Raw genomic sequence first — 112,372 nt, 5'->3', positions numbered from 1 at the left:
TTATCCCCCTGGGTCGCCGGGTTCGGTGCGCTACTTTGAATTGGTCAATACCTTGTCACAAGTGCTCAGACCACGCGGATGGCGCCGCGACGACAAACAGAACATCTGCCGTCTCGTAAACGATGATCGTCGGATTGTGTTGGTCGTCACGAGTGGCGACGAGGCCACGGGCATTCCTTATCTCACCTTCAAGAAGTATCCCCGCTCGAAGTACCCGAAGGGCGTGGCGATGCGGTCAGCTGTCGACAACAACCAGAGCGCGTTTGACTTCGCGGAGTACGGCCTTGGGACTCCTCAGGAATCAAACGATGCTTACTCCGGATATTCGCTCTGGACATTGATGGTGTTTGTAAACTCCCACGAGATTCGCAGCGAGATTTCTAAGCCCATTGGATTCGACGGTCATGGTCGAATTGCGGGTTGGGACGAACGCATTATTCTCCACCCCGTTCCCAATGACGGCGCAGCGATCGACATCGACTTGATCGAACCTGACACGCCTGATGCAGAAATCGATATTCCCGTGAGCCGGTTGTGAGCACCAGCACTCTACGATGGAACCCGTCGCGTCTTGCATTGGCGCGTGAGCGCAGAGGACTGACCCGCTCAGGGCTCGCTCAGCAACTCGACGTCAACGCCAGGACTGTTACCCGTTGGGAAACCGATGAGCGCGGGCCCCAACCTGAGACGCTGGATCAGTTGGCAAAGGAGCTTAATTTCCCTGTGGCCTTTTTCACGGGGCCGGACGTTGAAGAGATTCCTACGGCAGCGGTGAGTTTTAGAGCCATGTCCAAGACATCGGCCGCGCTTAGAAATTCGGCAATCTCAGCTGGCAGGATAGCAGTGGTGATGTCTACCTGGATGGGCGAGCGATTCGCACTGCCGACACCAGAACTGCCCACGCTTTCCGGCTACGATCCGGAGACAGCTGCACGAGTGGTCAGGGAGAAGTGGGGCCTTGGTACAGCGCCTATCCCAAATCTCCTGGACGTTTTGGAAGCACACGGCGTCCGAGTCTTCAGCTTAGCCATGGACGTGGTGGAGATCGATGCGTTCAGCTTCTTCCGGCACAAGACACCGTTCATCCTCATGAATACCTCGAAGTCCGGTGAACGGCAACGGTTTGACGCCGCCCACGAACTTGGACACTTGGTTCTCCACGCTGAGGAGAATCCGCCGTCAGGGCGGGAAGCGGAAGCGCAAGCCCATCGATTCGCGGCGGCCTTTCTGATGCCGAGGGAGGATGTCATGTCGTTACCACTGTGGAATGTCGGAGCTCAAACCGTCATCACGGCGAAGAAGCGCTGGCGCGTGGCTGCGATGGCCTTGGCTCACCGTCTCAGAGAACTGGAGATGGTGACGGAATGGGGTTACCGGGACCTGTGCATACAGCTCTCGCGGTCCGGGTACAGAAGGGGCGAGCCTCAGAACGCCACCGTTCCCGAAACTTCTCAGGTCCTCCGGAAGATACTTTCGGCACTGAGAGCCGATGGCATTTCTCCCGCCGACGTTGCTAATGAGGTCCACTTGGAAGTAAAGGAACTCAACGCGCACATGTTTGGGCTGGTTCCCCTGGTCGTTGAAGGCGAAGGCGGTGGCCAGAAATCTAGGGCTACGCTGCGACTCGTGAACTAGCCGCCCAAGGACGAAAATTAGTGCTCGTCCGTGTTGATTGCCATGGTTTAACGAACTCTTTGAGGACGACTTCTTCGGCGCAGTTGCCGGGTAAGACGCGCCGTTGATTGGCCCGGAATTACTGCGGACTTTTGGTACGCCTCCGGTAAGAGCAGGCCTCCGCTCCACGTCTAGGGTGTGGCTGGACTTCGGCGTTCGACTTAAAATCGAAAGTTCACCGGCTCGACGCCGGTCGGAGCCACCAGCTAGAACCCCGTTGTTCCCAGTAATTACAAGGGAGGGGCGGGGTTCTTTGGTTTCTTCACGTATGTCAAAGGTCAGCGTGAACCCTGCGAAATCAGGTTCGTTCTGGTGCGCTTCACTGGTATCACCTTGGTGGGTGCAGCCTCATGCCAAATGCCAAGGCCCGGTCCCTTCAAACCCGTGGTTGCTTGCTTCGGACTGCATCAGGTAGTCGTGGGGCCAGGAGGACATGCTAAGACAGGTCCGTGGCGCTGACGTGGAGTCAGGCCTAGACGACAGAGGATGGCATTATGACGACAGGTATACCTTCGGCGCTTATCGCCCTCCTCGAAGATGAGCCGACTCCGCAAGAGTCCTTTCCCTGGATACGGCAACCATGGCTTGAGCAGATGCACGACAGGCCCGAGGTGCTCGCAATCTTGGGACAACTTCCAGACAGGGTTGACCGTCAGACGATCCGGGAAGCGGCGATGTCCGAACTTACCTCTGGACGGGTGTTGTCCGCATTCGTTCCGGCCATGGTGTGGGGCTGGGGTACGACATCGGGCCGGGGCGCGCTTCGAACGCGTTGGATTCTTACCGAGACTGTTGACCGGAGCGTCCCTCCAGCATCGCTCCCTGTCCTTCCATCCGTGAGTGATCGGCTCGAGGATGCGGTCCAGTCGGCGCGCCAAGCCGGAGCTGAAGAGGCCTACCGGCTCCTGAACAACGAAGGGGCTATCAAGCACTTCGGACGTTCATACTTCACAAAGTGGTTGTACTTCGTATCCGCACAGGAAAGTCCAGACGACCCGAAAGCCGCCCCAATACTCGACGACAAAATTGCCGGATGGCTCGCGAACGAGGCGAGCGTTCTGTTAGATAAGAAAACTGCTTCATACGCAAAGTACCTGGACCTGCTGGCTTGCTGGGGTCAGCCGTATGGACGAAGTCGAGTACAAGTTGAGAAGGCCATCTTTAAGCTTGCGACCGGCCGGGGTTGAAGGCTAGAGAACGGCCTCGCCCGCGTTCACCCTTTGGCCAAATATGAATGGGGCGTTCCCCCTCGTCGTCCGGGTTGCTAGTACATTTGTTTCAGACCTTTTTGAGTTGTCCAGTGTCCGACGTTCAACAGTAGGAGACTTCGATTTTTGGGGGGAAGATGCCGATCCTGACAGACACCGAGCTCGTGCTTGGCTTGTCTCGGCACCTAGCGGCTTACCAGATGGGACCGGAACGGGCTGCCCTCGAGCAGTTGGAGTTCGCCGGCTGGGTTTTTGATGTTTCCTTTAGGCTGCGAGGCAGCACTACGAGTAGCCCTGCGCGTGTCCGAGCTATTGGCTTGGATGTCGGGCTCGGGAAGCGCTCGTTGGCCGACGTTGTGAAGACCCTTGAAGCGCTCGGCTGGGTCGATGTTCACCGGGATGCCAAGGGAGAAGCAACTGCCGTCGTGGAGACGATTCCCGCGCCTAATGACTTGGTCGCCGCTTCTGAAAGGGTGCTCAACGTGCTGATGGCAGGGCCAATGGAACGTGCTGCCCTAGCAGTCTTGCGAGCAACCACGATCCAGCCCCTCGTGATGACAGATGTTTTGGATGCGGCCTACGCAGCGGAGGGTGTTAGTTCATTGCCCGAGACCGCTGAAGATGCAGTTCGGCATCTGATGCACACCGGCTTGGTTCGGGAAGTGTTGGCCGACGACGGTCGAACGGTCCTATACAACCCGAACGTTTGGACGCAGGGTGACGCAGTTATCCGGTCGGCACTAAAGGCTGCCGATGCCCATGGCACCAAAGAAGTTGGCGCGCTACTGGAGGAGTTGGCGACTAATCCTGGCATGCCTGAGAGCCAAGTGACCTCGACTGAGAAAAAATGGATCAACTTTGCCGTATCGCAGGGTCTGGTCCAGCGATCAGTGATTCAGACATCGGAAGGGCAGGAGCGAGGGTTCCTATTTACGCCACACCTAGGCCGCGATCCGTTTGGAGGAACTGCTGGGGACGCCTCTGGCCAGGTACGACAACTCGTTGGATCCATGATTTATGCAGCTACCTTCGCGGCATACCGGCTCCGAGACCCCGCTGTGTTCTTGCGCGCACTCATTAATCGCGGGATCGCAGGGAACGCCTCATCGATTGGTACCGATTATCCGATGCTTGAGAAGGCAGGGATTGTTCGAGTCGTAGATGGACATTCATCGAATCGGTACCAACTGGAACTGCTGCAGACTGACGTCGCAGAAGACGCCTTGAAGGTGCTCACTGCCCGCGAGGCCTCGGGATCGGGTGGACACAATGCCGCCTCCCTCGAGGGACAGCGCTCCTATGTGCACGTAGATCGCGAGCGCGCCAAGATTGCCCTTACGACCGACCGTGATCAGGCGGAGGAAGCACGTCTCATTGCTGCGCTTCGTGAAGTCCCGGCTCGGCGCAGCATGGGACAAGTACAGTGACGCCGGAAAAAAGTGAAGCTCAAGCTGGTAAATCCTCGTCGTCCACAGCGGGTGGAGCGAAGCCAAAAACACGCCGACGTGCTGATCCCAAGCCGGGAACAGGGCCGGAGGATACAGAAGGCGGCGTCTTTGAACGACGGGTTGCACGGCTGGAGTTCGCAGAAGGTGCCTTCGTTCGCCTTCGTGTCCCCGTTTCCGCAGACGGGGCGGAACAGGGGCGGGATGTGCTTACGGACATCGACATCCTTTCGATCGACGTCGATTCGCGCTTGCGTTCAACTAGGTCGAGTCTTGAGTGCAAGAGCGGCAGGGGGCAAAGCGGGGAGCCCTACACACTCGTTTGGTTAGCAGGTTTCCGCCAACTTCTGGCCCTCGACCGAGTTACTTTGGTTCGACAGACCGTGAGTTCGCGGGGTCGCGCTGTGGCCCGAAAACTTGGTATCGCTGTTCTCGACGAGGCTTCACTTTCCACTCGCGAACGGGCCCATGCCTGGTTACCTGAACGATTTGCACATCTGGACGGCGCCGCCTGCTTGGCCGCAGAGGCAAGGACGGACACGCAACTCAAAGGGCTTCCTGACTTGCCAGTAGCGGTGACAAAGTTCCTTAGAGGTGGGGGACTCATGGCCGATTCCCCGGCTCTTTTGTCTGCTGTCGAAGCCTTTGGCAAAGCTGCTGAGCGCCAGGGAGGCATTCCGGAACCGGCGGCTACCGTGCTATCTTCGCATGCCTTGATTGCAGTTATCCTCGCGGCCGTACAGGATGCCGGGCGCTTAGATGAAATCCCTTCCGCCACGCTACTCGAGCGGCTTGGACGTGCCTTAACCGTAGGAAACGCTGACGACCTATATCTTCTACCGCTACTAGAACGCGCGGACGCGCTGGTCGGCCACATCCAAGAACGAACCCACCGTAGGTACATCGAGGCAGGCGCAGAACCATTGCGGGCCCCATATCCTTCGCTGCGGCAAATAATTTCCGAGCCTCCGGCTTACCTCAACGACTATGTGGACTTCGTGGAGCGTCTTCGCGCCAACCCTGTCGTGGCACGGGAACTTCTTCAGACCGCTGAGCTTGTTTGCTTTGACGCGGCGCTGGGCGGTGACGCGTGGAAGGCCCCTGCTTTCGCACATCTCTTTTCTACCGAGCACCACGGGCTGATGTCCGTGGCGCTTCGCTGCCTTGGCACCATTGCGGGCCGGCATGTATCGGGCCACCTCGACCACATTGGTTCGTACCGAAGCCTTCGTACGAACGAACCGGTCATCGACAGAAGAATTGCACCGCCGTCGTCCGCTTCGAGACCCAAGGCCGCGGCGACAAATGACGTCACCGCCAACCCGAGCAAGGGATTGCACCCAGAGCAGACATCTTTGCTTGATCTGGAGGATACGGAACCTGACCTTCCCTGATCTAGGACTTGAAAATTTATTGGGGTCGGGGCGAGTGGCGGTGAGCCGGCGGCTGAAGGGAAGCGATCAGACCTTGCATGATCGTAAATTAGGACAATTGGAAGGCTTGGCATGACGGAGCAGTGGGCGCCTCTCGGGCTTGCCGAAGTTCACCCATGCTCTCTGAGCGGCCCAAACCTATGGCCATTGATGCGTAACGATAAGGAATAATCCCAGTCCACAGGGGCTGCGAGGCGCTTGGCGCCAGTACGAGCGGCCGAGGCGGCATGTCCACCGTATGATAGGAGCGCACAAGACGTTTGGGGGAGTCATTTGAGTTTGGCGGGAAAGAGGGCCAAGTGGACCTTCTGGGGTAGCGGTACTTCGGTCCTTATTACTACCGCGATCATGGCCACAGCGGGAGGTTTCAGCGTTTGGAACGCCTTGGAGAGGCTAGGAGACCCCGTGTACAAGGACGTACGGTTCTACGTCCCGCTGGTTTGTACAGTCAGTGCTGCCATTCTCTCTGGGTTTGACAAGCACTTCGCTGGCAAGAAGTCCAAGCGAGACGGCAAAGCGGTGTCGGAGGATGCGCTAGAACTGCTGACAGACTTGGAGACGGCAATGGGGCGTCTTACAGACAGTGATAAGTTTCAAGCTTATTTCACGGATGTGGTTCAAAAGTGCGGGCCCAAGTTGTTCCGTGAACGGAAAGTAAGAATTGGGTTCTTCGTCTTGGAGGGTGGGGAGGCTGAGGACGGTGCCTTGGTGTATCTCAAGAAGCGCGCCGCTCTTGACCTCAACAATGGCATGCCTTTGAGCTATTACGCGGGCGACAAGGATGCTGATAACCGGGATCATGCGAAAGAGATGATTGACAGGACTCGTTTGAGCAAGGATCTGTGTGTTCCCAACATATATAAGGATTCCGATGGCTGGAAACGGTTGGTAAACGTGAAGAAGACCGCTTATAACTGTTTCGTTTCAGCCCCGGTTCTCGACTCAAAGAAGCTGACTCCGCTGGGTCTCCTGACCGTAGACGCTCCAAAGGTCGGTGACCTTACCAGTGCCGATCGCGAGTGGGTCCGTGTCTTGGCCGGCATGCTGTCTCACGGCTTAAAAGATGAGACCGCAGACGTTCCTAAGCCCAAGAGCCCACTGACTCCCGTCCAAGCTAAAGTGGTCCGCTCGGCAGATGCAACGGGTTTTGCTGGGAGAACGCCGTGACGGCGCGTCTTGGCCCGAAGGTCAGACCCGGCTTATATGGTAACCAGACACGACGTCCTCAAGTGTTCGACGTAAAGGAGAGACGACTATGACCGTGAGTATTCTCGACGTTGCTTCCTTTATTCTTCGGGAACGTGGGGAAATGTCCACGATGAAGCTGCAGAAGCTTTGTTACTTCAGCCAAGGCTGGGCCTTGGCCTGGGACGACAAACCTTTATTCGAAGAGGATTTCCAGGCATGGGCTAATGGACCGGTGTCTCCGCCGCTTTACGTGAAGCACAGGGGCCGGTGCTCCGTGAGCGAGTTGGCTCATGAGAAACCAAAGGCGTTGAAGCTTGAGCAAAAGCTCATTGTGCGTAGCGTCTTGGATACATACTCGCAAATGTCGGGCTTCCAGCTAAGCGAGCTGTCGCACAAGGGTGCTCCGTGGAGAGCCGTTCGAGAATCATATGGTGCCCGCGAGGGTGAGCGGTGTGTCGGTGTCATTAGCAAAGAAGCGATGAAGGCCTACTTCAGTAGCCTGTAGTCGCTCTAACTGGCTGTAGCTCCTCCTCGCCCGCGTTGGCTTCAAGTCCAGCCTGACACGTAGGGCTATGCCCGCTTGGGTCCGTCATCGCCCGTTACAGGGCCACGCATGGCCTCGGGTACCTCTTGCCTAGCTCCGTGGTGGAACGGGGAGAAGACCGGCGGTAACCCCGAGGGGCCCAAGATGCTTTTATGCTAGTTTGAGGGGTTTCCCCTGTACACAACCGTTCTAATTCTCGACGTCAGCAAACGATCTTTTGATGAGTTACACGTTAGCCGTCGGCGTCGAAGTCCCGATCATTGTCCCTTAGCGTTTTGTGATTGCCGTGCTGCCGCGGAGTGGAGGAGTTCGTCCCGCAGGATCACTTCCGGGTGCTGAAGCAGAACGGCCGTATTACGAGGCGTTTGGACCTCTTCATGGTTAGGATCGATCAGCGACCGTCTGCCACGCTTCCTACCCAACCGCCACCCAGGGGCGCTTGAGTCCAACAGGTCGGCCTTCTCCACGTCGAGCTGCCCATTCCGAAGCTTGCACCGCTGACTGTGCAGCCAAACTCCGAGTTCGTGCTCTTCGCTGGAGACAAACGTTTTGTGGCGCGGCCAGTCGTGGCCGGCCGCCCGGTACCTCACCAGGGACTGAAGCCGCTCTTGCCAGCGATTTTCGTCCGCTTCAACACGAGGCGGTGTCTGCCAAGCCGGCAGTACAGCTAGACCGTCCCGAAATGCTGACGGCAGAAGCCCTGTCCGAGCCTCTTGGCGTCGGCGCTGCAGCCACGCTGCCAACGTGCGCTCCGATACGCTCCGGCTCTGCCGTGACGGGTAGCGCCCTGTCTCCTGCACGAAAGCCACCAGCTGCTGCATGCGTTCAATGCCCTGAACCGTGACCTTGGAGCGCTTCCTCCCGGCTGACTCCTCATGGTCGGCCTCCAGGCCAGGATCAAGCTTGCGGGCAATGCCGAGGTGGTAGCCAATGGTCGCCTGTGGTGCCTTGACTAGTTCCGCTATCTGGCGCCGACTGAGGCCACGACGGTACATTAGTACCCATTCCTGGTTCGGAGCCCTGCTCCGTGTTTTGCTCGTCACGCCACCATCCTGCCACTACCCTTACAGGCCGTGGGACTGACCTCGTTGTCCGTAGGACCTCAACGAATGCCTACTACTCAAAGTGAACTGGTTGCCAGCCCAACATAGTGTGCCAACGGAGTCAGCGCCGGCTGAGAAGAGGGATCTCCCACCGCATCAGCCCCGACAGCATTAGCCACGCCAAGCGCGGTCGCGTGAGCTAGCCCCGCCCGGAGCGCCAGCACCAGCGCCGCACAAAATGCATCGCCGGCACCGATCGTGTTCGCCACCGTCACTGCAGCAGCTGGCGCCTCGGCGGCCTTCCGGCCGTGCTCGAACATCGCCGAGCCATCCTTCCCGTACGTCACCGCCACCAGCTTCGCCTCCGCGAGGGCCGGGATCAGGGCGTACTCGCTCTCGTTGACAATCACGAGGTCGCACCGCTCCAGAAGCTCCGCAGGCAGGTCCATCGCAGGCGCCGCGTTAAGCACGAAGAACCCAGCAGACTTCCGGCCGGCCTCCAGCACGACCGGCAGGCCGACCTCGAGCTGGCACAGCACCGTCTCATCCGGGGCAAACGAAACGCCCTCCAGAGAAAACCCCGAGTTGGCCCCTGGGCACACCACGATCTGGTTCTCGCCGTCCCGGTCCACCACGATCAGCGCGGTGCCGGTCGCGTCGTCGTCGAGCACTGCCACATCCGTTGTGTCCACGCCAGCTGCGGAAAGAGACTCCAGCATCAGGCGCCCCTGGGCGTCGTCACCAACCGCGCCGACCATCCGGGCGCTTCCCCCAAGACGCGCAGCGGCCACGGCCTGGTTGGCTCCCTTGCCGCCGGGCTGCTGCTGCAGGACGCCACCGCCGATGGTCTCGCCGGCGGTGGGGAGCCGGTCCGTAGTGGCGATGATGTCCAGGTTGATGCTGCCGACGACGGTGACGGCAGGAAGCTGAGTGCTCATGAGGAAGTCCTATCAGGTCGAGCCAAGCGCGGCTGAATTAGGAAATAGTGTACGGCATGGTTGTACTTGTTCGTCATACATGGTTGTATAACAACCGATTTCCCATCGGCAGGATCCCCTGCAGAGAACAATGGAGTTTGATGTGAACACCCCAGCCAGCGCCACCACCTCGCCGCCCACCGCCGTCGAAAGCGAAACTGATGTGAACAGACTTGCCGGCCGTCCCGCCGCCCTGCTCATCTCCACGCTGCTGCTCGGCGTACTGTCCTTCCAGCTCAACGCCAGCATGGTCACCCCGGCGCTGCCGCAGATCGCCGCCAGCTTCGGCCAGGCCCCCGAGGCGGCCGCCCCCGTGCAGTCCATGTTCTTCCTCGCCGGCGCCATCGCCGGGCCCGTGATCGGACGGTGGAGCGACTTCATCGGCCGCCGCACCGCGCTCCTGCTGGTGCTGGCCATCATGGGCGCCGGCACTATCCTTTGCATCGCCGCGCCCACCCTGCCGCTGCTCATAGCCGGCCGCTTCCTGCAGGGCGTGTCCAGCGCCGTCTTCGCGCTGTCCTACATCGTGCTCAGCGAGAACCTGCAGCCGCGCGTCTTCGGCACCTCCGTGGGCATCATCGCCGCTATCAACGGCGGCATCGGGGGAGTGGACGGCTACGTGGGCGGCCTGATGTCCGAGACCATCGGCTTCCGGTCCATCTTCACCGTTGTCCTGGTGCTCACCGCCGTCGCCGCCGGCTGCATCCTCAAGACCGTCCCGAAGGGCCGGCCGCAGCACGTCCGCGGCGCGATGGACTGGTGGGGAGCGGGCTCGCTCTCGGTGTTCCTGGTGTTCATCACCTACTTCGTCTCCGGCGGATCGGCCGCCGGCTGGACCGCGCCCGGCACCCTGGCCCTGCTGGCGGGCACCATCGCGTCCTTCGCCGCCTTCTGGATGATCGAGAATCGGCGCAGCCACCCGCTCATCGCTGTTCACCACCTGCGCTCCCGCCAGGTGTGGCCCGTCATCGCCAGCACCGTTCTGACCCTCGCCGGCATCTTCGCCGTCATGAACTTCACCGTGGTGCTGCTCAGCCAGGACAAGGGCTCCGGCTTCGGACTCAGCCCGTCCCTCTCCGCCCTGCTGTTCCTCACCCCGGCCGCACTCATCGGCGTCTTCGCCGCCCCGCTCGCCGGCTGGCTGGCCGGCCGCCGCGGCTGGATCAAGGTCCTCCGCACTGGCACCGCGATGAGTCTGGCCTGCGCCGTGGCAGCCGCCGCGTTCTCTTCCAACCAGATCGCGGTGATCGTGGCCGTCGCCGCACTCGGCATCTTCTACAACGGCCTCTTCCTCACCGCCATCAACGGGCTCTCCGTCCTGCTCTCGCCCAAGGAGGCACCCGCTTCCCTGCCCAGCATCAACGGTGCCTCCTTCGGCATCGGGGCGAGCCTCGGCGTCGTGATTGTTGCCCCGTTCGCCGCCCAGGCGACCAGTGCCGGGTACGCCACCGCCCTCTGGATCTCGGTGGGCATCACCGCCGCCGCGTTCATCGTCAGCCTCTTCGTCCCCGCCCCCAAGGGCGAAACCCACTAGACCTTCCGCACCAACTGAAAGAAGAACCACCCATGACCAGCTTCCCGTTCTACCTCGACTGTGACACCGGCATCGACGACGCCCTCGCCCTGGCCTACCTGCTCGCCTCCCCGCAGGCGGACGTGCGGGGGATCGGCGCCGTCAGCGGCAACGTCAGTGCCGCCGTCGGCGCCCGCAACACCCTGGACCTGCTGGAGCTCGCCGGGCACGCGCACATCCCCGTCGCGCTTGGCGCGCACGACCCTCTGGCCGGTTCCTTCGGCGGGGGAGCGCCGTGGGTGCACGGCGCCAACGGCATCGGCGAGGTTGAGCTTTCGATGGCGGCCGCTGGGCTGGCGCCGGAGACCGCCGCGGAGATGCTGGTGCGGCTGGCGCAGGAGCACCCCGGCACGCTGCGGGTCCTGGCCATCGGCCCGCTGACCAACATCGCCGAGGCGCTGCGGCTGGAGCCTTCCCTGCCGCAGCTGGTCGCGGAGATCACCATCATGGGCGGCGCGGCCCTGGCCCCGGGGAACCTCACGCCCGTGGCGGAGGCGAACATCGCCAACGACCCCGAGGCCGCCGCCCTGGTGCTGTCCGCCGACTGGAACGTGACCCTGGTGCCGCTGGACGTGACCATGACCAACGTGCTGGAGGAGAACCACCGGCAGGAGCTGCTGGCCTCGTCCGGCGCGGTGCCGCGGGCGCTGGGGGAGATGCTGGGCTACTACTTCCGGTTCTACGAAGGCCTGTTCGGCCGTGCCTGCTCGGCTATGCACGATCCCCTCGCCGCGGCCCTCGCGGTGGGGGCGGTTACCCCTGCCGTTGCGCCGGTGGTGCATGTGGATGTCGACACCACGTCCGGGCCCAGCCGGGGGCAGACCGTCTGCGACCTGCGCGGTTTGTATATGGATTATCCGGAGCAACCGGGGGCGCGGTGCCGGGTGGTGCTGGCGCTCGAGGGGGACTTCGCGCCGCATTTGGTGGAGACGCTGCTGGCGTATTCTTCGGCAGCTGCTGCGTCGGAGCCTGTGGGGGCAACTGTCGCCTGACGTTGCCTGATACCCCTGGGTGTATTCATACAGATAATCCAGACTTGGCTCGGTCCAAGCGGTGATAGCTGTGCCGCACGTAGTCAGAACGAATACGCTTCTTCAACCCGCCGCCCGGATGCCGCGTTGCCGGAGGATGGGAACAGGGGCTAGGCTGGGCGTCATCTCAGTCAAGGCCGGCAGGTGCCCGTCGTGGTCCTCTCACGAGGTGGCCAAGCGGAAGATGTCGACCCTCCACTTTCCCGTCCTCGACCTCCTGCCCAACCGCGTGGACGGGGACCCAGGATAGTGGGTGTCGGCGACAAGATATTGCCCCTTGGTCCGGTCCGGGCGGCGGGGATCGGCTCGTGACGGGGTGCTCCAGACCTGGGCTGAACTGGCAGCGGGGCTTCCATGTCCTGGCAGCTCGTATGAGATAAAATCCAGTTGTGTGTTTGGGCCTTCATCCGGTCAAGGCGTCCAGACACAGCCCGGCGTAATTCCACGCCGGGACGCCTTGGATAGAGGACCTGCGCCATGGGCAAGATGAAGGGCAACCGCCTCAACACTGCGGCAAATGTCGGCAGCTTTATCACTGGCCGGCAACAGTTGAATGTCCAGCGGACTCTGGCACAGCAGAACGCTGTCCAAGCCGAACTCGCTGCTATTCAGCTGGCCGAAGTAAGGCGCCAGCAGTACCAGCGGATGCGTGAATGGGCAGACGCAGAGGTTGATGCCGGCCGAATGAGCCAGGTCGAAGCCGATACCCACGTCGAAACGTACATGTTCAACCTCACGACGCCGTCACCTCAAGCCTCGGACAGAATCACTGCCCGGTTCTCGGAGTTTCTGGTTGCCGGTCTGAACGCCGGCGGCCCGCGTGACGGCTGGTACAACCAGGGCGACGGCACCGCACGCTACTGGGATGGCACAGCCTGGACGCACCACACGACCTCGATGAAGGTCGCCCGCGAGCTTGTCCAACGGCTGTCAGCCGAAAACTACAAAGGCGTGCGCCGGGTGGCGACGGCGAATCCGGTCACTCCTCAGCAGGATTCTGTCCATGATGCGGAAGCTCCGGTGGAAAAGTCTGCCGCGCTTCCTCATCAGCCGCCCAGGCCTCCGGCGGGCTGGTACCCAACAGGAACCCCGGGAGTCCTCGGCTACTGGGATGGCCAAGCGTGGACCGGCGAAACCAGGCCTGATCCGAGCAGTTTTCCGGGATAGGCCCGGACAGCCCGGACCACTGAATGGTCATGGCACATGAATAGCTCTGCAGCTCTATTCGAGGGCGTTGGAGAAATCGTCGACGCCCGCTACGCTGCCGCGATGCTAAACGGGTCATCAACAGCGCAGGCGTCTGCATGACAGGCGTGGCAGCTGGGTAACATGATCTGTCGCATTATCTCTAATGAGGGAACGAACCACCTTGAAACGCATTATCCTCGCCGCTATCGTCTGCTTTGCACTGAGTTCATGTGCATCCGCGCCGCCCTCAGTCTCAGAATCCCCGGCGGGAAGTTCGACAGCCTCGAACGAGGCGACACCCACTCCGACATCGACGTCGAGAGATTGGGTCAGCGAGCTTGTCGCCATCGGCTACGTCGGGGGAACGGACGGGGGTCAGTGGCTTGATGACCGAATGCAAAAGGATGCCCAGCCCTTCTGCAATGCCTCTCTGACCACCTACGGGGAAAGTGCCTCCGCGCGTCTTTTCAAGCAGACGGAATTCGAAGCAGAAATCGTTGGCCTCACCAAAGCTGCTGATCCCGAAATGGAGCTCGGGTACTTCCTCAAGGTTCTTGAAAGGTACTGCCCCGCCAGAGTTGACGCATTCGATACTGTACTCAAGCTCCACCCGGAATTTGGCTCACCGAAGGGGCGAGTCTGAGGCTGTCCCCCGCGCCTACGTGGAAGGCTGAAAATGAACTTTCGGTCGTCAGCTCCCCAGCAGGTTGGGGCGGGATGCAATGGCGACCACCGGGTGAGTGACGACGAACAGCACCGCCACTGTCCGCAATCGGACGACCGTTTAGACGTCAGGCCGTCCACCCAGGAATGGATCCTGGTGTAGTCTTCGACGGCCGGCCCTTCACGGACTATGCCCCGCACTGCGAGCACTTCTAGGCAACATCCAGGCGCGGTCGGCGATGAGGCGCTTCGCCAGTTAGAGGGGCCGGTTCGCGTGCCGCACGTACTGCGTAAAGGACCAGCACGGGGTCCGAGGCGCGCAGGTCCAGCAGCTTGGCGCCGCCAGGGCCCACCTGCCTCAGGCCGATTTGGCACTCCTCGGGACCGAGGCCCCCGCCTGATGCTTTGTTGAGGGCGGTGAGCGGAGTAGTGCCGCCGTCGTTCTTGATTTTCAGGGGCGCGGCGGCACTCCCGGCGAAACTATTCGGCTGGGTGGAGATGTTTTCCTGCAGGTGCGCGATGGGCTTGCCGTCGCGGATCATAACGGACTCCCAGAGTCAGACCTCGGTGCGGGGTTCGACGCCCACGCCGGGGGCGACGAATACAGAGGCCGGCTGTCGTTCCACCTGGATGCGCTAGATCTGGAGCTGGTGTCCGGGGCCGCCGAGGACCTCCTCGAAGGGCCGGATGCCTGCTACAACGAAAGCGAGGCGCCCTCGTGAGGAGAGTGCTCGGTCAAAAGCTGGTTCGGCCGGTCACAGCTGCCCCCGAGAAAGACTAGGTCCGCGGCTGCCGCTTTCTTGACAATTCCCGCGATTATTTCTCGGCCAATCTGTGCACACTACCTTTGCGCAATCCTGCGCAGAACCTTGCATTCAGCATGGCTAATTCAACGCAGAAATTGATTCTGTGGCCCAAGAATGAAAGGGAGGTACCCGGCTTGGGGGAAGCCGGCTTTCGATGGGAAGTCCAGATGCCCTCAAGACGAGTTGATTCGCACGACGCCATCGAAGGGAACAGCATGTCCCAGTCTTACCCTGAACAGCCTCCGACACATCGGGCGGCTTCCGCCCCCGGTCAACCCGAGAGGCAGCCGGCCATGGCGCCGGAGTCGCAGGCTCCGTACCCTGGGCAGCCCGCCCAGCCGACGTACCCGGGGCAGGTCCAGAACCAGAACCCGTACCCGCAAATGTCCCAGCAGCCGCCGATGACGGGCGCCGCTTATGGGTACTCACAGTGGGGACAGGCAAAGCATAGTAACAAGTCTTTCCTCGTGACCTGGCTGCTCTCCCTCCTCCTCGGCGTTTTAGGCGTGGACCGGTTCTATCTGGGCAAAGTCGGAACCGGCATCCTCAAACTGATCACCTTCGGTGGTCTGGGCATATGGGCTCTCATTGACCTCATCCTCGTACTGGCGAACAAGACCCGCGACAGGCAGGGTCTCACGTTGGAGGGGTACGACAAGCACAAGAAAGTGGCCTTGATCGTCACGGGCGCTTTCATCCTCATTAGCATTATCTTCAACGCCACCCGCGGCGAGGCTGCCCCAAACTCGGGCACAGCTGTTTCCAGCGTGGATGACTCCGCTGTCGCTTCAGCGGCTGCAACTCCCGTAGAGACCACAACGCAGGATCCCGCCATCGCCAAAGCTGAGGCGGATGCGGCCGCCAAGGAGGCAAAGGCGAAGGCTGACGCTGAAGCAAAGGCTAAAGCTGACGCCGCTGCCAAGGCGAAGGCTGAGGCTGACGCCGCTGCCAAGGAGGCCAAGGCCAAGGCGGCTGCGGAGGCTAAGGCAAAGGCTGCCGCGGAGGCTAAAGCCAAGGCTGACGCTGCTGCCAAGGCTAAGGCGGAAGCTGCAGCTGCTGCAAAAGCTGCTGCTGAAGCTGGGACGATCAGCCAGCAGAACGCCCTGCGGAAAGCTGAGTCTTACCTGGACTTCACTGCCTTCTCGCGAACAGAACTGATCTCGCAACTGGAATACAACAAGTTTTCAGTTGCGGATGCGACCTGGGCCGTTGACCGCGTGACTGTCGACTGGAACGAGCAGTCGGTCAAGAAAGCCAAGAGCTACCTGGAGTTCACGGCCTTCTCGCGCGCGGAACTGATCGACCAGTTGCTCTACAACGGTTTCACCCCGGCGCAGGCCGAGTACGGAGTGAGCAAGACTGGTCTCTAGTGACTATGACGAGCATGTGGCACTGACCGGAGCGTGCAGCTTCAGTGCACAAGGATGGCCCGGCCTTCGCGGCCGGGCATCTTTCCCCCGAAGACTGAATCGGGCCGTCGTCGCCTTCCGTTGCTAGGAGGATTCCTCGTTGTCATGCACCCGCATCGCGGCCCAGGCCTCGTCACTAAAGCCACGACGACATCGTGACCGCCGCCGCCGCCGAAGCCAAGACCAACACACGAGAACCAACTCAGTTCAGCGCCAAGACTCACCAAAGGGAGTACCGTAATGTCGTTCCAGACACCGCGAAGCATCGAGGACATGCTCACCGCCATCCATAAGCATGAGTACCTCATGCCTGCGATCCAGCGTGAATTCGTCTGGGATGCTAGCCAGATCACGAAGCTTGTTGACAGTCTTATGCGCGGGTACCCAGTTGGTTCATTTCTGCTGTGGGCAGCTGAGCCAGAGACCGCCCAGTCATACACGTTTTACGAGTTCCTCACGAATTACCACGAGCGCGACAATCCATACGCGACCAAGGCCACAGTCCCAGCGGGTAGCGGAACCACAGCAGTGCTCGATGGTCAGCAGCGTCTGACCTCGTTGAACATCGCCCTCTACGGAAGCTTCGCTGAGAAGAAGAAGTACGCGTGGTGGAACGGCCCCGAGGGCTTCCCCGTCAAGCGGCTCTACCTGAACCTCGTTGACGACCCCGCTGATGAGGAACTAGGCCTTAAGTACGACCTACGCTTTCTTACTGACCGTGAGGCTGCATGCGAGGAAAGCGGCGAGGACAAGTGGTTCCGTGTTGGGGCGGTGCTCGACCTCGCTAATCCTGGCCCGGCGATCATGAAGGAGCTGGAAAGACGTAACATCGCCAAGCCGGGGGATGCGTTCCAGCGGATGTTCGACCTCTATGACGCGGTTCGCATCCTCAAACCGATGAACTACTTCCTAGTCACTGATCAGGACCCAGACAAGGTTCTGGAAATCTTCGTGCGGGTGAACAGCGGCGGAACCACACTCTCGTACTCGGACCTGCTGTTGTCAATGGCCACCAACCAGTGGCGGGAACTCGACGCCCGTGAAGAGGTGCGGTCGCTTGTCAGCGACCTCAACGGAAATGCTGGTCGCCAGTTCTCATTCTCCAAGGACGTCGTCCTCAAGACCGCGTTGACCATCGCCGATGTAGACGTCCGGTTCAAGGTCAGCAACTTCACCCAAGTGAACATGGCTAAGGTTGAGGCCGCCTGGCCAAAGATCAAGGGCTCACTTTTGAGAGCGGCGATACTGCTCCAACAGTTCGGCTACAACGAACGCAACCTCACTGCCAATAGCGTAATTATCCCGCTCGCGCATTACCTGCACCTGCGTGGCGCCGGGGACTTCTACCTCGACTCCAGGGCCGACGCGGCCGACCGTCTCGTTCTCCAGCACTGGGTCACCCGGTCGCTGATGAAGCGGGGCATCTGGGGATCAGGCTTAGACACGCTGCTCACTCGCGTCCGTGATGCCCTACGAGCCAACACGAGCACGGTGTTCCCGGTTGCGGCTGTTGAGTCGGCAATGACAGCGGCCGGTAAAAGCCTGACCTTCGAAGCAGCCGAAATTGACGAGCTGCTAAATCTCAAGTATGCCGGACAACGAACCTTTTCCGTGCTGTCGGTGCTCTACCCGGGTCTCGATTTGAGTAAAAAGTTCCACGAGGACCACATCTTCCCAAAGTCTCGGTTTACGAGTAAGAAGCTGGCCGAGGCCGGAATTGCCGCTGACAAGATTGATGAGTACCTCGCCGCCGTCAACCTTCTGCCTAACCTCCAATTGCTCGCAGGTATTGCCAACATCGAAAAGCAGGATGCCCTGCCGTCCAACTGGGTCGCAGGGGCGTTCCCGAGCGATGAGAAACGGTCAACGTACCTGGCGGAAAATGATTTGGACGGTCTTGTCCTCGATCTGGAACATTTCACATTATTTGTGGAGGAGCGGAAGTCCAGGATTAGGAACCGTCTCATCAAGGCCCTCGGAACAGCCTTTGTCGCTGACGAGATTGATGGCCGAGACGTCAGCTCGTAACGTCACGTGGCTTAGGGTGGTCGTCGCGGAGCGTCCCGGGAAAGGTTGTTAAACCCCCATCGAGCTTCGGCAGGCAGGCTGCCGAAGCTGTTCGTCGGCGGGCCAGCACCCGCCGTCGTCCTCCTGGCACGATTCAGGCCGCGACAGCTGGACAAAAACCCGGAGTAATCTTCCGGCAGACGCTAGGTGGTGGCCTGAGCCGTCCGAGGGCTTCGGATTATGCCGGGGCGGGCCCGCCGCGCAAACCCTTCTCCAAGCGGAACGCGATGAGCGAGGCTCCTGCCCCGGTTGCAGCCACCACAGCTGCCAGCGCCCACCCCACGGCCGGACCCAACTGGGAAAACACGATCCCGAACAGCAACGGCCCCAGCGTTCCGCCGATGTAGGTACCGCTCTGCGTGATCCCCGTGGCCTGGAGGGTAAACGGATGCGCCGTGCGGGAGACCACGTAATGGGCCAGGCCGTTCCAGCCCCAGCCCAACCCGAACGCGACGACCGCTCCGGCTCCGTAGGCGACCGGGAAGCCGGACGCCATGCCGAGCAGCCCCAGGCTTCCGGCCCCCATCATCAGGGCCACGGTGGCCATCGAGCCGCCGATTCCCCGGTCTGCGGCGATACCCACCAGCGGCCGCGCCAGAATCCCGGCCACGCTGGCAGCGCCCAGCAACAGGCCCGCGCCGGCGGCATCGAACCCCGCCTGCACCGCCATGGTCACCGTGAAGGCACCCACCACATTGGCCTGCCCGGCTCCCAGCGCGCTGGCTGCCGCCGTCGCAAAAAGGAAGGGCTTCAGCCTCCGCGGAAGAGGCTCACGGGCAGCCTTGCCGGAGCGCCGGCGGACGCTGCTGTCACGGGGGAGGGCGCGAAGGAGCACCGGGATCAACGCCGTCGCCAACAGTGCCGCCAGCGCAAAGGTCCAGCTCCACCCGACGGTGAGGGCGAACACCGGGACCGACAGGCCGGCGGTGAGCGTTGCCGTCGGAATGGCAGCCTGCTTGAGGCCAAACGAGAAAGCGCGGTTGCGGACCGCCACCTGGTCCACGATCAGGCCGTTGGACAGCGGGTGGACAAGGGCGTTTGCTGCGCCGGCCAGAGCGAGCCAGACGATGAGCCAGGCCCAGTGCGGAGTGACAAACGCGATGCCGGCCAGCGCAACGAACCCCAGGCCGACGGCGAGCGGAACCCCGCGGCGAAGCCCGAGTCCGCTCGCCACATACCCCGCCGGGGCAGACAGCAGTGCTGACACAGCCCAGAAGGTGGCCACCGCGACACCGAGTGCCGACGCCGTCATGCCCAAATCCTGCTCGAGCTGGACAGCCATGCCGCCGACGAGGAAGACCGGCAGCACCGCCACCACAGTTGTCAGTGCGGCGATGGCGGTGGCGCGCTGTCCCGGCCGGCGCACCGGTTTCCGATCCGGTTCGACGGCGGCCTGCCTCACCGTGCGGACCGGCTCTGCGAAGCGCCTGCCGCGTCGTCCTGGACGACGGCGTCACTGGCCAGCGGGGAGCGCCCGCCGGTCCGCACCTGGGCCAGCAGGCCCCCGGCGGTGAGGACAGCGCGTTCGGCCGGCGAGAAGTCGAGCCCGAGCATCAGTTCCGCATCCCCGTCGTCCACGCGGGCGGCAACGGAGCGGTCACCACCGACCAGGGCATCAGCAAGCCCGTCGATCACCCAGCGCTGCCCGGTTGAGCTTTGCACGTCGAGGGGAAGGATCAGCGGCACAATGCCGGCCGCGATGAGGTTGCGGCGGTGGATCCGGGCATAGCTCCGGGCGGCGACCACCCGGACCCCCAGGTACAACGGGATCAGGGCGGCATGTTCCCGCGATGAACCCTGCCCGTAGTTTTCCCCGCCGACAATAATTCCGCCGCCCCATTCCAGGGCCCGGTCGTGGAATCCGGGATCCAGGCGGCGGAACATGAAGCGCGCGCACACGGCGATGTTGGACCACACCGACATGGCGATGGCCCCGTCGGGAGCCATATCGCCGGTGGAGATGTCATCACCGACGACGATAAGCACCCGGGCGTCGACGTCCGGCGCGAGCGGTTCCGGCTGTGGCGGCGGGACCAGGTTGCTGCCGCGCTCAATCTCGATGGCGCGCCGGCTCTCCAAGGGCAGGACGCCGGCAATGTGCAGATCGTGGACCTCCGGGTTTGGTGGCGTTGCGGGGTGGAGTTCGCCGCGGCTGACAGTGGAGGCATCGACTATCGCACCGTGCAATGCGCTCGCAGCAGCGGTCGACGGTGAACACAGGTACACGCAGTCCTCGGCTGTGCCGCTCCTGCCCGGGAAATTACGGTTGAAGGTCCGCAGCGACGGCGCGCCCGCCGTTGGGGCCTGCCCGATGCCCACGCACGGGCCGCACACGGGCTCGAGCATCCGCGCCCCGGCTCCCATGAGGTCTTCATACACCCCGGACGCGATGATCGTCTGGAGGATCTGCCGCGATCCGGGAGTGACCGTGAGCTGTACGGACGGATGGACCGTGTGTCCCTTTAGGATGGCCGCCACGGTGGCGAGATCCTCGTACGAACTGTTCACAGAGGAACCGACGCAGACCTGGACCACCTCGGTGCGCGGCAGCTCGGACACGGGACGGACGTTGCCTGGTGAGTGCGGCAGCGCCACGAGCGGAACGAGGCCGGAAAGATCAAGCTGCTCCCCGTCGTCGTACATGGCTCCCGCGTCTGCCGCCAGGGGGACAAACTGGTCCTCGCGCCGCTGGGCCCGGAGCCACTCGCGGGTTTGGTCATCGGAGGGAAAGATGGCTGTGGCAGCACCCGTTTCGATGATCATATTGCAGATGGTGGCCCGCGCCGAGACGGACAGGGACGCCACACCCTCGCCGTAGAACTCGAACACCTTCCCGCGGCCGCCCCGCACGCCGTGGCGGCGCAGGAGCTCCAGCACCACGTCCTTCGCTTCGGCGTTGCGCCCGAGCGTGCCCGTCAGTTCCACGCCCACGACGGCGGGGCACACAAAGTCGAAACCGTAGCCCGCCATCGCCACGGCCACCTCGAGCCCGCCGGCGCCGAGGGCGAACATGCCCAGGGCGCCCGCCGTCGAGGTGTGGGAGTCCGCGCCCACCAGGACCTGGCCCGGCCGGGAGAAGTGCTCAAGGTGGATGTAGTGGGAGATGCCGTGCCCGGCGGGGGAGTAGCGCAGCCCGTAGCGGGCGGAGAACGTCCGGAGGTAGCGGTGGTCCTGCATGTTCTTGTCATCGATCTGCAGGACGTTGTGATCGACGTACATGACCGCCAGCGGCACCGCGACGGAATCCACGCCGAGCATTTCGAACTGCATGGCGGCCATGGTTCCGGTGGCGTCCTCGATGAGGATCTGGTCGACGGCGACGGTGATGTCGGCGCCGGGAGCCAGCTCGCCGGACGCGAGATGGCTGGCCAGGATTTTGTGGGTCAGTGTCTCGGGCATTGGGAGCTCTCCTCGCAGGAATGCGCTGGCGGACGCAGGCACGGTACCGGCCGCAGTCACGTGGTAACGGCCGCAGGCACGCCATCCGGTGCGGATGGCGTGCCTGCTGGATGGTGCTACTTTACGAATTCGTTCGTGTAGGTGTCCGCCAGCTTGATGTCCTTGTCCCCGACCTCCGGGTTGGCCACCCGCTGTGTCTCCAGGACCGCCTGGGCGCCGTCCTCGGTAAAGGATCCGTCCTTGCTGAGCGTCTTCTTCAGGTCCTCAATGACTTTGGCGTAGAGCGCCTTATCTCCGCCGGCAAATTTCTCGGGCATTTTCGCGGCAATCTCCTCGCCGGAATGGCCGGCGACGAATTCGAGGGTGCGCTTGATCGCCTTGGCGAGCTTGCCCGCGGTTTCCTTGTTCTGGTCCAGCCATTCGGTCTTCGCGTAGAGGGAGGAGGACGGCCATGAGCCGGTGTTGAATACTTCCTTCAGCCCCTCCACGGTCCGGACGTCTTCCAGCAGCACCGGATCGTGGCCTATCCGCTTCGCGAGGACGGAGACGTCAGGTTCGAGCATCACCGCCGCATCCACTTGGTTCTGCTCCACCGCGGCAACGGCAGAGGAACCGGCGCCGATGGCTGATACGGCGGCATCTGTCTGCTTCAGGCCGTTCTTGGCCAGCAGGAACTTGACGAACATGTCAGTGGAGGACCCCGGTGAGGTCACGCCGACGTTTTTGCCCTTGAGATCCGCGATGGACTTGATCTTGCCCTCATTCTTCGGCGACACGAGGAGGGCAAGTCCGGACGACTGGCCCATGTTAACGAACGCCTTGATGGGCTGGTTCTTGGCCTGCATCTGGATGGTGTGCTCGTAGTATCCGCTGGTGACGTTTGTGCTGCCGCCCACCATCGCGGTGAGCGCCTTCGAGCCGCCCTGCAGGTCCTGGAGTTCGACGTTCAGGCCCTCATCCTTGTAGTAGCCCAGTTCCTGGGCCAGCGTGGTGGGAAGGTAGGTCAGGAGAGTCTGGCCGCCGACGCCGATGATCACCTTGGTGCCTTCCCCGCCGGCAGCGCCGGTCCCGCCCTGGCCCGGAGGTGCAGCCGCAGGGGCGCCACAGGCCGAGAGGGCCAGGGCAGCGGAGGCAAGCAGGGTCAGGGGACGGAAGAGGTTCCGGCGCCGGTGCCGGGTTTGGTGCTGTGTCATGGGGTTCCCTTTCAGGCGGTGATGGTGATGGGTTACGAGGACCGGACCGGGCGCCACCTCAGGAGGCGCCGTTCGAGACGGTTGACGAGGAGGTCGATGATCAGGACCACGAACATCAGGATGAACATGCCGGCAAAGACCCCCTTGGTATCGAAGACACCCTGGGCCTGGGCGATGGCGTAGCCCACACCGGCAGACGCCCCGAGGTACTCACCCACCACGGCGCCGGTGATGGCAAAACCTACGCTGATGTGCAGGCTGGAAAAGATCCAGGTCAGGGCGCTGGGGATGAAGACGTGGCGGAGGAGCTGCTTCTCCGACGCCCCCAGCATGCGTGCGTTGTCCACGAGGACCCGGTCCACGCTCTTGACGCCTTCGAGGGTGTTGAAGAAGACGATGAAGAACACCAGGGTGAAGCCGAAGGCCACCTTTGACCAGATCCCGAGGCCGAACCAGAGCAGGAAGATCGGGGCCAGCACCACCCGGGGAAGGGCATTGAACATCTGCAGGAACGGATCCAGGAGCCGCTCCAGGAAAAGGACCCTCGCCAGGAGGAAGCCCAGGACCAGGCCGGCCGCGGCACCCGTCAGGAATGCCAGGATCGATTCCTGCAGGGTGATCCACAGGTGCGGGAAGACGAAGCCGCTGGAGATCCAGACCCATACCGTCATCAGGATGTCGGAGGGCAGGGGGAAGAAGAACGGGTCAATGACGCCAACGCGTCCCAGCACTTCCCACGCGCCGAGGACAACGGCGGCCAGGGCCAGTTGTCCCATCCGGATGGAGAAGTTCGATGCTTCACCCCGCCTGCGTTTGGGGTGCTGGGCTGCCGGTGCACCCCGGTCCTTCCGGAGGGGAAAGCGCTGTGTTTTCTTGGAAACTGGTGCCACAGTCATGCTGCGTCGCTCTCTTCCTCTTCCCGTGCTGATTCGTAGGTCTTGGATACCTCAACCTTGAGGCGCCCCCAGATTTCCCTGTGGAGTTCGACGAATTTGGGATCGTCCCGGATATCAAGGAGGTCGCGCGGGCGGGGGATGTCGATCTCGTAGCTGCCGACGACGGTGCTGCCCGGTCCGGCCCCGAGGATGACCACCTCGTCGGACAGGGCAATGGCCTCGTCCAGGTCGTGGGTGATGAACACGACGGCCTTGTCCGATTCCTGCCAGAGCTGGAGGAGTTCGTTCTCCATGATCTGCCGCGTCTGTACGTCGAGCGCGGAGAAAGGCTCGTCCATCAGCAAAATGTCCGGGTTCACGATCCAGGCCTGGGCAACTGCGGTGCGCTTGCGCATGCCGCCGGAGAGCTGGTGGGGGTACCGGTCAGCGAAGTTCTTCAATCCCACCTTCTCAAGCCAGCGGCGGGACTCGTCGTAGGCCTCGGCCTTGGAGACCCCGGCCATGGTGAGCCCGAGGCTGACGTTGTCTATGACCGACTTCCATGGCAGCAGGGCGTCCTGCTGGAACATGTAGGAGGCGCGGCGGTTCACCCCGTGGACGGCCTCACCGAAGCTGTGGACAGTGCCGGAGGAAGGATTCAGGAGTCCCGCAGCCATGTTGAGGATGGTGGACTTGCCCGATCCCGTCGGCCCGACGATGGAAACAAACCGTCCGGGCTCAACCTTGAGGTCGATGTCCCGGACCGCGAAGTACGATCCGCCGCCGGGAGTTGCAAACTCCTTGGTGCATCCGTTGAGCTCAACCGCGAACTTCGAAGGTTCAGGCTGTAAGGGGTGCGTCATTGCTGTTCTCCCGCTAACCACATTGTGAGTCGATGGCCATATAGTGGACGTTAGGCTAACAGTAACGTCTGTCACACTACAAGGGGGCTGCGAATAGCCGCTGCCCCGCCCTGGGAGAAGAAGGAACCGGGATAGACCCATGAGCGCAACCGAAAACGCCGCCGCCCCGTTGCTGGTACTAAAGAAGATCACGTCCATCCTGGATGCCTTTTCGCTGATCCGGCCTGAAATGAGCCTCGCCGAATTACGGGCGGAGACCGGTCTGCCTCACTCCACGGTGCAGCGCCTGGTGACCAACATGGTGCACGAGGGAATGCTCGACCGGCGCGGTGACCATTTCCGGATCGGGATACGCATGGCCCACTGGGCGGCGCCCGCCCGGCAGGGTCTTGACTTCCTGGAACTGCTGACGCCCGTGATTCGGCGATTGCGGGATGAGCTGGGCGAGACGGTCTGCATTTTTAGGGAATCGCAGGGAAGTAGGGTCTGCGTCGCGTTGGCCGAGACCCGGCGCGTTCTTCGAAGGGCGGTCGAGGTCGGCGACATCATGCCGATCCACGCCGGTTCGGCAGGCCGTGTGCTGCTCGCCTGGAACACCGACCTGGCGGAAAGGGTCTACGGGTCAGGGCTCCGGTCCATCACCAACCAGACCATCACGGACGCGGCAAGCCTTGATGCTGCCGTCACCAAGACCCGTGCCGACGGTTTCGCCATCACCACCGGGGAGCGGGTTTCCGGGGCCAGTGGCCTGTCCGTTCCGATCTTCGGTCCGCAGGCTGAGCTCTACGGTGCGCTGACCGTGATGGGGCCCACCATGAGGATGCCCTACGACGTGTGCGCCTCCTGGATAGAGCCCGTCGTGGCCGCGGCCGCCGAAGGTACCCGGCTGATCGGAGGGAGCCTTCCCTCCGAGGAAGTACCCATATCGTGATTTTATATTCACAACATGAAGAGATGAGTGCATACTGGTTCCCGTGCGACGGAGCGTCCTGGACCGCCCGTCCGCGTGTACGGCGCCCACCGGGTCCGCATCAGGAATCAGGAGTTGAGATTTGATGAAGGTTTACGAAACCGGCACAGCGAAGCGCGGCAAGGACGCCGCGGACGAGGGCGGCCGCAGGCCGGCTGAAGAAGCAGTATCAGCCACTGCAAACAGGACCACAATCACGGGTGATGGTGCGGGCCCGCTGGCCGGAGTGCGGGTCCTCGAACTGGGATCTCTGATCGCCGGCCCTTTCGCGGGACGGCAGATGGCCGACTTCGGCGCCGAAGTCATCAAGGTCGAATCACCGGACAGGCCGGATCCCATGCGCGAATGGGGCCGCGCGCGGGTCAAGGACCACACCCTGTGGTGGTCCGTGCAGTCCCGTGGCAAAAAGTGCGTCACCCTGGACCTCAAAGCCCCGCGGGGCCGGGAGCTCTTTCTTGAGCTCTGCAAGGAAGCAGACGTCATCCTGGAGAACTTCCGCCCGGGCACCATGGAAAAGCTTGGCCTCGGCCCTGAAGAGCTGTGGAAAATCAATCCCGGCCTCATCATTGCCCGGGTCTCCGGATACGGACAGACTGGTCCGGAAGCGTCAAAGCCGGGTTATGCGTCCGTCGCTGAGGCGCGCAGCGGATTGCGGCACCTGAACGGCTACCCCGACCAGCCGCCACCCCGCACAGGTATCTCCCTGGGCGACAGTCTCGGCTCGCTGTATGCCCTGCAGGGGATCCTGCTGGCACTCTACTGGCGGGATGCCCGCGGAGGGACCGGCCAGGTGGTCGATGTGTCGCTCGTTGAGGCGTGCTTTTCGCTGCTGGAGAGCGCTGTGCCCGACTACGCCGCCGCCGGTATTGTTCCCGGACCCAGCGGCTCGGGACTCAAGGGAATAGCGCCGTCGAACATCTTCCGCTCCAGCGACGGCAAGTGGGTTGTCATCGCGGCCAATCAGGACTCGGTCTTCGTGCGCCTGGCCAAAGCGATGGGGATGCCCGGCCTCGCTGAGGACCCGAAATACCGCGACCATGCGCAGCGTGGCCGCAACCAGGAGGAGCTCGAAGGAATCATCGCCGACTGGGCGGGGCACTACACCGCCGGCGAGCTGGTCAGCCTGCTCGATGAAGACGGTGTTCCAAACAGCACCGTGAGCACTGTTGAAGATATCTTCGAGGACCCGCAGCTCAAGGCCCGGGACATGCTTGTGGAAGTGGCTGACGACGAGCTGGGTGCCGTGGTCCAGCCGGGAATCGTCCCCAAGCTCACCCGCTCCGCCGGCCGGATCAGCTGGAACGGGCCTCTGGCGCATGGATCCCACAATGCCGATGTGTACCAGGGTCTCCTGGACCTGACCGACGAAGAGTTGCAGAATGCGCGCAACGAAGGAGCAATCTGATGTTCGCCCATGGAACCAGGCCCGTCTCGATCGTGGACGTCAGCCCGCGCGATGGCCTGCAGAACGAGAAGACCCCCGTGAGCACGAAGGACAAGGTCCGGCTCATCGAAGAGCTGATCCGGATGGGTGCCCGGCGGATCGAAGCCGTCAGTTTTGTGAACCCCAAGGCTGTTCCCCAGATGGCCGATGCCGACGCCGTCATGGCAGCGGTCCCGCGCACCGGCGCCGTGAGCTACATCGGCCTGGTGCTAAACACCAGGGGTGCCGTCCGTGCCGTCGACGCCGGGGTGGACGAGATGAACTACGTGCTCCCGGTGACTGATGCGTTCGCCGCCGCCAACCAGAACACCACTGTTGCGGCGGCTCTCGCGGCTCTGGAGGAAGTGTCGGACATCGCTGCCTCGGCATCCATTCCGCTCAGCGTTACCGCGGCCGTTGCCTTTGGCTGCCCCTACCAAGGTGACGTCCCGATGGAACAGACTCTCGACGTCGTCCGCAGTGCGATGGGTCGCGCGAATCTGGCGGAAGTCGCGTTGGCGGACACTATCGGGTGCGCCGTGCCGTGGCAGGTCGGCGAGACTTTCGCCAGGCTGCGCGAGGAAACCGGCCTGCAGCTGAGGGCGCACCTTCATGAGACCCGCCATACTGCGCTGGCCAACACTTATGCGGCCATGGCATCGGGCGTCGACGTGTTCGACAGCAGCGTTGGCGGTCTCGGAGGATGCCCGTTCGCTCCCGGCGCAGCGGGCAATGTCTCCACTGAGGACCTCGCATGGATGCTCGGGCGCGCCGGGTTCCAGACAGGCATTGACGTGCAGAAGGCGACGGAACTGGGCCGCTGGATCTGCGGCATAGTCGGTACGGACCCGCGGTCAGGGCTGGCAGGGGCAGGGGCGTTCCCCGCGGCAGCGTAGCGTCCCCCGTGCAAGGTCTGGCGCGTCTGTTGCGCAAACGGTTTCAGGCCCCGAGCAGGTCCGCCAGTTCAGTGACGCTTGACGCTGCAAGGTCCCAGTCGCCTTCCGGAGCCAGGTCCTTCACCTGGCCGGGGCCGTGTTCGGTGGGGCGGGCCACGAACGCCGTCGCCAGGCCCACTTCCCTGGCAGCGTGCAGATCATTGTTGTGGGCCGCCGCGAGCATCACCTCCCCCGGGTGGAGGTCAAGGAACTCCGCCGTCCGGAGGTAGGCCTGGGGCAACGGCTTGTAGGTGCGCGTCATGTCCGAACCGATGATGACATCCCACGGCAGGCCGGCGTTCCTGGCCATGTCCAGCAGCAGTGAGGTGTTGCCATTGGACAGCGGCCCCACGATGTAGTGGCGACGGATCGTTGCCAGGCCCGCCACGCTGTCCGGCCACGGCGGCAGCCGGTGCCAGGATTTGTTCAGCTCCGCCAGGGTCTGCCTGGAAACCCGTTCCGGTTTGATGCCGTGATGCCGGAGGGCCTCATCAAGGTTTTCGCGGTGGAGTGTGTCCAGCTTTGTGAAGCTGCGCTGTCCGGAGCGGATGGCTTCCATGGCCGGCTGGTAGAGGGCCCGCCAGCGGTCGGCGAACGCGTACGCGTCGAGGGCAACCCCTTGTGCCGTGGCGAAAGCTGCCACCTCCCGTGCCACGCCGGTGCGCCAGTCCACCACGGTCCCGAAGGTGTCGAAGAGGACTGCGCGCACCGGGCATCCGGTGGATGGTGAACGGTACGGCTGGAAACTCATGCTGTGTCCTTTCCTGGCTGCTGCGCCGGTTAGTCTGGCAGCATGCGAACTGATTTCAGTCCCACGGCGACGTCCGCCCGCGATTTCTACCGGCTGCTTACCGCAGTGGTGGTGCCCCGGCCCATCGCGTGGGTTTCGAGCGTTTCTCCGGAGGGCGTTGACAACGTGGCCCCGCACTCCTTTTTCACCGTAGCCTCAACCAACCCGCCCATCGTGCAGTTCACGTCGGTGGGCGAGAAGGATTCGCTCCGCAACATCACCGCGTCCGGAGAATTTGTCGTCAACCTGGCCCCGGCCGCACTCTTGGAAGAGGTCAACGCCACCGGCACCAACTTCCCGCCGCACGTCAGCGAGTTCGATGCCGCCGGCCTGACCCGGGAGCCGAGCCTCACCGTAGCTGCGCCGCGCGTTAAGGAATCACCGGCGGTGCTGGAATGCCGCCTCCATTCCGTGCTGCCGATGGGGGACTCCACCCTGGTTTTCGGTGAAGTGTCCCATGCCGCCGTGAGCGATGCCGTGCTCGATGGAAGCCACCCGCGGATCGACCTGCTGGAGCCACTGGCCCGGCTGGGGCTGGATGAGTGGGGCACGCTCGGCGACATCCAGGACCTGACCCGCATCCGGCTGAAGGACTGGCCCGGCCATTTCCGTCCCAACGTCTAGGGCCAGCCGGCCCGCGTTGCGTGGGAAAGAGAAAGGGACGCCCGACCAGGACGTCCCTCTCCCTTCAGCCCGGGGCTTTTAGCCGAGTCCGAGCTGGACGAACAGGAACCAGACGAGGAGCGGCACCACGCCGATCATCGCGATGGCCCACAGCAGCAGCGCGCGGAAGAACATCCGCTCGTCCTTGGGCTGGGCGCTGGCCATCAGCAGGGCGCCGCTGGTGGACATGGGGCTGACGTCAACCACGGAGGAGCTGATGGCGATGGCCGTGACCACGCCGACGGGGGTGAGCAGCGGGTCCATGGCGATGGGCACGACTACGGGACTGATGACGCCCAGGGTTCCGGTGGTGGAGGCGAAGGCTGAAACGATGGCCACCACGTAGCTGGCGATCAGGGCTGCGAGGGAACTGTTGCCCAGGCCGGCGATGCCTTCCTGGAGTTCCTTCAGCGCACCCATTTTCTCCAGCATGCCCACGTAGGTGACGATGCCGGTGACCAGGATAATGGCCGACCACGGCATGCTTTCCACCGCCGGCTTCTGCACGTTGGAGTCCAGGACGATCAGTACCGCGGCGATGACCAGCGAGGCGACACCGACATCAAGTCCCAGGACGGTGGTGAGCACCAGCAGGGAGGCGATGCCCACCAGCGTGAGGATTCGCATGGGGGTGGCGGCCACCTTCTCCGGGGTGGTCCTGGTTCTGGCGGTCACAGTGGTCTGTGCCGGTGCGGTGAGTACGCCCGTTCCGGCGCCGCCGGAGCCTGAAGCGCCGTTTGCTTCGGGTGCGTCAGCGCCGCCGTCGTTCTTAACAGCAGTGTCACCGCCGTCCGCGTGGCGTGCGTCTGCCTTGGCTGCCCGGCGCTTCATGATGGCCTGCACCAGGACGTAGGCGATCACGGCCAGGATGGCGTTGAAGACGAAGCAGTACGCATAGAGCTTGAAAGAACCGTCACCGGCTCCGGCGCCATCCAGCATCTTGTTGCCGAGGACACCGAAGGGGTTGACCGGAGAGAAGGCGCCGGCGTTGGCGCCCTGGACGATGACCAGGCCCATGGCCAGGGTGCTGATGCCGAACCGCATGCCCAGCGCCAGACCCACCGGGGCGACGATGGCGATGGCGGCGGGCGTGAAAGCGCCGGCCGAAGCCAGCGCTGCCGTCAGCAGGAACATCAGGATGGGGACCAGGATCTTCCGGTCGCCTGCGAGCCGTTCAGCCCAGTAGGCCAGCAGGTCTATGGTGCCGTTGATCCGTACGATGGCGAACAACAAGGTAGCGCCCACCAGGATGAAGAAGAGGCCGGCGGGGAACTGTCCGATGACGTCCTTGACGGACATGCCGGCCAGGAGGGTGCCCACGCCGAATGCGGCGACGGTGGCCAGCAGCCCGGCGTTGATCTTGGTGAAGGACCCGACGGCGAAGGCCGCCACCAGCACCAGGAACGCGATGAGTGACAGCGACATGGTGCCAGCCGCCTACGCGTTCGTCGGAGTGAGGACGCCGGTGCCGGACAGCAGGCTGCCCGCTCCCGTGATGGCGGGCTGGTGGCCGAGCGCCTTGAGGATCTCGTACGTGGTGGCGGTGGCCGCCGTGATGACGGGGAGTCCGAGCTCGTCCTCCACCGCCTGGACCGCGGCGAGTGACGGCATCTGGACGCAGGCGGACAGGACGACGGCGTCCGCACCTTCGCGCTTCAGGCTGCGGGCCAGTGCGGGCAGGTTCTGCGGGTCAAGGCAGCCGACTTCGAGGTTGTCCGCTACTTCGAGGCTGATGGCGTCCAGCACCGTGATGCCGGAGCCCTCGATGTAGTCCACCACCATCTTGGTCAGCGGCTTCATGTAGGGGGTGATCATGGCGACCTTGAGGGCGCCGATCTCATGCAGGGTGCGGACCAGGGCGCCGGCGCTGCTGGTGACCGGGGCGGGGTGTCCGTTGGCGGCTGCGGCGTCCGCGATGACCTGCTCGGAGCCCTCGTGGGCTTCGGGGCCCTGGGCCATGACGGCAACCAGGCAGGCGTAGGCGATGACGTCCACGTCGGCGTCGGAGACCGCTTCGGCGCACTGGGCTGCCTTGCCCACCATGGCCAGCAGTTCTTCCCGCGTGACCTTCTTCATGCCGGCGCGGGCGGAGTGGAAGGTGTACTTGTGGCCGGTTGCCTCGGCCTGGCGCCGGAACAGTTCCGGCAGCTCGGTCTCCATGGTGGTGTTGGAGCTGGGGACGATCAGTCCCACACGGCTCATCCCGGGGCGCTTGGGCTCGGGGGCGGTTTCACAGGCTGCTGCGGTGCTCATGGATTCTCCACGTCGTTGTGCTGGGGTGTGTTTTTGGGTCAAACCCATAAAGTGGGTTGTAATCCCATGATGTGGGTCACTCATGGGGGATGTCAAATGGATCACGTCCCGACGCTGCTCCCGGCTCACTAAGCTGGAGGCTTCCGGGGTAAGAAAATTGAAGGGGCGTTTGAACAGTGGTGAAGGAACCGGGAAATGGGGCTTCCCCCTTGTTGGTCCTGCACAAGGTGGCGGAGATTCTGGACTGTTTCTCGGTGGAGGAGCCCGAGCCGACGCTGCAGCAGATCATCCGGAAGACGGGGCTGCCGTCCAGCACCTGCCAGCGGCTGGTGCAGAACATGCTCCGGGAAGGTTTTTTGGACCGCGACGGCGACCGGTACCGGATCGGTATCGGGCTGGTGCGCTGGGCTACGCCGGGAACGTTCGGGCTGGACGTGGTCCGGCTGGTGAAGCCGGTCCTGCAGCAGCTGCGCGACGAAACCGGCGAAACTGCCTGCCTGTACGTCCGGGACGGGGCCTTCCGGACCATCGTTGCGGTAGCCGAGACTCGGCACGTCGTGATGCGGCCGTTCATGGTGGGCATGGTTATGCCGCTGCATGCCGGTGCCCCCGGCAAAATCTTCCTGGCGTTCGACCCCGGGGCCTGGGATGCTCTGGACGAGCGCGGGCTCGAGGGCTTCACGCCGGATACCCCGGTGTCTCTGGAGACGCTCCGGGAGCAGGCGGCTGTTGCCCGCCGGCAGGGGTTTTTCGCTGCCTTCGGGGAACGGAACCAGGACGTGGGCTCCATCAGCGCGCCGGTGTTCGACCATGCCGGACGGCTTGCGTGTGCTGTGGGCCTGGGGTTCCCCACCCAGCGGATCGGGCCCGCCGATGTTGAGCGGCTGGGGCCGGTGGTAGCCCGTGCGGGACTGGAAGCCAGCCGTGCACTGGGGTACGACAGCAGCCAAGCCATCGGGTGAACCCGCCGAGGTGACTGCCGACATCAACTTCTATTTCGACCCGGTCTGCCCTTTTGCCTGGATGACCAGCAAGTGGGTACGGCTGGTGCAGGCGCAGTGCGAGTACACCGTTTATCAGGGGAGAGCACTCCAAGCCTGACTCCGGAGCGGCTGTCGTTGGACGACGCTGACGGAAGTCTCCGGCGGAAGGTAGTCCCGCCGTCGTCGTTCCAGCCTTGCCAATCGGCGCGAAGGCTGGGGGAGCCGAGGGCGCTGCCGGCCTGGACCCCGCGGAGGTCACGGCGTCACTGTTCCACGGGTTCCTGGTCTCGGAGAATTCATCGGCGGCAGCCGCCGACGTTCCCCGACCTGCTTCCGGACTTCGGTCTTGCACGTTTGTGCAGGTGCGTTGGGCGGTCTTCCTTGAACAGCAGGCGCGGGAAACCGCGTACTGGCCAGTAACTTTATGTCGCGGCGGAAGCGTTCAGCCAGCACAGGCCGCTTCGCTCCGGCAGCCGATTTCCGCGCACATCCGTGCAAAACCATCGCCGGGCCGGACCCCGGGCTGCCTACATTGGGTACCCGGGCAACCCTGGCCGACTCCGCTGAATACGGACGGCTGCTGGGCCCGCACTCCTGACACGCGAACAAAGAGGTTTCTATGTCACTGCTCACCAAGACCCTGTCCGCCGCCGCCATTGCCGTTCTTGCCGGTTCCCTGGCCGTGGCTCCCGCCCATGCGGGAACCGTGCAAGTTTCCCCGCCCGGAGCGAATGACTGGTCCTGCAAACCAACTGCCGAGCACCCATATCCGGTGGTCCTGGTGCCTGGAACCTTCGAGAGCATGGAAAAGAACTGGTCCACCCTCTCGCCGTACCTCAAGAGCGCCGGGTACTGCGTCTTCGCCCTCAACTACGGCGAGACGAACGGCGTGTACGCCACCGCCCCGGTGGCCAAATCCGCAGAGGAACTCGCCCCGTTCGTGGACTCAGTGCGCGCCGCCACCGGCGCGAAGAAGGTGGACCTCGTGGGCCACAGCCAGGGCGGCATGATGCCCCGCTACTACATGGGCTTCCTCGGCGGGGCCAAGTATGTCCGCCAGCTCATCGGGATCGCACCCTCCAACCACGGCACCGAAGGTGTGATCGTCCCCGCACCGGGCGTCGTCCCGGATCCCAACTACACCGGACTGGGCTGTGCCGCCTGCGCCGATCAGCAGGCAGGGTCGGCCTTCATGCAGAAGCTCAACTCCATCGGCGACACTGTAGCGGGACCCTCCTACACTGTCATCTCCACGGTCCACGACGAAGTGGTCGTTCCCTATAACAGCCAGTTCCTCAACGGTCCGGCGCGGCAGGTCACCAACATCACCATCCAGGACAAGTGCCCGGCCGACGCCTTCGAACACGACCAGGCGCCGAATGACCCGGTGGTGCACCAGATTGTGGCCCACGCACTGGCCCAGGTGTCCGGCCCGGCCGCTCCGACCTACCAGCCCAGGTGCCAATAGCTGCGCGTGGGCACCGGCGGCGGCGGTAATTTTCCGGCATTGCCGCAGTTGTCATGGGGTTCGGGGCAGTTGTCGTGGCTGGGCCGGGCAACGCGGCAACGGAGTCGCAGCACTTTGTCCGTTGCCGCGGGCACAGCGGACGCCGACGTGGACGCCGTCGAAGCCTGGAACGTGGCGACAGGCGGCAACGGGACCTCGATGTCCTCGCCCATCGTGGCTGCGACTGCGGCGCTGTCCCTGAGCTCCCATCCGGGAGCAACGAACACGTCGGTCCGCACAATCGTGGAATGGACCTCAGACAAGATTCCCGGCACCGGCACCTTCTGGGCCCATGGCCGGGTGAACGCATGCAGGGCCGTCCGCGGCAGCTGCACTTAGCCCGAATCTCATGGCGGGCGGAGGTGTCCGAGTTGCAGGGCGACGTAGCGCGTCATGAGTGACGCCGGTACGTAATGTGCCGCCAGACTCTATCCACACTGGAGCAGTGTGGAGCAGGATTCTCCGTATGAAAAAAATCGCCATGGCAGGCTTCGCAGCGGCAGTCATGGGGTTCGGCGCGATCACCCTGGCAGCCCCGGGCAACGCGGTGGGCCCCGGCAACGCGGCCGCCGAACATGAACACAGCGCGGGCCAAATCATCGTGAAGTTCCGCGAGAACAGCGCGGCACCTGGCCTACTGCGCCAGCAAGGCCTCAGCGAAGGTGCTGGGATCGGCAGCACCGGCGCGCACCTCGTCAAGGTTCCGGCCGGCAAGGAATCTCAGCTCATCGAATCTTTGAGCTTGGACCCGGCCGTTGAGTACGCCGAGCCGGACGAGCTCGTTACGGCGGCTGTCGATGAACCCGACCCCGACTATTTCCCTCGGCAGTACGCTTTGCACAACGAGGGCCAGTCGTTCACCGACACCACCAACACGATAACCGTGGCCGGGGGCAAAGCCGACGCCGATGTGGACGCCGTCGAAGCATGGGCCGTCACCACCGGAGACGGGATTAAGGTTGCCGTGCTCGACACGGGCGTCGCCAGCGACAACGCCGACATCTCGCCGAAGGTTGCTGCCCGCGCCAACTTCAGTACTGCGGCGACCGGGGAGGATAACTACGGGCACGGCACCCACGTGGCCGGAATTATTGCCGCCGCCAAGGACACGGCGGGTGTCTCCGGTGTATGCCCCGGTTGCTCCATCCTGGACGGCAAGGTCATGAACGACAGCGGATCCGGCTCCACGTCGGCCATTGCAAATGGCATCAACTGGGCCGTTGAAAACGGTGCCCAGGTCATCAACATGAGCCTCGGACAGGGCGTTTCATCACAGACCCTCGAGACTGCCGTCAATAATGCGTGGAACCGAGGGGTGGTGATCGTAGCAGCGGCCGGCAACGCCGGTACCCCGGACCAGTTCTACCCGGCCGCTTACCCCAACGTCATCGCCGTCGCCGCGACTGACAACAACGATGCCAAAGCCTCCTTTTCAACCTACGGCCCGTGGGTGGATGTCGCAGCGCCGGGGGTAGCTGTCTACTCGACGTTCCCGAAGCACCCGTTCGCCATCGGCCGTCAGAGCGGCCGCTCCATGGGCTACGACATCGCCAGCGGCACGTCGATGGCTTCACCTGCTGTGGCCGGCGTCGCTGCGCTTGCCTGGAGCTCACCTGCCGGCACCACCAACACCGCAGTCCGCGCAAGCGTCGAATCAACCGCGGACAAGATTGCCGGCACCGGCACCGAATGGACCTATGGCCGGGTGAACGCCTGCAGGGCCGTCGGCGGTACCTGCCCCTAGCTTGAATGCAACGGTCCTAGGACTGCAGCGACTGCATCACGGAGAGGTGCCCGGCACGGTCGGCTATGAGGCACTTGGCCAGGTAGAACAGCCGGTTCGCGTGGCGGACGTACTGGGTGAGGACCAGCACCGGGTCCGAGCCGCGCAGGTCCAGCAGCTTGGCGCGGCTCGGGCCGACCACGGTGCGGCAGACCTTCGTGTCGCTCCCGAGCTCTGTTCGGTGGGGAGCATCAGGTGTGCAGAAGATTGTTGCGGATGGCTTCGGATGCGCCAGATTGAGGTCAGCTAACCGGGCTCGAGACCGTCACGTTCATCGCCTTGGCGCCGGAGCAGTACCCGTATGCCCGGCAGCAGGCGGCTCACGGGCGGGACTCGGCTGACTGAACGAGGGGCTCTTCGAGCTTGCATCGGTACGAGCCCAGATCGCTTTCTGGTCCCCGACTCGCAACTGCAGTAGACACAAGCGAATGGCTTATAGTGATAGCGATTTTCATTGCGTCAATCGGGTGATGACTCGCGCTCGCCTCTGGGGGATCCTCTTGTTCAAACGCTTCGTTGCGGCATCGCTGACCGCTGTCTTCATGCTGGCAGGTCTCGCTCCCGCCTACGCGGCCGAGACCTCCACTCCCGGCTGTGACCGGCTTGCGGTGTCTGTTGACGTCTCTTATCAATGCACTGGCGAGGGCATCGACCTTTCCGCTCTGACCGACGCCACGGAAATCACTGTACAGAGCGGAGGGATTGTTAACGACTGGACCGCACTGGCCAGCATCCCCAGGCTCAGAGTTATCTCAGTCATCGATGGAACGAACAAGGACGTCGCAGGAATCTCAAACATTCCTCCAACGGTTCAGTTCGTCAACCTTGGCGGAGCAGGAATAACCGATCTCGGCCCGCTGTCCGGAATTAATCTGGCCTGCACACCACAACGCTGCGAATCGGAGCTCTGGCTGAACGTCCCGGGAGTGACGAATCTAGCTCCACTTTCGGGCATCAACGCGGCTGGCTGCACGCCCGGCCGATGCGTGAAATCGATCTTCTTGGCCCCCGGCCTAAACACAACCGACTTCTCTCCGCTAGGGAAGATTCCCGCACTCAGCAGACTCACCGTGCTGGCCTATCAGGATCAACGAGTCAGTCATGTCCTCGGATCAACCTTTTCCCTGCCGCGGATCGTTGGGCTGAACGGTTCGGTAGTCAATCCGGTAGCTTCAGACATCCCGCTGCACACGTTTTCTGGCCCACTGCTTGCCCGGGCCACCGTTTATCGCGAAGGGTGGCTGGACCGCTTCACGTGGTCACTCCAGAGCACGGCGGCATCGACCGAGCTGGCCGCGAACAAGACAGTGATTATCAGTGACATTGCACGCACTTATGAAGTCACGATCCTAGCCATGCGCGGGGACCTAAATGGGGACAAACGAGCGGACATTCTGGCACGAGACAGCAGCGGAGCACTGTGGTTGTACCCCGGAAACGGACGGGGGTCTGTCGGAACCAGATCTAGGATTGGCGCGGGTTGGAATGCGATGAGCGCAATCTCCAGTGCTGGCGATTTCAACGCGGACAATAAAGCGGACGTTCTGGCGCGAGATCGTGCTGGCAACCTCTGGCTATATCCCGGGAACGGCAGGGGGACCTTTTTGCCAAGGGCCAGGGTCGGGAGCGGTTGGAACATCATGACGGCCATCGTCGGCCCGGGGGACTTCAATTTCGACGGCAAGGCGGACGTTATCGCTCGGGACTCCAGTGGCGCCCTTTGGCTATACCCGGGCAACGGGGCCGGAGGTTTTCAACTCCGAACGCGCATTGGGGGAGGTTGGAACGTAATGACGGCCATCGTTGGGGGCGACTACGACCGAGACCATAAAGGCGACCTCGTCGCCCGGGATAACACAGGGAAGCTCTGGCTTTACCGCGCGAACGGGAAAGGCGGGTTCCAGCCGCGAGTCCAGACAAGTTCCGCGGGGAACAGCATGACAGCCATCGCCGGCCCTGGCGACTTCAACGGTGACGTCATGACCGATATATTTTCCAGGGACTCGAGCGGGACATTGTGGAGGTACTCCAACCCCGGCGGTTACCCTCGAATCAAGATCGGTGTCGGCTGGAACGTGATGAACGCTATCCTCTAGACCCGCTTACACCGTTTGCGGTCGGCAACGTCCGTGCCGTAGGCCGTCCACCGCCCATCAAGCGTTATCAGTTCCTCGCGGCCGCGGAAGCGCTCGATCAGGCGCTCCACCTGTGGGTGCTTCTGTGCCGGCCGGCTTCAGGACTGGAGCGACTGCATCACCGAGAGATGCCCGGCGCGGTCGGCGATGAGGCACTTGGCCAGGTAGAAGGGCCGGTTCGCGTGCCTGACGTACTGCGTCAGCACGAGGACCGGGTCCGAAGCCCGCAGGTCCAGCAGCTTGGCGCGGCTCGGGCCCACCTGGCTCAGGCCGATCTGGCACTCGCCCGGCCCGAGTCCCCGGCCCGCTGCCTTGTTGAGAGCTGTGAGCAAGGTGGTGCCGCCGTCGTCGTTAATTTCCAAAGGCGCCGCGGCGCCGCCGGCGAAGCTGACGGGGAGGGCGGAGATGTTTTCCTGGAGGTGGGCGATGGGTTCGCCGTCGCGGAGGAGGACGGAGTCCCAGAGCCAGACGTCGCTGCCGGGTTCGACGCCGACGCCGGGGGCGACGAATTCGGATGCCGGCTGCTTCTCCACCTGGATGCGCTTGATCTCGACCTGATGGCCGGGGCCGCCGAGGACTTCCTCGAAGGGGCGGATGCGTTCGATGCCGATGCGGGGGAGGGTGTCGGAGACGAACCGGCCGACGCCGCGGCGGGCGCGGATGAGGCCGTCCTCCTCGAGCAGCATCAGTGCCTCGCGGACCACCGTGCGGCTGACCTTCATGTCGGTGCCGAGCTCGGTCTCGGTGGGGAGCATCGACCCGGGCTGCAGCAGGTTGTTGCGGATGGCTTCGGCGATCCGTGAGTAGACGGCGACCCGGAGCGGCGAGCCGGGCTGGGCCTCCACCGGCTGGGACAGGAACCGGACGGCGTCCTCGTGCACGTTTGCCTCGCTTGCGTTTGTTCGGGGGAATCCAGCGTAGCAAGTGGTACGGGCTTGTTGGACAAGAGCGAGCAACCGCCCAGTCACGCTTAAGTCCGGTCATCTCGGTGTGCTGCTTCTGGTCGGTCCGGCCAAAAGGTCGAGGATGGAGTAAGGAGTTACGGCAATTAATAGCCCCAACAACTTCTTTCAACATCAACAGGAAGGCCACCTATAGGTCCCCGCCGTTGATTTCGTCCAAGTGAGGTGCGCTTCGAGATCAGGAGCTGGCGCGGTGCCCTACTGCCATGCATTTTCGCAATTGTTTGGATATAAGATTTCTGAGGTTCGACATTCGAGCTGACGTCAATAGAGACGGAAACTTTCAGGGGGATCATTTTGTCAACAGTTGGTACAAGCAATAGGCGACCGTTTCTGCCAGATTCTGGCCGCGGGTGGATGGCAATCGTTCTCGTTAGCATTGCTGTGGCCGGTATCGTTGTGTCGTTTTTCCTGAGCAGTAACGCCGCTGCAACCTTGCTTACCGGAGCCGTGGGTGTAGTGAACATCCTGCAAGGCGAGCCGGAGTACAAGAAGGAGAGGCCACGCCAGATCATTTTGTTTATCACCTATGGCGTCGTGTTGGCTTTGAGCGTCGGGCTCGGTTTGGCTGTCCTGGATGCCGGGAACAGCAGCCTCTTCGCCAATGATGAAACTGCACTTATGGCACGCACATTCGGTATCCCGGCGGCCGCCGCCGTAGTCTCCGCGATTTCATGGTTGGTCAAACTAAAGATGGATCCCGCAAAATAATTGATGTTCCATGACCACTTGCCGCCCACGGCAGCAAGTGGTCATGGGTCCAAAGCGTTTGCAAACCTTTGTCCATGCAGGCAAGAGATGGCAGGCCGCCAGCGGATGAAGCCGACTTTCCAGAGCAATAATCGCTTACGGGAGCAAACATGACCAGCCGGAGCGGCTGGACAGCTTCAAGAGATGCGCCCGAGTAAGAACAGGTGCTCTGTCTCCGACAAGACTCCGAGAAAATGGATAAGAGCGGCGTCCTGTTCGCCGACCCAGATCACACGTCGGTTTAGCAAGCTCCGTGTAGACAAGCCGGCTATCCAGGAACGCGTTGAACGCCACCACGTGGTGGATAGTGTTCGGGTTCAGTGACTCCTTGAAGGGCGCCTCGAAGCGGGGACGGTCGCAGCGGCGCTCACACCCCGTAGAAGCTCTTACGCACCTCGGCATAGCGTTCCCGGACGCCGAAGCCCCAGTCTCCTTCGGGTTCGTAGGCAGCCTCGATGCTGCGCTTCCAGTCGGGAAGCTCCCCCGTGGCCGCCCATGCGGCCTGTTTCGCCGCACCGAGCGCAACGTACTCCCTGCTAGCCGGCACCTCGACGGGCAGGTTGAAGATGCTTGCTGCTGCCTGGCGCAGGGCCCGCGATTTGGAACCTCCGCCAATCAGGAGAATCTTGTCCGGCGTGCCGCCAGACTGCCGCAGGACGTCGATGGCATCGGCCAGTGAGTTCAGCACGCCCAGCACGGAGGCGCGGGCGAGATTCTCCGGGGTCATGTTGCTCCTGGTGAGCCCGGCCAGGCTTCCGCTGGCATGCGGCAGGTTGGGGCTGCGCTCGCCATCAAGATAGGGCAGGAAGGTGAGCCCGCCGGCGTCGCACCCGGCGGCCAGTGCCAGGGAGTCCAGTTTTGCCAGGTCGACATCGAGCATGGTTGCGGTAGCGGCCATGACCCTGGCGGAATTCAGCATGGCCAGCAGGGGCAGGTGGCCGCCCGCCGCGTCCGCGAATCCTGCGACTGCGCCGGTGGGATCCGGCATGGGGGAGGGTGAGCTGGTGAAGACGGTTCCTGAGGTGCCGATCGAGACCACCACCTCGCCCGGGCGCAGCCCCAGTCCCAGCGCCGCGGCCGCATTGTCCCCCGCGCCGGCCGCGAGGACGGCCCCGTCGATGCCCCAGCCGTGCTGAACGGTTCCGGCCTGCTCGTTCGACGCCACGACGCGCGGAAGGCGCGGTACGCGCCCGAAGAAGCCCTCCAGCAGGTCGGTCCGGTAGGTGTTGGTGACGGGGGAGAAGTAGCCGGTGCCGGAGGCATCGCTCCGGTCCGTGGTGAATTCGCCGCCCAAGGCTCCGTTGAGCCAGTCATGGGGGAGGACCACCTGGTCCACGCGCTTCGCGGCGTCCGGTTCGTTCTGCGCCAGCCACGCCAGCTTGGAGATGGTGAAGGACGCGACGGGGACGAGGTTGACGGCGTCCACCCACGCTTCGGGCCCCAGTTCATCCCGCAGTCTCGCCGCGTCCGCAGCACTGCGGGTGTCGTTCCACAGCAGGGCATCGTGTACGGGCGTCCCCGAACTGTCGAGGGCCACCATCCCGTGCTGCTGGGCGGCGACGCCGGCCGCCGCGACGGAACCGCCCAGCCGGTCCGCGCCCGCCGAACGCCACGCCTCGCGCAGCGCTGAGGTCCAGACGCGCGGGTCCACCGCGGTGAGGTCGGGGTGGGCCGAGGCGCCCGACGCGATGACCTCGCCGCTTTGGGCGTCCACAGCAAGGACCTTGCAGGACTGGGTGGAGGAATCCACCCCGATGACTGTGCTCATTGATTCTTCTCCTCGTCGATCAGGTCAGTCAGGGCCTGGGCCAGCGGCGTATCAATGATCAGGGTGGTGACGAAGCCGGCCTTGGCCACGGCCAGCACGGCTTCAGCCCGTGCCTCCCCCTGGGCTACGGCAACCACCTTCGGGGTCCGCTGCAGCTGCTTGATGGTGACGGCGATGATCTGTTCGTCCAGCCCCGATTCCACCGCAACGCCTTTGGCGTCCAGCAGGCGCCCCGAGCATTCCCCGACGGCGCCGGCCTCCACGGCCGCCTGCCGCACCTCGGCGTCGGCCCGGTCCCAGATGGTGGAGGTGCCCGACTTCCAGGCGCCGATCGCCACCACCGCCAGGTCGAGTGAATCCGCCTTGGCCAGGGCCTCGGCGATCTCCGGCTGGCGGCGCAAGCCGGCCGCCGTCGTCGGATCTTCCACCACCAAAGGTGCCCACAGCGGCCAGGTGAGCCCCCCGCTCACATGTCCCAGCCGCTGGATCAGCTCGAGGGGATTGCTCTCGCCCTCTGTGGGGAGGGCGCCGGCAAGCTGGACGATGTCGCACCGGGGAAGCTCCCGGACCAGCCGCGAGGCCACGTCCAGGGTGCGGGACCAGGAGATGCCGATGGTCCCGCCGGCGGGTGCCTGCCGGGAGATTTCGACGGCGGCCGCCTTGGCCAGGATGCCGCGCGCCTGGATCACGTCCCCGGTGGTCTCCGCAACGATTACCTCGCCAATCCCCAGGGTGGACTCGATGCGCCGGATGTCGGCAGCGGAGACACGGGACGGGAAATGCACCTTGATTTCCACGATGCCCTTCTCGAACGCCTCCGTAAGCAGGCGGGCCACCTGGAACCGTGAGATTTCGTAGGTGGCGCCAATCTCCACCTTGGAGCGGTTCTCCAGGTAGTACTCGCTGCTGATCCGCGCCAGAAGCTCTTCATGGGAGCGCTCCGTCATGCTGGTCACCTCTCGCACGTCTGATCATTTGAGTATTGCCTCTTGCTCAAACGAGTATATATGACTAGAGTCACATGACAGATGAGCATTCAGCTAGGCTCATATGAGCAAACTCAACTGAGAACCGACCGGGGCCGCGCGGCCCCTTGAGGCCCGGCCCTTTACTTCGGCCAGGCCTCGTGTCCCGACTCTTGAGCACAAAGGAGTTCTTATGCGTCCCAAAATGCGCGCCGCCTCGCTGGCCGCAGGTGCCCTGTGCATCGCCCTGTCCGCCTCCGCCTGCGCCGGTGCCGGTGGCGGATCAGCCGCAGGCGACCCGAACAGCATCAATGTCCTGATGGTGAACAACCCCCAGATGGAGGACCTGCAGCGGCTTACCGCGGACAACTTCACCAAGGAAACCGGCATCAGGGTCAACTACACCGTGCTGCCGGAGAACGACGTCCGGGCGAAGATCAGCCAGGAGTTCTCCAGCCAGGCCGGCCAGTACGACGTCGCCTCCCTGTCGAACTATGAGATCCCGTTCTTCTCGGCCAACGGCTGGCTGGCGCCCCTGGACAGCGTGGCGAACGATGCCACGTTCAACCAGGACGACATTCTGCCCGCCTACACGGCGTCCCTCACCGGCAAGGACGGCAAGCTGTACGGCGAGCCGTTCTACGGTGAATCCTCGTTCCTGATGTACCGCAAGGACATCCTGGAGGCCAAGGGCCTGGCCATGCCGGAGAAGCCGACCTGGGATGAGGTCGCCGACATCGCGGCGAAGGTGGACGGCGCGGCCCCCGGGATGAAGGGCATCTGCCTGCGCGGCCAGCCCGGCTGGGGCCAGGTCTTCGCACCGCTGACCACCGTGGTGAACACCTTCGGCGGGACCTGGTTCGACAAGGATTGGAACGCCCAGGTCAACGCACCGGAATTCACCGCTGCCACCGAGTTCTACACCAAGCTGGTCCGCGAGCACGGCGAGGCCGGGGCCGCGCAGGCCGGGTTCACCGAGTGCCTGAACAACATGAGCCAGGGCAAGGTGGCCATGTGGTACGACGCCACCTCCGCGGCCGGCGCCCTGGAAGCGGACGCGTCACCGGTGAAGGGGAAGATTGGCTACGCCCAGGCGCCGGTGAAGAACACGAAGTCCTCCGGCTGGCTGTGGACCTGGTCCTGGGCCATGCAGGCGGCCTCGAAGAAGCAGGACGCTGCCGGGAAATTCATCGCCTGGGCCAGCTCGAAGGACTACGAGGAACTGGTCGCCGCCAAGCTTGGCTGGGCGAAGGTCCCCTCCGGCAAGCGGATCTCCACCTACGAGAACGCCGAGTTCCAGCAGGCAGCGCCGTTCTTCAAGGCCGAACGCTTCGCGATCGAGAACGCCGACCCCAAGAACCCCGGCGCCCAGCCGCGCCCCGCCGCCGGGATCCAGTTCGTCGGCATTCCCGAGTTCGCCGCCCTGGGCACCAGCGTCTCCCAGGGGGTCAGTTCCGCCATCGCGGGCCAGGGCTCTGTGGCCGACGCGCTGGCCAAGGGCCAGGTAGCCGCCCAAAAGATCGGCAACAAGTACAAGTGACCTCAACCGAACCGCAGGAGAACATCATGACTACCGCAACGGCGCGCATCTCCCGTCCGGGACACAGCGCAACGGCACCGTCAAGGGACAACCGGCCACGGAACACCCGGTCGCGGGAACGCGCCCTGGCCTGGGCGCGGCGCGCGCCACTGCTCCCGGCCCTGATCTTCCTCATCATCGTCACCCAGCTTCCGTTCGTGGTGACACTGATCATCTCGTTCCTGAACTGGAACAGCCTCAGCCCGGACAAGACCGCCTTCGCCGGCCTGGAGAACTACGTCACAGTCCTCACGGACCCGGACCTGCGCCAGGCCATCTTCACCACCATCCTCCTCACCGTCTCCGTGGTCCTGTTCAGCCTGCTCATCGGCCTGGGCCTGGCCCTGCTGCTGGACAAGAAGTTCATCGGCCGCGGACTGGCACGCACCCTGCTGATCGCACCGTTCCTGGTGGTCCCCGTGGCTGCCGCCCTGATCTGGAAGCACGCCCTGCTCAACCCCACGTACGGGCTGATCAACGGCATCCTGACCTGGGCCTGGTCACTCTTCGGCAGCGCCACACCGCCGCAACTTGACCTGCTCTCCCAGGCCCCGCTGATGGCCGTCATCGTGTCCCTGGTCTGGCAGTGGACCCCGTTCATGATGCTCATCCTGCTCGCAGGCCTGCAGTCCCGCCCGATGGACACCGTCGAAGCGGCCCAGATGGACGGCGCCACGCCATGGGGCATCTTCCGGCACCTGACCCTGCCGCACCTGCGCCAGTACATCGAACTCGGCGGCCTGCTCGGAGCCATCTACATCGTGCAGAACTTCGACTCCGTCTTCACCCTCACCGCAGGGGGACTGGGCACCGCCAACCTGCCCTACGCCATCTACCAGACGTTCTACTTCGCCAACGAATACGGCCTGGCCTCAGCGGCCGGCGTCGTGGTGGTCATCGGCACCATCATCGTGGCGACCTTCGCCCTGCGCACCGTATTCTCGCTCTTCAAGAAGGAAGCAGCACGATGAGCACCCTCACCGCACACCAAAGCACTTCGCCGGCCTCCGGCGCCCTGAACGCCCGCAGTTCCCGCCGCAGTTTCGGAAGGTTCGGCGGCAAGACCCGGATGGACCCCACCCGGAACAACACCGCGGCCGGCATCGCCGCCTGGCTGCTGGCACTGCTCTTCGCCACGCCCGTCCTTTGGATGATTCTGACCTCCTTCCACTCCGAAACGGACGCCGCCACCAACCCGCCCTCCATCGCGGCCAACCTCACCTTGGACGCCTACAAGGAGTTCTTCGGCGCGAGCTCCGGCGTCAGCCCGTGGCCGCCCATGATCAACTCCGCCACGGCCTCGATTCTCTCCACGGTCCTGGTGCTGGCGCTGGCCATTCCAGCCGCCTACGCGCTCTCGATCCGGCCGGTGAGGAAGTGGACGGACGTGATGTTCTTCTTCCTCTCCACCAAGATGATGCCCGTCGTGGCCGCGATCCTGCCGCTCTACCTCTTCGCCCGAACCGTCGGCGCCCTGGACAACATCTGGTTCCTGATCCTGATGTACACGTCCATGAACCTGCCCATCGCAGTCTGGATGATGCGCTCCTTCCTCGCCGAGGTGCCGGAGGAAATGCTTGAAGCAGCACAGATCGACGGCGCCAACCTCCTGCTCATCCTGCGCAAGATCATCGCCCCCGTCGCGATGCCCGGAATCGCCGCCACCGCCCTGATCTGCTTCATCTTCAGCTGGAACGAACTCCTACTGGCCCGCGTCCTCACCGGCGTCGTCGCCGGCACCGCCCCGGTGTTCCTCACCGGCTTCGTCTCGGGCCAGGGCCTGTTCCTGGCCAAGGTCTGCGCCGCGGCCGTGGTGATCTCCCTGCCCGTGCTGTTCGCCGGCTTCGCCGCCCAAGACAAACTCGTCCAGGGCCTCTCGCTCGGCGCCGTCAAGTAGCCCCGCAACCCCCTTTTCCCACTTTCCAAGGAACACTTTGATGACCACATCAACCGCACAGTCCCCGGCCTCCGGCCACCGTGAACAGCAAGCACAGCCCGACCTGCCCGCCACCATGCGCGCCGCCGTCCTGAAAAGCCAGGGCAGCATGGCACTGGAGACGCTGCCCGTCCCGCACCTCGAGCCCGAGCAGGTCCTGGTGCAGGTTGCCGCCGTCGGCGTCTGCGGCAGCGACGTCCACTACTACGAGCACGGCCGCATCGGCGACTACGTGGTGGACCACCCGCTGATCCTCGGCCACGAGCTCTCCGGCCGGGTCGCCGCCGTCGGAAGCTCTGTCAGCCGGGAACGCATGGGCAAGCGCGTCGCCGTCGAACCCCAGCGCCCCTGCCGCACCTGCAAGCAGTGCAAAGCAGGCCGCTACAACCTCTGCCCGGACATCGAGTTCTACGCGACGCCGCCGATCGACGGCGCCTTCGCCGAATACGTGACCATCCAGTCCGACTTCGCCTACGACATCCCGGACAACGTCAGCGACGAAGCCGCCGCCCTCATCGAACCGCTGTCCGTGGGGCTCTGGGCCTGCGAACGCGCCGGAATCCGCCCCGGCAGCCGGGTGCTGATCGCCGGCGCCGGCCCGATCGGCATCATCGCCGCCCAGGCTGCACGCGCCTTCGGAGCCACCGAAATCTACATCAGCGACATCGCCGAGGACCGCCTGGCCTTCGCCTTAGAGCACGGCGCAACCCATGCGATCAACGCGAAGACGGACAGCGTGGAAGGGCTCGACGTCGACGCCTTCATTGACGCTTCCGGCGCGCCGCAGGCGGTCCGTTCCGGAGTTAAGGCCGTAGGCCCCGCCGGCCGGGTGATCCTGGTCGGTCTTGGGGCGGACGACGTCGAACTCCCCGTCTCGTTCATCCAGAACCGGGAGATCTGGCTCTCAGGAGTCTTCCGCTACACCAACACCTGGCCGCTGGCGATCCAGCTCATTGCCGACGGCAAGGTGGACCTGGACATCCTCGTCACCGCCAAATTCCCCCTCGCCGGATCCGAGGAAGCACTCAAGGCCGGCAAGCAGCCCGGCCAGCTCAAAGCCGTCGTCTACCCGGGCCGCTGACAGCCCGCCCTGGAAAGGAAGAACACATGGAACAGCTCAGCAACGCGACACTGACGGCTCTCCCGGATACCTTGGCCACACCGTCCTACGACCGCTCGGCTTTGACGGCTGGGATCGTGCACTTCGGCGTCGGCGGCTTCCACCGCGCCCATCAGGCCATGTACCTGGACCAGCTGATGAACGCCGGCCTCGCCCATGACTGGGCCATTTGCGGAGTGGGCGTCCTGCCCGGCGATGCCCGCATGAAGCAGGTCATGGACAAGCAGGACTGCCTGTACACGCTGGTGGTGAAGAACCCCGAGGGTTCGCGGGAGGGCCGGGTCATCGGCTCGATCATCGAGTATCTCTTCGCCCCCGACGACCCGGAAGCCGTCATCGAAAAAATGGCGTCCGACGCCGTCCGGATCGTTTCGCTGACCGTCACCGAAGGTGGGTACAACTTCCACCACGTCACCGGCGACTTCGACGCCGGGAACCCCGACGTGGTTCACGACCTCCAGCCGGGAGCCGCGCCCCGGACCACCTTCGGACTGGTCGCCGAAGCCCTCCGCCGCCGTCGGGAACGCGGACTGGCACCATTCACCGTGATGTCCTGCGACAACATCCAGGGCAACGGCGACGTGGCCCGGAAGATGTTCACCGCCTTCGCTTCGCTCAAGGACCCGGCTCTGGGCGCCTGGGTCGCGGAGAACGTGCCCTTCCCCAACAGCATGGTGGACCGGATCACCCCCGTCACCACCGACGAGGACCGCAAGGCCATCGCCGAGGAATTCGGCGTGGAGGACGGCTGGCCGGTGGTCTGCGAACCCTTCGAACAGTGGGTGCTCGAGGACCACTTCAGCCTCGGACGCCCGCCCTTCGAAAAGGCCGGCGTGCAGCTGGTGGAGGACGTGGAGCCGTACGAACTGATGAAGCTGCGGCTGCTCAACGCGAGCCACCAGGGCATGTGCTACTTCGGCTACCTCGCCGGCTACCGCTACGCGCACGAGGTGGCGCAGGACCCGCTGTTCGCGCAGTTCCTGCTGGACTACATGGACAAGGAAGCAACCCCGACGCTGCAGCCCGTTCCCGGCATCGACCTCGACACGTACAAGCGCACGCTGATCGAGCGCTTCTCCAACGAACACGTGCGCGACACGCTGGCCCGGCTCTGTGCCGAGAGCTCGGACCGGATCCCGAAGTGGCTGCTGCCGGTGGTCCGGATCAACCTCGAGAACGGGGGAGAGGTGCGGCGGTCAGCGGCCATCGTGGCGAGCTGGGCACGGTATGCCGAAGGGACGGACGAGGCGGGTATCGCGATTGTCGTGGTGGACCGGCTGAAAGACACCCTCATGGCTGCCGCCGCACGCCAGCGGCAGGACCCGCTGTCCTTCATTTCAAACCGGGAAGTCTTCGGTGACCTCATTGATGACGAGCGCTTTGTCACCGCGTACTCAGAAGCCCTGGCCAGTCTGCATGACCGCGGCGCCCAAGAGACGCTTCGCGGACTGGAAGCGTAAGCGCGCTACCCGGCCTCCGTCCGGGTAACTCCGGGCTGGGGGCAGGGCGCTTTGTCCCAAGACCAGGAAACGGCCGGAGGACACGTGTTTGTGTGTCCTCCGGCCGTTTCTGCGTCCGTCGCCGCCTAATTGATCGGTGCAGGCGGCTGTTCGCCGCTGAGCACGGCGAGGGCGTTGTCGGCGGCGAGCATCGCCATCGCGGTGCGCGTCTCCACCGTGGCGGAACCCAGGTGCGGCACGAGTGTCACGTTCTCGAGCTCGAGCAACTCGGGGTGCACACGGGGCTCGTGCTCATAGACATCGAGCCCGGCACCCGCGATCCGTCCCTCGCGAAGCGCCGACGCGAGCGCCGCTTCGTCGACGATCGGTCCGCGCGCGGTGTTGACGAGGTACGCCGAGCTCTTCATCGCCGCGAGTTGTTCGGCGCCGATCAGATGATGCGTGGCAGGCCCGTAGGGGCAGTGCAGCGAGACGACGTCGGAGACGGCCAGCAGCTCGTCCAGGTCTGCCCGCCGGGCGCCCAGCTCGGCGGCGATCCCGGGATCGATCTCGCTGCGCGACTGGTAGACGATCTCCATGCCGAAGGCCTTGGCCCGGCGGGCGGTCGCCTGGCCGATGCCGCCCATGCCGACGACGCCCAGCGTCTTGCCCTGCAGGCTGCTGCCAAGCAGGAAGAACATGCCCCACTTCCAGGCCTGGCCGGAGCGGATGAGCCGTTCCCCCTCGCCGAGCCGGCGGGTCGCCATGAGGATGAGGCTGAGCGCGATGTCGGCCGTGGCGTCCGTGAGCACGCCGGGGGTGTTGGCGGCTACGATGCCCCGTTCGGTGCAGGCCGGCACGTCGATGTTGTCATAACCCACGGCGACGTTCGCGACGACCTTGAGCTGCGGACCCGCGGCTTCGAGCAACTCGGCGTCGATGCGTTCGGTGAGCAGGCTGACCACGGCATCGGCGCCGGCCACCCGGCGCAGGAGCTCCGCGCGGCTGATGGACTCCGGACCGTCCCAGGCATCGACCTCGTGCTCGGCGCGGAGCTTTTCGATTGCGATTTCGGGCACACGGCCCGTGACGACGACCCGGCTCATGCGGTCACGATCCATTCGCACAGACGTGCGAGGCCCTCGCGGATAGCTGCCGCCTCGATGCCCGAGTAGGCGAGCCGGATGTACTGCCGCTCCTCGCCGGGCAGCCGACGGCCGAAGTGCTCACGCGTGCAGAAGGAGACGCCGGTCTTGTACAGGGCGTCAGAGGCGAAGTCGCCGACTGCCGTGTAGCCCATGCGCTCCATGGCCTCGGTGACGTCGGGGAACAGGTAGAACGTCGACTGCGGCACGGCGACGCTCATGCCGGGGATGGAGTTCACCAGCTCGCAGGCGGCGTCGCGGCGCGTCTGCAGGGTGTCCAGCATCTGCTGCACGGAATCCTGGGGGCCGCGGAGCGCTTCGACGCCGGCCCACTGCACGTAGTGCGTGGTGCAGGACTCGTCGTTGGTGTTCAGTGTGCTCAGCACCTGCGCGATCTCACGCGGGGCGACGGCGCAGCCGAGGCGTGAGCCGGTCATGGCGAACTTCTTGCTGAACGTGTAGAGGATGACAGTACGCTCGGCCATGCCGGGAATCGAGGTGATCGAGCTTGAGACGCCCTCATAGCGGGTCTCAAAGTACGCCTCGTCGGAGAGCACCCAGAGGTCGTGTTGGATCGCGAGCTGCGCGACGGCCTCGCGCTCAGCGGCAGTCGACTCTGCCGAGATGGGGTTCTGCAGATCGTTGTAGATGATCGCGACCGTGTTCGGGGTGATTGACGCGCGGATCTGCTCGAGGTCGATCGCGAAGCCCGTGCTCGTAGGCACGTAGCGGTACGGCACCGCCGTACCGCCGAGGTACTCGATCTGCGATTCATAGATCGGGAAGCCGGGGTTCGGGTAGAGCACTTCCTGGCCCGGGTTCATGACCGCCTGCAGGAACTTCGTGATGACGGGCTTGCCACCGGTCATCACCACCACATTCTCGGGGGAGAACTCGATACCGCGCCGCGAGCCGATATCGTCGGCAAGGGCCTCACGCAGCTGCGGGATGCCCGGGCCGGGGCAGTAGCCGGTATAGCCGTCAGCGATCGCCCGGTTCATCGCCTCCACGATGTTCGGGGCGGTGGGGATGTTGATGTCGCCGAGATGGAAGGGGTACACCGGGTTCCCCTTCGCCTTCCAAGCGGCGGCGGCTTGAGCGACGCTGAAGGCAGTTTCGGTGCCCAGGCGTTCGAGCCGGTCTGCGAGTTGCTGCATGCTGTTCCACTCCTCATCGAGTTGACGATCGATCCTGCGGCGGATTCAGATCGGGATAGCTGGCATATCAGACCGCTGCGTGTGATATCACATCTTTCCAGGTCTCATATATCACTAATGTATCAGAGGGCGGAAAGGTCGTCGCCCCGTATGCGCTGCATTTCGCCGTCGATATTGTCTCTTTGCCTTTGCAGTTCGATCAGGCGTACTTCGGGGTCCGTCTCGGACTGCTGGACCAGTCGCTCGAGGACCGCGAAGATGCTGGTGAGCCGGGACTGGGTGGCCACGAAGTCCCGGCCGCGCAGGCTCTCCACCCAGCGGATCACGCCCTCGGCCGCGGCGGTGAGACCGTAGCGCGGCTCGTCCTAGCCCTGGATGTAGTACTTGCGCAGCCACGCTCTCTCCGGGGCGGCCCAGTCGTCCAGGTACTCGGCCGCCTGGCGGGGGAACTTGTCCCCACCGTAGGCATCCCGCAAGCCGAACGGGACGTCGTCGAGGCTGTCGATGAGCTGTTGGCGGCCAAGGTTGCGCTGGTTGGGCCGGTGAAGGCCGCCATGAAAGACGAGGTGGCGAGCGGGGCGTTCTGGGCGCGCGGCAGGGACCAGCCTGCATGGTTCTCACGCAGTGCGTTGATTGCGTAGTAGTCCATCCGGTCCTCGGTGTTCGCGGCCCGACTGCCGTCAGTTCACTCTAAGGGGCACCGCAAGTCTCCTGGCGTCAGCGCTTCGGGTTTTCGGAGCGCTGAGCCTTCCGGCGTTCCAGGCTTTTGCGGACCCTGCCTTTGCCCGAGGCCTTTCTGTGAAGGAACACGTGCTCAACGAAGGTCAGCGCTCCTTCAACGAGAAAGAGTATGAAGTCAACGACCATGAGGCCCCCATCTGTGGCTTCCCTTTGCAGCGCCGGCGCGATCCCGTCCTTGCCCAGTCTTCCCCATGTCTGTGAACTTCAACGCCTGCGGCGCGGCATTTAGATACCGAGTCACGCATCGGGATGGCCTGACCATGGGTAGCTGAGCTGACTTCTGCCCACACCGATTCCGCACCAGCCCTCGCCCGCCGAAAGTGAACGGGGGCGTTCACGCTACTCCCGGCAGTCCACTGCAACGGCAACTTCTGACATGGCACTAGATTTCCTGCGCAGGGCAGCAGCCGGCACAGGGAACGAGAACTCCCGCCTGGAAAGCAGGGGCGGCGGCGCACCAGGTTGCCCAGCCGAAGAGCCCTATAGGTCGCTTCGGGTGTTTCTCACAGCAGCTGCCGCAACGGCCGGAATCCTTGCCGTCGGGCAGACAAGCATCACAATACAAAGCGCACATGCAGCCGAGGTCCTGCGAATCACCGATCTCTTGAGAAGCGGCCTTGTCCCGCAGACCTGCGTGCAGGGCTATATGACGCGCCTGGCACTGATCCCTGGGGTAACCGCCAGCGAGCCCGCCAACCTCGACGGCAAGACCGGCGTGGCCATCGGACGGACAGAACCGCTCGGCGGCGGGCTAGGAGCAGAAATCATTATCGATCCCAATACCGGGCTGGTCATCAGGAAAGGGAGCATCATGACCAGTCTGAGGCTCCTCGACGCCTGCACGTAAATGCCAACGGGCGGACAGCTGGCCTTCCCAACAATGCTTCAGCGCAGAGCGGCGGCTTAGCTGTCCGTTTGCCGAACGCTTGCTTCGGCCCGACTGTCGATGCCATGCAGCTGGTCGTCCAGTCCCTCGCGGATCAAGATCGTCCCGGACATTGGCGAACAGTGACCCAGTCAGATATTCTCAGCGGAATAATCGTGCGGTCACTGCTTGGCCCACATCGAGCTGGGGGAACAGCACGTGACAAAATCTTCATCCGGCCTGCGGACTGCAGGCCGCCGGACAGTGTCGGTTTTTTGCGTGATCTTGGGGCTGATCGCTTTTTCCGCCCCCGTCCCGGTGGCTGTCGCGGATGAGCCAGCCAGCCCCGCGGTCGAAGCGCCGACCCCTGCTCCGGCGGTGCGCCTTGAAGGCAGTCCGCAAATCGGATCGTACCTCAATGTCGTGTTTTCGGGTACCAAGCCAGCAGGCAGTCTTAGCTACCAGTTCTTGCATGACGGCGAGGCTTTCGGACCCGCTGTCGCATGGCCTTACTACTTCCTCCGGTCAATGGACTTCGGCAAGCGCATCTCCGTCCGCGTCACCGCCACCCAGCCCGACTCCGAGCCCAAACTCCTGACCTCCGGGGAGACGGAACCCATCCTCGGCTACATCACAGCATGGTCGCACCCCGACGCTATGCCTGTTCTTGGCAACGAGCTCGGTGTCAACCTCTGGACGTACAACTCGGAGCCGTCCCTCAGCGGGGCTAACGCCACCATCACAACCGCTTGGTTCCGGGACGGGACGCCCATCGAGGGCGCCCCGGCACGCTACACCGTGGCCGAGGCTGACATGGGCGCAGAGATCACCGCGGAGGTGACCGTTTCGGCGGCCGGATACTGGAACAGCTGGACCGGGACCACAAGTTTCGGCACGGCACGTCGCGGCTCGATCCTGCCTGCGTCCTCGCCTGTCATCACCGCGGGCACCAGCACTGCTGCTCCCTACGCCGCGTATCCGGGGCAGGTGTTGAAGGCCTCCGCTCCCGCTGTCGTGACATCTTCCCCCACCCCGTTCCCGCCGGCACCAGGGTCGGTCACCTACACCTACCTGTGGAGTCACGACCGCGGCGACAAAGGTATGCGGGCGATCCCGGACGTCACAGGATCCACCTACACAGTCCGCGCCGAGGACATCGGCTACCGCATCTCGGTCTACGCCAAGCCCGTTTCGCCCAACTTCCTCACCGACGGCAAGCGCAGCGACAGCAGCCTGCAGATCTACGGCAAATTCGCGGGGATGAGCGCTCCCACCATCAAGGGCACCGCCCTGGCCGGCCAGCTGCTCACCGCCGTCCCCGGACCGGTTCCGTCGCCGGCTCCGGATGCAGTGAGCTACTCCTGGTACCGGTCCGGAATCGAGTTGGCCGGGCCCAGCACTGACCCGACGTACCGCCTCACGACCGCTGACGCCGGCCACAAGATGACGGTAAGAGCCTTCTACGAGAAAACCAGTTACGACCGCGGGCTCAGTCCCGCCTCCGCGGCAGTCGCCGTGCCCCTCAACTTCATCCTGGGCCCCGCGCCCTGGATCGCAGGCACCGCGGCCACCGGCTACACCGTGAGCGCCCGGACCAGCCCAACCACTCCCTCGTCCACCGCCGCGGCCTACCAGTGGTACCGCGACGGGAGGCCCATCAGTGGGGCGACTGGAACGGCCTACCGACTTACAGCAGCAGACCAAGGGCACCTGATCAACTTCAAAGTCGCGTTCAAGCGCGCCGGCACGATCACTGCCTTCCAAACCTCCAGAGCGATCCGGCCGCTGGCCGTGTTCACCAAACTCCCCACCCCGGTTGTCCGGGGTATTACCCTCGGGGGCGCATTCACCGCCGGACAGACGTTGAGAGCTTCCACCGCTATGCCATTCCCGGCTCCAACAGCCGTGACCTGGCAATGGCAGCGCAACGGACGTCCGATCCCAGGGGCGACAGGTTCCAGCTACCGGCTGACCCCCGGCGACGGGGATAAATTCATCCGCGTCGTGGCGACTTTCAAGAGACCCAACTATCTGAACACCGGCCGCATCTCGGCCCAACGATGGGTCTGGGGACCAACCACGGTTCTGTAATCGAATAGTGAGCGGAGAAACGCTGTGCGACCACCGGCACTCACTCGTTGCAAGATGTTCCCGCTACAGTCTGGCGCCCTCGAGGCTGAGCGGTAGGACTTTGCTGCAGCACCCAGGAGCGCGCCTTGGCTGCAGCCGAAATGGGGATAGCTTCAATGAGATGGGCTGGCGCAGAACGGTGCGGCGCCTCGTATCCCTAGCGTTTCGAGACGCAGAGGTTTGGAGACGCCCCGGGTTGGATAGGAGCCATGGCCGGTTGCGCTAGATGAAGACGGTTCTACGTAGGATTTATCTATGAGCCCCAAGCCCCGAACCGTCGAAGCCGTCCGGGACGAAATCATCTCCGCAGTCACAGAGGTACGTTCCGTCGCACGATTGGAGCAGGACAACCAACGGGCCCACGCCGCAGACTGGCTCGATGAACAATTCGCTGGCATCACGAACCGGCGCGTTCTGCGTGGGGCCGCCGCAAATGCTCTCGGCAGTCTCTACCGAGGCGGAATGGGGTCATTCCAAGATGTCGGCACCGAAGCATCGTCTCGGTCCGTCAAAAGACTGTATCGCGCGCTGCGGCGAGGCCGTTCCTGGTTCCTCCGCCACTCCTGACACAAGCACTTCGGCTGAGGCAAGCCCGTAATCGGCATCCAGCCCCTCCCAGAACGCTAAACGAACACTCAACGGGGACCACGGCCTGCCCATTGACGACACCCCACAGAATTCAGGGTGTTGCACTCACCGCCTGAACTCGCCCCGTGTATCCACCGTCAGTTACGAGACACGTTGGAGCGGCCAGGCGCACGTTGCCGACGATCTCACACGTCCCGGGCATGGACGGCTGCGAGGACTCAGGAATAGCCGCGTCGCATCCTCCTGAAGACGCCACCAAACGGCCACAGAACGCCGTCAAAAGTGATCGAATCAGTATCTAAAAGAGCGTATCTGCGAATGATTTAGGCGTGCCGTCAGTACTGGACGGACTGCATAGCGGCGAGGTGGCCTGAACGGTCGGCGATGAGGCACTTGGCCGGATCGAACGGCCGGCTGGCATGCCGGACGTACTGCGTGAGGACCAGCACCGGGTCCCTGGCTCGCAGGTCCAGCAGCTTGGCCCGGCTCGGACCGGGTTGACTCCGGCGAATCTGGCACTCGCCGGCCCCAGAACCCGGCCACCCTGTGGTCGCCCTGTGCCGCAACCGCAGCAGAAGGAGCTGGGCCTGCAGTCGCATTGTCCTAGGCGCTTGACGTCAACGCGCGGCACCCTGAGCCTTCAGGCAGGTTCAGCGGAAAGAAAATGCGAGGCCGAGCATGGCCAGAGCGAGTATGGGAAAAAGCCAGTTGGTGATCAGCACTATTATTTTCGTTCCGGTTCCGCTGCTGTGCGTGGTGGCGGAGCGCGGGTCGGGGATGTCGTCGTTGTTAGGCCGGGAGGATCGGATGGTGTTCATGATCGACAGAACCACCATGGTTAGGGCGCTCACGATCAGCCAAGGCAGCGGATCAATCGTCAGCCAGGCTTCGGCTTGGGTCGTCGGGGCTGCGACGCCGGAGAGGAGCCCGGCCAGCGCGCAGATTGCACTCAGGGTGATAAGTACCCAGATGCGTCGGATGGCGGCGGCGAGATATAGCGGTAGTAAGGCTATGAGCACGACTGGTGTGGCAACAAGAGCCAACTGCAGGGGAGAAACCAGCATCTGCTCCGACCGGACCGCGGACACGACTGCCTGATTGAAGACAAGGAAGGCCAGCAGCCCGAGCAGCGCCGGCCAGAGTGCCCTCCGCACCCACTCATGTTGCGGTGCAGTGGGTAGCTCGAGCGCAGCGGCATAGGCCCGGGCCGGTCCGAATGCTTCCTCAGCCGGCTGGCCGGTGTCAGCGAGGAGTTCCTGCGCGCTTGCCACGGTGTCACCGATGGCGCTCCCGTGCACCTGGCGCAGGCGAAGTTCCAGAATGAGGTCGTCGAACCATTTCTTATCGGTGGTCTCATGCATCATGTGGAGGACTCCTTTGTGTGCGCCTCGGGGCCGAGGTAGTGGGTGCTGAGGTTGGTGAAGCGTAGCCAGTCAGCGCTGAGGCGGGTGAGCTCGGCGCGGCCGTAATCGGTCAGTGCGAAGTACTTTCGGCCGGGGCCGCCGTCACCAGCCTTCCATTCGGTGGTTACCATGCCGGCGGCCTGGTATCGGGTGAGAAGCGGATACAGAGTGCCGCCTTTGATCGTGCCGAACCCGTTGCGCTCGAGTTCACTGATGATGGCGTAACCGTAGGACGGCCCGGCGGATAGTGCGCGGAGGGCAAGGAAACCCAGCGTTGCTCGAAGCCAGTCGCTTGGCCATTGGGTGCCCCCGGCGGTTTCGGACGCTGAAGTTGAAACATCCATGACTATATTGTGAGTCTAAGTAGTTAGCCTGTAAAGCCCCCTTGGGGCCGGCGGGCCTATTCTTGCTATTCATTTGTGCCGCCGCATGCTTTGCCGGGGGCACTACAGCACCAGATGCACCATCAACGGGGGAGGCGGCAATGGCCCCTTCATCGCACCGATTGCTGCCGCCGCACTCGTGGTCCGGTCACTGATTCGCCTGTCAGGGCAGGGCGCAACACCAGGCCCGCAATCGGTCAGGCATTAACCGGTGGCAGCCCGATTGCAAGCAGCAAGATGTCGCCGATCGCGCGGCTGCTCGGCTAGGCGCCTTCTACCGGGAGCCTCAATTCGCAGCTGGCCGTCTGAAGCCGGCGGCGCAGTCAAGGACCGCCACGATCGAGGGTCCGGGCCGGAGCCGCCACGGACTTGACGGGAACCAGTCGGTGGCTGTGGCCGCCCACGTGGACTGCAGGACCGCCGGGTACTCGCATTCGGCTTTGAACACCGCCCAGGTACCGGCAGGAACCTCGATAGCGTCGAGCTCCTCGGGCACCGGCGTCTTTTCGGCGACGGCGACGCCGCGGAGGTAGGTCAGTTCGCTGCCCTCCGTGTAGTCCGGATCGACACCCGCGCTCACCTGGAGCAGGCCCGATGTTGAGTACGAGGGGGGGCGCCGTTCCGGCGCACGTCAGCGGGGCCGGCGCCATGCACCGACCGGAACGCCCGGCCGAATGCGTCGGTCGAGCCATAGCCGTACTTCACTGCGATGCCTAAGAGCCTGTCTGCTTCGCTCCGCACCCTACTATCGCGGTCGGATCCGATCATTATCCATGTCGCAGGCCTGCCCGTAAGCTGGTCCGTCTAGCCCAGAGAAACTTAAGGAACACGCATTGCCGATCAACAAACAGACGCTGAAAGACGACGCGTTCGCCGGGTTCAGATCGTTTGATCAGCTGGATATCAACCGGGTTCCACGGGCCCCCGGACTCTATGTAGTGCTCAAACCCGAGGGCTTCGAGCGGGTGTTCCTTGCGAAGAGCGTGGGAGCCCGCTTCAAGAAGCGGGATCCATCCCTGCCCAAACCTGCCCTGAACGCGGAGTGGATCGAAAACGCGGATGTCCTCTACATCGGAAAAGCCGGCCCAGGAAGCACGGGCAACCGCGGACTGCGAAAGCATATTCAAGAGTTCACTGACTTCGGCCGCGGGAAGCCTGTTGGCCATTGGGACGGGCGGCTCATCTGGCAACTCGCCGGCTCTCAGTCGCTCATTATCGCGTGGAAGGAGCTGGCAGCGGAGGAGCTGAACAATGCCGAAGCCGAGTACCACGCGGAATTCGTCAGGACTTACGGAAAGCTGCCCTTCGCCAACTTGGTCCAAGCCAGGACGAAGGGAGCCTAAGTCGAGGTGATCGGCAGACTCTGCTTTCACTCATCCTGGCCAGCCCGGCCAAAGTGACCCGGCCAGTCCTTTGCACGGATGCGGCGGATCTCCTGGATCGGCCCAAGCGTCCCCCACTCATTGCGCCCCAGCCGGGACAACGGCTCCAAGAGATCAATCTGCGGATGGTCACCCTCCAGCACGTGCGTGGACACGACCGCGTAGACCACCTCACCAAACACCAGCGTGCAATTGCCCAACGGTAAGGTGCTGTGCAGCCGGCACTCCAGGGCCACAGGCGAATCCTGCACCCGCGGAGGACGCACCACGGCGCTCGGTTCCCGGGATAAACCAACGGCGTCGAACTCACTCGTCTTCGGCGGAAAGTCCGTCCCGGTGGCATTGACCTCTTCAAACAGGGAGGCCGGGGTGAGGTTCACGACGAACTCACCCTGTGCCTCGATGTTGCGCAGCGAATCCTTCTCGCCCACCGAAGTGAACTGGACAATGGGCGGATCCACAGACGCCACCGTATAGAACGAATGCGGCGCCAGATTGTCCACGCCCTCCACCGAGGTAGTGGACACCCAGGCGATCGGTCTCGGAACCACCACCGCTGTCAACAACTGATAGAAATCCCGCGGTGACATCTGCGCCGGATCAAAATCCGTCCGCGCCATGTGCCCTCCTGCCCGCTCCCAGCCTTCTCGTTCTTCCTTGACTGTAGCCCCTGCCTGTCGCCGGCCCCTGTACTCGGGGCCGGTCCATCCGAGGCCAGTGGCGCCTCGTCACTGGAGCTAATCGCTCCGCCTTGGTAGCTTTCAACGCATGGCCATCAAACTTGAGAATGTGGGTATCGCTGTCCGCGACATCGAAGCAGCAATCGCCTTTTTCACCGATCTCGGTCTCAAAGTCGTCGGCCGTGACACGGTCAGCGGCGAGTGGACCGATACTGCAGTTGGACTTGACGGAAACCACGCCAAAATCGCGATGCTCGAGACCCCGGACGGTCATGGTCAACTTGAGCTCTTCGAATACATCCATCCCGAGGCGATCGAGTCGGAGCCGACGCGTCCCAACGACATCGGCATGCACCGCGTGGCCTTCTCTGTAGACGACATCGATGAGGCCCTTGAGATAGCTGCAAAGCACGGATGCTACCCGCTACGCGGCGTGGGGACCTACGCCGACCTCTACAAACTCACGTACCTCCGCGGTCCCAGCGGGATCATCGTGATGCTCGCCGAGGAACTGAAGAAAGGCAGCTGACGCCCGATCGACCCGATGGCACCTAGCCGGCGACCGTCTCCTTTGCAGCGGTCTCCTTCGCCTGCATCCATTCGCTCAGCCACGGGGCCCGGACGCTCGTGGTGATGCGGCAGTCGGCCACGAAGGTGCCCTTTGCGCCGGCGTCGATCCAGTCCGTGAGCGCGGAAAGGTCCGACAGGGTGCGGATGATCGCGGATTCCGCCCCGATCGCGCGGGCGATTCCGCTGAAGTCCACCTCGGGGATCAGCATGGGCTTTTCGGTCAGGCCCTGGGAGCCGTACTGATGAATCTCGGCCCCGTAGGCGGCGTCGTTATAGATCACGACGACGGCGCTGCTCGCCGCGCCCACGAGCGACTCCAGGTCGGACAGGCCCATCAGGAATCCGCCGTCGCCCGCGGCCAGCACCAGGGTGTTGCCGTCGTCCACTGCCCGGGCGGCCCCGACGGCGCTGGCGAGGCCGAGCCCGATCGACTGGAAGGCGGTTCCCACCATGACCAGGTCCTGGGGGCGCGGGATGCGCCAGTACATGGGTGCCCAGCCCAAGAAGTGCCCGCCGTCCTGGACCACGGTGCGGCGTTCCGGCAGGACGGCATCCAGTGCCGTGGCAAGCGCGCGGGGGTCAAGGCGGCCGTCCGGGGTCTCCGCGGTGCCGGGGTGGTGGCAGGGTCCTTCGGCCAGGCGCTTGAGTGCTTCCGCGCGCCAGGCCTTCGATGCCCCGGCCCCGGAGAGGGCGGCGGCATCCAGCAGGCGGAGGAGCCGGCCCGCGGCGGCCTTCGCGTCCGCAGTGACGAACAGGTCCACCCGCGGGTTAGTCGGCTCCATGCCGGCGTCGATTTGGATCACGGTGGCGTCCGGGCCGATCAGGTGCCCGAAGCGCATGGTGAACGGGCTCAGGCTTGCCCCCGCCACGAGCACCACGTCCGCCTCGCGCATGAGCCCGGCGGCGGTATCCGTGCCGAAACCGCCCGCGACGCCGAGGTAACCCTCGCCCTGCAGCAGGTTCAGCGCCAGTGCCGTCCCGGCGGTAAGCGCCCCGAGGCGGTCGGCCAGTTCCCGGAGTTCGGGGCCGGCTCCGGCGAGGTGCGCTCCGCGGCCGGCAAGGATGAGCGGCCGCTTTGCCCCGGCCAGAAGTTCGGCCGCCCGGCCGAGTCCGCCGTCGGCGTCGTCCCTCACGGCAGCCGCCAGTGTCGGCGCGGGAAGCTCTTCGTCCGCCGCCGCAACGGCCGCCAGGTCGTACGGGATGGCGATGACGACGGCGGTCCGCCGGGCAAGTGCGTACTCCACCGCTTCCTGCGTGATGGAGCCCGCGGCTTCACGGGTGACCGTGAACGTCGCCGCTCCCAGCCCGGCGGCGATTGCCGCCTGGTCCACGTCCCAGGGACGGGCGCCGCCGCTCGGGGCGTCCCCGGTGACGAGCACGGTGGGGATCTGCGCCCTGACCGCTTCCGCGAGGGCCGTCAGGGCGTTGGTGTAACCGGGGCCGTAGGTGGTGGTTCCCGCCGCGAGGCGTCCCGATGCCCGGTAGTAGGCGTCCGCCGCAGCGATTGCGGCGCCCTCATGGCGTACTGCGGTGAAGCGGAGGCCCGCCTTCTCGGCGGCGTCCAGGAAGTAGACGTTGCCGTTGCCCATCACACCGAACACATCGCTGAGATAGCTGCTGAGAACCTGCGCCACCCGGCCGGACACTGTAAGAGAAGTCATGCAGGAATCGTCGAATCTGGGCCAAGGATTAGCAACACACTGAATATTTGTTGGTACTTTTGGCAGTTTCTTGCTGCACCTACTGAAAATATGCCCAGTGGTGGTGCGGTCACTTTTTGCCCTAGCCAAGTTGGCGGTTCTCCTGCTGTGACAGCCGGGCGAGCAGGCCGTCGTAGCGGGGCGGCATGAGCTCCACGACGGAGATGGCCGTGCTGGTCCGCTGGATCCCGTCGATTTCCAGGATCTGGTTGGTGATCCGGTAGAGATCGGCCGTGTCCCGCGCCACCACCTTGGCCATGAGGTCCGCATCCCCCGTGGTGGCATGCACCTCGATGACCTCCGGAATCGCTTCGAGCCCGCTTTCAACCGACTTGGCGCGGGCCTGGCTGATGGCGAGGGAGAGAAACGCCAGCAGCCCGTAGCCCAGCGCTGCGGGGTCCAGCCTCCGGCTGAAGGACCTGAGCGCGCCGCCGCTCTGGAGCTTCGCCAGGCGCGCGTGCACGGTGTTCCGGGCGACGCCGAGCGTCCGGGACAGTGCCAGCGCGCTGGCTTCCGGGTCCTTGTCGAGCGCAAGAATGATCCTGGCATCCAAAGAATCAAAGGTGCGGGGAGTGGGGATGGTCACATTTTCACCACAAACGATAGAAGTTGAGCAGAAATCCCAAGGAAACCAGAGTATCTTGCAATGTGGCCCGCGTCACTTCCATGATCAAGCCTCATGACCACTGATCAGATCCTGACAGCAGCCGAAACCGCGCACCCCGTCCTGCGTGCAGCGGTCTCCGGCCTGCCGTCCTACGTCCCGGGCCGGCGCAGTGCTGGCGAGGACATCGCGGCCCTCGCCAGCAATGAAAGCCACTACGAACCCCTGCCCGCGGCCGCCGCTGCGGTGGCCGAAGCGGCCGGCAGGATGAACCGCTACCCGGACATGGCCGCCGTCGAACTCCGCGAACGGATCGCCGGGCACCTCGGCGTCAGCGCGGGGGAAGTCGCGGTGGGACCCGGCAGCGTCGGCGTCCTCCAGCAGGTCATCACCGGGCTTTGCGACGCCGGGGATGAAGTGATCTTCGCGTGGCGGAGCTTCGAGGCATACCCCATCCTGGTGGAGCTGGCCGGCGCCCGGGCCGTTCGCATACCGCTGGACGATGCCGAAGGCCACGACCTCGACGCCATGGCGGCAGCCGTCACCGAGCGGACCAAAGTGGTCCTGCTCTGCACCCCCAACAACCCGACCGGCGTCCCCATCGGCCATGGACGCATCGAGGCGTTCCTCCGGTCCATCCGCTCGGACATCCTCGTGGTGATCGACGAGGCCTACGTGGAATACGCCGTGGCGGGCACCGGGCCCGACTCCCTGGCGCTCTACCGTGAGTACCCCAACGTGTGCATCCTCCGCACCTTCTCGAAGGCCTACGGGCTCGCCGGCCTGCGCGTGGGATACGCCGTGGCCGCCCCGGCAATCGCCGAGGGACTGCGCAGGACTGCCATTCCGTTCGCCGTGACGGCCCTGGCCCAGAAGGCTGCCATCGCCTCGCTGGACGCGACGGACGAGATGCAGGCGAGGGTCGCCGTCGTCAAGGAAGAGCGCTCGCGGCTAGCCGCGCAGCTGGCGGCCCAGGGTTGGAAGCTGCAGCCGAGCCAGGGCAACTTCCTGTGGATCCGGGCCGCCGATGACCTCCGGGCGAGGCTCGTGGCCGCATTCGACCAGGCGGACATCATGGTCCGCGCCTACCAGGGCGACGGCATCCGGATCACAGTTGCCGACCCCGCCTCCAACGACCGCGTGCTCCAGGTTCTGGCAGCCGTCCCGGCAGCCCGCGCGGCCTGAAACCCCAACCCGTTCCACCTTTAACCCGTTCGATCCTTACCAGTTCGACATACAACCCAGAGGACTCCTAATGGAACAACAGACAATGACGTCTGCCCCGGCGCTTGGCGCCGCCCTGAAACCCCGCCAGCTCACAATGATGGGACTCGGAAGCGCCATTGGCGCCGGTCTCTTCATCGGTTCGGGCGCCGGCATCCAGGCCGCCGGCCCGGCGGTGCTGATCTCCTACCTGGTGGCCGGCACCCTCATCATCCTCGTGATGTGGGCCCTTGGTGAGATGGCAGCCGCCAACCCGGACAGCGGCGCCTTCTCCGTCTATACCGCCCGCGCATTCGGGCCCGTTGCCGGTGCCACCGTGGGCTGGCTCTGGTGGCTGCAACTGGTGGTTGTCATCGCGGCGGAAGCGCTGGGTGCGGCAGGCCTGCTTTCCACCATCTTCCCCGAATTGCCGGTGTGGCTGATGGCCTTCGTGTTCATCGCTGTGCTCACCGCCGTGAACCTCACCCGGGTGAAGAACTTCGGCGAATTCGAATTCTGGTTCGCGCTGCTCAAGGTGGCCGCAATCGTCGGTTTCCTCCTCATCGGCGTCGCGCTCCTGTTCGGCTGGCTACCGGGAGTCCCGTCGCCGGGCCTAGCCAACTTCAACTTCACTGGAGGCGGTTTCGCCCCGCACGGATTCGCCGGAATCGCGACGGCGCTCTTCGTGGTGGCTTTCGCCTTCGGCGGCACCGAGATTGTCTCGGTGGCGGCAGCCGAAACCCAGGATCCTGCCCGCAGCGTTGGAATGGCCGTCCGCACCGTGCTCTGGCGCATCCTCGTCTTCTACATCGGCGCGATCTTCATCATCGCGGCCGTGGTTCCCGTGGGTTCGGCGGGCCTGAAGAGCCCGTTCGCTGCTGTGCTGGACGCCGCAGGCATGCCTGGCGCAGCAACCGCCATCACCTTCGTTGCTGTCGCGGCACTGCTCTCGGGCCCTCAATGCCAACCTCTACGGAGCCTCCCGGATGGCGTTCTCCCTCGCCGAGCGGGGTGAAGCCCCGCGCGTCCTCGCCTCCCTGTCCAAGGCCCGGGTCCCGGTGGTCGCAGTCCTGGCCAGCGTCTCCTTTGGCGTCGTGACGGCCGTGCTCGAGGTGGCCTTCCCGGAGAAGGTCCTTCCCCTCCTGCTGAACATCGTGGGCTCGACGTCCCTGCTGGTTTGGGCTTCCGCCCTGCTCGCCCAACTAGCACTGCGTCTCCGCGCCGACCGTGAGGGAACTTTCCTTCCGCTGCGGATGGCGGGCTTTCCCTGGCTGACGGGTATTGGCCTGCTCATTCTCGCGGCCATCTTCACGGTGGGCTTCATCGGTGAGGATTCCCGTCCCCAGCTTCTGAGCACGTTCGCCCTCGTGGCCCTCCTGGCGGTGGCGAACCGGCTGCACCACCGTTCCATGAACCGTTCCGCCAAGGCCCCGGGCCATGTCGAGTCCCCAGAGCGTGTCGAACCTCCGGTGCTTATCGACTGATCCCGGCTGGGGGATACCGCGCAAAATGGAGGGCGCGTCCGGCCTGGCCGGGCGCGCCCTCCTGCGCTGTTCTGGCTCTTGCGCTACGAGGCGGCCAAGTTGAAGCCGGGATCGGTGGTGGCGGTCTCGAGGAGCCGGTCGAAGCTGCGGATGCCGTAATCCGGCGGGGTGGCTGCGATGACGATCCTTTTGGTGGTGACTGCATCGGCTTTCGGCTTGGCATTCTGCTTTGCCTTCGGTGGGCGCTGCGTGACGACCAACAGGCGCAGGCCGGACACGCCGTTCACCGACAGTGGCAGGCTCTCGCCGTCGAGGAGCAGTGAGCGGAGACCGTCAGCCGAGAGCTGCTGGGTCCGGTCCGCCGTCAGTTCAAGAACCACGTCATTGACGGTCCCGGTCAGCCGCTGCAGGAACGCCCGCTCGCTCGAACTTTTGGCCCGGATGCCCAGCGTGGTGAAGGCGGTGGCGAAGAGCGCGACAAACAGCATGGTGGCGCCGACGTCCCGAAGGCCGGGTACAAAGAGCATCAGGATCAGGCACACAACGAACCCGACGACGGAAAACCGGCCGAACATGGCGCCCGCTTCCTCGCCCGGCCTGCCCGTCCATTGCTTGGAAGTGAAGCTGCAGACTTCCCGGGAGTGGGTGGGTGGAGTTGGCATGATCAGTTCCCTTTCACTTCCAGCAGGGCCTCGGCCAGAATGATTGCTTCCCGCGCTTCGCGAAGGCTTTCCCGAAGGCCCGGATCCGGAAAACCGAGGCTGGTGCCGTCTGGGGCGACGGCAAGGTCATCGGCGACCTTCCGCAGATTGTCCCGCTCCAGCGCGAGCATCCGCGACGACGTCAGCTTGACTCTGCTTTTCTCCAGCTCAAACAGCGACGTGTTGATCCGGTCCCGGCGCGCACGGATCGCGCGGCACACTCCCTGCACGCGCTGCACGCGGCTGGTGAACATCCGCTCCATCTTGGCTGCAACGTCACGAAGTTCCCGGAGCGTGCTGTATCTCCGCGCCTCATGCGGTCCGCTGTGCCGGGCCAGGAGCTGGCTGATGAGCGAGAGGCGCTGACCCCACAGCTCAAGCCCTGTCTGGTTCTGGACCAAGAGCAGTTCCGCAGCGCCGAGGGCCGTGGCCAAAGCATCCCGCCGCGGACTCAGCTTGCCGGCTGCTGCATCCAGCCGCGCAATGAACTCTCCGTAGTTGTCGAGCGCGGGGCTTTCCTCCCGGCTGGCCACCGCCATGGTGGGCGGGGCAGGCAGGCCGTTGGCCGCCGTCGGGCTTTCCTTCGGTGTTCCGATCCGTGGGGGAGCCGGCGGCTTTCGCGGCGGTACGGCGCGGGGTTCTGATCCGGAATCAGGTGCGCCGTCACTCATGATCAATCGTCCCCGTTCATGATCCGTCCAAGGCAGCCTCACACCGCCGCGAACGAAGCAGGAGCGCCCGCGCACCTGCCTGTGAATGCTCATTCTAAAGCGCCGCGCGGGCGTTGTCTGCGGGTCGGCTGCGGGTGTCTGGCGAAGATCCACCGGAACTTTGTGCGGAAACATCCGATGTCTGCCCTTGCTGCGTGCCGCAAAAACAGTAGAATCAACAGCAACGTCACCACAACAAGCCGTCACCACCGCCTGAGAACTCCGATGTCTTCCGTCCCCCGGTAGGGAAGCGACACCTCAGGCACACGGTGCGGCCGACCGAAGGGATACAACAAGAGTGAAGATTGCGCGGCTGGGCCCAGCAGGACACGAGATACCCGTCGTCTACGCGCCGGCGGGGAACGGCGACGAGGAGGCGTATGACGCCAGCAGCGTCACCGCGGACATCGACGGCGCCTTCCTGGCTGCCGACGGTGTCGGGCGGCTTCGCTCCGCCCTCGCGGCAGGCGCCCTGCCTGTCCTGCCCGGGGCCTCCGGCCTGCGGACAGGAGCGCCGCTCGCCCGGCCCAACAACCTGATCTGCATCGGCATGAACTATGCTGCCCACGCCGCAGAGTCGGGGGCCGCTGCGCCCGAGACCCCGGTGGTATTCCTGAAGCCGAACAACACCGTCGCCGGTCCCTATGACGACGCCCCGATTCCGCCGGGCAGCCGCAAATACGACTGGGAAGTGGAATTGGGCATCGTTATCGGCAGGGAGGCAAGCTACCTGGGCACGCCCGCGGAAGCCATGGCCGCCGTCGCCGGTTACCTCGTGGCCAACGACCTCTCCGAACGCGAGTACCAGCTTCCGGGCGCTGCCGGGCAGTGGACCAAGGGCAAATCGCTCCCCAAGTCCACGCCGCTGGGGCCGTGGCTGGTCCCGGCTGACGAGGTGGACGCCGGCAACCTCCGCCTGCGCAGCTGGGTGAACGGGGAAGAGCGCCAGGATTCGAACACCGCGGACCTGATCTTCGACGTCGCCACCGTGGTGCACCACGTGAGCCAGTACATGCTGCTGGAACCGGGCGACGTCATTCTCACCGGCACTCCGGAAGGCGTGGCCCTCTCCGGCCGCTTCCCCTACCTGCAGGAGGGCGACGTCGTTGACCTCGAGATAGCGGGCCTTGGCCGGCAGCGCCAGACCTACGTGCCGACGCCCGCGCCGCAAGCGGCAGTCCGCACCGAAGCCGCGGATCCGCACCGCTACGCAGAAGCCGCCGCCAGCCCCGGCACGGAGGCCTAAGTGGGCCCGGACATGAGAGGGCTCGTCGCCGTCGTCACCGGCGGGGCATCCGGGATCGGAGCCGCCATATCCGCCCGCCTGCAGGAGTGCGGTGCCACTGTTGCCGTGCTGGACCTCAACCCCACCGGCCTGCCGGACGGCCAACACGGCCTGGTCTGCGACATCTCCGACGACGCCTCCGTCCGGTCTGCCATCGGGAAGGTGCAGAACTCGTTTGGCCGGCTCGATATCGTCATCAACAACGCCGGCGCGGGCGCCCTTGGTACCGTCGAGGACAACGACGACGCCGAATGGCACCGCGTCTGGGACATCAACGTCGTGGGCATGGTCCGGGTCACCCGCGCCGCGCTGCCGCTGCTGCGCCAGTCGCCGTCCCCCGCCATTGTGAACACCTGCTCCATTGCCGCCACCGCCGGGCTGCCCCAACGCGCCCTCTACAGCGCCACCAAGGGCGCCGTACTCTCCCTCACCCAGGCCATGGCTGCGGACCACCTGCGCGAAGGTATCAGGGTCAACTGCGTTAACCCCGGCACCGCTGACACGCCTTGGGTGGGGCGGTTGCTGGACGCCGCTGCCGATCCCGACGCCGAACGCGTGGCCCTGAACGGCCGTCAGCCGCACGGCCGGCTCGTCACGGCGGACGAAGTCGCGGGAGCCGTTGTCTATCTGGCCAGCCCTCTTTCCGGCTCCACGACGGGTACGTCCATAGCGGTCGACGGCGGCCTCCAGGCACTGCGGCTGCCGGCCCGGGCGCTGTAGGCAGTGATCAACCCGACGGGGGGAGCCCCATGACCGTAACGGATGAAGCCATTCTGAAGATCAAGGAAATGATCCTCGGGGGACAGCTCAAGGCGGGGGAGCGGCTGCCCCCGGAGAAGGAACTCAGCGAACAGCTCGGCCTGTCCCGGAGCTCCCTGCGGGAGGCGGTCAAGGCGCTGGAAATTATCCGGGTACTTGATGTGCGCCGCGGCGACGGTACGTATGTGACGAGCCTCGAGCCACGGCTGCTGGCCGAAGCCGTCGCCTTCGTCACGGACCTGCACCAGGACACCTCGGTACTCGAGCTTTTCGAGGTTCGCCGGATCCTGGAGCCGGCCGCCGCAGCCATTGCTGCCCGCCGGATCAGCGGTGACCAGCTGGCCATGCTGAAAGCCAGCATGGCCACGGTCCGGAACGACACCTCAGTGGAGGACCTCGTGGCCCACGACCTCGAATTCCACCGGATCATCGCCCAGGCCAGCGGCAACAGCTACCTTGCGAGCCTCCTTGACGGACTCTCCGGCCGCACCGTGCGGGCCAGGATCTGGCGTGGCCTGACCGAGGAACGCGCGGTTGCACGCACCATTGACGAGCATGCGGCCATCGCGGCGGCCCTGGGCGCGGGCGACAGCGAGCTCGCCCGGTCGCTGCTGACCGTGCACATCTCCGGCGTCGAAAACTGGCTCCGCGAAGCGATCTAAGCGCCCCCGGTAAGCGGTGCCGAGGGAGCGGCTGGGGCCGGTGCCGCGTCACCGCGGCACCGGCCCCAGCCGTCCCTGTCAGTCCGCGCCGGCAGGCAGGAGCCTGTTCGCGTCATCCTTAACGCGGTGGAGATAGCCCAGCAGGTCACGGATGCCGTAATTCCACCGGGGCAGCTCCTCCGTAGGTCCCACCGTGTTGATCAGCGTTCCCAGATGCGAGCTGGAAATCTCCACGGTGTCGCCCATGTGGTGGGTGAAACCCCGGCCTGGCTCATCCCGGTCCTGCGTGGGGGCGAAGAGGGTACCTGTGTACAAAGCGAAGCCGTCCGGATACTGGTGGTGGTCGCCGTGCGTGGCCGAAATCAGCTCCTCGAAGCTGCGGCTGATCCGGCCGGCGCTGCTGCTCCCGGCCAGTTCATAACCCTCCGGGCCCTGGACCCTAAGCAGAATTTCCTCGGTGCGCAGGGTGTCCAGCGTGAAGTCCTCGTCAAACAGGCGGATGAAGGGTCCCAGCGCGCTGGACGCGTTGTTGTCCTTGGCCTTCCCCAGCAGCAGCGCGCTGCGGCCCTCCACATCGCGCAGGTTCACGTCGTTGCCGAGCGTTGCTCCCACCGCCGCTCCGCGCGAGGTGACCAGCAGCACCAGCTCCGGTTCCGGGTTGTTCCAGGACGAGAAGGAAGGAATCCCGATCATCGCGCCTGTCCCGACCGATGAGAGCACAGGTGCCTTGGTGAAGACCTCAGGGTCCGGGCCTATGCCCACTTCGAGGTACTGGGACCAGAGCCCCTCCTCTATCAGGACTTTCTTGGCTTCGACGGCTTCTTTGGAGCCGGGCCGGACTCCTGCCAGGCTTCCGCCAAGGGCTGCACCGACGCGGTCCCGTATCTTTGCCGCCTGCTGCGGATTGCCGCCGGCCCGTTCCTCGATGACCCGCTCGATCATGCTGTCCACGAAGGTCACGCCGCATGCCTTAATGACCTGCAGATCTACCGGCGCCAGCAGATGGGAGCGCTCGGCGTCCCTGGACATAGTTGCGTCGATGAGGTCAGCTGTGCGCCAGCGGGGAGTGGTCATGCCGGCTCTGACGTCACTGAGCAAGGTCCTGGATTCCAGCAGATCCGACACGGTGGCCGAGAGGGGCTGGAGATCGAAGGCGTCTTCGCCACGGAAAGCCGCGACGCGCGGGCCACCGGTTTCAACGTCCCAGACACGTCCAATCAGCAGGGCGTTCCCGGCGTCCCGGGGGAGCACTTCCCTCATCGTCAGGCGTTGCGCGGGATTGGCGTCGGGAGTAGTCATCAGGCATCCACCTTTGGCTGCGGCCGGGTCCACGCCCCGTTGATGCGTTGCGGGACCGACCATGGGTTTGTGTCTTGCAATGGTTCCGGCAGCCGCGAGGCCGGGAAATCCTGGTGGGCCACCGGACGCATGAAGCGCCGGATGGCGGCCGTCCCCACGGACGTGGTGGCCGACGTCGTGGCCGGGTAGGGGCCGCCGTGGTGCTGGGCAAAACTGACGGTGACGCCGGTGGGCCAGCCGTTCCAGAGAACCCGTCCACTGATGTCGGCAAGCCGGGCGCCGAGGTCGCTGACGTCGTCGTCCGCTTCGGCCTGCAAAGTGGTGGTCAGCTGGCCCTCGAGCAGTTCCGCCAGGGCGGTCAGCTCGGATTCTTCCCGGTATTCAACCATGAGGCTGGCCGGGCCGAACATTTCCTGGCGCAGCAGCTCGGGCTGCTCGAAGACATCCGCGCTGGCCACGCGCAGCACAGTGGGCATCGGGGCGGAATCGAAAGTGCCCTCGACCAGCAGCTCAACTCCTGGCTGTCCGGAAACCTCCTTGACGGCGTTGCGGTAGCCTTCGTGCAGCCGTTCGGTGAGCAGCGGCGCCGGCTCGAAGTCCGCGAACGCTGCGCGCAGCAGCTCGGCAGCTTCCGCCGTCGCCCCCGCGGGGACAAAGAGGAGGCCTGGTTTGGTGCAGAACTGCCCCATGCCCAGGCTGAGTGACGCCGCGTAGCCGCTCAGGATACTGTCCCGGCGCGCCCACCAGGCCTTTTCGGTCACGAACACGGCATTGATGCCGCCAAGTTCTCCATAGAAGGGGATCGGTTCCGCCCTGGCGAAGGCCCGCTCCGCCAGCGCACGTCCCCCCGCCGTGGAGCCGGTGAAGCCAATGGCTTTCACCAGCGGATGGTCTACGAGCGCCTCGGCCGCGGCCCGGCCCGTGACCAGGGTGAAGAGGCCGGCGGGAGCTCCGGCCTGTCGGAGGCCGCGCTGCACTGTTTCAGCCGTGCGCAGGGAGAGTCCAAGGTGCCCCTCGTGTGCCTTGTAAACAACGGAGCAACCGGCCGCGAGGGCCGATGCGCTGTCCCCGCCCATGACGCTGAAGGCAAACGGGAAGTTGGATGCGCCGAAGACGCCCACCACACCCAGCGGGACGTTCATCCGCCGCAGGTCCGGCCGGGGGCCCATCCCCCAGCTTGGATCCGCGTGGTCGATGGTTGCGTCCAGGTGCTCACCCGAACGGATTTCGGCGGCGAACAGCCTCAGCTGGAAAACGGTGCGCTTCAGCTCTCCCTGGAGTCTGGCCACACCGAGGTTGGTCTCGCGGGCGGCCAGCGGGACCAGGACATCGGCATCCTCTTCGAGGGCCCCGGCCACCGCCTCCAGCCATCCCGCCCGGGTGGTCAAATTGGCGCGGCGCCCCAGCAGGAACGCGGCGTGGGCCGTCTCAACGGCCGTGTTCAGCTCCGGGACACTGGTGCTCACTGTGCGGCCTCATTGCCGGGTGCGGTGGAAATGGTCATTGCCATGAAGTCTCTGTCTCCTGGGGGAAATCGGATCATATATGGATATAAAGCATCATATAGAGGATGTGGTGCGGATCAAGGGGTCAGGGGGTTATTCGTCCGACGGCGGCACTCGGTGATGCGGCGGATCCGGCGCCGAAGGCGCGCGCGAAGCGGTGGAAGGAGTTGCGGAGGTGCTCGCTCATGGCCTCCTCGGCCGCGGCCGGATCCGCGGCGGCGATTGCATCGCGAATGCCCCGGTGCTCCGTCAGGGTGATCCGCCCGTCCAGGTCCGGCGGGTAGAGCCGGAACATGTGCAAGTGGCAGTGCGTCTGGACATAGGCCTGCTGGACCACCGGGTTGCCCGCGGAGGACAGGATCAGGTCGTGGAAGCGTGCGTCGTGGGCCAGCAGATCCTGACTTGCGTTAGCCGTGTCATCAACCTGGAGCTCGAGCACCTTGAGCTCGGCCCGCAATGCGGCCGAAGGGTTCGACAGCCGGTCCACCGCCGCAGACCGCGCTGCCCAGGGCTCAACCAGGAGGCGGAACTCGAAGAGGGAACGCAGTTCCGCCAGGCTCAACAGGGGAGTCGTGCTGTAACCCCGGCCCGGGTTGTACACCAGCAGGTTGTCGCCCTCCAGATGCTGCAGGGCTTCGCGGACCGGGGTCTGGGAAACTCCGAGGCGCCGGGACTCGGCGTCGATATTAATGCGCGTACCCGGAGCGATATCGCCATCCAGTATCGACTGGCGAAGAGCCGAATACACGTCGCTCGCGGCGACCTTAGCCATCGATACGTCACTTGCAATTGATGCCGTCATTCGCCCCTCCTTTCAGTAGCCGTCGAGATTATGGGGCCTTCGCGGGCTGGGGCCCTTGTTGGCCGGCCGCCGGCGGTCCGCCTGAGCCGGGGGGTTGACCTACGTCACAATGTATATATGATACAACGTATTCCTACAGGATCGCCCACGGATTAAACGGATGGCGATCCCGGAAAGCTGTCTCAAGTCCGCTTCCGCCTCGCAGTAAATAATCACCAGGAGAAACTCATGTTCAGAGCAACGCCGAAGTTGCTTCTTGTTCCGGCTGTCGCCTTGGCCCTTACCTTGGGGGGCTGCTCGTCCGGCGGCGCCTCGAACGCACCGGGTGCCACCACGGGTGCCGTCGCTGACAGCCACCTCACGAAGATTCTCAAATCCAAAACCGTCAGGATCGCCGTAAGTGCCGACTCCCCGGGATACGGCGTCATGAATTCAAACGGCACCCACGAGGGTTTCGACATCGACGTCGCAAACGCACTCGGCGAGTCGCTCGGCGCAAAGGTCGAGTTCGTTACGGCCACGAATGAAAGCCGCATCCCGCTGCTGCAGACCGATAAGGCTGATGCCGTGATTGCGACCTTCACCGCATCGGATGCGCGCGCCCAGGTGGTGGACATGTCCGAGCCGTATGCAGCGAGCTCCACCGTTTTCATGGTGCCCGCGGGAAGCGCCATCTCCAATTACGAGGGCCTCAACGGCAAATCGGTCGCCACGTCGCGGGGAAGCGTGGGCGAGCAAATCCTCAAGGCCAGCTTCCCCAACGTCAAGATCACCGGGTTCAACACAACCGCCGACTCCATCCAGGCGCTCAAGAGCGGCAAGGTCGACGCGCTGATTGAAAACAACGCCATTGTCGGCGGGCTCGTGAAGAAGGACCCGGCAGCGTTCCAGGTCCTCAAGGGTGACCCGATCAAGCCGGCCCTGTTCTCCATTGGGGTCAAGCAGGGAGACCAGACCTGGCTCAACTACCTCAACAATTTCCTGCGGAACTACAACATTTCCGGAAAGAACGAGGCCTCCCTGCAGAAGTGGTTCGGGCTGTCCCTGCCGCCCTTCCTCGCCCACTAGAAAGCATTCGAACGCGTCCCTGGGCGTGGGTGGATGACGTTCAGTCTCCACCCACCCCAGCCGTTCATGGATAGGATCCTTTGCTCATGGCTCTATATTTCGGAGACCTTCTCCCGTACAGCTCGCTATTACTCGAGGGGCTATGGACGGCCTTGTACATCACGCTCGTGGCCATGCTGGCGGGCAGCGCCCTCGGCGTTCTCCTGTACCTGGGGAAGGTCGGGGCCCGAAAACCACTCAGCATCCTGTGCACCTGCTACATCGAGGCCATCCGCAACACACCTCTGCTGGTACAGCTGTACCTGATCTACTTCGGCCTCCCCGCCCTGGGCATCAACCTCGAGCCCGTCTTGGCGGCCCTCATCGGCCTGACCCTGAACAACGCCGCATACACGGCGGAAATCTACCGGGCCGGGTTCGAATCGGTGCCGCACGGCCTGCGCGAAGCCGGTAAGGCGCTCGGCATGAAGCCCGCACAGATCGTGCAGTACATCGTGTTGCTGCCTGCCACCCGCAACGTTTTTCCCGCCCTGACCAACCAGCTCATTCTGCTGTTTTTGGCCTCGTCGATTGGATCCATCATCTCGCTTCCCGAATTGACCAACGCGATCATGAGCGTCAGCAACACAACGTACCGAACCATCGAGGTGCTCGCCGTCGGCGGGCTGCTCTACCTCGGGGTGTCCGCACTGATGTCGTTGGCCTCGAAGCGGGCCGAAACGACGCTGTTCCGGTGGGCGGTGGGCACCCATGTTTAGGGATTTCGGTTGGCAGGATCTGGTTCCGCTGGCGGAAGGGGCCTGGCTGACCATCCAGCTGTGTGCCGTATCCGGGATTCTTGGAGTCATCTTCGGGCTGGTCCTGGGCATCGCCCGGACCTCCCCGAGCCGAATCGCCCGGTGGATCAGCACCATTTACATCAGCTGCGTACGGGGCATTCCCGTTCTGGTCATCATCTTCTTCGTCTTCTTCGGGATCCCGTTGCTGTTTCCCGGCCTCGAACCGGACAAGTTCTCCTCCGCCGTCATCGCCCTGACCTGCTTCGCCGCAGCCTACGTGGCCGAGATCGTGCGCGGCAGCATCGAAGCCGTGGCCAAGGGGCAGAGCGAAGCAGCGGATGCCCTCGGCCTCAACTACTGGCGGAAGCTGCGGTACGTCATTCTTCCCCAGGCCGTGAAGATCATGGTGCCCCCGGGCATCGGCTTCCTCATCGGACTGGTCAAGGACTCGTCGCTGGTCACGGTCACCGGCCTGCTCGAACTGACCCATGCGGGAAACGTGGTCACCAACCTGACCGGTGACCCCATCAAGACGTTCCTGGTGGTCGCGGCCATGTACTTCGTCATTTGCTACGGCATATCCCTGCTCGGCCGGCTGTACGAGAAGCGCACCGGCGTCCACGTCGACCCCCTCAAACTTCCAGAGCCCGCGGGCGTTTAGATCGGAATACCCCAGTGATTTTTGTTGAGAATTTGAATAAGAAGTTCGGGCCGAACCATGTGCTCAAGGGAATTGACTGCCACATCCGCGAGCGCGAGGTGGTGTGCGTCATCGGCCCCTCCGGTTCCGGCAAAAGCACCTTCCTGAGGTGCATGAACGGCCTGGAGACAATCTCGTCCGGCAGCATCGTCATCAACAAGCACCGGCTGGACGATTCGAAGACCAATATCAACCTCGTCCGGCAGGAGGCGGGAATGGTCTTCCAGCACTTCAACCTGTTCCCGCACCTGAAGGTCATCGACAACGTCATGCTTGCCCCGCTCAAGGTCGCCAAGACCTCGAAGGAAGAAGCGCGCGCCAAGGCCGAGATGCTGCTGGCGAAGGTGGGCCTGGCGGAGAAAATGGACGCCTTCCCGGGGAACCTGTCGGGTGGTCAGCAGCAGCGTGTCGCCATAGCGCGCGCCCTGGCCATGGATCCCAAAATCATGCTCTTCGACGAGCCCACCTCGGCCCTCGACCCCGAGATCGTCGGTGAAGTGCTGGCCGTGATGAAGGACCTCGCGCAGGAGGGCATGACCATGGTTGTCGTCACCCACGAAATGGGGTTCGCCCGGGAAGTGGCGGACCGGGTGATCTTCATGGATCAGGGCCGGATCGTCGAGGAAGGCACGCCGGAGGAGATCTTCTCCACGCCGCAGCACGGACGAACCCAGGGATTCCTGAGCAAGGTTCTCTAGCCCTGTCCAGCCCACCGACGACCAAACATGAAGTCGTCCTGCCGAAACATCGAACAAAGGTTTATCCCGTGACCGCTGTCATTGCGCCCCTCATCCACCTTCACACTGAAGACAACGTGGCCATCACCACCCAAGACATGGAGGTGCCCTCAAAGGCCAGTGCGGGCGACCAACTGGTGACGCTGGCGGCTGCGGTTCCGCGCAGCCACAAGGTTGCCGTGCGGGACATCGCCAAGGGCGAGGCAGTCCGCCGCTACGGGCAGATCATCGGTTTCGCCCGGTCGGACATCAGCACCGGGGACCACGTTCACCTGCACAACCTTGACTACAAGGAGTTCGACCGCGAGTACGAGTTCTGCGTGGACGCCAGGGATGAGCCTGTATTGCCCCTGAGCGAGCGGGCAACCTTTCAGGGCTACGTCCGCTCGGATGGCAAGGTGGGAACCCGGAACTACATTGGCGTCCTGAGCACGGTCAACTGTTCCGCCACGGCAGCGAGCCAGATCGTCCAGCGCCTCCGGTATTCCGGTGTGCTGGATCAGTACGAGAACATCGACGGCATCGTTGCACTGACGCATGGCACCGGATGCGGCATGGCCCAGGAGGGCGAGGGGATGGACATCCTCCGCCGCACCATGCGCGGGTACCTGACCCACCCCAATTTCGGTGGTTTCCTGGTGCTGGGCCTTGGCTGCGAGGACAACCAGATCAATCAACTGACCCGGGACGTTCAGCTCCGCCCGGACCTGCCAATCGTGTATTCGACGATTCAGGAGCTGGGCGGAACGTCGAAGACCATTGCCGCCGGCATCAGTTGGCTCACCGGCATGCTGGGGCAGGTCAACGCGTCGCAGCGAACCACCGTCCCGGCGTCCGAACTCATTCTCGGAACCAACTGCGGCGGCTCCGATGCCTACTCCGGCATCACGGCCAATCCTGCCCTCGGCAACGCCGTGGACCGTCTGGTCCATCAGGGAGGAACGGGGATCGTCGGAGAAACCCCCGAAATCTACGGCACCGAGCACATGCTTGTCCGGCGGGCGGCCACGGAGGCCGTGGCCAACAAGCTGCTGGCGCGCATCGACTGGTGGCGCGACTACACCGCCAAAAACTCGGGGTCAATGGACAACAACCCGTCTCCCGGCAACAAGGCTGGCGGCCTCACCACCATTCTCGAAAAATCCCTGGGCGCCGTGGCCAAGGGAGGTACCACCACCCTTGCCGACGTCGTGGAGTACGCGGAACCTGTCACTTCCAAGGGCTTCGTCTTCATGGACACCCCGGGCCATGATCCCGTTTCGGTCACCGGCATCGTGGCCGGCGGGGCCAACCTCGTCTGCTTCACGACCGGCCGCGGATCAGCGTTCGGCTGCGCTCCCGTGCCCAGCATTAAACTCGCAACGAACACCGAACTCTATGACCGCATGACCGAGGACATGGACATCAACTGCGGTGGCGTGGCGGACGGCACCACCACCATCGAGGACCTGGGGGAGGAAATTTTCAGGACGATCCTCGACGTTGCCTCGGGAACCCATACCAAGAGCGAGGACTTCGGCTACGGCGACAAGGAATTCGTTCCATGGATGGTCGGTACGGTGATGTAGCCGTGCCCGGGATGCGGCGGTGCTAGCGCTGGAGCCGGAGGGGTAGCCGCTTAGTGTGTGCCAGCGCTGTTGGTCCGGCACCGACATCAAAGGCCACGGAAAACCGTCCGAATGAGTTTTTGATGTGGTCGGACATGGCCAGCTCAGCCAGCTCCGGATCGGCGCTGGCGACGGCGGTGGCAATGCGCCGATGCTCATCGATCGTGTCAGCCCTGTAGAGGTCCCGGGGATACAAACGGAATATGTGCAGGTGGCAGTGGGTCTGTGCGTAGGCCTGACCGATGACCGGGTTTCCGGTTGCCGTCAAAATCAATTCGTGGAAACGCGCATCGTGCGCCACCATGTCCTGACGCAGGTCCTGGTCCGGAGCTGCTGTATCGACGAACTTCTCCACCTCCTGGAGGAGCTGGGCTCCGGGATTGGACAGCCTGTCAACTGCTACCGCCCGGGCCGCCCAAGGTTCGACGAGCAGCCGGAACTCAAAGAGGTCATGCAGGCCCTGAAGGTCCAGCAGGGCCGTGGTGCTGTATCCCCTGCCCGGCGAGTAGTTGATCAAGTTGTCGCCTTCCAGGCGCTGCAAGGCTTCCCGAACCGGTGTCTGGGATACGCCGAAGGTCCGCGAAATGGCCTCGATATTGATCCTCGAGTCCGGCGCGATTTCCCCCGACATGATGGCGGCACGGAGCAGCGTGTACACCTCGCTCGTAGGGACCTTGGCTTGGTCTGCGGGAGTCCTTTTTGGCACCAAACCCCTCCGTCTCTCTCCATAAGTGTGGCCTAGACGAGCATATGTGATGGGGTGCTGCCCGGCGCCACCAGCGGCGGGGCACCAGCGTTTCTGCCCAACAGGAATGACTAATTCCTTGACGCGCATCACACTCTATATATAATTATGGATATTCCTATAGGATCGCGGTACCGAACGCCTCACCGCACTCACCAGTTCATTCGTAAGGAATCAAAATGACAGTCATTACCGGGGTCGACGTAGTAGACGTTCGCTTCCCCACATCGCTGACCGCGGACGGCTCCGACGCCATGAACAAGGACGGCGACTACTCCGCCGCCTACGTTGTCCTCCGCACCGACGACCCGCAGCTCGCCGGCTACGGGTTCACCTTCACGATTGGCCGCGGCAACGATCTTTGTGTCGCCGCCGCCGAGCAGCGTGCGTTGCCGTTGATTGGACGGAGCGTTGAAGAGATCACGTCGGATCTTGGCGGCATCTACCGCGAGCTGCAGTCCGACTCCCAGCTGCGCTGGCTCGGCCCGGAAAAAGGCGTCATTCACCTTGCCCTCGCCGCGGTCATGAACGCAGTGTGGGACCTGGCGGCACGCCGGGCCGAAAAACCGCTGTGGAAGCTGCTGGCGGACATGACACCGGAAGAACTGGTCAACGCCGCCGACATGCGTTACCTTTCGGACGCGCTCACCCGCGAGGAAGCACTGCAGCTGCTGAGGAACCTCGAGGGAACCCGCAAAGACCGGATCGCGCAGCTGGATGCGTCCGGATACCCCTCCTACACCACCTCTGCCGGCTGGCTCGGCTACTCCGACGACAAACTTCGCATGCTCTGCCAGGAGGCCGTGGACTCGGGATACCGCCACATCAAGCTGAAGGTCGGCGCCGACCTTCAGGACGACATCCGCCGCTGTTCGATCGCCCGCGACGTCATCGGTGACGACGCCCACCTGATGATCGACGCCAACCAGGTCTGGGACGTTCCGGAGGCCATCGAATGGGTCAGCGCCCTGGCCGAGTTCAAGCCGCTGTGGATCGAAGAGCCCACCAGCCCCGACGACATCCTCGGGCATGCAGCGGTGCGGAAGGCCGTGGCGCCGATCGGGGTGGCCACGGGCGAACACGGAATGAACCGTGTCCTGTTCAAGCAGTTGTTCCAGGCCGGCGCCATTGACTACTGCCAACTGGACGCCTGCCGGCTGGGCAGCGTCAACGAGGTACTCTCCGTGCTGTTTATGGCAGCGAAATTCGGGGTTCCGGTCTGTCCGCACGCAGGCGGCGTGGGCCTCTGCGAACTGGTGCAGCACCTGTCGATCTTCGACTTCGTGGCCGTCTCGGGAAGCCTCGAGGGGCGGGTGACCGAGTTCGTGGACCACCTCCACGAGCATTTCGTCGATCCCTGCATCGTGCGCGACGGTGCGTACGTGCTTCCGTCACGTCCCGGCTACAGCGCCGAGATGTTCGAGACCACCCTTGCGGAGTTCTCGTACCCCGCGGGCTCGTACTGGAGCAAAGCCAGCAACGCGGCTCCCGTCAGCGTCTAAGTCATCCGCGGGGCCGGGCCGGTCCCGGCCCCGCACAGCCTCCCAGCACCCGCACAGCCTCCCAGCACCCGCACAGCCTCCCAGCAAAGGAAGAAAGCCATGCCAGCGGCAACCTATATCGGCAACAGCACCATTAACATCGTCGAAAGCACTCAACGCCCGCCCGCGCCCGGCGAGGTGCAGATCGACGTGGCCTTCACGGGCATCTGCGGGACAGATCTTCACATTTTGCACGGCAACATGGACTCCCGGGTCAGCTTTCCGGCAGTCATCGGCCACGAAATGTCCGGCCGTATCTCAGCGCTCGGCGACGGCGTCAGCGGCTGGAACCTCGGCGACCCCGTCACGGTGATGCCTCTGGACTGGTGCGGGGACTGCCCCGCCTGCAAGGCCGGGCACCAGCATATTTGCCAGAATCTGAACTTCATCGGCATCGACTCGGCAGGTTCGCTCCAGAAGCAGTGGAACGTCCCGGCGAACGTCCTGGTTAAGCTGCCGGAATCCCTGCGCCTGGATCACGCCGCCCTGGTTGAACCCGTCGCTGTATCGGTCCACGACGTCCGCCGCGCGGAGATTCAGCCGGGGGATAAGGCCGTCGTCATCGGCGGCGGCCCCATCGGTGTCCTCATAGCCACCACCGCCCGGCATGCGGGCGCTGAGGTTGTGGTGCTGGAGCTCGACGGCGACCGCCGCGCCATGATTCAGGAGTTGGGCTTTGAAGTACTCGACCCCCAGGCGCAGGACCAGGTCGAATGGGTCAACACCTGGACAGGGGGCGCCGGTGCCGATGTCGTCTTCGAGGTCTCCGGGGCCGCAGCCGCGGTGCTGGGAGCGACCGCGCTGGCAAAGGTGCGGGGCCGGCTCGTGATCGTGGCCATCCACCCCCAGCCCAGGCCTGTGGACCTTCAGCGAGTGTTTTGGCGCGAACTGACCCTCGTGGGCGCCCGCGTCTACGAACGCCGGGACTTCGAAACGGCGGTGGAGCTGCTGGCCGCCGGCGTGATACCGGCCGACCAAATGATCACCGGAACCGTTCCGCTGGAGCAGACAGCTGATGCTTTCAGCCGCCTCGCCGCCGGGGACGCCATGAAAATCCTCGTGGACTGCCAGGCGGTACCGGCGTGAGCACCCATCCCTTCGACCTGACCGGGAAACTTGCTGTTGTGACCGGCGCGAAACGCGGGCTGGGCCGGGCAATGGCCGAGGCCCTGGCCGCCGCCGGAGCCGACATCATCGGCGTCAGCGCAACGCTGGAGTCCGAGGGCAGCCAGGTTGCGCAGGCGGTTGAGTCACACGGGCGCAAATTCAGCGCCCGCACTGTCGACTTTTCTGACCGGGACGCGGTGGGCGCCCTTGGGACTGAGCTGGCCGCCATGGAGCGGCCCGTCGACATTCTTGTGAACAACGCGGGCACCATCGAACGGGCGCCCGCGGCAGAGCACCCGGACGAGCTCTGGGACCATGTGCTGCAGGTGAACCTGTCCTCGCAGTTCGTGCTCAGCCGCGCAATCGGCCGGTCCATGATCGAGCGCGGCGCCGGTGGCAAGATCATCTTCACCGCGTCCCTGCTGAGTTTCCAGGGCGGCATCAACGTCCCCGGATATACCGCAGCCAAGTCCGGCATCGCCGGCCTGACTAAGGCGCTGTCCAACGAGTGGGCGGTCCACGGCATCAACGTCAACGCCATCGCACCCGGGTATATCGCCACAGATAACACGGAGGCGCTGCGCAACGATCCGAAACGGTCCCAGGCAATACTGGACCGTATCCCGGCGGGCCGCTGGGGGACTGCCGGCGACATGGCCGGTGCTGCCGTCTTCCTGGCCAGCCCCGCTTCGGACTACGTCTCCGGCACGGTGCTGTCCGTGGACGGCGGCTGGCTGGGACGATGACTCACACTTCAACAGCAACCGTCACGGGCATACTCTCTGAAATCCAGATTGTTCCCGTCGTTGTCCTTGACGACCCTGCCGGGGCGAACGAACTCGCCGATGCGCTCATCGCAGGCGGAATAGCCTGCGCAGAGATCACGCTCCGTACGCCTGCTGGCCTGGAAGCGCTGAAAGGGCTTCGCGGCCGCACCGATCTTCTGCTCGGTGCCGGCACTGTGCTGAACGCCGCGGATGTGGACCTCGCCGCCGATGCGGGGGCGCGATTCATCGTCAGCCCCGGGTTCGGAGCGGACGTCGTTGCACGGTGCCGTGAACGCGGCGTCACAGCCATCCCGGGGGTCGCAACAGCCTCAGAACTTCAGGCGGCGGTAGCCGCCGGCCTCCGGCATGTGAAGTTCTTTCCCGCAGAACAGGCAGGGGGCCTGCCAATGCTCAGCGCACTCGCCGGCCCCTTCCCCGAGGTACGCTTCATGCCCAGCGGCGGCCTACGCCCGGACAATGTGAACACCTATCTCGACCATCCCGCTGTGTTCGCCGCCGGGGGCAGCTGGATGGTTCCCCGTGCCGCGCAGGCTGCTGGCGACTACCAGGAGATTGCCCGGCTGTGCACCGCAACCCGTGCGCAGCTGGCCGAACGCATCCGCCAGGCGCAGGGAGCGAGCTGATGGCTCTGACGGTCAAAGCCGACGCGTCCTATGACGCCGTGGCACTCGGTGAGATCATGCTGCGGCTGGATCCGGGAGCCGGACGGATCCGCACTGCCCGGCACTTCGACGTCTGGGAGGGCGGCGGCGAGTACAACGCCATCCGTGCGCTGAGCCATGTCTTTGGGCAGCGGACAGCGGCCCTGTCAGCACTCGTTGACAATGACATTGGCCATCTCATTGAGGGAATGGCCCGCGCCGGCGGAGTGGACACCTCCCTCATCAAGTGGGTTCCGTACGACGGCCTGGGACGCGATGCCCGGAACGGGCTGAACTTCACCGAACGGGGCTTTGGCATCCGCGGCGCGCGCGGCGTCTCCGACCGCGGAAATACGGCAGTCTCGCAGATGAATTCCGGGGACGTGGACTTCGAGCACCTCTTCGGTGTGCGCGGCGTCCGGTGGTTCCACACCGGCGGAATCTTCGCCGGGCTCTCCGAAAACTCCTGCGCGACGGCGATTGCAGCCATGACGTCCGCTCGGAAGCACGGCACGGTTGTCTCCGTTGACCTCAACTACCGTCCCAGCCTGTGGGCAGGCCACGGGGGCCGGCAGCGCGCGGCCGCCGTATTTACGCAGCTGGCAGAAGCCGCCGACGTCGTTATTGGGGGTGAAACCGATTTTGTCGACAGACTTGGCATCGAGGCTCCCTCCGAGTCCGTGGCCGGAGCGCCGCGTTTCACTGCCATCGCCTCCCGGACACTTGCGCGGTTCCCCAACCTGGGCATGGTGGCTACAACCGTCCGCAACGTCAGCAGTGCCAGCCGCAACGACTGGCACGGCATGTGCCACACATCAGCGACCGGAACCGTCATGTCACGGGAACGGAAAGAACTGGAGATTCTCGACCGGGTTGGAGGCGGCGACGGTTTCTCGTCCGGCCTTATCTACGGCCTGCTTCAAGGACTCCCGGTGCAAGAGGCCGTTGACATCGGGGCGGCCCATGGCGCACTGGCAATGACAACCCCCGGCGACAATTCCATGGCGACCCTGGCGGAGGTCCTGGCCGCGGCCCAAGGACAGCGCGCGTCCACAAACCGGTAAACGCAGGAGCCCGCAATCGTCAGCGCTCCTCCTGGCGACAGGCCCGCGGAAGAAGTGTCATCTCTTTTCCCTGCGCAGCAGCGTCGCGGAGGGCCAGCGCCGCCTGGACCAGCACGGCGTGTGTCAGTGCCTGCGGATAGTTGCCGAGCAAGGCCCCTGAGCCGGGATCAATCTCCTCGCTGAACAGGCCCAGCGGACTTGCGTGCTCCAGCAGGGCCTTGAACATTTCCGCGGCCTCCGTTGCCCGTCCCGTGAGTGCCAGGGCCTGGGCGAGCCAGAACGAGCAGGGCAGAAAAGCTCCCTCATCCCCGGGCAGCCCGTCCTGGCCCGGCGGGTAGCGGTACAGGAAAGGGTAGCCGGCCGAAAGCTCCGACCGCACCGCATCCACCGTGCCGCGCAGGCGGTCCGCGTCCGGCGGCTCGAAGCCGGTCACAGGCAGGATCAGCAGCGCGGAATCGAGATCACCCGAGCCGTACGAGCGGGTGTACGTGTTCTTCGCGGCGTCGAAGCCGTGGATCCTGATGTCGGCGGCGAGTGCTTCCCGCGCGCTTTCCCACCGGCGCCGGCGCCGGGCGCTGATGCGGTGGCTCCGGGCAATGCGGAGCGCCCGGTCCAAGGCCAGCCAGCCCATGATCTTGGAATGCACATGATGCGCCGCGTCAGCCCTGATTTCCCAGATACCGGCGTCGGGCTCCGGCCAGCGCCGGGCCACGAGATCGGTAAAGCCGCGCATGGCCCGCCACGTCTCCGAATTAAGCCGGTGCCCCTGCCGGACGAGGTTCCACGCGGCGTCAAGGACCCAGCCGTAGCCGTCGAGCTGGTGTTGGTGCGCGGCGCCGTTGCCCACCCGCACCGGAGCGCTGCCCGCGTAGCCCGGCCAGCCCTCCAGCGTGCGCTCGCGGGGGACATGCCCTCCGGTCAGTGTCAGCAGCGCCGGCAGCCGGGGCCGCTGCAGCCTGCTCGCGTGCAGGAGCCAGTTCAGGAAGTTCAGGGCCTCGCCGTCTTTGCCCAGCCCGAGGAAAGCGGCGATGCCAATGCTGGCGTCCCGCGGCCACGCGTACCGGTAATCCCAGTTTCGGATGCCGCCCGGGTCCTCCGGCAGGGACGTGGTGGGGGCCGCGACCGGCGCGCCCGAGGGGGAGTAGGTCAGCAGCTTCAGCGTCAGCAGGCTCCGCAGGACTGCTTCGCGGAACGGGACGTCCTCGCTGATGCCTGACGCCCACTCCCGCCAGCGGGCTTCGTCGGCCTCCACCAGATCCCACGCGGTTTCGGGATCGACCCAGACCAGTGGCTCCGTGTACGCCAGGGCGAGCACCATTACCACGGGACGGTCCGGCTCAACGGTGATTGCCGTCGTCGTACCCGGCTCCACCCGCACCCCGCCGCTGACGCCGAGCGACATCGCCAGGGCGCCCCATTCGTAGACCACGTGCCGGTCCTGCCGGACGCGGGGCCGGAGATGGCGCTCGCCGAAGCGGGGGTTAAGTTCGACGGCGGCCTCCGCCGGGGCGCCGTCGGCCTCCAGCCGCCGGATGAGGAGGGTGGTGGGCAGCAGGCGGCCCGATACTTCCGCCACCATTGCTTCGGTGAGTGTCAGCGTGCCGCCGTCGGTGGCCCAGACCGTCTCGAGCGTGGCGGTGTGCGGCCGGTAGCGGCGGACGATTTGCTCCGTGGCCCGGGCGGGGCCGGCGCGGAAGGTGCCCGCGTCCGGGCCGCCGAGCAGGGCACCGAAGACGGGATCACCGTCGAAGGTGGGCGCGCAGAGCCAGTCGATGCCGCCGTCAGCCGAGACCAGGGCGGCCGTGCGTGTGTCTCCCAGCAAGCCGTAGTCGGCAAGGGCGGGGGAGTGCGTGGCCTCCATGGTGCGCCGCCTTCTCTCGCTTGGGTCAGCCTCTCACTGGGTCAGCCGGCAGTGAGCAGCAGCCCGAGCAGTGAGCCGTAGACCAGATGGGCTGTCACGGCCACCGCCGGCGTCTGGATTCCGTAGTTCAGGCCCAGCAGGCCCGGAGGTTCGAGCGCTGCGCGACTGGCCGGACCCGCCCTGGTGCTGGCCATTCTGGGATGGATGCCCGGCAGCAGGGGCAGGATGACGGTCAGGGCGACGGCGACGTGCAGGAGTCCCAGCAGCGCGCCGATCCACCACGTTGCCCGGCCCAGCAGCGCAAACACGGCCGCATAGCCCAGAGCGAAGACCTGCCCTGCCGCGAGGTGGATGAAGAAGCCGGCGATCCGGGCCTTGTCCGGGTCCGGAGTGACCAGGCTGCCCAGGACCAGGGGCAGGTCGAGCCGGGTCCAGCCGGCCATCTGGAAGGCGATCATCACCGCGGTCAGGGCCGTGGTGGCCAGCAGCCCGAACAGCGCCCAGCCTTGCCAGTCCATCTCAACCGCCGGCCTGCTGCGTGGGTGCTGTTTGGGGGTGTACCGCTTTCATGACGCACCTTCTAAAACTAGATTGTCTAATTTTAGAGCGGGGTTTGATGGTGGGCAAGGCCCGACGGCGGATGCTTGGCGGGCGCCCGGTGCTCGCCAACGCTTACAGGATTGAACGCGGGCCGGGGTTAGTTTTTGCCCGGCGACAGGGCGTTGAGTCCGGCGTCGCTTGCCGCCGTGATCAGTTCGACGTCGTAGGCGATCAGGGCATCCACCTGCAACCTGATGGCTGCCGCGAGGTGGATCGCGTCGGCGCTGCGCAGCTTCCCGGGCATCGCGGCCGCGTACATGAGGTCCGAGCGGGCTAGGTCTACAAGGTTGATTCTGTTCAAAACCCTGTTGATCAGCTCGGACGGCAACTGGCGGCGCTTTCCGGCGCAATGCAGCTCGGTGTACAGGAGCATCGAGGCAACCAGCCGGTCGCCCCTATGCGCTGCTGTTGCGAGATACTCGGCGACCGCAGAGGAGTCGGGCTCCTCGACCGCCAGCTTGAGGGCGCCGGACGTGTCTACGTAGATGATCACCGATCGCCACGAAGGTCAGCCAGGATTTCCGGGGTACTTGCTTCTGACTTAACACGGGGCAGGACTGTGAAATCGACAGCGCTTTCTGTGGCCTGACGGACGCTCCCCGACAACAGGAGCCGTTCGAAGGGTGAGGCGGCAGGTGGAATCAAAGTGGCTGCCACTTCACCGTTATTGGTGACGTCGATGGTTTCGCCATTCTTCACGCGCTCAAGGATTTTGCTGCTCTCATTCCGGAGCTCGCGGTGCGGAATTGTCGTCATGATTGCCTCCGTAGCAATCGTAGCACCGGCATCTCACGGCGTCCCGAGCCGGGCCCGATGACCAACACCGATGGACAATTTTCGGTTGTTTCGTCCAGTTCTGGCCTTCGGGATGATTGTTCTGGCTCCCGGGTGGAGATTGGCCGGATATGGCTCTTGGAGCGTGATTGCCGTGGATAGGGTGGCAGGCATGGAACCGATTCTGAAGTTTGCGCGGCATTGGGGCGCCCCGGTGGCGGCCGTCATTTTCTTCTCCCTGTGGTGCGTGGCTGAAGCCGGCAGGATGGCACCCGGTCTTGGGCTGGCGCTGGCCACCTGGTACGGAACATGGCCGCTGGTACTGATCACGCTGTCAATCGCTGCCGCCGCCTGGCTGCCGGTGGCGTCACTGGCGTTGACAGCTTTGCTGCTCGCCGGCCAGTTGGCACATCTCATTCCGCCCATGTACGACAACAACTGGGCGATATACATTGGTTCCTTCGTGGCGCTTGCCTTCATTTCCTGGACGGGCCAGGGCCGGATGCGGCTTGCCGCAGCGGGCGCCAACGTGTTCTTCGCAGCCATCATGGCGTTCCTCCTGCTTTCGTGGAGGTACGGCGCCGGCGTGGGCTGGTTCATTTCCTACGGGGGCGACATGTTGATGCTCCGCCACAACGGTTGGCAACTCTTCGCCCTCCTCGTCCTGATCGCAGCAGCGTGCTTTACCCTCGGTCTTCTGCTGGCCTTCTATCAGGAACGCAGCAGTCTGTTCCGTGCGCGGGACCTTGCCCAGACCACGCTCCGGGCGGCCGAGGTCGACTTGATCGTGGAGCAGGAACGAACCCGCATCGCCCGCGATCTCCATGACGTCCTGGCCCATTCCCTCGCCGTCATTGTAGCTCAGGCTGACGGAACCCGGTACCTAAGCCGCGACCAGCCGAAAGCGGTTCTCAGCGCACTGGAAAATATTGCAGGGTCGGCCCGGACTGCGCTGGTGGACGCCCAGCGGGTCATCGAAGGGGTCCGGGACGACGGCATGGCAGCCCCGCAGCCGCGGCTCAGTGATATCGAGACACTGGTCGAGGGCATGCAGCGGGGCAGCCTGAAGATCCAGTCCAGCGAATCCGGAACCCGTGTTGAGCTTTCAGGCGGGCAGCAGGTGGCGGTGTTCCGCATCGTGCAGGAATGCCTGACCAACGCCCTCAAGCACGGCGGGCGCGGAACGGCTGTCCGCCTCCACTTCGACTGGAGCGGGCCGGGCCTGACCTTGCACGTGGCATCGGAAACGGCGTCCAAGCAACCGGCAGCGGATCCTGCACCGCAGCGGCTCGGCCGAGGCGTTCCCGGGATGCGCGAACGGGCGCACCTGGCAGGCGGCTGGCTGACAGCAGGTCCCGACGGCGAACACTTCCGGGTGACAGCGTTCATCCCTTACGCCGCGGGCGACTCCAATACTGCGGACGAAGGCGGTGCTGGCCAGTTGGTTCTACAGCCCGCTCTCGCGGGGATGTCCGTCACGGCCGGGGAAGCCGACCACCATGGCTGATGCCGCGGCGCGTATCAGAGTCGCCCTGGTCGATGACCAGCCGTTGTTCCGGGCAGGCATCCGCATGCTCGTCGAAAGCCAGAACGACATGGAGTTCTCCGGGGAGGCCGCCGACGGGGAGCACGCCGTGAGCCTGGCGTCCGAACTCCGTCCGGATGTGATGCTCATGGACTTGCGCATGCCTGTACTGGACGGGGTCGGCGCAACCCGCAGGATCATGAGTCTGGCCGAAGCCGAGCACTCCGACAAGCCGAGGATCATTGCGCTGACCACCTTCAACCGCGACCAGGCCGTCGTGGATGCAGTTCAAGCCGGGGCCAGCGGCTACCTTCTCAAGAGCGCCGAGCCGGAGTTTTTGCTGGCCGCCATACGGACCGTCCACTCCGGGTACTCCGTCATCGCACCCGGCTCAGTCCATTCCCTTTTCGAACACGCAGCGAGACGGACGCCTATTGCAGGGCCGGACCTCTCGGTCCTCGATGTCCTCTCCGTCCGGGAGCGGGACGTGTTTCTCCTCGCCGCGAAGGGACTCACAAATGGCGAAATGGCCGAGGGCCTGTTCGTCTCCGAAGCCACTATCAAGACGCACCTCCGCAGCGTGCTTGACAAGCTGGAACTGCGGACCCGTCTGCAGCTGATCGCCTTCGCCCACGAACGCCGGCTCCTCGGCAGCTGATCCCTGACGGAGTCTGTCACCAATAAACCGACGCGGGGTCACATAGCGCCCAATGAAGGCTCCAAATTGGGCGCTTAGTGACCCCGCGTTGCAGTTACTAACGCCCCCGCGCCGATGACCAGAGCGTCGATTTCCTGCGCGGCGGCCGATGACGGGGACATCGCTACTTCTTGGGGGTCCTGGGCTTGGGCTCCTTCGCGGCCTTGGGCGGCAGGCTGGCGACGTACGTGAACGCCTTCTCCGTCCAGGCCCTGGCCCGGGCGTCGTCGCCCTCGCCCTCTTCGTTCCAGATCTCCGGCAGGCCTGTGTACCCGCCCATGGGGCGCTCGGCGGGACCGAAGGGAACTGTGCGCTCCCCGGACTCGAGCGCCTCCCGGTCCTCGTCGGAGAGCTTGATGCCGATGGTCGGCCCGAACAGCCCGGCGAACATGTTGCCGTTGACGAACGCCCCGAGGTTCCCGAACATCGGCTTGATGACCACTTCCGGACGGTCAGGCACCACGGCCCGGAAGTGCTCCTTGTCAGCCTCGGTCGCTTTGGGCATTTCCATCGGTGCGCCTCCGGGTAGCAGGGCTCGGGCAGATGATGTGGGAATGGCGGTGTGCCATCCCATGCCCCGGATCATACGCCCGGCCGCCGGCCCCGGCCACCGCCACGAGCCGGCCCAAAGGCCAGGCAGCCCCGCCAATTTCACCACTCGGCGCTCTGCTGTTTGCCGGCCCGCAGTGCTATACCTAGCTCAAGGCAACTAAATGTGAGGCTGTCTGCAGTGCGGCGATTCGGACGATCCGGGCCTGCCCGGAGGCTGGAGGAAAGGTGCTGACCAGGCCAGCCGGAGCGCGGACGGGCCGCCGGGCACTCCTCGGCATTGCCTGTCTCGGGGCGCTCGCCGTCCTCACCTCCTGCTCAGGCACCCTCACGGACACCGTGTCCACCGCCGCCGAGGACAGCGCCTCTGCCATTGCCACAGCCAGGCTCGCCATCCGACAGGACGCGGACGGCAAGCTCACCCGCGCCGCCACTTCCACCGCTCTCGAGGACGCCCTCAAGGAACTGCAGACCAGCCGCGACACCGTCCTGCGGCTCTCACCTGCCTCCCCGAAGGACCGTCAGGTGCGGGAGGACGCGTTGAAGGTTCTGGACAGTTCCGCCGCCGGCCTCACCACCGCGCGGGACGCCGTGTTGTCCGACGACGGCGGGCCGTCCCTTTCGGACGGGAACCGGGCGCTCGCTGCGGCAGAGGACGCCCTGAGCGGGCTGAAGTCGAAAGTGGGCGGGAAATGAAGCGCCTGCTCGGCGTCGCCCTCGGCATCCTGACGGCCATCGGCGGCTTCGTGGACATCGGCGACCTGGTGACCAACGCCGTCGTCGGATCCCGGTTCGGACTGTCCCTCATCTGGGTGGTGGCGGTCGGCGTCGTGGGGATCTGCGTGTTCGCCAACATGTCCGGTCGGGTGGCGGCCGCCTCCGGCCGGGCCACCTTCGAGGTGATCCGCGAACGGCTGGGGCCGCGGGCCGGACTGGCGAACCTCTCCGCCTCCTTCCTCATCAACCTGATGACGGTCACAGCGGAAATCGGCGGCATCGCACTGGCCCTGCAGCTGGCCAGCAGCGTCAATTACCTGCTCTGGATTCCGCTGGCGGCGGTGGCGGTATGGCTGGTGATCTGGCGGGTCAAGTTCTCCATCATGGAAAACGTCACCGGGCTCCTTGGCCTGACCCTGATCGTGTTCGCCGTGGCACTGTTCCTGCTCAAGCCGGACTGGGGCAACCTGGCCAGCCAGGCCATCCCCGCCGTTCCGGCCGAGGAAACCGGCGCCACCTACTGGTACTTCGCCATCGCCCTGTTCGGCGCCGCGATGACACCGTACGAGGTGTTCTTCTTCTCCTCCGGCGCTGTGGAGGAAGGGTGGAAAATCAAGGACCTGATCCAGTCGCGGATCAACGTCCTGGTGGGGTTCCCGCTCGGCGGGCTGCTGTCCGTCGCGATCGCCGGGTGCGCCGCCGTCGTGCTCCTTCCGGCCGGAATCTCCGTCACGTCCCTCTCCCAGGTGATCCTTCCGGTGGCGGAGGGTGCCGGGAAACTGGGGCTCGCCGTCGTCCTTCTTGGCATTGTGGCCGCGACGTTCGGCGCCGCGCTGGAGACGACGCTGTCCAGCGGCTACACACTGGCGCAGTTCTTTGGCTGGTCCTGGGGCAAGTTCCGTGCACCGGCGCAGGCGGCACGGTTCCATCTGGCCATGATCATATGCCTGCTGGTGGGCCTCGGGGTGCTGGCCACGGGCGTGGACCCAGTGCTCGTCACCGAATACTCCGTGGTGTTCTCCGCAGTTGCGCTGCCGCTGACATACCTGCCCATCCTGATTGTGGCCAATGACCCCCAATACATGGGAAGGCACGTCAACGGCCGCGGCGTGAATGTGGTGGCCATGATCTACCTCGTGGTGATCCTCGTGGCCTCGCTGGCGGCCATCCCGCTGATGATCGTGACAGGAGCCGGCGCATGAAGACGCCCCGCCCGCTGGGCCCTGGTCCCTTGGCCCCGGTTCCTCCGGTTGCCGGGCAGACACTGGACGCCCAGCTCCACCTGCTGGACCGCCAGGTCCTGGACAGCGACGGCGTTCCCGTCACTACCGTCGACGACCTCGAACTCGGCGCCCCCGAGGGCGAACCTGAGACTCCTATGGGGACGGTGATCCCGCCAGGAACACCGGCCCCGGTTCTCACCGCACTGCTCACCGGCCCCGTGCTGGGGACACGCATCTTTGGCGGCAGGCCGCCGTCGTCCCGGCTGATCCGGGTCCCGTGGACGGACGTTGCCGACGTCGGCGTGGTGGTCCGGCTCGGTGTCAGCGGCCAGGGACTGGACGCCGACTGGGTGGAGCGCTGGATCCGCGACAAGATTATCGCCCGGATTCCGGGAGGCCGCCGTGATCCTCGGTGATCTCTTGGGTACTCCGGTGCATGACGACGACGGCGTGCGGCTTGGGCGCGTGGCCGACGCCCGGTTCGTGGTGGACGGCGCCCCGCACCGGCTGATGGCCGACGCCCGGCTGCTTGGCCTGGTGGTCAGCCCGCACAGTTGGTCGTCGTTCATGGGCTACGAGCGGAACAGCCTCACGCAGCCGTGGCCGCTGCCTCAGCTGCTGCGGTGGCGGCACCGCGGATCCTTTTTTGTGATGTGGGAGGACATTGCGGTGCTCGGCGACCGGTCCGTCCGGCTGCGTCCCGGATACACGGCGTACAGCCCGGCGCTGGACAGGAAAGGGCAGGAGTAGATCGCAGCTGCTCCTCCCGTGATGAGGGTCTCAATTGCTTGATGCTGCAAGTTTGTCGTCGGGCCGGGTAAATGTCCTGTAGAGTTGACTTCGTTGTTGTGTTTGCATTGTGTAGTTCAGGCAGTACGCGCGGTCGAAAGTCCGCGTTCTTCTGAAGTAGCGGTTTTGAACACCCCACACCGGAGGACCCGAAAGTCGGGACAGTTCCTCCACCTTCACGAAGGACAAAAATAATGGCTACTGGTACCGTCAAATGGTTTAACGCTGAAAAGGGCTTCGGCTTCATCTCCCCGGACGACTCCTCGCAGGACGTTTTCGCGCACTACTCCGCGATCAACTCCTCCGGCTTCCGCTCCCTCGAAGAGAACCAGAAGGTCTCCTTCGAAACCGAGCAGGGCCCCAAGGGTCCCCAGGCCGTAAACATCCAGGCTATCTAATTTCTTAGATAACCGGGACCGTTAGGTTTCGAGCAGGGCCCGTCTTCGGACGGGCCCTGCTTTTGTTAACCCGGGTGTGCTGGAACGCTGTGCCCCAACCTTCGGCGCAGGTGAACAGCGGCGAGCGTCAGAGCTGGCCGCGGGCTGCCAGGAATGAGGTTAGCGCAGGGTTGTCGATCTCCTTCGCCAGCCAGGGGACGGCCTGGGCCGCCGCCTCGTCGCCGAGGACGGCGCGGTGGGACTGCGCCCGCACCACGAACTCGCGCATCCCGCTCCGGCTGGCGAGCGCCCCGAGTCGCTCAACCACTTCGACGGCGCGTTCAGACTTTGCCGCGATGGCCACCTCCGCCGCAACGTCCAGCAGCCGGGCCGAATACCAGAGGTACCAGGGCTTGGGCTCCATTCCTCGGTCCACCCAGTGCTGTGCCGCGGCAAGGTCGCCGTGCGCCAGGAACAGACGCGCTTCGGCCCCTGCCGCGAGGGCCATGTAGCAGTGGTCCCCGGCCAGGTCTGCCATCACCCAGGAGCGGTCGATCATTTCCGCCGCAGCCTCGAGGTCTCCCGCTGCCAGGTAGGTTTCGCCGCGTACCCCGGCCACAAACGGCTCGAACGCTGTCCAGTGCTCGGCGAGGATCCACCCCAGTGCGCGGTCCAGGGCCTCGGCCGCCGGTTCCAGCTCCCCGCGCAGCAGCCACACGCGGCCCAGGAGCGCGCTGCTGAACGCCAGCTGCCGGCGGTTCCGCGCTTCCCGGGCCAGCCTGACGGACGCGGTCAGCGCCTCCACCGCGTCGCCATAACGTGCGGTGTCCGACGCCAGCATTCCCTGGATCGCCAGCACCCGGGCCTGCTCGTCAGTGAATCCCGCGGCGGCCACGGCGGCCCGCTCCAGCCAGCCCGCCGCCCGGTCCGGAACGCCGCGCTGGACGGACAGGTACCCCAGCTCGCGGTAGGCAGCCGCCGCAGTGGGGGACGCGCCGTCGTACTTTTCCGACGGCGCCGCCGCCGACGGCGCACCCGCCGCCGGGGCCTCGGCTGACAGCGCCCGGTGCAGGAAATCCGCCACCTCCGCACCCCGGCCACCGGCCTGATGGATCATCGCCCCGGCGAGCGTGACCAGCGACTCGGCGAGCAGGTGCCGGTCGGGGGTGCGCTGGGCCAGGACGACGGCGAGCCGCAGCTGATCCAGCCCCCGGTCCACGGCTCCGGCCGAGAGAGAGGCGCCGCCGGCGTCGAGATAGGACCGGACCGTCGTTACGGTGGCGGGAATCCCAGGGTCGGCCTCCGGGGCCGCACCCGACAGTGCGCTGCGGATTTCCGGCGGCAGCGGCAGGGCCAGCTCGTCGCGGTAAAGGTCGGCGCACTTGGCCACGTGCTCGCGGGCATGCCGGTGCTCACCGACCGCCACCAGCGCCCGGACCAGCACGGCGTTGCAGTCGGTGTGGAACGGGTCCCGCTGCAGCGCACGCGTGGCCAGCTCCGCCGCCTCGCGGGGATCACCGGAGGCCAGCGCTGACACTGAGGACTCGTAGAGCAGTGACTGAGCACAGTTCTCCAGCCGGTAGCGCTGGTCCGCCAGCCAGGAATCGAACACCGGGCAATCGGCAAAGGACAGGCCCTCCAGCAGCTGGCCATCCAGGCTGTGCGGGTCGGGGCGGGGGATGGCGCCCGCCCCGACGAGTTCGACGGCGTCGCAACGCCACGGGGGCTGCAGCGCCAGCCGCAGCGGATCGCCGTCGAGCGTTACACCTGCGAGCGTCCGCCGCAGCTCGGAGAGGTTCCAGCGCAGGGCGCCGAGGGGATCGGCGGCGTCGGGAAACAGCAGCATGGCTAGCCGCGACCGTCCGGCTCCGTCCGGCTGGAGCGCAAGGTAGGCCAGCACAGCCCAGGCCTTGCGGCCCCTGGGCTGCGGGGGAGAGGGGCCAGTGGACTCGATCGCCGGCGGACCGAGGAGCCGAATGGTGCTATCGGCCATACGCGCCATTTTAGCCCCGGCCTTCCGCGGAGTCAGCGGGCGTTCACACGCTTGCTCACACGCGGGCCGCGGACACTGAACTCACCCCATCCGCACACAACCACTCGAGGCACAAACACCATGGCACTGCTCGTTATCCTGCTTCTCACCGGACTTTGGGTTGTCACCGCCACCGTCCGCTCCGTCCTCACGGACGGCCGGGGACACCATCCGCGGGTCCGTTCCCATGAGTCGTGGAGCGCGGGAGACCTGCCCAGCATGCCCTACTCCAGCGCCCGGCTCTGGTAGAGCGAAAGTACGACGGCGGGAGGCCGGCAAACTGCCGGCCTCCCGCCAGTCTTGGGCTACTTCTTCGGGCACTTGAGGTCCGGGTTGTAGGCCGCGAACATGCCGTCGGGATTGTCCCGCCAAACCCAGGCGTGCAGGGCGAAAGTCCCGGGGAACGGGCCATTCTCGAATTTCAGGCCTGCGATCCCAGGCCTCGTCTTGGCTGTGGAGAGGAACTCGACGGCCACCAGCTTGTACCGGCCGTCCTTGTTGGGCGTGTACACCAGCACTTCGGGCTTGCGGGCATCGGTCTTGCCATCGATCAGTGAGTTCTTGGCGTAATGGAATCCCATCGCTCCAACACCCGGCTTGTCCACGCATTCGGACGCCTTCTTGTAACCGTCCTCCATCGCTTCTTCCAGCGAACGGTAGTCCTCGGTGACATCCTTCAGTGTCCTGACCAGCTTGCGCTGCTGCGAGGTCAGCTTCGAGTCATGGTCGTCGTCATCATTTGCGGAGCTCCCGTAGGCGGCGCCGGGCGCAAGTCCCGCGGCCAATCCAGCAGCCGCGGCCATGGAGATCAATCCTGTTTTGCTGCGATACAACATTTCTCTTCTCAACCCTCTGAGACCGGTGTTCCATTTCGGTAAGGGCAGGAAGCAGCGGACCGAGCAGGCCCACCTTCCCCAAATGTCGGCAGCCCGATGGGCCAGCCGGTGAATTATCCGCTCGCGTGCACTGCACATGGAAGATTCGAGCGGCGTTAAGATTATGCTCCTCGCCCTGAGCGGGGCGCCAGAGAAAATAATTCAGCAGGCCTAGTGCAGCCCCATCGCTTCGCGCACCTCGTCGAGGATGTGGTGCACGGCTCGCTCCGCTGCCGTGGCGTCCCCGGCAGCAACCGCGGCAGCTGCTTCCTCATGCGCGTCGAGCGCCTCGGGCCGCGGCTTGAACGGCATGAGCCCCTGGTGGGTGCGGCTGGTGAGCACTTCGGCCACCATCCCTTCGAGGGATGAGAACATCTCGTTGCCGCAGCTCTTCAGCAGCAGGCGGTGGTAGGCGATGTCCGCCTCCAGGAAGCCCTCCAGTTCTCCTGCTTCGCCCAGCCGCCGCAGGTCCGCTGCCAGCGCCACCAGCTGGCTGCGTTCCGCGGCGCTGGCCCGGCGCGCGGCACCCGCCGCCGCAATGGGTTCGACGGCGATGCGCAGCTCAGTGAGGCTGGCGTACTGTTGCGCCCGGCGATCGGATGCGAGGCGCCACCGCACCAGTTTGGGGTCGTAGACGTTCCACAGCTCCGAACTCTGCACCACGATGCCCACCCGCCGGCGTGAGTAGACCAGGTTCATCGACTCAAGGACCTTCATGGTGTCCCGAGCCACCGTCCGGGACACGCCGTATTCCTGCTGCAGGCCTTCAAGGGTCAGGCGGCTTCCCGGCGCCAGGGCGCCGGACGCGATAGCCACGCCGACGGCGTCAAGGACGCGTTCGTGCATGGCGGGTGACAACCCGCCGTCGTACGCGTTATCCGCGCGGTCTTCTGTCGCCGTCGACATGGTCCTGCCTTTCCTCTGCGCTGAGGCGCTCCTCCAGAGTACCGGAAGAAGACGGCAAAGGTATGACCTGTGACACGCAAAGATAGTATCTTTCGGTCCAATTGGTGATACCTTATGTCCAGCGCAGTTCGAGTCGGGCTGCAGATTGAGCTTCTTCCACAAGCCAAAGACGTCTTCTTCGGAGGTAAACATGCAGTATCCAGCCACGCATCTGGTGGTGATGGGCGTTGCCGGTTCGGGCAAGTCCACGATCGCCGCGGCCCTGTCCAAGCACCTCGGCTGGGCAAGCGCGGAGGCGGACGAGTTCCACCCGCAGTCCAACATCGACAAGATGAGCCAGGGAATTCCGCTGCAGGACGAGGACCGCTGGCCTTGGCTGCAGCAGATCCAGAACTGGATGACGGGGCAGGCGCGCGCCGGCCAAAGCACGGTGCTCACCTGCTCTGCGCTCAAGCAGAGCTACCGCAAGCTGTTGGCCGAAGCCGAAGGCCGCGTGCTCTTCATCCACCTGCACGGCGACGCCGAACTGCTCAGCCAGCGGATGCAGGGACGCGAGGGCCACTTCATGCCGCCCACGCTCCTGCCCAGCCAGTTGGCCACCCTGGAACCGCTGACCGCTGATGAGCTCGGGGCCGGAAGCCTCCGCCTCGACATCACCCGCTCGCCGGAGGAACTCATCGCCGCCATCCTGGCCGCGCTGCGGCTCCCGGCGAACGGGCTCTCCTCCAGCCAGGAGCTCCCGGCAAACCAGGAGCTCCCCTCCGACCAGGCGCACGGCGCCACGTAACTGCACCACCGGTTGCCGCCCATAGGCGCGGCACCCACCCCCCAAGAAATCTGCTTCAAAGGAGAACCATGACCATCGAAGGATGGACACAAACGCTGGGCGCAGGACCGCTGCTGCTCATCGCGGCCGTCGCGATCGGCGTCCTGCTGTTCCTGATCATCAGGCTGCGCATGCACGCGCTGCTGGCACTGATCCTGGTCAGCCTCGCCACGGCCTTCGCCACCGGAATCCCCGCCAACCAGGTGGTCCCGGTGCTGATCAACGGCTTCGGGACGACCCTCGGAACCGTGGCCCTGCTCGTCGGCCTGGGCGCCATGCTCGGCCGCATCGTGGAAACCAGCGGCGGCGCGAAGGTGCTGGCCGACTACATGATCGGCATCTTCGGTGAGAAGCGCGCCCCGTTCGCGCTGGGCCTGGCCTCCCTGATCTTCGGCTTCCCCATCTTCTTCGACGCCGGCCTGGTGGTCATGCTTCCGGTGGTCTTCGCCGTGGCCCACCGGCTGGGCGGGGGAGTGCTGCGCTACGGCCTCCCCGCGGCCGGCGCGTTCTCCGTGATGCACATCTACCTGCCGCCGCACCCGGGCCCGGTCTCGGCGTCGGCCTTCTTTGAAGCGAACATCGGTCTGGTGACCATCGCCGGCCTCATCACTGCGATCCCCACCTGGTACCTCACCGCCTACCTGTACGGCCTGTGGACCGGCAAGAAACTGCACCTCCCGGTTCCGGAACTCCTCGGCCACGCCACCGCCGACGCCGAATCCCACCCGCCGCGCTTCCGCACCATCATGGGCCTGCTGCTCCTGCCCCTGCTCTTCATCTTCATTAACACCGGCCTGAACACCCTGGCCTCCTCCGGCGTGCTGCCCGCATCCGTCAAGACCGAACAGTGGTTCCAGATCCTGCGCACTCTGGGCGAGACCCCGGTGGCGCTGCTCATCACGGTCTTCGTGGCGATGTTCGTCCTCGGTTCCCGCCGCGGAATCCACAACGGCGTCATCGAGAACCTGCTCGAAACCTCGCTGGGCCCGGTCTGTTCGGTCATCCTCATCACCGGCGCCGGCGGCATGTTCGGCGGCGTGCTGCGCACCTCGGGCATCGGCGACGCCCTGGCCGACGTCCTGGGCAACATGGGCATCCCCCTCATCCTGGCCGGCTTCCTGATCTCGTCCATCCTGCGCATCGCCCAGGGCTCCGCCACCGTGGCCCTCACCACCACCGCCGGCCTCATCGCGCCGGGCGTCGCGGCCGCCGGAATGAACGGCATGCAGGTGGCCGCCCTGGTCATTGCCTGTGCTGCCGGTTCCGTCGTCGCCTCGCACGTGAACGACGCCGGCTTCTGGATGGTGGGACGCTTCTTCGGCATGGACGTCAAGACCACGCTGAAGACCTGGACCGTCATGGAAACCCTGATCGGCGTGATGGGCTTCGGCATCTCCGCCGCCATCTTCGCCGTGGCCGGGCTGGCGGGTTAGCTTCACTTTCTCAAGTACGACGGCGGGAGGCCGGCAGATCTGCCGGCCTCCCGCCGTCGTACTTATGTATCAGAGTGCGGGAGACTGGAACTCCTCGACAAGAAGGCGGACCACCTTGATCACTCTGCAGCAGGATGCCGAAGGCTTCATCCGGATGAACCGGCACTTCCCGGAGAGCATCCGCGTCTCCGTCACGTTTTCCGACGGCACAGTGGAGGAGGTCTCCGGTAAGCGGCTCAACCAGGCATACGACGTTGCCCTGGCCGAGTTCCGCGCACAAAACCACCTGGACGCGAAGGGCTTCTCGCGTCACCAGAAGAGCCGGACCAACCCCGGAAACAAAGTCGACTTCGTGCGCGTCCAGCCCGGCATGGGAACTGCAGCCGGCTGAAACCCTACTCCGCGAGGGCCTTGATGACCTCCTTGGCCACGTCCTCGCTGGACTGCGGGTTCTGGCCGCTGATCAGGTTGCCCTCGCGCACCACGTGGCTTGCCCAGTCCGGGCCGGTCTCCACGTTGGCGCCCTTCTCCCGCAGCGCCGTCTCCACGAACCACGGCGTGTTTTCACCGGTGCCGCCGCCCAGTTCCTCCGAGTTGGCGAACACCGTGACTTTGCGGCCCGCGAAGGCGAAAGCGCCGTCGTCGGCCGTGGCGCTGAGCAGGCCCGCCGGCCCGTGGCAGAAGGGGGCGATGATCTTGCCGACGCCGTCGGCCTCCACGAGGATCCGGCCGAGATCCTTGTCCTGGAAGAGGTCCGCCATGGGGCCGTGGCCGCCCGGCAGCACGACGGCGTCGTACCCGGACATGTCGACGTCGGCCAGCACCAGCGGTGCGAAGAGGTCGACGTCGATCATCTCCAGATAGGTGCGGAAGTCCTCCGCCCGCTCCTCGCTGCCCACCGTGTCCGCCTGCAGGCTGAGCTTGTCCACGGTGGGCTTGACGCCGCCGGGGGTGGCGAAGTCCACGTTGTGTCCGGCTTGCTGCAGGGTCCGGTGTGCCACCACCAGCTCCTCGGCCCAGAATCCGGTGGGGTGCTGGCTGCCATCCTTCATGGTCAGCGAATCGGCCGCCGAGACGACCATCAGAATGTTAGCCATTGTCCTTGCTCCTTATGTGGGTTTCTTGGTTTCGGCAGGCTTAACCAGCAGTCCATTCCCTCAGCCGCAGGGGCGGTTCCTGGCCGCCCCGCTTCTGCACCAGCACCTGGTTCACACCGGTCAGGCCGTCTTCGAAGCCGAGCGCGCTGGCCGCCATGTATAGCCGCCAGATGCGGGCGCGGCCGTCCGTTGTGAGCCGCACGGCCTCGTCCCAGTTCTCCTCCAGGTTTTTGACCCATGCGCGCAGCGTCAGGGCGTAGTGCCGGCGGAGGGCCTCGACATCGAGCACTTCGAAGCCGCCGCCCTCCAGCGCCGTCATCACCTCCGAGAGGCTGAGCATCTGGCCGTCGGGGAAGACGTAGCGGGGGATGAAGGAATCGGGATCGTCTTCCGTGGGCCCGGCGTTCCAGGAGATGGCGTGGTTGAGCATGCGGCCGCCCGGGCGGAGCAGGCTATGGAGTTGCGAGACGTAGCGATCCAGTTGCTCGCGGCCGACGTGCTCGGACATGCCGATGGAGCTGATCGCGTCGTACGGGCCGTCGTCGATGTCGCGGTAGTCCTGGACGCGGATCTCCACTCGATCCGTAAGCCCGGCTTCGGCGACCCGTTTGCGGACCAGCTCGGCCTGTTCGGTGGAGATGGTGATTCCAACAACGGTGACGCCGTACCGCTCGGCGGCGTGCAGGGCGAAGCTGCCCCAGCCGCAGCCGACGTCCAGCAGGCGCTGGCCCGGCTGCAGGCTCAGCTTGCGGCAGACCAGATCGAGCTTCTCCTCCTGGGCTTCTTCCAGGCTCTTGCTTTCATCGGACCAGACGGCGCAGGAATACACCATTGACGGGCCCAGGACCAGCCGGTAGAAGTCGTTGCCGACGTCGTAGTGGTGTGAGATCGCGGCGGCATCCCGCGTCTTCGAGTGCCTGCGGCCGTGCTTTTCCACCTTCGCTTCCTCCGGCGGGGGAGCGGGGTTGGGGCCCAGCGCCCCGAGCCGGATGCCGGTTTTCAGCAGCGTCCAGAGTTCCCGCGGCGCCGGCGGCCTGAACGGGCCTGGTTCGGCGAACTTGCCGGCGGAACTCAGCGCCGCGAACGCCTCGAAGATGTCGCCGTGTGCCGTGATTTCGCCGGCGACGTACGCCCGGCTCAGCCCGAGTTGCCCCGGAGACCAGAGGATCCGCCGCAGCGCCCGGCGGGACGTGAACTCAATCAGGGGCGCATCAGGGGGACCGGCTTCCGAGCCATCCCAGGCCCGTAGCCGGACCGGTATCTGGTCGGCGTCCGATTCTCCCGTGCCTAACGCCCCGGTGCCGAGGACGACGGCCAATGCCCTGGCCAGCTTTGGTGCCGCTCCGGTCGTCTTTGCCATAGTCGTCGCCTCTCATCCCGTGCCCCAGCCTCGCGGTCTGCCCCATTGCAGTCCCGTGGGATTAAGCTACACAAGCCTGCCTGCGCCCGACAGGGAGACAGACCTGTCTCGCTTGGTCCGGCGCCTGGTTTGGGCGGAGCAGAGCTGCCTCAACATCTCGACTCTGGACCGGCACCCCGGCCGGTGGGATCCTGACTGCAAGTACCGTCGGAGAGGGAGGTTGATACCGCCATGGACGACTCGCCGGAGACGCGCCAACGGCTGTCCGACCGCATCGAAGAGAAACAGTCCGCACTCCACTCCTACCTGGAACGGCTGCGGCCGCGCCGGCACAAGCTGACGGAATTCAGCGTGGTCGGGAGTGTGCTGGCGGCCGTGCTCACAGCCGGTCCAGCCTTCGGGGGCACAGGCTTTACGGCCTCGGTCCAAGGTATGTTTTCCCTGGACGACGCGTCCGTGGTGTGGCGGGTCCTTTGCCTGGGAGCGGTGATTCTGTCCGTCGGGGCGGGGCTCGCCACAAATGTCGCCAATTCCCAGGCCATGGCCGAAAAAGTCACCGCAGCGGAGACGGCAATCGCGCAGTTGGAAGGGCTGCAGCTGTCTCTGGGGTTCGGCCACATCGCCATCGACGAGGCAGCGATGCTGTACAAGCAATACGCCTCCCACGTCTCATTCGTGGACGAGGTACCTTCACGCTGACGGGCACCGGCGGCAGCCACGCAGCAGTCGCGGTCGTCGAATAAACCGCCCGTTCTCCCGATCCATCCCTTCTATGGCCGCGGCCTTTCTGAGACTGCGGCGCAACTCTGGTTGAAGCTTGGCTGTTCGGCGTCCCCGGCGTGGGCCGGAGCCGCCGAGTCTGGACCCGATGTGACTGCGGTGGGATCCTGATCCAAAACGTCGACGGGGGGAGAAAGGCTGTAGCCAGACCATGGACGAATCCGCGGATACGCGTCAACGGCTGTCCAACCGCATAGACCAGAAGCAGCAGGCCATCCGCTCCTACCTCGGACGGGAACGGCCGCGACGGAACAGGCTCTCCAACATCAGCATCGTGGGCAGCGCCCTGGCAGCCATGCTCACGGCCGGCCCCGCAGTGGGTGGAACGGGATTTACCGAGTCGATCCAGGGGATCTTTTCCCTGGGCGACGACTCCGTTGTTTGGCGGTTCCTCTGTCTGGCGGCAGTGATTCTCTCGGTCGCCGCCGCGCTGGCCACGAACTTCGCGAACTCCCGGGCTCTGGGCGAGAAGGTCAGTGCGGCCGAGAGCGCCAACGCCCAGCTCGACGGGCTACAGCTGTCCCTGACCTTCGGCAACCTGGCCGTGGCCGACGCCCTCAAGCTCTACCAGCAAGCCGTAGCGCCGGTGGCGTTCGTGGACGAGGTCCCGTCCCGCTGAGCTGCTGTTCACTGACGAACGACGGCGGGTGGCAGGCTTAGTCCTGCGGCACTCCGTCACCGCCGCTCTCAGTGGGGTTCACCCCGCCGTCGCTAGCCTGTAACCCGGCCCGTCAAGCATGGGCCTCATGACTGCTCCTTCCCGCCGTAACGTCCTCAAAGGTGCCATCGCCGCTGCCGGTGCCGCCGCCGTCGCCCCTTCGCTGGTGGTCCCGGCGCACGCCGCCCGTCCTGCCGCGGTGCCCCTGGTTCGCAACCGCCTGACCCTGCCGTCCGGCATTTCCACCGGAGACGTCACCACCAACTCGGGCGTCCTGTGGTCCCGCGCGTCAGGCGTAGGCCGGCTGGTGGCAAACCTGCTGGCCGTGGATGCGGACGGGTCCGCGCTCCGCGGGAGCCGCGCCTTCAGCCGCGTGCTGCGCGGCACCACTGCCAGCGATGCCACCGACTTCACCTCGAAGATCCACGCACGTGACCTGCCGTCGGGCACCCGCTTCGCGCTCACCATGCACTTCGAGGACCCGGACGGCAACGCGGGCGAGACCGCCCGCGGCTCATTCAGCACTCCGCCGGGCTCTAAGGCCAACAGTCCCTGGTCCCGCAGCGGTGGAACGAAGCGCGGCCAGAGCTTCGTCTGGACCGGCGACACGGCCGGCCAGGGGTGGGGCATCAACGAGGACATCGGCGGCATGCGCGGGTACGCCGCCATGCTCGCCACCAGGCCGGACTTCTTCATCCACTCAGGCGACACCATCTACGCTGACGGCCCCATCGCCGCCCAGGTCACCGAGCCCGACGGACAGATCTGGCGCAACCTCGTCACGGAAGAGGTCTCCAAGGTGGCCGAAACCCTTGAGGAGTACCGCGGCCGGCACCGCTACAACATGATGGACAAGAACATCCGAGCCCTCTACGCCCAGGTCCCGGTCATCGCGCAGTGGGACGACCACGAGACCCACAACAACTGGTACCCCGGGCAGATCCTCACCGACGCCCGCTACACCGAGCGCCGCGTGGACGTCCTCGCCGCCCGCGGCCGCCAGGCATGGCAGGAATATCAGCCCATCGCCCAGCTCAGTGACGGGAGCACCGGCTTCGAACCGGCGCGTATCTACCGCAAGATCACCCGCGGCCCGCAGCTGGACGTCTTCTGCCTGGACATGCGGACCTTCAAGGACCCCAACACGGACGGCAAGGAAACGAACCTCACCCACATCCTTGGCCAGGAGCAGGCCGACTGGCTCATCCGCGAGGTCAGCAAGTCCAAGGCAACGTGGAAGGTGATTTCCGCGGACCTGCCGCTCGGCATCATCGTCCCGGACGGCCCCACCGCGCAGGAATCCCTTTCAAACCGCGACGCCGGTGCCCCCTTGGGCAAGGAACTCGAGATCGCGCGGGTGCTGTCCGCGTTCAAGCGCAACCGGGTTAAAAACGTCGTCTGGCTCACCGCGGACGTGCACTACTGCGCCGCCCACCACTACTCGCCCGAGCGCGCCGCCTTCCAGGACTTCGACCCCTTCTGGGAGTTCGTCGGCGGTCCCATCAACGCCGGCAGTTTCGGCCCCAACCACATGGACGGCACCTTCGGCCCGGAAGTGGTGTTCTCCCGGGCGGGCGCCTACGCGGGCGAGTCCCCGCGCAGCGGCGAAAGCCAGTACTTCGGCCACGTGGATCTCGGCGCGGACGACGTCTTTTCCGTTACCCTCCGCAACGCGAATGGCACGGTGCTCTTCCGCAAGGACCTGAACCCGGAGCGCTAGGCCCGCTCCGACGGCGGCGCCCGGTTCAGTGGACGGTAACCTCGGGCTGCCCTGAGGTGCCGGAAGGCTGGTCCTTGATCTGCCCGGCCTGCCGCATTGCGTCCATCGTTTCCTCGACCGTCCGGAGCACCGTGGTTTCGAATGAGCCCAGCGCTCCGCCTTCGCTGATTGCCAGTGCTACCTCTTGTCCTTTCGTTCGCCGTCGGAAGCGGGATTTGTCCAGAACGGCAGGCGGCCCTGCGGCCAGCAACGGCGGAATTTTCTCGCCAGCGGCCCGGTGGTTCAGATGGTAGTCACCCGGCCCGTCCGGTGGGACGATTCAACTATGAGCGAGTTTTTTCCGGATCATGGGCCGCACCTGCACGCGCATGCGGCACCCACCACCCAGCAGATGCGCACCGTTGGCCAGCGCCGGCGGGATGCGGAAGAGAAACTGGAACAGCACCTTCAGGAAGCCCGACACAAGGACCAGCCGCTGGACGATGAGCCGGTCACGCAGGCGGCAACTCTGACGTTCGACGGCCAGGGCGCTGCCGGTGAGGAGAACGACGGCGGATTGGGGACCACCGAGGGTGTGGATCCGAACCCGGGGCGCTAGTCCTGCCCGCACCCTAACCTCGCAAGCTCGGGCCAGGGAGCCCTGCCGGCGTGGGCCCAAGCTCAACCATCACGACGGCGGGTGGCCGGCTAACGTAGCCGGCCACCCGCCGTCGGGGTTTCCTGATACCCCGGAACGGCGCTACTCGAAGTACTCGATCCGCGGTTCGCCCTGGACACCGGCGCGCTGCATCGCGTCCTTCAAGTCCGGGCGGGCAAAGAATGCCCTTGCCGTCTCCACAGTGTCGAAGTGGTGGATGACCAGGACATTGTCCGGATCATCAGCCATACGGTGGACCGACTGCTGGGTGACTCCGCCGTCATTCTGCATGTCGGCGACGGAATCGTAGACCTCGCGCCATGCGTCGTAGTCGGCAACACGGTGAAGGACTAGTGAAACGGCCATGATGCTTCTCCTTTGAAGCGATGGATTACGACTAGGATTCCGGCCCTGCGGTCAGGAAATTGTGGACCTCGAAGAAGCTGATTTCCGGCTTCTCCTTCATGCCCACCTCAGCCATGAACGGCTCGGTTTTCTCCCGGGTGAACGCCTCGAAGGCCTCCCGGCTCTGCCAGGTGTCCACTACGCGGATGCCACTTTCCGTGGCGGCCACCCAGTGAGTCAGGCCGCCCGGGGCGCCTGGCCCGCCCTTTGTGAAGCCCATTTTTTCGATGACTTGGTCGTACTGCTCAAGCGTTGCTCCGGGAATGTCCAGGATGACGGCGACAGGCATGATGTACTCCTAATACTTGCGGAATCACCTGAGGCGGCCCAGGATTGGACCGCCCAAGGCCGTGGTACTCCCGCCCGGTGAAGGTGTCAACTGTCTTTTCATTGGCCGAATGATGCACGTCACATTTTCAGCAGGGAACGTAATCCGGCATCCCCTCTGCAAGAATAACGAAGTCATGTGCGGGAGGTCACAAGCAACGGCGCTTGGGGCCTCCCGTGCAATGCCCTGGGGAGGCAAGGATGTCAGGAATCAGTTTTACGGCCATCGACTTCGAGACGGCCAACAGCCACCGCGGCTCTGCATGCGCCGTCGGCCTGGTGAAGGTTCGGGACGGGCACATCGTGGACACGGCGTCGTGGCTCATCAAGCCGCCGCCCGGCATCGATGACTTTGATCCCGTCCACGTGGAGCTCCACGGCATCGCCGAACCGGACGTCCAAGACGCCGCCGACTGGGAGATGTCCCTCGAGGGCATTCTGCAGTTCGTCTCCGAGGATCCGATCGTGGCTTTCGATGCCGCCTACGCCGCCTCCGTGATGCGCAAAACCACCGAGCACCAGAATCTGGACCTGCCGGCCAAGGACTTCTACTGCGCGCTGCACCTCGCGGAAGATCACCTGGCCCTGCCGCGGCACCGCCTCAGCGACGTGCTGGCCGCGCTGGACCTTCCGCCCGTTGAGCGTCACGAGCCGCGGGCACACGCACTGGCCTGCGCCCGGATCGTCCTCGCCATCGCTGCCCGCCGCGGCTTCACCACTCTGGCCGAGGTCTGGGAGGGGCCGACGACGGCGATCGGCAAGCGCCGCCGTGGCCGGCGCGTCCGCACCGACTCTGACCCGGAAACTGAAACGCCCGACGGCGGCCCGCACCTGATTGCCGACAACGGCGGCACTGCTGAAACCGGCAGCGCAGACCTGCTGCAGCTGAGCCGGACCGAGCCTGAGCTCCCCGACTTTGAGCGCCTCAACTTTGAGCGCTCTGACATTGAGTGCCCCGACTTTGACCGCATTGAGCCGAGCGCCACCGGCAAACCGAGGGCCGCGAAGCGCGCATTCCGCGCCGCAGCGGGGCTGGTCCTGTTCGCGCTGGGCGTGGCGGCCGCCGTCGGGCTCGCCTACCTCACAGGACTCACCATCCGGTACGTCGCCGCTGGCCAGGCCGTCACAGCTGCACTGACACTCGCCGCAGCCGCGGCCGCCATGTGGGCGATCTGGGCAAGCATCACCCGCGGCTGGCACCGGCTCCGGCCCGGCAACTGACCGCCGCTAACTGACCTGCCCCTTCTCCGGCCTGCCGCCACGGGTTCGCACTTCGCGTCTGCGAGAATGCTCGTGGACCGGGGCGGGCGTACCTGAACAAGGCCGTCTCCACAGCCAACGAAGCTCATCGAGGCCTCACGGCCGGGGAAGGCGGACATCCATGCCCATGTGGGCCCAGGCGCTGTTTTGGGGAACTCTGGCCGGCGGAGCGCTGGTCCTCGGCTCGGGACTGTCCTGGAAATGGAACATCCCCGCCAAGCTTGTCTCCTCGATCATGGCATTCGGCGCCGGCGTGCTCATCTCCGCGCTGGCGTTCGAACTCGTGGACGAGGCTGTGCAGGGCGGGGGACTCTGGCCCACGGTCCTCGGCTTCCTCGCCGGCGCGGTGGTCTATGTCAGCGCCAACGCGCTGCTGGCCCGCTCCGGGGCCAAGCACCGGAAACGCTCCAAGGACCAGCAGCCTTCCGAGAAGGACGACCCGGGCAGCGGCACGGCCATCGCCGTCGGGGCACTCCTGGACGGCATTCCGGAATCGGTGGTCCTCGGCCTGGGCCTCATCACGGCAGGTACCGTGAGCCCGGCTATGCTCGCCGCCGTCTTCATCTCGAACGTCCCAGAAGGGCTGTCCAGCACGGCAGGCATGAAGAAGGCGGGCCGCAGCGCCAAGTACGTCTTCGGCGTATGGGGCGGCATTGCCCTGCTGTGCGGGCTCGCGTCGCTGATCGGTTACGCGGCGCTCGAGACCGCGCCCGACAGCATGGTCGCCTTCATCACCGCCGTCGCCGCGGGCGGAATCCTCGCCATGCTCGCGGACACGATGATCCCCGAGGCCTTCGAGGAGCACCACAACCTCACCGGCCTGGTGGCCGCAGTGGGCTTCCTCTCCGCCTTCACCATCCACCACGTGGGCGGCTAGCTGGTGACCCCGACGACGGGTGGCCGGCGACGCTGGCGTCCACCCGCCGTCGAGCTTTAACGGCCGGTCCGAACGGACCGGTCAGGCAGCCGTGACCGTGACAGTCCTGGTAGCGAGAACCTCCGATGTGATCCAGTGCAGGAAATCGATGCTGATGGTGTACTTCCCGGCAGCAGGAGGACGCAGCAGGAAGTCGAACTTCTCGGCGGCGCCGGACTTGATGATGTTGGTCAGGAGCGGCTGGCCGGCTACGGAAGGTTGTACGGCCGGGCCTGTGGGGCTGGGGGTGGTCCAGAAGGGCCGGCCGTCGTGGGCGACCAGTTCGGCGATCTTGGCGGGCCTGCCGGCCGCGTCCGTGATCCGTGTCAGGGTGGGGAAGTAGTCGACGTTCACCATGCGCACCAGCGTCGGGTACTTGCCGTTCCGCACGACGTTGGCGCGCATCTGGGAGATGGCCCAGACGATGTCGTCGCCCCTTGGCCGGTTGGGGATGTTGCCGCCCAGGAGGAAGAAGTGCCTCGGCTCGAAGCGGTTCAGCCCCGCGTCCTCGCCGTTGAGCCCCGCGGCATGGTTCAGTTCGTGCCACCGCGGATCGATTGAGTAGGGCGCGATCATGGTTTCCGTGGCGATGTCGTACAGCTGGCCCTCAAATGAATGACGGCGAGTACCGGCAGGCGCCGGCTTAGCGGGATTGGGCGCTGGGTCGACGACGATTGCCCCGAACATGCCCATCTGGACGTGCAGCGGCGTGTTGACGTGGCAGTGGTAGAAGTAGGTGCCCGCCGAGCCGCGGTTGGGATTGCCCGCTTCGGCGACGTCCGGCCGCCACTGGTAGGTGTAGTGCCCTGTGACCTCGAATGAGGTGTGGCCCACGCCGTCGTTGCGCGGGTCTGGCTCAATGCCGTGCCAGTGGACGGTGTGGACCCGCTTGCTGGGCTTGATGGTGGACTGGAACAGCTGGCCCTCCTGCATCCGGACGGTTGTTCCGGGGATCTGGCGGCCGAAGTCGTTGCCTTCAAAGCTCCACATTTCGTGCTCGGACCCGTCAGGGAACTCGAACTTTCTGTTGAAGAAGTCCAGCTCCAGGGAGACGCCAGGCCTCAGCGGAAATTCCGTCTCCGGGCTGCCTTCGTGGGGCTGGTCCGAAGCGAAGTCCACCTGGCTCCGGAACGTGTGGTGCGAACCGGCAGCGGTCGGGGGCGTCCCCTGATCCGGCACAGGCTGAGCCGCAAGCACCCAGTCGGCCAGGAGGCCGCCGGGGTACAGTCCGCCGCGTGCCGTCTGTGACGGTTCTGCGTGGCAGTGCATGGGGTACGTCCAGTCCTCCGTTCGCGCGTTCCATACCTGGTCGATCACCTCCGGCGGCCTCCGGACCGGAAGCATTGCCTCCTTCCGTTCAAGTGGCTGCAGCTGGATGGTGTCCTCCCACTGCTGGAGAACCACGTCGCCCTGGGGCGACACCCGCCCGTTGGACCGGGGGAAGTCGATGCCGTTGGCGCGGACGGTCCATACATGGTTGCCGTGGTAGTGCAGCTGGTGGTCCGCGATGCCGGCGTTGAGCATCCGCATGAGGTGGCCGGTGCGGATGGCCCCGGCCGATGGGTTGGCGCTGAAGTTGCGCACGTCTGTCTCCCGGGGGTGGCCGGAGGGCAGGGTGTCCTCTTTCCGCCTGCTGTTGAATTCCGTGTCGGTGGTGAGTGCCAGCGACTGGAATCCTGAGTAGCCGTTGATGGTGAAGTAGTCGGGCACCGCCGGGGTGGCAACTGGGTCGACCCTCTGCCCCTTCGAGGCGATCCGGGCCCAGTTGGAGTCGACGTCGTGGCACAGCCACAGCCACTGGCGTTCGAACTCCGCCTTGCCCGGGGCAAGCCGCCACGCGTTGCGGGGATCGATCACCACCAGGGCTCCGTACAGGCCGAGGGTCCGTTCCACAGGCTGGTTGCCCGGATCGGTGTACAGGTAGGTCCCGGGCAAAGGCGCCGGAAACCGCAGCAGCTTCGATTTCCCCGGCGCGACCGGTCCGGATCCGACGTCGGCCCCGCCGGCCCCGGCACGGTGGAACCGCATCTCATGTGGCTGTGCGAGGTTGTTGTGCAGCATGATCTCGATGGTGCTGCCGCTCTCCGCTATCAACGTCCGGGGCGGAAAGAAGCTGGCCCAGTAGCCCTGCCGGGCAAGGAACTGCCGGGGGAATGCCGGGTCCGGCCGGAGCGGCGAGGGCCTCCCATGCGGCGGCACCGGAGCGCCCAGCGGATAAGTCCGGCTGACCACCACCCTTCCGTTCGCGGTGATGACTCTCGGGCTTATTGCCAACGCCGGGTTCGGCTCGTTCAGTGCGGTGCGGCGATCCCCGAAGCCTCGGTGGTAGACCAGCGACCCGTCCACCATGGGAACGAATCCGTCATTGATGTGAATGTCAAGAATAGCCACGCCCGACCTCCCAGGTTGCTGGGGACGGAGGTTAAGCTGAAGTGCAAGTCCATGGTCGCCCCCAATTGCGCTTTCAGACTGCCCCCATGGTTGTGGCTGGAGCTTAGGGAAAGCTTGGGACCGCCATCGACAAGGCGCATGTCCTCACATAGGCCGCCCGGGCGGCGCTGTTGGTGCCCCTAATGGACGGCGCCGGTATCCAGCTGTGCGGGCAGCCCTGCGGCCGCCTCAAGCCGCAGCTCTAGGTCGGTCATGACCACCGCGGCCAGGTCCCGCAGGTTTGCACGGTCCTCCTCGGTCATGGCGCGGGGTTCGAAGTCCAGGATGCAGAGGGTGCCCAAGTTGTAGCCGTTCCGGGTCCTGAGGGGAGCGCCGGCGTAGAACTTCAGGCCGAACTCCCCAGCGACCAGCGGATTGAGCAGCGTCCGGGGGTCCTCCGGTGCATTCTCCACCACCCACAGATCGTCCTGCAGGATCGCCGACGCGCACAGGCCCGGATCCCTGCTGATCTGCTCCACGTCCAGGCCGTGGTGGGACTTGAACCAGATCCGGTCTTGATCCACGATCGACACGATGGCCACCGGCACCGAGAACAGCCTGGCAGCCAGCGCGGTGACTGTGTCGAAGGCGCCGTCCGGGGGAGTGTCGAGGATACCGTAGCTGTGCACGGCCTGCATCCTGGCTTCCTCGTCGGCGGGGACGACGGTGGCGTCCACCTTGTGCTTTCCGCGGCTGCTCAAAGAAAGCTCATACAGGGCTTGGCTCACCTCGGTGGTGGACGGCCTGTCCTCCGGATTACGTGCCGTCATGGCCGCCAGGAGGAGCCGCCACTCAGGCTCCATGTCCTCCGGGATATGGGGGTCGTCAATCAGGCGGGCAAGGGCGCTCTGCAACGGGTCGCCGGGAAACGCCTGCTGCCCTGTCAGGCTCTCGAGCAGCACCAGGCCCAGGGAGTAAACATCGCTGGGTGGGCCAACGGGCTCGGCCTTCGCCTGCTCCGGGCTGAGGTAACCAGCGGTGCCGAGGAATCCGCCGTCGTTCAGGTCCGGCGCGTCAGCCATCAGCGCGATGCCAAAATCCGTCAGCTTGGCGTGCATGCGGGCGGTGTCGTGCTGGTAGTCGAAGACCAGGATGTTGCCGGGCTTGACGTCCCGGTGGACCACGCCGCTTTCATGGATGTACGCGAGGGCGTCTGCCACGTCGTAGCCAATTTCAGCCGTGTGCCGGGCAGAGAGCGGTCCTTCGGCCAGGCGGCGCTTGAGATCCGGGCCTTCCACCAGTTCCATGACCAGGTAGATGCGGGTGCGGCCGGGCTCTTCCCTGTCCACGCCGGCGTCAAGGAGCGTGATGAGGCTGTGGTGGTTCAGGGTCGCCAGGACTTTGACTTCGGCGTCCTCGTCACGTGCTGTTTCATGGGCGGTGTTGCTTTTGTTGATGACCTTGAGCGCTACTTCGCGCTCAAGGGACAGGTCGACGGCCCGGTACACATTGGCCATGGCTCCGGAACCGATCTGTTCCACCACCCGGTACCTTTCGCCGATGACTGCGCCTTCTGCAATGCCGGGTTGTACGGCCATGAGGTACCTTGATTTCCCGCCTGGCCCCGGGGCCGGCGATATTCGTGCGTTGAAGCGCTGCGACAGCAGTGTGCGCCGGATACATAGTTTTTGGATACACAGAAAGAGCCGATTTGCATCGGCTCTTTCTGTGGTCCGGCCTAAATGAGGCTGGGGGCGCTTGCCAGTATGTAGTCCGCGGCTGCGGGACCAGTCATGGCCAATTCGCAGTTCTCCGGATCGATGCCGCGCTCCCTAAGCGCTGTGAACAGGGAGTCGGGGGCGGCCGGCTGCAACTGGTGGATGAGGCACCAGCTGGTGTAGAGGCCATAGAGTTCGTCGGGCCCGAAGACTGTGTCCGTTTCCCGCTCAGTGGTGAGTGCCTCGGCGATAAATTGGTCAAACTGGGTGGCATCCATTTTTGGCTCCTCTAGGACATGCACATTGATCCGCCGTTTCTGCTTCAGCGATAAACGGATCTCCGCCCATGGGGCCAGCGATCTATCTGAAACCTATGCGAGACAGACTGTTCTGTCTAGTTGAGCGAGTAACGCGCAGACCAATCTCCAGGGAAACTCCTACTGGCGGGTACGGCGTCCCCGGCGCTCCGTCCGAGTCCCTGAAAGCGCCGGCGCGCTGCGGCTCTGTGCTTGTATGCGTGCGTCCCAGCGCCTGATGCGTGCCGTCCTGGCGTCGATTTGCACGTGCCCCGGCGGCCGTGTAAAGTCTTTCGAGTCGCCGCCGATGAAGCGGAAAAATAGCGACCGACCCCCTTTCTAACAGCCTGAAAAATGGCGCACTCAACAGTGTGCCGCGGACGGGCGGGGACCTCCCTGCAAGCGAAAATCGCGGAAACGCCGATTTGCAAAGCTTCGGCAGGGCGGGTAAGTTTGAAAAGTTGCTCCGGAGCGATCCTGAACGTTGGTTTGGGTGGTGCCGGGTGTGTCTGTTGTTTGAGAACTCAATAGTGTGCCAAGTTTGTTGATACCGATTTTTTATTAAATTG

General features: G+C 64.8%; 107 protein-coding genes and 4 pseudogenes (1 of these 111 cut by a window edge). 65 read left to right on the top strand and 46 right to left on the bottom strand.

Features of this window, described 5'->3' with window-relative positions:
* The 8 genes and pseudogenes from DBZ45_RS22615 to DBZ45_RS04755 all read left to right on the top strand — a co-directional run.
* A protein-coding gene (locus DBZ45_RS22615; protein ID WP_190243011.1) for a hypothetical protein crosses the window boundary here: on the top strand, positions 1-538 show its 3' portion. It extends 200 nt beyond the left edge of the window; only the last 538 of its 738 coding nucleotides appear in the window; its start codon lies off the left edge, out of view; the stop codon is at positions 536-538.
* A pseudogene (locus DBZ45_RS23615) lies at positions 535-720 on the top strand (helix-turn-helix domain-containing protein); the annotation flags it as partial. The gene DBZ45_RS22615 and the pseudogene DBZ45_RS23615, both read left to right, overlap by 4 nt.
* A gap of 3 nt (positions 721-723) precedes the next feature.
* The gene (locus tag DBZ45_RS04780) at positions 724-1,635 is read left to right on the top strand and encodes an ImmA/IrrE family metallo-endopeptidase (RefSeq protein WP_262982846.1); all 912 of its coding nucleotides are present in this window, start codon (positions 724-726) and stop codon (positions 1,633-1,635) included.
* 533 nt (positions 1,636-2,168) lie between these two features.
* On the top strand, positions 2,169-2,861 hold the full coding sequence (locus DBZ45_RS04775; protein WP_111902797.1) for an 8-oxoguanine DNA glycosylase OGG fold protein: 693 nt from the start codon (positions 2,169-2,171) through the stop codon (positions 2,859-2,861).
* A 365-nt stretch (positions 2,862-3,226) separates the two neighbouring features.
* Positions 3,227-4,309 (top strand): hypothetical protein, encoded by a 1,083-nt coding sequence (locus DBZ45_RS23150; protein ID WP_223256925.1) that lies wholly within the window; start codon positions 3,227-3,229, stop codon positions 4,307-4,309.
* A 623-nt stretch (positions 4,310-4,932) separates the two neighbouring features.
* On the top strand, positions 4,933-5,721 hold the full coding sequence (locus DBZ45_RS22610) for a hypothetical protein (RefSeq protein ID WP_146617455.1): 789 nt from the start codon (positions 4,933-4,935) through the stop codon (positions 5,719-5,721).
* A gap of 444 nt (positions 5,722-6,165) precedes the next feature.
* Positions 6,166-6,927: a hypothetical protein gene (locus DBZ45_RS04760; RefSeq protein WP_146617454.1), complete on the top strand. Its 762-nt coding sequence runs from the start codon at positions 6,166-6,168 to the stop codon at positions 6,925-6,927.
* An 88-nt stretch (positions 6,928-7,015) separates the two neighbouring features.
* Positions 7,016-7,453, top strand: coding sequence for a Panacea domain-containing protein (locus tag DBZ45_RS04755; protein WP_111902794.1), 438 nt, complete (start codon positions 7,016-7,018; stop codon positions 7,451-7,453).
* Positions 7,454-7,749: 296 nt separating this feature from the next.
* On the opposite strand, the gene DBZ45_RS04750 is transcribed toward DBZ45_RS04755, so the two are convergent.
* Together DBZ45_RS04750 and DBZ45_RS04745 are read right to left on the bottom strand one after the other, a co-directional pair.
* Positions 7,750-8,313 (bottom strand): helicase associated domain-containing protein, encoded by a 564-nt coding sequence (locus DBZ45_RS04750; RefSeq protein WP_223256948.1) that lies wholly within the window; start codon positions 8,311-8,313, stop codon positions 7,750-7,752.
* Between the two features lie 299 nt (positions 8,314-8,612).
* Positions 8,613-9,473 (bottom strand): ribokinase, encoded by an 861-nt coding sequence (locus tag DBZ45_RS04745; protein ID WP_111902792.1) that lies wholly within the window; start codon positions 9,471-9,473, stop codon positions 8,613-8,615.
* A 142-nt stretch (positions 9,474-9,615) separates the two neighbouring features.
* On the opposite strand from DBZ45_RS04745, the gene DBZ45_RS04740 reads away from it, so the two are divergent.
* The 4 genes from DBZ45_RS04740 (at position 9,616) to DBZ45_RS22605 (ending at position 13,947) form a co-directional block, all read left to right on the top strand.
* On the top strand, positions 9,616-11,046 hold the full coding sequence (locus tag DBZ45_RS04740; RefSeq protein ID WP_111902990.1) for an MFS transporter: 1,431 nt from the start codon (positions 9,616-9,618) through the stop codon (positions 11,044-11,046).
* A 32-nt stretch (positions 11,047-11,078) separates the two neighbouring features.
* Positions 11,079-12,077 carry a nucleoside hydrolase gene (locus DBZ45_RS04735; protein WP_111902791.1) on the top strand — a complete coding sequence of 333 codons (999 nt, stop codon included), beginning with the start codon at positions 11,079-11,081 and terminating at the stop codon, positions 12,075-12,077.
* A gap of 516 nt (positions 12,078-12,593) precedes the next feature.
* Entirely contained in the window at positions 12,594-13,283 is a 690-nt protein-coding gene (locus DBZ45_RS22885; protein WP_190243010.1) for a DUF2510 domain-containing protein, read from the top strand.
* 202 nt (positions 13,284-13,485) lie between these two features.
* Positions 13,486-13,947 (top strand): hypothetical protein, encoded by a 462-nt coding sequence (locus DBZ45_RS22605; RefSeq protein WP_146617453.1) that lies wholly within the window; start codon positions 13,486-13,488, stop codon positions 13,945-13,947.
* A 232-nt stretch (positions 13,948-14,179) separates the two neighbouring features.
* Here the strand turns inward: DBZ45_RS22605 and DBZ45_RS04720 are convergent, their stop codons facing one another.
* A complete protein-coding gene (locus tag DBZ45_RS04720; RefSeq protein ID WP_190243009.1) occupies positions 14,180-14,509 on the bottom strand; it encodes a hypothetical protein in 330 nt (109 codons plus the stop codon).
* Between the two features lie 665 nt (positions 14,510-15,174).
* Between DBZ45_RS04720 and DBZ45_RS04715 the strand changes: the two genes are divergently transcribed.
* Positions 15,175-16,143, top strand: a complete 969-nt coding sequence (locus DBZ45_RS04715) for an Ltp family lipoprotein (RefSeq protein WP_223256924.1) — start codon at positions 15,175-15,177, stop codon at positions 16,141-16,143.
* A 279-nt stretch (positions 16,144-16,422) separates the two neighbouring features.
* On the top strand, positions 16,423-18,210 hold the full coding sequence (locus DBZ45_RS04710; protein WP_111902788.1) for a DUF262 domain-containing protein: 1,788 nt from the start codon (positions 16,423-16,425) through the stop codon (positions 18,208-18,210).
* Positions 18,211-18,427: 217 nt separating this feature from the next.
* On the opposite strand, the gene DBZ45_RS04705 is transcribed toward DBZ45_RS04710, so the two are convergent.
* The 5 genes from DBZ45_RS04705 to DBZ45_RS04685 form a co-directional block, all read right to left on the bottom strand.
* Positions 18,428-19,651 carry an MFS transporter gene (locus DBZ45_RS04705; protein ID WP_111902787.1) on the bottom strand — a complete coding sequence of 408 codons (1,224 nt, stop codon included), beginning with the start codon at positions 19,649-19,651 and terminating at the stop codon, positions 18,428-18,430.
* Positions 19,648-21,648, bottom strand: a complete 2,001-nt coding sequence (locus DBZ45_RS04700) for an aconitate hydratase (protein WP_111902786.1) — start codon at positions 21,646-21,648, stop codon at positions 19,648-19,650. The genes DBZ45_RS04705 and DBZ45_RS04700 overlap by 4 nt, the downstream gene beginning before the upstream one ends.
* 116 nt (positions 21,649-21,764) lie before the next feature.
* Positions 21,765-22,841, bottom strand: coding sequence for an ABC transporter substrate-binding protein (locus tag DBZ45_RS04695; protein ID WP_111902785.1), 1,077 nt, complete (start codon positions 22,839-22,841; stop codon positions 21,765-21,767).
* Positions 22,842-22,873: 32 nt separating this feature from the next.
* A complete protein-coding gene (locus tag DBZ45_RS04690) occupies positions 22,874-23,737 on the bottom strand; it encodes an ABC transporter permease (protein WP_223256923.1) in 864 nt (287 codons plus the stop codon).
* Positions 23,734-24,579, bottom strand: a complete 846-nt coding sequence (locus DBZ45_RS04685) for an ABC transporter ATP-binding protein (RefSeq protein WP_111902784.1) — start codon at positions 24,577-24,579, stop codon at positions 23,734-23,736. The genes DBZ45_RS04690 and DBZ45_RS04685 overlap by 4 nt, the downstream gene beginning before the upstream one ends.
* 139 nt (positions 24,580-24,718) lie before the next feature.
* Here DBZ45_RS04685 and DBZ45_RS04680 point away from each other — a divergent pair, with 139 nt between their 5' ends.
* The 3 genes from DBZ45_RS04680 (at position 24,719) to DBZ45_RS04670 (ending at position 27,868) form a co-directional block, all read left to right on the top strand.
* Positions 24,719-25,510: an IclR family transcriptional regulator gene (locus DBZ45_RS04680; protein WP_111902783.1), complete on the top strand. Its 792-nt coding sequence runs from the start codon at positions 24,719-24,721 to the stop codon at positions 25,508-25,510.
* Between the two features lie 124 nt (positions 25,511-25,634).
* Positions 25,635-26,954 (top strand): CaiB/BaiF CoA transferase family protein, encoded by a 1,320-nt coding sequence (locus tag DBZ45_RS04675; protein WP_111902782.1) that lies wholly within the window; start codon positions 25,635-25,637, stop codon positions 26,952-26,954.
* A complete protein-coding gene (locus DBZ45_RS04670; protein ID WP_111902781.1) occupies positions 26,954-27,868 on the top strand; it encodes a hydroxymethylglutaryl-CoA lyase in 915 nt (304 codons plus the stop codon). The genes DBZ45_RS04675 and DBZ45_RS04670 overlap by 1 nt, the downstream gene beginning before the upstream one ends.
* Positions 27,869-27,911: 43 nt before the next feature.
* Here the strand turns inward: DBZ45_RS04670 and DBZ45_RS04665 are convergent, their stop codons facing one another.
* Positions 27,912-28,658, bottom strand: a complete 747-nt coding sequence (locus tag DBZ45_RS04665) for a haloacid dehalogenase type II (protein ID WP_111902780.1) — start codon at positions 28,656-28,658, stop codon at positions 27,912-27,914.
* Between the two features lie 42 nt (positions 28,659-28,700).
* Between DBZ45_RS04665 and DBZ45_RS04660 the strand changes: the two genes are divergently transcribed.
* Complete coding sequence (locus DBZ45_RS04660; RefSeq protein WP_111902779.1) at positions 28,701-29,321, top strand: flavin reductase family protein; 621 nt, start codon at positions 28,701-28,703, stop codon at positions 29,319-29,321.
* 78 nt (positions 29,322-29,399) lie between these two features.
* Here DBZ45_RS04660 and DBZ45_RS04655 read toward each other — a convergent pair whose 3' ends face one another.
* Both DBZ45_RS04655 and DBZ45_RS04650 read right to left on the bottom strand, forming a co-directional pair.
* On the bottom strand, positions 29,400-30,785 hold the full coding sequence (locus DBZ45_RS04655) for an SLC13 family permease (RefSeq protein WP_111902778.1): 1,386 nt from the start codon (positions 30,783-30,785) through the stop codon (positions 29,400-29,402).
* Between the two features lie 12 nt (positions 30,786-30,797).
* Positions 30,798-31,613 carry a maleate cis-trans isomerase family protein gene (locus DBZ45_RS04650; protein ID WP_111902777.1) on the bottom strand — a complete coding sequence of 272 codons (816 nt, stop codon included), beginning with the start codon at positions 31,611-31,613 and terminating at the stop codon, positions 30,798-30,800.
* A 209-nt stretch (positions 31,614-31,822) separates the two neighbouring features.
* Between DBZ45_RS04650 and DBZ45_RS04645 the strand changes: the two genes are divergently transcribed.
* The 4 genes from DBZ45_RS04645 to DBZ45_RS04630 all read left to right on the top strand — a co-directional run bounded on the left by DBZ45_RS04645 (position 31,823) and on the right by DBZ45_RS04630 (position 35,847).
* Positions 31,823-32,575 (top strand): IclR family transcriptional regulator, encoded by a 753-nt coding sequence (locus DBZ45_RS04645; RefSeq protein ID WP_223256922.1) that lies wholly within the window; start codon positions 31,823-31,825, stop codon positions 32,573-32,575.
* A gap of 640 nt (positions 32,576-33,215) precedes the next feature.
* Positions 33,216-34,064 carry an esterase/lipase family protein gene (locus DBZ45_RS04640; RefSeq protein WP_111902775.1) on the top strand — a complete coding sequence of 283 codons (849 nt, stop codon included), beginning with the start codon at positions 33,216-33,218 and terminating at the stop codon, positions 34,062-34,064.
* A gap of 114 nt (positions 34,065-34,178) precedes the next feature.
* Positions 34,179-34,442, top strand: a complete 264-nt coding sequence (locus tag DBZ45_RS04635) for a S8 family serine peptidase (protein WP_223256921.1) — start codon at positions 34,179-34,181, stop codon at positions 34,440-34,442.
* Positions 34,443-34,569: 127 nt separating this feature from the next.
* Positions 34,570-35,847: a S8 family serine peptidase gene (locus DBZ45_RS04630; protein WP_111902774.1), complete on the top strand. Its 1,278-nt coding sequence runs from the start codon at positions 34,570-34,572 to the stop codon at positions 35,845-35,847.
* Positions 35,848-35,863: 16 nt separating this feature from the next.
* Here the strand turns inward: DBZ45_RS04630 and DBZ45_RS04625 are convergent, their stop codons facing one another.
* A complete protein-coding gene (locus DBZ45_RS04625; protein ID WP_223256920.1) occupies positions 35,864-36,028 on the bottom strand; it encodes a hypothetical protein in 165 nt (54 codons plus the stop codon).
* 286 nt (positions 36,029-36,314) lie between these two features.
* Between DBZ45_RS04625 and DBZ45_RS04620 the strand changes: the two genes are divergently transcribed.
* Entirely contained in the window at positions 36,315-37,982 is a 1,668-nt protein-coding gene (locus DBZ45_RS04620) for an FG-GAP repeat domain-containing protein (RefSeq protein ID WP_111902773.1), read from the top strand.
* Positions 37,983-38,119: 137 nt separating this feature from the next.
* Here the strand turns inward: DBZ45_RS04620 and DBZ45_RS04615 are convergent, their stop codons facing one another.
* The gene (locus DBZ45_RS04615) at positions 38,120-38,902 is read right to left on the bottom strand and encodes a GntR family transcriptional regulator (RefSeq protein WP_111902772.1); all 783 of its coding nucleotides are present in this window, start codon (positions 38,900-38,902) and stop codon (positions 38,120-38,122) included.
* 438 nt (positions 38,903-39,340) lie between these two features.
* On the opposite strand from DBZ45_RS04615, the gene DBZ45_RS04610 reads away from it, so the two are divergent.
* The gene (locus DBZ45_RS04610) at positions 39,341-39,694 is read left to right on the top strand and encodes a hypothetical protein (protein WP_111902771.1); all 354 of its coding nucleotides are present in this window, start codon (positions 39,341-39,343) and stop codon (positions 39,692-39,694) included.
* A 406-nt stretch (positions 39,695-40,100) separates the two neighbouring features.
* On the opposite strand, the gene xylB is transcribed toward DBZ45_RS04610, so the two are convergent.
* Positions 40,101-41,501: a xylulokinase gene (xylB, locus tag DBZ45_RS04605; protein ID WP_111902770.1), complete on the bottom strand. Its 1,401-nt coding sequence runs from the start codon at positions 41,499-41,501 to the stop codon at positions 40,101-40,103.
* A complete protein-coding gene (locus DBZ45_RS04600) occupies positions 41,498-42,448 on the bottom strand; it encodes a sugar-binding transcriptional regulator (RefSeq protein WP_146617452.1) in 951 nt (316 codons plus the stop codon). The genes xylB and DBZ45_RS04600 overlap by 4 nt, the downstream gene beginning before the upstream one ends.
* A 211-nt stretch (positions 42,449-42,659) precedes the next feature.
* Here DBZ45_RS04600 and DBZ45_RS04595 point away from each other — a divergent pair, with 211 nt between their 5' ends.
* The 5 genes from DBZ45_RS04595 to DBZ45_RS04575 are packed head-to-tail and all read left to right on the top strand — an operon-like array spanning position 42,660 to position 48,561.
* Complete coding sequence (locus DBZ45_RS04595) at positions 42,660-44,006, top strand: ABC transporter substrate-binding protein (RefSeq protein WP_111902768.1); 1,347 nt, start codon at positions 42,660-42,662, stop codon at positions 44,004-44,006.
* 26 nt (positions 44,007-44,032) lie between these two features.
* Positions 44,033-45,016 carry a carbohydrate ABC transporter permease gene (locus tag DBZ45_RS04590; protein WP_111902987.1) on the top strand — a complete coding sequence of 328 codons (984 nt, stop codon included), beginning with the start codon at positions 44,033-44,035 and terminating at the stop codon, positions 45,014-45,016.
* Entirely contained in the window at positions 45,013-45,942 is a 930-nt protein-coding gene (locus tag DBZ45_RS04585; RefSeq protein ID WP_111902767.1) for a carbohydrate ABC transporter permease, read from the top strand. The genes DBZ45_RS04590 and DBZ45_RS04585 overlap by 4 nt, the downstream gene beginning before the upstream one ends.
* Before the next feature lie 40 nt (positions 45,943-45,982).
* The gene (locus DBZ45_RS04580) at positions 45,983-47,062 is read left to right on the top strand and encodes an NAD(P)-dependent alcohol dehydrogenase (protein WP_111902766.1); all 1,080 of its coding nucleotides are present in this window, start codon (positions 45,983-45,985) and stop codon (positions 47,060-47,062) included.
* Positions 47,063-47,088: 26 nt separating this feature from the next.
* The gene (locus DBZ45_RS04575; RefSeq protein WP_111902765.1) at positions 47,089-48,561 is read left to right on the top strand and encodes a mannitol dehydrogenase family protein; all 1,473 of its coding nucleotides are present in this window, start codon (positions 47,089-47,091) and stop codon (positions 48,559-48,561) included.
* Between the two features lie 125 nt (positions 48,562-48,686).
* Here the strand turns inward: DBZ45_RS04575 and DBZ45_RS04570 are convergent, their stop codons facing one another.
* From DBZ45_RS04570 to DBZ45_RS23815, 3 genes are all read right to left on the bottom strand, one after another.
* Complete coding sequence (locus tag DBZ45_RS04570) at positions 48,687-49,646, bottom strand: 2-hydroxyacid dehydrogenase (protein WP_111902764.1); 960 nt, start codon at positions 49,644-49,646, stop codon at positions 48,687-48,689.
* Positions 49,643-50,842, bottom strand: coding sequence for a pyridoxal phosphate-dependent aminotransferase (locus tag DBZ45_RS04565; RefSeq protein ID WP_111902763.1), 1,200 nt, complete (start codon positions 50,840-50,842; stop codon positions 49,643-49,645). The genes DBZ45_RS04570 and DBZ45_RS04565 overlap by 4 nt, the downstream gene beginning before the upstream one ends.
* Before the next feature lie 122 nt (positions 50,843-50,964).
* On the bottom strand, positions 50,965-51,156 hold the full coding sequence (locus DBZ45_RS23815; RefSeq protein ID WP_440130501.1) for a DUF3375 family protein: 192 nt from the start codon (positions 51,154-51,156) through the stop codon (positions 50,965-50,967).
* Positions 51,157-51,959: 803 nt separating this feature from the next.
* Between DBZ45_RS23815 and DBZ45_RS22600 the strand changes: the two genes are divergently transcribed.
* Together DBZ45_RS22600 and DBZ45_RS04545 are read left to right on the top strand one after the other, a co-directional pair.
* Positions 51,960-52,430: a hypothetical protein gene (locus tag DBZ45_RS22600; RefSeq protein WP_190243008.1), complete on the top strand. Its 471-nt coding sequence runs from the start codon at positions 51,960-51,962 to the stop codon at positions 52,428-52,430.
* Positions 52,431-52,667: 237 nt separating this feature from the next.
* Positions 52,668-54,539, top strand: a complete 1,872-nt coding sequence (locus DBZ45_RS04545) for a hypothetical protein (protein WP_146617450.1) — start codon at positions 52,668-52,670, stop codon at positions 54,537-54,539.
* Between the two features lie 1,277 nt (positions 54,540-55,816).
* Here the strand turns inward: DBZ45_RS04545 and DBZ45_RS04535 are convergent.
* The 3 genes and pseudogenes from DBZ45_RS04535 to DBZ45_RS04525 form a co-directional block, all read right to left on the bottom strand.
* Positions 55,817-56,530, bottom strand: a complete 714-nt coding sequence (locus tag DBZ45_RS04535; protein WP_111902758.1) for a hypothetical protein — start codon at positions 56,528-56,530, stop codon at positions 55,817-55,819.
* Positions 56,527-56,913: a PadR family transcriptional regulator gene (locus DBZ45_RS04530; protein WP_111902757.1), complete on the bottom strand. Its 387-nt coding sequence runs from the start codon at positions 56,911-56,913 to the stop codon at positions 56,527-56,529. Before DBZ45_RS04530 ends, DBZ45_RS04535 begins: the two co-directional genes overlap by 4 nt.
* 302 nt (positions 56,914-57,215) lie before the next feature.
* Positions 57,216-57,672, bottom strand: a pseudogene (locus DBZ45_RS04525) (GyrI-like domain-containing protein); the annotation flags it as partial.
* A gap of 113 nt (positions 57,673-57,785) precedes the next feature.
* Here DBZ45_RS04525 and DBZ45_RS04520 point away from each other — a divergent pair.
* Positions 57,786-58,295 carry a hypothetical protein gene (locus tag DBZ45_RS04520; RefSeq protein WP_111902756.1) on the top strand — a complete coding sequence of 170 codons (510 nt, stop codon included), beginning with the start codon at positions 57,786-57,788 and terminating at the stop codon, positions 58,293-58,295.
* A gap of 26 nt (positions 58,296-58,321) precedes the next feature.
* On the opposite strand, the gene DBZ45_RS04515 is transcribed toward DBZ45_RS04520, so the two are convergent.
* Positions 58,322-58,954 (bottom strand): flavin reductase family protein, encoded by a 633-nt coding sequence (locus DBZ45_RS04515; protein WP_190243007.1) that lies wholly within the window; start codon positions 58,952-58,954, stop codon positions 58,322-58,324.
* 148 nt (positions 58,955-59,102) lie between these two features.
* Here DBZ45_RS04515 and DBZ45_RS04510 point away from each other — a divergent pair, with 148 nt between their 5' ends.
* A complete protein-coding gene (locus DBZ45_RS04510) occupies positions 59,103-59,543 on the top strand; it encodes a VOC family protein (protein ID WP_111902755.1) in 441 nt (146 codons plus the stop codon).
* Between the two features lie 22 nt (positions 59,544-59,565).
* On the opposite strand, the gene DBZ45_RS04505 is transcribed toward DBZ45_RS04510, so the two are convergent.
* Complete coding sequence (locus tag DBZ45_RS04505) at positions 59,566-61,245, bottom strand: thiamine pyrophosphate-binding protein (RefSeq protein ID WP_111902754.1); 1,680 nt, start codon at positions 61,243-61,245, stop codon at positions 59,566-59,568.
* 121 nt (positions 61,246-61,366) lie between these two features.
* Positions 61,367-61,870 (bottom strand): Lrp/AsnC family transcriptional regulator, encoded by a 504-nt coding sequence (locus tag DBZ45_RS04500; RefSeq protein WP_111902753.1) that lies wholly within the window; start codon positions 61,868-61,870, stop codon positions 61,367-61,369.
* Positions 61,871-61,963: 93 nt separating this feature from the next.
* Between DBZ45_RS04500 and hisC the strand changes: the two genes are divergently transcribed.
* Both hisC and DBZ45_RS04490 read left to right on the top strand, forming a co-directional pair.
* Positions 61,964-63,073 (top strand): histidinol-phosphate transaminase, encoded by a 1,110-nt coding sequence (gene hisC, locus DBZ45_RS04495; RefSeq protein WP_111902752.1) that lies wholly within the window; start codon positions 61,964-61,966, stop codon positions 63,071-63,073.
* Between the two features lie 70 nt (positions 63,074-63,143).
* A pseudogene (locus DBZ45_RS04490) lies at positions 63,144-64,575 on the top strand (amino acid permease).
* 83 nt (positions 64,576-64,658) lie between these two features.
* On the opposite strand, the gene DBZ45_RS04485 reads toward DBZ45_RS04490, so the two are convergent.
* Both DBZ45_RS04485 and DBZ45_RS04480 read right to left on the bottom strand, forming a co-directional pair.
* Positions 64,659-65,237: a hypothetical protein gene (locus DBZ45_RS04485; RefSeq protein ID WP_146617449.1), complete on the bottom strand. Its 579-nt coding sequence runs from the start codon at positions 65,235-65,237 to the stop codon at positions 64,659-64,661.
* Between the two features lie 2 nt (positions 65,238-65,239).
* The gene (locus DBZ45_RS04480; RefSeq protein ID WP_146617448.1) at positions 65,240-65,947 is read right to left on the bottom strand and encodes a hypothetical protein; all 708 of its coding nucleotides are present in this window, start codon (positions 65,945-65,947) and stop codon (positions 65,240-65,242) included.
* A 337-nt stretch (positions 65,948-66,284) separates the two neighbouring features.
* On the opposite strand from DBZ45_RS04480, the gene DBZ45_RS04475 reads away from it, so the two are divergent.
* The 3 genes from DBZ45_RS04475 to DBZ45_RS04465 are packed head-to-tail and all read left to right on the top strand — an operon-like array spanning position 66,285 to position 68,692.
* A complete protein-coding gene (locus DBZ45_RS04475) occupies positions 66,285-67,232 on the top strand; it encodes a fumarylacetoacetate hydrolase family protein (RefSeq protein ID WP_111902749.1) in 948 nt (315 codons plus the stop codon).
* 12 nt (positions 67,233-67,244) lie between these two features.
* Positions 67,245-67,991 (top strand): SDR family NAD(P)-dependent oxidoreductase, encoded by a 747-nt coding sequence (locus DBZ45_RS04470; protein WP_111902985.1) that lies wholly within the window; start codon positions 67,245-67,247, stop codon positions 67,989-67,991.
* A 29-nt stretch (positions 67,992-68,020) separates the two neighbouring features.
* Positions 68,021-68,692, top strand: coding sequence for a FadR/GntR family transcriptional regulator (locus tag DBZ45_RS04465; protein ID WP_111902748.1), 672 nt, complete (start codon positions 68,021-68,023; stop codon positions 68,690-68,692).
* A gap of 78 nt (positions 68,693-68,770) precedes the next feature.
* On the opposite strand, the gene DBZ45_RS04460 is transcribed toward DBZ45_RS04465, so the two are convergent.
* The 3 genes from DBZ45_RS04460 to DBZ45_RS04450 all read right to left on the bottom strand — a co-directional run bounded on the left by DBZ45_RS04460 (position 68,771) and on the right by DBZ45_RS04450 (position 72,298).
* Positions 68,771-69,991 carry a fumarylacetoacetate hydrolase family protein gene (locus DBZ45_RS04460; RefSeq protein WP_111902747.1) on the bottom strand — a complete coding sequence of 407 codons (1,221 nt, stop codon included), beginning with the start codon at positions 69,989-69,991 and terminating at the stop codon, positions 68,771-68,773.
* The gene (locus tag DBZ45_RS04455) at positions 69,991-71,457 is read right to left on the bottom strand and encodes an aldehyde dehydrogenase (NADP(+)) (RefSeq protein WP_111902746.1); all 1,467 of its coding nucleotides are present in this window, start codon (positions 71,455-71,457) and stop codon (positions 69,991-69,993) included. Before DBZ45_RS04455 ends, DBZ45_RS04460 begins: the two co-directional genes overlap by 1 nt.
* Before the next feature lie 124 nt (positions 71,458-71,581).
* Positions 71,582-72,298, bottom strand: a complete 717-nt coding sequence (locus DBZ45_RS04450; protein WP_111902745.1) for a GntR family transcriptional regulator — start codon at positions 72,296-72,298, stop codon at positions 71,582-71,584.
* Positions 72,299-72,526: 228 nt separating this feature from the next.
* Between DBZ45_RS04450 and DBZ45_RS04445 the strand changes: the two genes are divergently transcribed.
* The 5 genes from DBZ45_RS04445 (at position 72,527) to DBZ45_RS04425 (ending at position 77,150) form a co-directional block, all read left to right on the top strand.
* Positions 72,527-73,366, top strand: coding sequence for a transporter substrate-binding domain-containing protein (locus tag DBZ45_RS04445; RefSeq protein ID WP_111902744.1), 840 nt, complete (start codon positions 72,527-72,529; stop codon positions 73,364-73,366).
* Between the two features lie 86 nt (positions 73,367-73,452).
* Positions 73,453-74,124, top strand: a complete 672-nt coding sequence (locus DBZ45_RS04440) for an amino acid ABC transporter permease (RefSeq protein ID WP_111902743.1) — start codon at positions 73,453-73,455, stop codon at positions 74,122-74,124.
* Positions 74,117-74,806, top strand: a complete 690-nt coding sequence (locus tag DBZ45_RS04435) for an amino acid ABC transporter permease (protein WP_111902742.1) — start codon at positions 74,117-74,119, stop codon at positions 74,804-74,806. The genes DBZ45_RS04440 and DBZ45_RS04435 overlap by 8 nt, the downstream gene beginning before the upstream one ends.
* Before the next feature lie 14 nt (positions 74,807-74,820).
* A complete protein-coding gene (locus DBZ45_RS04430) occupies positions 74,821-75,543 on the top strand; it encodes an amino acid ABC transporter ATP-binding protein (protein WP_111902741.1) in 723 nt (240 codons plus the stop codon).
* Positions 75,544-75,611: 68 nt separating this feature from the next.
* The gene (locus DBZ45_RS04425; protein ID WP_223256919.1) at positions 75,612-77,150 is read left to right on the top strand and encodes a UxaA family hydrolase; all 1,539 of its coding nucleotides are present in this window, start codon (positions 75,612-75,614) and stop codon (positions 77,148-77,150) included.
* A gap of 22 nt (positions 77,151-77,172) precedes the next feature.
* Here the strand turns inward: DBZ45_RS04425 and DBZ45_RS04420 are convergent, their stop codons facing one another.
* Positions 77,173-77,895 carry a GntR family transcriptional regulator gene (locus DBZ45_RS04420; RefSeq protein ID WP_223256918.1) on the bottom strand — a complete coding sequence of 241 codons (723 nt, stop codon included), beginning with the start codon at positions 77,893-77,895 and terminating at the stop codon, positions 77,173-77,175.
* A 218-nt stretch (positions 77,896-78,113) separates the two neighbouring features.
* Between DBZ45_RS04420 and DBZ45_RS04415 the strand changes: the two genes are divergently transcribed.
* The 5 genes from DBZ45_RS04415 (at position 78,114) to DBZ45_RS04395 (ending at position 83,075) form a co-directional block, all read left to right on the top strand.
* Positions 78,114-79,436, top strand: coding sequence for an L-fuconate dehydratase (locus tag DBZ45_RS04415; RefSeq protein WP_111902739.1), 1,323 nt, complete (start codon positions 78,114-78,116; stop codon positions 79,434-79,436).
* Positions 79,437-79,535: 99 nt separating this feature from the next.
* Positions 79,536-80,561 (top strand): zinc-dependent alcohol dehydrogenase, encoded by a 1,026-nt coding sequence (locus DBZ45_RS04410; protein ID WP_111902738.1) that lies wholly within the window; start codon positions 79,536-79,538, stop codon positions 80,559-80,561.
* Complete coding sequence (kduD, locus tag DBZ45_RS04405; RefSeq protein WP_111902737.1) at positions 80,558-81,328, top strand: 2-dehydro-3-deoxy-D-gluconate 5-dehydrogenase KduD; 771 nt, start codon at positions 80,558-80,560, stop codon at positions 81,326-81,328. The genes DBZ45_RS04410 and kduD overlap by 4 nt, the downstream gene beginning before the upstream one ends.
* Entirely contained in the window at positions 81,325-81,993 is a 669-nt protein-coding gene (eda, locus tag DBZ45_RS04400; protein ID WP_111902736.1) for a bifunctional 4-hydroxy-2-oxoglutarate aldolase/2-dehydro-3-deoxy-phosphogluconate aldolase, read from the top strand. The genes kduD and eda overlap by 4 nt, the downstream gene beginning before the upstream one ends.
* Positions 81,993-83,075 (top strand): sugar kinase, encoded by a 1,083-nt coding sequence (locus DBZ45_RS04395; protein ID WP_111902735.1) that lies wholly within the window; start codon positions 81,993-81,995, stop codon positions 83,073-83,075. Before eda ends, DBZ45_RS04395 begins: the two co-directional genes overlap by 1 nt.
* A 19-nt stretch (positions 83,076-83,094) precedes the next feature.
* Here DBZ45_RS04395 and DBZ45_RS04390 read toward each other — a convergent pair whose 3' ends face one another.
* The 5 genes and pseudogenes from DBZ45_RS04390 to DBZ45_RS04375 all read right to left on the bottom strand — a co-directional run bounded on the left by DBZ45_RS04390 (position 83,095) and on the right by DBZ45_RS04375 (position 86,292).
* Positions 83,095-84,393, bottom strand: a complete 1,299-nt coding sequence (locus DBZ45_RS04390; RefSeq protein WP_262982848.1) for a glycoside hydrolase family 15 protein — start codon at positions 84,391-84,393, stop codon at positions 83,095-83,097.
* A gap of 42 nt (positions 84,394-84,435) precedes the next feature.
* Positions 84,436-84,942, bottom strand: a pseudogene (locus DBZ45_RS23370) (trehalase-like domain-containing protein); the annotation flags it as partial.
* Between the two features lie 35 nt (positions 84,943-84,977).
* Positions 84,978-85,454: a hypothetical protein gene (locus DBZ45_RS04385; protein WP_111902733.1), complete on the bottom strand. Its 477-nt coding sequence runs from the start codon at positions 85,452-85,454 to the stop codon at positions 84,978-84,980.
* Between the two features lie 179 nt (positions 85,455-85,633).
* On the bottom strand, positions 85,634-86,029 hold the full coding sequence (locus DBZ45_RS04380; protein WP_111902732.1) for a type II toxin-antitoxin system VapC family toxin: 396 nt from the start codon (positions 86,027-86,029) through the stop codon (positions 85,634-85,636).
* Positions 86,026-86,292 carry a type II toxin-antitoxin system Phd/YefM family antitoxin gene (locus DBZ45_RS04375; RefSeq protein WP_111902731.1) on the bottom strand — a complete coding sequence of 89 codons (267 nt, stop codon included), beginning with the start codon at positions 86,290-86,292 and terminating at the stop codon, positions 86,026-86,028. Before DBZ45_RS04375 ends, DBZ45_RS04380 begins: the two co-directional genes overlap by 4 nt.
* 190 nt (positions 86,293-86,482) lie before the next feature.
* Here DBZ45_RS04375 and DBZ45_RS04370 point away from each other — a divergent pair, with 190 nt between their 5' ends.
* Positions 86,483-87,817, top strand: a complete 1,335-nt coding sequence (locus tag DBZ45_RS04370; RefSeq protein WP_111902730.1) for a sensor histidine kinase — start codon at positions 86,483-86,485, stop codon at positions 87,815-87,817.
* Positions 87,810-88,493: a response regulator gene (locus tag DBZ45_RS04365; RefSeq protein WP_111902729.1), complete on the top strand. Its 684-nt coding sequence runs from the start codon at positions 87,810-87,812 to the stop codon at positions 88,491-88,493. Before DBZ45_RS04370 ends, DBZ45_RS04365 begins: the two co-directional genes overlap by 8 nt.
* Before the next feature lie 163 nt (positions 88,494-88,656).
* Here the strand turns inward: DBZ45_RS04365 and DBZ45_RS04360 are convergent, their stop codons facing one another.
* Positions 88,657-89,043, bottom strand: a complete 387-nt coding sequence (locus tag DBZ45_RS04360; RefSeq protein WP_111902728.1) for a TfoX/Sxy family protein — start codon at positions 89,041-89,043, stop codon at positions 88,657-88,659.
* A gap of 266 nt (positions 89,044-89,309) precedes the next feature.
* Between DBZ45_RS04360 and DBZ45_RS04355 the strand changes: the two genes are divergently transcribed.
* From DBZ45_RS04355 to DBZ45_RS04335, 5 genes are all read left to right on the top strand, one after another.
* Positions 89,310-89,777, top strand: coding sequence for a hypothetical protein (locus DBZ45_RS04355; RefSeq protein WP_111902727.1), 468 nt, complete (start codon positions 89,310-89,312; stop codon positions 89,775-89,777).
* The gene (locus tag DBZ45_RS04350) at positions 89,774-91,000 is read left to right on the top strand and encodes an Nramp family divalent metal transporter (RefSeq protein ID WP_111902726.1); all 1,227 of its coding nucleotides are present in this window, start codon (positions 89,774-89,776) and stop codon (positions 90,998-91,000) included. Before DBZ45_RS04355 ends, DBZ45_RS04350 begins: the two co-directional genes overlap by 4 nt.
* Entirely contained in the window at positions 90,997-91,437 is a 441-nt protein-coding gene (locus tag DBZ45_RS04345; protein WP_111902725.1) for a hypothetical protein, read from the top strand. Before DBZ45_RS04350 ends, DBZ45_RS04345 begins: the two co-directional genes overlap by 4 nt.
* Complete coding sequence (locus DBZ45_RS04340; protein WP_111902724.1) at positions 91,424-91,771, top strand: PRC-barrel domain-containing protein; 348 nt, start codon at positions 91,424-91,426, stop codon at positions 91,769-91,771. The genes DBZ45_RS04345 and DBZ45_RS04340 overlap by 14 nt, the downstream gene beginning before the upstream one ends.
* 233 nt (positions 91,772-92,004) lie before the next feature.
* Positions 92,005-92,208, top strand: a complete 204-nt coding sequence (locus tag DBZ45_RS04335) for a cold-shock protein (RefSeq protein WP_003806113.1) — start codon at positions 92,005-92,007, stop codon at positions 92,206-92,208.
* A 127-nt stretch (positions 92,209-92,335) separates the two neighbouring features.
* Here the strand turns inward: DBZ45_RS04335 and DBZ45_RS23365 are convergent, their stop codons facing one another.
* Positions 92,336-94,180 (bottom strand): tetratricopeptide repeat protein, encoded by a 1,845-nt coding sequence (locus DBZ45_RS23365; RefSeq protein ID WP_262982844.1) that lies wholly within the window; start codon positions 94,178-94,180, stop codon positions 92,336-92,338.
* A 120-nt stretch (positions 94,181-94,300) separates the two neighbouring features.
* Between DBZ45_RS23365 and DBZ45_RS22880 the strand changes: the two genes are divergently transcribed.
* On the top strand, positions 94,301-94,468 hold the full coding sequence (locus tag DBZ45_RS22880) for a hypothetical protein (protein WP_190243006.1): 168 nt from the start codon (positions 94,301-94,303) through the stop codon (positions 94,466-94,468).
* A 56-nt stretch (positions 94,469-94,524) separates the two neighbouring features.
* On the opposite strand, the gene DBZ45_RS04325 is transcribed toward DBZ45_RS22880, so the two are convergent.
* Together DBZ45_RS04325 and DBZ45_RS04320 are read right to left on the bottom strand one after the other, a co-directional pair.
* Positions 94,525-95,022 carry a hypothetical protein gene (locus DBZ45_RS04325; protein WP_223256917.1) on the bottom strand — a complete coding sequence of 166 codons (498 nt, stop codon included), beginning with the start codon at positions 95,020-95,022 and terminating at the stop codon, positions 94,525-94,527.
* Positions 95,023-95,265: 243 nt separating this feature from the next.
* Complete coding sequence (locus DBZ45_RS04320) at positions 95,266-96,000, bottom strand: FadR/GntR family transcriptional regulator (protein ID WP_111902721.1); 735 nt, start codon at positions 95,998-96,000, stop codon at positions 95,266-95,268.
* A gap of 190 nt (positions 96,001-96,190) precedes the next feature.
* Between DBZ45_RS04320 and DBZ45_RS04315 the strand changes: the two genes are divergently transcribed.
* The 3 genes from DBZ45_RS04315 (at position 96,191) to DBZ45_RS04305 (ending at position 98,650) form a co-directional block, all read left to right on the top strand.
* On the top strand, positions 96,191-96,787 hold the full coding sequence (locus DBZ45_RS04315) for a gluconokinase (RefSeq protein WP_223256916.1): 597 nt from the start codon (positions 96,191-96,193) through the stop codon (positions 96,785-96,787).
* A 68-nt stretch (positions 96,788-96,855) separates the two neighbouring features.
* A complete protein-coding gene (locus DBZ45_RS04310; RefSeq protein ID WP_111902720.1) occupies positions 96,856-98,259 on the top strand; it encodes a GntP family permease in 1,404 nt (467 codons plus the stop codon).
* Between the two features lie 115 nt (positions 98,260-98,374).
* Positions 98,375-98,650 carry a hypothetical protein gene (locus DBZ45_RS04305; protein ID WP_111902719.1) on the top strand — a complete coding sequence of 92 codons (276 nt, stop codon included), beginning with the start codon at positions 98,375-98,377 and terminating at the stop codon, positions 98,648-98,650.
* Between the two features lie 4 nt (positions 98,651-98,654).
* Here DBZ45_RS04305 and DBZ45_RS04300 read toward each other — a convergent pair whose 3' ends face one another.
* Both DBZ45_RS04300 and DBZ45_RS04295 read right to left on the bottom strand, forming a co-directional pair.
* Complete coding sequence (locus DBZ45_RS04300; RefSeq protein ID WP_111902718.1) at positions 98,655-99,356, bottom strand: type 1 glutamine amidotransferase domain-containing protein; 702 nt, start codon at positions 99,354-99,356, stop codon at positions 98,655-98,657.
* A gap of 40 nt (positions 99,357-99,396) precedes the next feature.
* Positions 99,397-100,716 (bottom strand): SAM-dependent methyltransferase, encoded by a 1,320-nt coding sequence (locus DBZ45_RS04295; protein ID WP_111902717.1) that lies wholly within the window; start codon positions 100,714-100,716, stop codon positions 99,397-99,399.
* 231 nt (positions 100,717-100,947) lie between these two features.
* Between DBZ45_RS04295 and DBZ45_RS04290 the strand changes: the two genes are divergently transcribed.
* The 4 genes from DBZ45_RS04290 (at position 100,948) to DBZ45_RS04270 (ending at position 104,472) form a co-directional block, all read left to right on the top strand.
* Positions 100,948-101,415 (top strand): hypothetical protein, encoded by a 468-nt coding sequence (locus DBZ45_RS04290; protein WP_111902716.1) that lies wholly within the window; start codon positions 100,948-100,950, stop codon positions 101,413-101,415.
* A 232-nt stretch (positions 101,416-101,647) separates the two neighbouring features.
* Positions 101,648-102,115 carry a hypothetical protein gene (locus DBZ45_RS04285; protein ID WP_111902715.1) on the top strand — a complete coding sequence of 156 codons (468 nt, stop codon included), beginning with the start codon at positions 101,648-101,650 and terminating at the stop codon, positions 102,113-102,115.
* A gap of 118 nt (positions 102,116-102,233) precedes the next feature.
* A complete protein-coding gene (locus tag DBZ45_RS04280) occupies positions 102,234-103,874 on the top strand; it encodes an alkaline phosphatase D family protein (protein ID WP_111902714.1) in 1,641 nt (546 codons plus the stop codon).
* A gap of 325 nt (positions 103,875-104,199) precedes the next feature.
* Entirely contained in the window at positions 104,200-104,472 is a 273-nt protein-coding gene (locus DBZ45_RS04270; protein ID WP_111902713.1) for a hypothetical protein, read from the top strand.
* Between the two features lie 141 nt (positions 104,473-104,613).
* Here the strand turns inward: DBZ45_RS04270 and DBZ45_RS04265 are convergent, their stop codons facing one another.
* A complete protein-coding gene (locus DBZ45_RS04265) occupies positions 104,614-104,877 on the bottom strand; it encodes a cyclase (protein ID WP_111902712.1) in 264 nt (87 codons plus the stop codon).
* A gap of 31 nt (positions 104,878-104,908) precedes the next feature.
* The gene (locus DBZ45_RS04260) at positions 104,909-105,205 is read right to left on the bottom strand and encodes a hypothetical protein (protein WP_111902711.1); all 297 of its coding nucleotides are present in this window, start codon (positions 105,203-105,205) and stop codon (positions 104,909-104,911) included.
* Between the two features lie 239 nt (positions 105,206-105,444).
* Between DBZ45_RS04260 and DBZ45_RS04255 the strand changes: the two genes are divergently transcribed.
* Together DBZ45_RS04255 and DBZ45_RS04250 are read left to right on the top strand one after the other, a co-directional pair.
* Positions 105,445-106,464 (top strand): hypothetical protein, encoded by a 1,020-nt coding sequence (locus DBZ45_RS04255; protein WP_111902710.1) that lies wholly within the window; start codon positions 105,445-105,447, stop codon positions 106,462-106,464.
* 160 nt (positions 106,465-106,624) lie between these two features.
* Entirely contained in the window at positions 106,625-107,380 is a 756-nt protein-coding gene (locus DBZ45_RS04250; RefSeq protein WP_111902709.1) for a ZIP family metal transporter, read from the top strand.
* Positions 107,381-107,461: 81 nt separating this feature from the next.
* Here the strand turns inward: DBZ45_RS04250 and DBZ45_RS04245 are convergent, their stop codons facing one another.
* The 3 genes from DBZ45_RS04245 to DBZ45_RS04235 all read right to left on the bottom strand — a co-directional run bounded on the left by DBZ45_RS04245 (position 107,462) and on the right by DBZ45_RS04235 (position 111,785).
* Positions 107,462-109,810, bottom strand: coding sequence for a multicopper oxidase domain-containing protein (locus tag DBZ45_RS04245; protein WP_111902708.1), 2,349 nt, complete (start codon positions 109,808-109,810; stop codon positions 107,462-107,464).
* A 179-nt stretch (positions 109,811-109,989) separates the two neighbouring features.
* Positions 109,990-111,387 (bottom strand): GAF domain-containing serine/threonine-protein kinase, encoded by a 1,398-nt coding sequence (locus tag DBZ45_RS04240; protein ID WP_111902707.1) that lies wholly within the window; start codon positions 111,385-111,387, stop codon positions 109,990-109,992.
* Positions 111,388-111,527: 140 nt separating this feature from the next.
* A complete protein-coding gene (locus DBZ45_RS04235; RefSeq protein WP_111902706.1) occupies positions 111,528-111,785 on the bottom strand; it encodes a hypothetical protein in 258 nt (85 codons plus the stop codon).
* Positions 111,786-112,372 lie beyond the last annotated feature (587 nt).

The organism is Arthrobacter globiformis, from assembly GCF_003261175.1.
Lineage (GTDB): Bacteria > Actinomycetota > Actinomycetes > Actinomycetales > Micrococcaceae > Arthrobacter > Arthrobacter globiformis_A.
Note: the sequence above shows the minus strand (reverse complement) of the source record. Positions and strands in the feature narration are given on the sequence as shown.

Excerpts from the sequence above, each read along its gene's own strand:
- DBZ45_RS04775 (WP_111902797.1), top strand. The coding sequence starts at position 2,169 with ATGACGACAGGTATACCTTCGGCGCTTATCGCCCTCCTCGAAGATGAG.
- DBZ45_RS22610 (WP_146617455.1), top strand. The coding sequence starts at position 4,933 with ATGGCCGATTCCCCGGCTCTTTTGTCTGCTGTCGAAGCCTTTGGCAAA.
- DBZ45_RS04755 (WP_111902794.1), top strand. The coding sequence starts at position 7,016 with ATGACCGTGAGTATTCTCGACGTTGCTTCCTTTATTCTTCGGGAACGT.
- DBZ45_RS04750 (WP_223256948.1), bottom strand. The coding sequence starts at position 8,313 with ATGCAGCAGCTGGTGGCTTTCGTGCAGGAGACAGGGCGCTACCCGTCA.
- DBZ45_RS04745 (WP_111902792.1), bottom strand. The coding sequence starts at position 9,473 with ATGAGCACTCAGCTTCCTGCCGTCACCGTCGTCGGCAGCATCAACCTG.
- DBZ45_RS04735 (WP_111902791.1), top strand. The coding sequence starts at position 11,079 with ATGACCAGCTTCCCGTTCTACCTCGACTGTGACACCGGCATCGACGAC.
- DBZ45_RS22885 (WP_190243010.1), top strand. The coding sequence starts at position 12,594 with ATGGGCAAGATGAAGGGCAACCGCCTCAACACTGCGGCAAATGTCGGC.
- DBZ45_RS04720 (WP_190243009.1), bottom strand. The coding sequence starts at position 14,509 with ATGATCCGCGACGGCAAGCCCATCGCGCACCTGCAGGAAAACATCTCC.
- DBZ45_RS04715 (WP_223256924.1), top strand. The coding sequence starts at position 15,175 with ATGACGGGCGCCGCTTATGGGTACTCACAGTGGGGACAGGCAAAGCAT.
- DBZ45_RS04710 (WP_111902788.1), top strand. The coding sequence starts at position 16,423 with ATGTCGTTCCAGACACCGCGAAGCATCGAGGACATGCTCACCGCCATC.
- DBZ45_RS04700 (WP_111902786.1), bottom strand. The coding sequence starts at position 21,648 with ATGCCCGAGACACTGACCCACAAAATCCTGGCCAGCCATCTCGCGTCC.
- DBZ45_RS04695 (WP_111902785.1), bottom strand. The coding sequence starts at position 22,841 with ATGACACAGCACCAAACCCGGCACCGGCGCCGGAACCTCTTCCGTCCC.
- DBZ45_RS04690 (WP_223256923.1), bottom strand. The coding sequence starts at position 23,737 with ATGACTGTGGCACCAGTTTCCAAGAAAACACAGCGCTTTCCCCTCCGG.
- DBZ45_RS04685 (WP_111902784.1), bottom strand. The coding sequence starts at position 24,579 with ATGACGCACCCCTTACAGCCTGAACCTTCGAAGTTCGCGGTTGAGCTC.
- DBZ45_RS04680 (WP_111902783.1), top strand. The coding sequence starts at position 24,719 with ATGAGCGCAACCGAAAACGCCGCCGCCCCGTTGCTGGTACTAAAGAAG.
- DBZ45_RS04675 (WP_111902782.1), top strand. The coding sequence starts at position 25,635 with ATGAAGGTTTACGAAACCGGCACAGCGAAGCGCGGCAAGGACGCCGCG.
- DBZ45_RS04670 (WP_111902781.1), top strand. The coding sequence starts at position 26,954 with ATGTTCGCCCATGGAACCAGGCCCGTCTCGATCGTGGACGTCAGCCCG.
- DBZ45_RS04665 (WP_111902780.1), bottom strand. The coding sequence starts at position 28,658 with ATGAGTTTCCAGCCGTACCGTTCACCATCCACCGGATGCCCGGTGCGC.
- DBZ45_RS04660 (WP_111902779.1), top strand. The coding sequence starts at position 28,701 with ATGCGAACTGATTTCAGTCCCACGGCGACGTCCGCCCGCGATTTCTAC.
- DBZ45_RS04655 (WP_111902778.1), bottom strand. The coding sequence starts at position 30,785 with ATGTCGCTGTCACTCATCGCGTTCCTGGTGCTGGTGGCGGCCTTCGCC.
- DBZ45_RS04650 (WP_111902777.1), bottom strand. The coding sequence starts at position 31,613 with ATGAGCACCGCAGCAGCCTGTGAAACCGCCCCCGAGCCCAAGCGCCCC.
- DBZ45_RS04640 (WP_111902775.1), top strand. The coding sequence starts at position 33,216 with ATGTCACTGCTCACCAAGACCCTGTCCGCCGCCGCCATTGCCGTTCTT.
- DBZ45_RS04630 (WP_111902774.1), top strand. The coding sequence starts at position 34,570 with ATGAAAAAAATCGCCATGGCAGGCTTCGCAGCGGCAGTCATGGGGTTC.
- DBZ45_RS04620 (WP_111902773.1), top strand. The coding sequence starts at position 36,315 with ATGGCTTATAGTGATAGCGATTTTCATTGCGTCAATCGGGTGATGACT.
- DBZ45_RS04610 (WP_111902771.1), top strand. The coding sequence starts at position 39,341 with ATGGCAATCGTTCTCGTTAGCATTGCTGTGGCCGGTATCGTTGTGTCG.
- xylB (WP_111902770.1), bottom strand. The coding sequence starts at position 41,501 with ATGAGCACAGTCATCGGGGTGGATTCCTCCACCCAGTCCTGCAAGGTC.
- DBZ45_RS04600 (WP_146617452.1), bottom strand. The coding sequence starts at position 42,448 with ATGACGGAGCGCTCCCATGAAGAGCTTCTGGCGCGGATCAGCAGCGAG.
- DBZ45_RS04595 (WP_111902768.1), top strand. The coding sequence starts at position 42,660 with ATGCGTCCCAAAATGCGCGCCGCCTCGCTGGCCGCAGGTGCCCTGTGC.
- DBZ45_RS04590 (WP_111902987.1), top strand. The coding sequence starts at position 44,033 with ATGACTACCGCAACGGCGCGCATCTCCCGTCCGGGACACAGCGCAACG.
- DBZ45_RS04585 (WP_111902767.1), top strand. The coding sequence starts at position 45,013 with ATGAGCACCCTCACCGCACACCAAAGCACTTCGCCGGCCTCCGGCGCC.
- DBZ45_RS04580 (WP_111902766.1), top strand. The coding sequence starts at position 45,983 with ATGACCACATCAACCGCACAGTCCCCGGCCTCCGGCCACCGTGAACAG.
- DBZ45_RS04575 (WP_111902765.1), top strand. The coding sequence starts at position 47,089 with ATGGAACAGCTCAGCAACGCGACACTGACGGCTCTCCCGGATACCTTG.
- DBZ45_RS04570 (WP_111902764.1), bottom strand. The coding sequence starts at position 49,646 with ATGAGCCGGGTCGTCGTCACGGGCCGTGTGCCCGAAATCGCAATCGAA.
- DBZ45_RS04565 (WP_111902763.1), bottom strand. The coding sequence starts at position 50,842 with ATGCAGCAACTCGCAGACCGGCTCGAACGCCTGGGCACCGAAACTGCC.
- DBZ45_RS22600 (WP_190243008.1), top strand. The coding sequence starts at position 51,960 with ATGGCACTAGATTTCCTGCGCAGGGCAGCAGCCGGCACAGGGAACGAG.
- DBZ45_RS04535 (WP_111902758.1), bottom strand. The coding sequence starts at position 56,530 with ATGATGCATGAGACCACCGATAAGAAATGGTTCGACGACCTCATTCTG.
- DBZ45_RS04530 (WP_111902757.1), bottom strand. The coding sequence starts at position 56,913 with ATGGATGTTTCAACTTCAGCGTCCGAAACCGCCGGGGGCACCCAATGG.
- DBZ45_RS04515 (WP_190243007.1), bottom strand. The coding sequence starts at position 58,954 with ATGGCGCGGACGGATTTTGATCCGGCGCAGATGTCACCGCGGGATTTC.
- DBZ45_RS04510 (WP_111902755.1), top strand. The coding sequence starts at position 59,103 with ATGGCCATCAAACTTGAGAATGTGGGTATCGCTGTCCGCGACATCGAA.
- DBZ45_RS04505 (WP_111902754.1), bottom strand. The coding sequence starts at position 61,245 with ATGACTTCTCTTACAGTGTCCGGCCGGGTGGCGCAGGTTCTCAGCAGC.
- hisC (WP_111902752.1), top strand. The coding sequence starts at position 61,964 with ATGACCACTGATCAGATCCTGACAGCAGCCGAAACCGCGCACCCCGTC.
- DBZ45_RS04485 (WP_146617449.1), bottom strand. The coding sequence starts at position 65,237 with ATGCCAACTCCACCCACCCACTCCCGGGAAGTCTGCAGCTTCACTTCC.
- DBZ45_RS04480 (WP_146617448.1), bottom strand. The coding sequence starts at position 65,947 with ATGAGTGACGGCGCACCTGATTCCGGATCAGAACCCCGCGCCGTACCG.
- DBZ45_RS04470 (WP_111902985.1), top strand. The coding sequence starts at position 67,245 with ATGAGAGGGCTCGTCGCCGTCGTCACCGGCGGGGCATCCGGGATCGGA.
- DBZ45_RS04465 (WP_111902748.1), top strand. The coding sequence starts at position 68,021 with ATGACCGTAACGGATGAAGCCATTCTGAAGATCAAGGAAATGATCCTC.
- DBZ45_RS04460 (WP_111902747.1), bottom strand. The coding sequence starts at position 69,991 with ATGACTACTCCCGACGCCAATCCCGCGCAACGCCTGACGATGAGGGAA.
- DBZ45_RS04450 (WP_111902745.1), bottom strand. The coding sequence starts at position 72,298 with ATGACGGCATCAATTGCAAGTGACGTATCGATGGCTAAGGTCGCCGCG.
- DBZ45_RS04445 (WP_111902744.1), top strand. The coding sequence starts at position 72,527 with ATGTTCAGAGCAACGCCGAAGTTGCTTCTTGTTCCGGCTGTCGCCTTG.
- DBZ45_RS04440 (WP_111902743.1), top strand. The coding sequence starts at position 73,453 with ATGGCTCTATATTTCGGAGACCTTCTCCCGTACAGCTCGCTATTACTC.
- DBZ45_RS04435 (WP_111902742.1), top strand. The coding sequence starts at position 74,117 with ATGTTTAGGGATTTCGGTTGGCAGGATCTGGTTCCGCTGGCGGAAGGG.
- DBZ45_RS04415 (WP_111902739.1), top strand. The coding sequence starts at position 78,114 with ATGACAGTCATTACCGGGGTCGACGTAGTAGACGTTCGCTTCCCCACA.
- DBZ45_RS04410 (WP_111902738.1), top strand. The coding sequence starts at position 79,536 with ATGCCAGCGGCAACCTATATCGGCAACAGCACCATTAACATCGTCGAA.
- eda (WP_111902736.1), top strand. The coding sequence starts at position 81,325 with ATGACTCACACTTCAACAGCAACCGTCACGGGCATACTCTCTGAAATC.
- DBZ45_RS04395 (WP_111902735.1), top strand. The coding sequence starts at position 81,993 with ATGGCTCTGACGGTCAAAGCCGACGCGTCCTATGACGCCGTGGCACTC.
- DBZ45_RS04390 (WP_262982848.1), bottom strand. The coding sequence starts at position 84,393 with ATGGTGCTCGCCCTGGCGTACACGGAGCCACTGGTCTGGGTCGATCCC.
- DBZ45_RS04385 (WP_111902733.1), bottom strand. The coding sequence starts at position 85,454 with ATGGACTGGCAAGGCTGGGCGCTGTTCGGGCTGCTGGCCACCACGGCC.
- DBZ45_RS04375 (WP_111902731.1), bottom strand. The coding sequence starts at position 86,292 with ATGACGACAATTCCGCACCGCGAGCTCCGGAATGAGAGCAGCAAAATC.
- DBZ45_RS04370 (WP_111902730.1), top strand. The coding sequence starts at position 86,483 with ATGGAACCGATTCTGAAGTTTGCGCGGCATTGGGGCGCCCCGGTGGCG.
- DBZ45_RS04365 (WP_111902729.1), top strand. The coding sequence starts at position 87,810 with ATGGCTGATGCCGCGGCGCGTATCAGAGTCGCCCTGGTCGATGACCAG.
- DBZ45_RS04360 (WP_111902728.1), bottom strand. The coding sequence starts at position 89,043 with ATGGAAATGCCCAAAGCGACCGAGGCTGACAAGGAGCACTTCCGGGCC.
- DBZ45_RS04350 (WP_111902726.1), top strand. The coding sequence starts at position 89,774 with ATGAAGCGCCTGCTCGGCGTCGCCCTCGGCATCCTGACGGCCATCGGC.
- DBZ45_RS04345 (WP_111902725.1), top strand. The coding sequence starts at position 90,997 with ATGAAGACGCCCCGCCCGCTGGGCCCTGGTCCCTTGGCCCCGGTTCCT.
- DBZ45_RS04335 (WP_003806113.1), top strand. The coding sequence starts at position 92,005 with ATGGCTACTGGTACCGTCAAATGGTTTAACGCTGAAAAGGGCTTCGGC.
- DBZ45_RS23365 (WP_262982844.1), bottom strand. The coding sequence starts at position 94,180 with ATGGCCGATAGCACCATTCGGCTCCTCGGTCCGCCGGCGATCGAGTCC.
- DBZ45_RS22880 (WP_190243006.1), top strand. The coding sequence starts at position 94,301 with ATGGCACTGCTCGTTATCCTGCTTCTCACCGGACTTTGGGTTGTCACC.
- DBZ45_RS04325 (WP_223256917.1), bottom strand. The coding sequence starts at position 95,022 with ATGGCCGCGGCTGCTGGATTGGCCGCGGGACTTGCGCCCGGCGCCGCC.
- DBZ45_RS04320 (WP_111902721.1), bottom strand. The coding sequence starts at position 96,000 with ATGTCGACGGCGACAGAAGACCGCGCGGATAACGCGTACGACGGCGGG.
- DBZ45_RS04315 (WP_223256916.1), top strand. The coding sequence starts at position 96,191 with ATGCAGTATCCAGCCACGCATCTGGTGGTGATGGGCGTTGCCGGTTCG.
- DBZ45_RS04310 (WP_111902720.1), top strand. The coding sequence starts at position 96,856 with ATGACCATCGAAGGATGGACACAAACGCTGGGCGCAGGACCGCTGCTG.
- DBZ45_RS04300 (WP_111902718.1), bottom strand. The coding sequence starts at position 99,356 with ATGGCTAACATTCTGATGGTCGTCTCGGCGGCCGATTCGCTGACCATG.
- DBZ45_RS04295 (WP_111902717.1), bottom strand. The coding sequence starts at position 100,716 with ATGGCAAAGACGACCGGAGCGGCACCAAAGCTGGCCAGGGCATTGGCC.
- DBZ45_RS04290 (WP_111902716.1), top strand. The coding sequence starts at position 100,948 with ATGGACGACTCGCCGGAGACGCGCCAACGGCTGTCCGACCGCATCGAA.
- DBZ45_RS04285 (WP_111902715.1), top strand. The coding sequence starts at position 101,648 with ATGGACGAATCCGCGGATACGCGTCAACGGCTGTCCAACCGCATAGAC.
- DBZ45_RS04280 (WP_111902714.1), top strand. The coding sequence starts at position 102,234 with ATGGGCCTCATGACTGCTCCTTCCCGCCGTAACGTCCTCAAAGGTGCC.
- DBZ45_RS04270 (WP_111902713.1), top strand. The coding sequence starts at position 104,200 with ATGAGCGAGTTTTTTCCGGATCATGGGCCGCACCTGCACGCGCATGCG.
- DBZ45_RS04265 (WP_111902712.1), bottom strand. The coding sequence starts at position 104,877 with ATGGCCGTTTCACTAGTCCTTCACCGTGTTGCCGACTACGACGCATGG.
- DBZ45_RS04260 (WP_111902711.1), bottom strand. The coding sequence starts at position 105,205 with ATGCCTGTCGCCGTCATCCTGGACATTCCCGGAGCAACGCTTGAGCAG.
- DBZ45_RS04255 (WP_111902710.1), top strand. The coding sequence starts at position 105,445 with ATGTCAGGAATCAGTTTTACGGCCATCGACTTCGAGACGGCCAACAGC.
- DBZ45_RS04250 (WP_111902709.1), top strand. The coding sequence starts at position 106,625 with ATGCCCATGTGGGCCCAGGCGCTGTTTTGGGGAACTCTGGCCGGCGGA.
- DBZ45_RS04240 (WP_111902707.1), bottom strand. The coding sequence starts at position 111,387 with ATGGCCGTACAACCCGGCATTGCAGAAGGCGCAGTCATCGGCGAAAGG.
- DBZ45_RS04235 (WP_111902706.1), bottom strand. The coding sequence starts at position 111,785 with ATGGATGCCACCCAGTTTGACCAATTTATCGCCGAGGCACTCACCACT.